Source organism: Bacillus sp. z26 (assembly GCF_058313635.1).
The window spans coordinates 57672-173014 of sequence record NZ_JBZFQM010000004.1 but is presented as its reverse complement, the minus strand read 5'-3'; the positions used below and the strand labels follow the sequence as shown (position 1 = coordinate 173014).

The window sequence follows — 115343 nt, the reverse complement described above, 5'->3', positions numbered from 1 at the left end:
CAGATTAGCGGAAGAAGGATTTAATAGTATCGTAACGAATAAATACTATATACATAGTTGGAAGTTTTTTAGTTGACGTCATTGTAAAGGAGGTAAATAGCATATTAAATTCTTGGGAAAGACCTAAAATAAAAATAGGAAAAACGAAGAGTGAATTGGTTTGGGATCTTATTGGCTATACATTCTATTTAGGATCAATCATCTTTTTAATATTCAATTGGCAGGCACTACCTGCTAAAGTGCCAGTACATTTTAATGCTCTGGGTGAAGTTGATCGTTGGGGTTCAAAAATAGAACTTTTAATTTTACCTGTTTTGGGTGTCTTTGTGGCAGGTTTAATGCATTTATTTGAAAAGTATCCAGAGACACATAATTATCCAGAACAAATTAATGATGAAAATGCCGAAGAATTTTATTTGATAAGTAGAAAAACAATGAATCAGTTAAAAAATATTAGCCTTATCATCTTTGCTTTGATTTCATTTGAGTCAATTACAATTGCTTTAGGCTGGGAGAACCAATTAGGCATATGGCTCATCCCCATTATAATAGGAAGTGTGGCTATTCCTATCGTATATGGAGTAATCAAACAAAAAAAGATTATATAGCTTACCGGAAAATATAACTTTATATTTTCTCGTGATATATTATTTAAAAAGTAATGGGGCGTTGATTCTAAATAAGGATTAATGCCTTTTTCTATTGAAATCTTTATAGCAATAAGGAACAGGTTACCGGAAGAAGTCGTTTTCAAATAATGTCTTCCTAATAATCAACTGTGATTGTAGAAGAAGCTTTTGTTTAGACTAATTGAAATTTGCTGATAAAACCTTAGTAAGTTAACATAATATAAGAAGAGATATAAACTTTAGAGGTGAAAAATATGAATACAAAAACAAACAAAAGAGTAGAGGCCATCTTAGGAATAAAATATCCAGTTATTCAAGCACCAATGAATTGGCTTACAAACGCTAAATTTGTTGCTGCTGTTTCTGAAGCTGGTGGATTAGGAGTCTTAGGATTTAATGCGGGTCCACTTGCAAAAGATGAAAACGTATCTATAGAGGAAAGACTTAGAAGTGAGATTAGAGAAATTAAAAAGTTAACGGATAAACCATTTGGCATTAATGTGTATTCTCCCGAAGAAGGTATGGAGACAGATGTTTTTATAAGTTCAACACTTGATGTTGCTTTTGAAGAAGATGTCAAAATCTTTGTAGCGGTAGGTGAAGTTAATAGAAACTTTTTTAAAGAAATAAAAAATCGTGGTGGTATTATAATTTTCAGAGAGTTAACGCCATCGGTTGTTTCTGCAAAAATCGCAGAAGAGAGTGGTGTTGATATTATCGTGGCTACAGGATACGACGAGGGAGGTCATATCCCACAACGACCAATTGGTACTTTCTCAATCGTACCAACAATTGTAGATGTTGTTGACATCCCGGTTATTGCTGCAGGTGGAATTAATGATATTCGTGGGGTACGAGCTGCTTTCGCACTTGGAGCTGAAGGAGTCTTTGTAGGAACTCGTTTTATTGTATCTGAAGAGAATCCTGCTTCTGAGGAGGCTAAACAAGACATTATCAATTCTAAAGCAGAAGATTTATTACTTGTTTCAGGTCTACAGCGTTCTACTCCTACTAAATCAGCGGTGGAGTTGGCGCAAATGTATAATAGTGGGAAATCTACTGGTGAAGTTGAACAAGAGATTAATAAGCGCGGCGGTCTTCGTATAGGAATGCTTGATGGAAAAATTTCAGAAGGTATTATTTCTGTAAATACAGCGATTGATACGGTTAAAGAAAAGAAAACAGTTAAAGGAATTGTAGATGAATTAATGGCTGATTTCCAATAAAATAATAGTTGGGGCTGGGATATAACCAGCCTCTAAATAAAATGAAATTGAGCGGTCAATTTCATTTTATTTCATTTATAGATCCTTTTAGAACACCCTGGCTTTAGGTGTTTATCCTTAATGTTTTATTGGAAGTTTATTTAGTACAGTTTATATGGAGCTGTGAACGGTAGCTTCTTTTCTCATGCAGGCAAATGAGGTAACTGTATGAAATTAGATTTATAACTAGTGTAGCAATGATGTTAAGGGATGAAAATGAATTTACTTATTCAGAGACTTTTTTAATATAAACTCGGAGATGAAAAGAATTGCTATTCCTGAGAATAAAATAGTGCCTGAACTAGAAATGAACTCTCTTCCTTTATATTGCTCAAAATAAAAGTTTATTAATAGAATCACGCCCCAATATAAAAACGTTATATAATAAGCCCAATTCGTCGCCTCTTTATTAGAATTCTTATCTTCTTTGAAAAACACGATCTCACTCCTTTTCCATACCAATCAACTAAACTTTACATTTTTTGAACGATAAGTTCAACTACTCAAAATAACTGAGACATTAACCCCAAGAAGAATTAATGCTCTTTTCTATTAGACTTCTGATAGTGGAAAAGGGGAAGCTTTGTAGAAAATGGATTATCATAAAGAGAAGTCGAATATATTTTAAGAAGATAAATTTGTTGTTTCGAGTAGGTGATCCATATATGTCAAAATATATTAGTATCTTCTCATTATCAGTTTTTGTAAGCTTTATCCTTTATTTTACATTTGGGTACATATTAATGAGTAACGCTGATTCGGTAGAGTGGGCAGTATACACGGTAGGAGTAATCATCATTATTCTTCTTTCGTCTTTAATTGCTCTAATATACTATGTGATAGATTTGATTAAGCAGAAAAGGTGATTCGCTTTAGCAGGAATATAGTGAAGCGATAAAAGGGTAAGGAATGAATGATGAAAATACGTATTCTAAATGCGTCTGATGCTCAGGTGTACCAAGAAGTACGATTAAGTGCATTAAAAATCAACCCAGAAGCATTTGGTTCAACATATGAGAGAGAAGTGGAATTTTCACCAGAATTTGTTGCAGAACGATTAGAACCTGTTAAGGATCGATTTGTCCTAGGTGCTTTTAATGAATATGATTCGTTAGTTGGAATAGTTACTTTTATGTGTGAGCCCAGTCTCAAAACCAGTCACAAAGGAAATATTTTCGGGATGTATGTAGTACCAGAAGCTAGAGGAAAGGGTTTAGGAAAATCGCTACTAGTTGAACTAATAAAGAAAGCGAAGAATTGTGATGGATTGGAGCAAATTCACTTGAAGGTTGTATCTGAAAACATCTCAGCCAAGAAACTATATAAATCTTTGGGATTCGAGGTCTATGGTGTAGAAAAAAATGCTTTAAAATTTAATGGGCAGTATTATGATGAGGATATGCTAGTTTTAACTATCTAATTATTAAGCTAAGAGGGGCAATGGTAGAAGATTTTTTTTGTAAAAGGAATTGTTAATTGAAGATCAGCTAACAATTTTTCTGTGTTGAATTAGTATTAAAACAATGAGGTGGTAAATTTTGATACATGTAAAAAGTTTGGAACATAGTCAGCATGATTTAGATTTTTTAACGGATATGATGTATGAATCTATTTATATACCTGAAAATAAGCCGCCTAAAGAAGAACTGTTAAATTTACCACATATCAAAAAATATAGTGAGGGATGGGGACGAAAAGGTGATAGAGCAATAATAGGTTTTGAGGATAATATACCTGTTGGTGCAGCGTGGTATCGTCTATTTACAGAAGATCAAAAGGGATATGGATATGTTGACGATAAGACTCCGGAGATAGGTATAGCTGTTATTAATAAATTAAGAGGTAAGGGGATCGGTAACCTGCTTATGGAAAAGTTACTTGAAACAGCTTCTAGAGATGGTTATACATCACTGTCTTTGAGTGTTGACCCCAACAACATTCAGGCAGTGCAACTTTATAAGAAACTAGGATTTGGACGATCTGGTTTATCAGGAACATCTTGGACAATTATATATAACATACCATTTAGTTAGATATCTACAACTAATTGAGGCGTTGATCCAGTAGGAATTAATACTTTTTCAGTTGAACTGTAATGCTAGTAAAGAAACGTTAGTTTAACAAGTTTTGGTATTATGAAAATTTTTGGAGGTGAGTGTTTTGTCCCTTGGGATTTTAGCCCTTGTAACTATGGCAATATGGATCATACAAATTTATGAATTCCTTAAACCTGAAGATAAGCAAGACAATAGAAAAAGTATATTATTAACTACCTTTGGATGCTTGTTAACAACAATACTGACTGTCCAACTTTTTCAAAATTTCTTCACCTAAAATGTAATCACAACTGCTCCTGATTAGGAGCATCAGGTTGTAGACAAAAGGAATTCAGAAAGGCTCTAAAGGGGCCATTTTCTAAGTTCCTTCTTTATTTTTTGGATTATTCACGAGGGTTAGACCTATCCTTATCTACTTTTTTAATCCATTTTTGGACTTTCCGCGTCCGTGGTTCTTTCTTTGATATCTTCTTTTTCAAATTTATCAGGTGGAAAAGGTTTTTTAACCTTGGTCTTCCCGGTCTCCGTTAATTTCTACATTCAAACGTTCTTAATATCCTCACGAAGTGGATAGATGAACGAAAAATCAATCGTGACTTCTACTTTACGCTCTGGCACAAGTTGTTCTAACGTAATCATCTCGAGCTGTTCTAGATTCTTTTACATATATTTGATTATCACCCTCATCGTCACATTGGTAAATAATAGTACCAAAAAACTCAAAGAATTTCTGTCTTAAACTGAGAAAACTCCCCTAAAGCACCGAATCCTATTTTCTGCAGAATGGGGGAGACTCCTGCGGGAAGAACAAGCTCATCATAGACCCCGCAGCGCATAGCGCTAGGAGGCTTGATGCTTGCCCGCGGAAAGCGAGCCCATTCTGTAGAGAATAGTATTAACCGAATATGAAAAGTAAATCCATCCTGTAAAATACTGTGATTAAGTTAAGAATTCGAGGGTGTTATGAAATGAACAGTGTAAGAATAAAGAGAGATTTTCAATATTCCAGTGCACCAATTATAGGCAAGTATCATAGAATGATAAAAAAATCATCTTATTAAGGGGTGTTTCTGCTATGGCTTTCCAGACAGAACAATTAAGTGTGACCATTATTCCACCTATGACTCCTTTGGGTCCTTTAGAGTGTAGAAAATATACGTTGACACATTCTGATGTGAGCGGACAGATCTTTCTCAGCATAGGCTATGAAATTGATGCGTCAAAGATTAACTGGGAGATGCGCGATGAAGTGGTGGCTGATTGGCAGATGATGAACGGGCAGTTCATCTTTACAGCCTATGTTCATATAAGTGATGGTGATTTTGATGTATCTAAGGCAGGAGAACGGTATGAGCATTTCAAGAAAATGATGCCTGTAGCCTTGCATGCCATTGTTTATGGAGATCAAACGCTATTAGCATATTATCCGTGGTTGTTGGATAGCCCGGTTTATGTTCACTTTTCATCTAAATATCCTGAATATAATAAAACGGAATTTTACGGGATAGTCCGACATTATCAGTCATAATGTTGGCTGTCCTTTTTGTTTACTGTTATATCCTGTTACAATGAAGGGAAACCAAAAGATATGAGGGAATAAGATGGTATTAACATATGACCTTAAACTAACTGACTTAATTGATTTTTATCTTCATGAAACAAAGCAGTCCAAATCAAATCTCCGTAGAATGAGGAACAGAAAAATAAAGCTCTTTTTCATCACCTTCAGTATTTTGTTGATCCTGCAATGGCTTTATATTCGTCCTCTATCACTTATTCATTATGTATACAGTTTGTGTATTGCCTTATTGCCTGTTACCTTTTATTCGGTTTATGTTGAAAGAGCAATCAAAAGAAAATTTAAAAAATTTCATAAGAATAGCAGGGAGCCCAATTTATTTGGTACATATCAGCTAGTCGTGAGGAAAGATGGATTAAAAGAAATGGTTGAAGGGGGAAAACAGGAATTATATAAATGGCAAGACATTATTACGATTGTAAAGCAAAAGAATTATATTTATATTTATACAGATGCCATTCGTGCCATTATCATTCCGGTACGGATATTTAGTACTATAGATGATTGTTTCTTTTTTCTAAATGAATTGAAAAGACATATAAAGGAATCAACTAATCAATGTATCGAGGTGAAGAGTGATTGAAAGTAGTTGTTGTTTCAGATACTCATATGCCGAGAATGGCTAAAGGTCTTCCTCCGCGTTTAAAGGAGGAATTAAAAACAGCTGAACTGATTTTGCACGCAGGAGACTGGCAAACGAGAGAGGTCTATGAAGAATTAAAAGCCTATGCACCAGTCGAGGGTATTTGTGGAAATGTAGATGGACAAGACCTTATAGATCAATTCGGATTTCAAAAAATCCTGTCATTAGAGGGGTATCGTATTGGGATGGTCCATGGTCATGGCAAAAAAGGAACAACAGAGCAAAGAGCAATTGGAACGTTTAGCAAAATGGAACTGGATATGATTATATTCGGACATTCCCATATACCTATTAATAAAACGATTGGTGGAACGATTCTCTTTAATCCAGGTTCTCCTACAGATAAAAGACGCCAACCTGAATACTCATTTGGCATACTAAGGATTGGAGATCGTCTGACAGTTGAACATGTATTTTATTCCGATAAGAAGTAAGCAAAATAAAAAGGATGCAGCTCTACTAAAGTTTATCTTTAATATAGAATGCATCCTCTTGTTTACTTCTTATGTTTGCGCTGATATTTAGTTGTTTTATAGGCTTTGTAATAGGCAAAGGCGCAATCAATAACCAATATTAAAATAACGATAGCTAATATGATGGTAATTACACCTGGTGGCAATGTACCGCTTGTGGTTTTTTCAAATAATAGATTGAACCGTTCTAAAAAATCATTGTTGAATAGAGTAGTGTCATACAGCATTTTATAAAGGAGTGCTATAACAAATGTAATTTGGATTGTATAAAGTATGGCTGTGTAGTATGTCCATTTACCTATCGTGTATTTTAATGCAGCTAAGCTAATCTCTAAAACTGCCAATGCCAACAAAAGGGGTACATACGTTTTCAGGACGGATGGATTAAATAAAGAAGCTTTTAAAACCAGTTCCCCATTTTCTGTTTCGTACCAACCCAGCAGTTGTTGTGAAAATAATAAAACCAAAATCCATATGATTGTCCAAATGAACCCAAATATAGCTTCGGATCTTGGTATTTGATATTTATGTTTTTGAACAGTCCGTCTTTGCAGTTGGTCAATCGTCCACTTTGGCTTAATAAGAGGGATGCTATTAGAATCTGCCACTTTGTCGATAACTATAAATGTTATCGTAACCCAGGTAAATACTTGGAAAGCAGCTTGAATAACTCCCATGATCGAATCTGAAAACATATGGATGAAAAAGGTTACAACTGAAGAATAACTGGTGAAATCTGAAATGTCGCTGATGATTTGACCCACTACTATTATACAGGCCATAATAGCCATCGCAGTTAGTAAAACCTTTATATAACTATCGTAAAAGAGTGGTCCTATAATATACCGTTTATTTCCGCTGTAATTAGCAGCGAGAATTTTAGGATCCCCAAGGCTATTTAAAACGTCCTTTACATCATCTTCCGTATAGTCATCGGGTAGCATATCCTCAATGTGCCCCTGAAGTTCCCTTGCAATCTCCGCTTTGGAATTTTCAGGTAGCCATTTTGTAACTTCATAAACATATATATCAATTAAATTCATCTCATCCATCCTCTCGTAATAATTGTATCATTTGTTGAGCTGTTTCAGTCCAAGCTTCCTCTAATTTTTTATAAACTTCTTTGCCTTCTGGACTTAATCGATAATATTTCCTTTGTCGATTTCCATTTAGTTCCCAATTGCTAATCAGTAATCCTTGTTTTTCTAATCTTCTCAATAAAGGGTAAAGGGTGCCTGGATCAATCGCTACATGTTTTTCCTCGAGGGATTGAACGAGTGAATATCCATATTCCGGATTTTGGAGTTGACTTAAAACGGCAAGAGTAAGTGTACCTCTTCGTAATTCAATAATGAGAGATTGTATAAGTTCATCCAAAACGCCTCCACCTCCTAATTATATAATAGTGTATGTTATACAGTATTGTTAAGTGAATAATACCCAAAATTAAGACAAAAGAATTCAAAAAACGACCTTCATAATTCGCTTTTAAGGACCTTGTTTTTTTCTTTGAAGGTATTTGTATTATAAATAGTTAATTTTGAATATGAGCAATTTGTAGGCTTTTGACGAAAAATAAGGAATCGAGTAGAAATTTGTTATTAAATATTTGAAAATTCCGAATGTAACAAAGGACCTGAATTGATACATTCGAAAAGTGATTAAATCAACCTTTATAGAGGATGTGAAAATTAAAAAATCTTGTATTTGAATGGTCTATTCACGTACAATGAAAGAAGGGTAGAAGGGGGACTGGAAACAAGTGCATACAGCAACCAAACGGATAAAAAATGTACAGCCTATTCGCCGGCTTGATCAAATAGAGGCTATGAAAAAAGCATTAATGCGCTATTGCAGTTATCGGGATTATCTAATGTTTACAATCGGAATTAATATAGGACTCAGGATTGGGGATTTATTGCAACTGCGCGTAAAAGATATATTGGATGGAACCCATATTGTCATAATTGAACAAAAGACAGAAAAAACGAAGCGGTTCTTGATTAATCCACAATTGCGTAAAGAAGTAAAAAAATATGTCAAGAAAGAAAAACTCTCTAAGGAAGATTATCTTTTTCCAAGCCGTAAAGGGAATGGACCCATTACCAGAGTACAGGCTTATCGTGTATTAAATAAAGCCGCCGAAATGGCTGATATTCAAGATGTGGGAACCCATACTTTGCGTAAAACATTCGGTTATTTACACTATCAAAAATATAAAGATATTGCGCTGCTGCAACAAATCTTAAACCATTCTAACCAAAAAGATACAATGATCTACATAGGATTAACACAAGATTTAATGGATGAAACTTTAATGGACTTCTATTTTTAATCTTTTATTTATAAACCAACCAATGTACAGACTTTCGGTTGGTTTATTTGTACAGATGAGGTAAACCTGTCATAATTTATTATGTGGTATAAAATCCCAATGATAAGAGAACAAATACTTTGTTGATGGGTGGGAGAAAGATTGAGTAAAAAAGAAAAAAGGAAAAAATCAAAGTGGCTATCTCTTATTATAGTAATAATAGGAATACTAGCAGCAGGAGTAATTGGTTTTACTATCTATTATCATTTGAACGAACCATCCAAAGAAGCTATTGAACAAGTAAAAGAAAATCCACCCGAAAATATATCGTATGAAGAAAGCGTCTTAATTGCAGAATATCACGCAAAATATAATGACTTAACAGGCTATGGTAATATTGAAGAATTAGATATTTCAGAGGCGAAGAGCTTATCAGCTATACTTGAGAGAGATATGAAAGAAATGATTAAACACGGGACAGTAAATAAACGATTATCTGAAGACTTTCAGCAGATTCAAGCACTTGCTACGACAACCAAAAATAAAGCAGACAAAGAACAGATTCGATTAATACACCGTTATTTTCATGATCTGGATATTGCGATTAATCAGTATAGCGATGCGAAGGATGTTTTTGGGGTAACTAAGACTCTCGGTAAGTAAGAAGCTCGTGATTTTATGGGGATATTGTAATAAATGAAGAAGAAAATCGAGTTAAATTGAACGCTTAACTTATACAGTAGAAATTCAAAAATAGTAAAGGATAGACAAGCATACACATGTGCTCGTCTATCCTTTTTGTTTACTTGTAATTTGTTTAGTGATTTCTTCACTGCATAAATAAAGTTACTGATACTCAAGCAATGTAAATATCGTCCAAAATACGGAGTGTATTCTCAATATTCTCGAACTATAGAAATACGATAATGTGAAAAATAAATTTCTGATAACTATGTTTCCCTCATATAATGAATGTGAGCGGGGTTTCGTGTGCTATTAACGGAAGAAACGTTTGCCCGCTATGCCATCATGATGATTGGAGAAGACAATGGGGAGCGTTTGGAAGAAGGAGACAAATGGGTAGGGGAAGAAAAGGATATTTCAACATGGTTTTTCAGTTCGAATGCCTGGTTATGGAATCGAGGGGATGAGGGGAGGGTTATAATTATGCCGCTTTTAAAGCAAATGCTGTCCAGATGGCATGAGAGACTGTAGGACACAGGAGCGAATGCTTTGTTTTCAGAAAATCATGACCAGCCGAGAAGCTTCACCACATGGATAAATGACGAGCCATGGCACAAAGAAAACGATACAGATTTTTTAATGGTTATTATAAAAACGCTTCCAATTAACATCATTGGAATTACTTTTCATTCGTGCACGGGTTTATCAGAACTGAAAGTATATAAAAATAAAAAAGTTTAAGAAAATAATTGGAATAATATGTTAAAATAAATACAATGCATCATGAAAGCGTTTGCAACATGATTTTATACATGGTATAAAATTCCCCATTTAGGAGGTTTCACATGATCAAGAAAAGAATAGTTGGTATGTTGGCATCGGCCACCTTGTTGGCAGGTCTGTTGGCAGGATGTTCGGAAGATGAATCAAAAAAATCAACCACAGAACCAAAACCCAAGGAAACCACAAAAGAAACACTCAAACCTGAAGATGGTGCAAGCCTGATTATTTGGGACAACGGGGCAGACGAGGGCGCATGGGCGACTTATGTTGCAGAGCAATTCACGAAAAAATACAATGTGCCTGTTGAAGTACAAGAAGTAGGACACACAGACGCAGCGGGCAAATTGGAAACAGACGGACCAGCTGGCTTAGGTGCCGATGTTTTCAACTCCGCCCATGACCATTTAGGAAAATTGGTAAAAGCAGGATTGGTGTATGACAACTATTTTGCCGATGATTATCAAGATATGTTCTTGGAAGCAGCGGTAAACGGGACAAGCTTTGTTGACAAAGATGGAAAAAAGAAAATGTTCGGCTACCCTATCTCCATTGAAACGTATGCCTTGTACTACAATAAAGACATCGTGAAAGAGGCTCCAAAAACATGGGATGACTTGTTTAAAACAGCTAAAGAATTCCAAGCAACGAGCAAAGGAAAAGATAAGAAATATGGTTTTATGATGGAACCAGGTAACTTTTATTATACACATGCTTTCCTTGCTGGATATGGCGGCTATGTATTCGGAAAAGAAGACACTGATCCAACGGATCTTGGTGTCAACAATGAAGGAGCCATCAAATCAGCGGAATTCATGAAAAAAATCAACAAAGAATTGTTACCGATGAAAAAAGAAGATATCACGGGTGATGTCATTTCCTCTTTCTTCAATGAAAATAAATTAGCCTTTCGTATTTCAGGTCCATGGGATGTTAAAAACCATCAAGATGCTGGTGTGAACTTTGGAATCGCTCCGCTACCAACATTAGATAACGGCGAAACGCCAAAATCCTACTCAGGCATCAAAGCTTACTATGTAAACAGTTATTCCAAATACCCAAAAGCAGCATCTCTTTTTGCTCAAATGGCTTCCAGTGAAGAAATGCTCTTAAAACGTTACGAATTGACAGGCCAATTACCTCCAGCGACTTCGCTCCTTGATAACGAAACCATTAAAAAAGATGAAGTATCCATGGCTTTCTTGGAACAGGCGAAAAATGCTGTGCCGATGCCAAACATCCCAGAAATGCAAGCAGTATGGGGACCAATGGAAATGGCTTACACATCCATTTGGAATGATGGAACAGACTCGAAAAAAACGCTTGACTCAGCCAAAGAACAAATTGAAGATGCAGTGACCACCCAGAATAAAAAATAAAGAGGTCATCTATCAAAAGAGCCAATATCCAGGTAGTGAGATATTGGTTCTTTTTTTCTAAGAAGGGAAAAGGAGGTCAAAAATAAATGAAAACACATGCCAAGAAAAGCCTAATCTTTTCTTTGCTGTTTATGGGACTTGGGCAATTGTACAATCGACAGTACATCAAAGGCATTCTATTTGCCAGTATGGAGCTATACCTCGTGGTGTTTTGGACATTGCCGTTTCGAAATGCTATGTGGGGGTTAGCTACATTAGGGGAAACGGTACAGACCCGTGTGGGATTTGAAATTCAGCAAGGGGATCACAGTATCTTCTTGTTAATCGAAGGAATCATCTTTTTAATTTGCGGATTGTTCTTTGTTTGGATGTATTATTTGAACGCGAAGGATGCTTGGAAAGTCGGACAATGGCGAGATCAAGGGAAAAAACCAAACACATTCAAAAAAACTCTCCGTGTCTTAATGGATAAAGGATTTCCGTACTTTTTGCTCACACCATCGATTGTGTTCACGGCCTTTTTAACCATCTTGCCTCTGATTTTTGGTATTGCAATCGCTTTTACCAACTATTCGGGACCGAACCACTTGCCGCCTGCTTCATTAGTGGACTGGGTGGGATTTCAAACCTTTATTGACTTATTTAACTTGAAAACTTGGAATCGTACGTTCATCGGCGTCTTCGGATGGACGATTATTTGGGCGATTTTAGCCACGGTTACCACATTCTTTGTCGGAATCTTGTTTGCGGTTCTCTTGAATTCTAAAGGAATCAAATTCCGAAAATTTTGGAGAAGCATTTATATCTTACCATGGGCGATTCCATCATTCGTCAGCATTTTGATCATGCGGAATCTATTCAACGGGGAATTCGGGCCAATCAACCAATATTTAGAAGTCATTGGACTCGCCAGCATCCCATGGCTCAGCGACCCAATATGGGCGAAATTCGCACTTGTCATGGTAAATATCTGGTTCGGATTTCCGTTCTGGATGGTCCTGATGAGTGGTGTCATGACGAGCATTGATCGTGAACTCTATGAAGCAGCACAAGTGGACGGGGCAAACGGGAAGCAACAGTTCTGGAAAATCACCATGCCGATTGTCATGTTCTCCACCGCCCCCTTACTCATCATGCAGTTTGCTGGAAATTTCAATAACTTTAACCTGATTTATCTTATGACGAATGGTGGACCTGTGAATGTGGATTACAGTTATGCAGGCTCAACAGATATTTTAATCAGCTGGATTTACAAACTGACCCTCGACCAAAGCCAATTTAATATGGCAAGCGTTGTGAGCATTTTGATCTTTATTGTCATCGCTATTATTTCGGTTTGGAACTTTAGACGAACGAAAGCATTCAACGAGGAGGACATGATGTCATGAAACAAAAAACACGTGAACGAATTTCATTCGTGTGGAAACATTTCCTGCTTCTCGTGGTGGCCATCTTTGTGCTTTATCCAGTTGTATGGATTCTCATGGGAAGTTTGAATCCTGGCGATTCCCTCTTCAGTGCACAGCTTCTTCCTGGGATGGAATGGGGTCTCTTTTGGGATGGGGTTCGGAATTTTGATTTCACTCAGATCGCCCAGTCCGTCAAAGGTATCCGTTTATCCCTGGACCATTTCGTCTATTTGATACAAAAAACCGAGTATGTGACCTGGTACAAAAACACCTTAAAAATCGCACTGTGGAACATGGTGATTTCGACCTTTTTAGTGGTCACAGCTGCCTATGCGTTTAGCAGATTCCGCTTTCCAGGCCGGAAAGAAGGACTGATGGCTATGCTGATTCTACAAATGTTCCCAGGATTTATGGGGATGATCGCCATCTATATCCTGCTTTTACAAATGGGATTATTGGATAATCATTGGGGACTCATCTTGGTTTATGCGGGCGGATCTATTCCGTTTAACGCCTGGCTTGTGAAAGGTTACTTCGATTCCATGCCCCGCAGTTTAGAGGAAGCAGCGAAAATTGACGGTGCAGGTCATTTCACTATTTTCTTTAGAGTGATGATGCCATTGAGTGTTCCGATTCTAGTCTTCGTAGCGGTCTCAAACTTCATCGGGCCGTGGATGGACTTTATCTTCGCCAGATTGGTTTTGCGATCCAATGAGAATAAAACCTTGGCAATTGGGTTGTTTGAGATGGTGACGGGACGAGGAAACACGGAATTTACAACATTCGCGGCTGGAGCAGTGCTTGTTGCACTTCCTATCACAATTCTCTTTATGGCGTTCCAAAAATACATGGTAGAAGGGTTGAAGGCTGGGGCGAATAAATAAGCCCCAGCCCCCCTAAAGTTGGTGGATATTTAGTCATTCGGCAAACACTGCCTGCTCAACGTACCCTTTTAAACAAAAAAGGATATGAAGGGAAACCACATCATAGGATTTCACCCAGCAGACCTGATGATGAACAAATAGTGATACTGTATACCTATCCAAACACGACCGTTCCGATAGAAATCTAGTCCCTGAAATCATGGAGTATAAATGTTTTATTAAATAAAAGCAAAAAACACATTTAGTAGAATACAAAAGAACATTACATCGTAGTGTTAGTTGGATATGGCTTATTCAATAGGTTCATTACGTAAGAAATTCATAAAAACGAAATGGTTTATGCTGTTATACGAAAGAAATCTTGTCGATCTGATGCAATTCTTCTTCTGTGAATGCTAAATTGTTTAAAGCTCTAATGTTATCAAGAATCTGAGAGGGTTTGGAAGCGCCTATGAGAACACTGGTCACGATTCCATCACGCAGAATCCAGCTTATAGCCATCTCTGCAAGTGTCTGTCCGCGCTTCTCAGCTATCTCATTGAGTTTGTTGATTTGAGTTAATCGCTTTTCGGATAAGGCAGACGCATTTAAAAATCGTCCGTCCGTCTTTATTCTACTATCCTCCGGGATTCCATGTAAATATCGATCAGTTAACATTCCCTGTGCTAAAGGACTAAACGCAATAATCCCTTTTTTTAGCTTTAAGGAGGACTCTTTTAAATCATTTTGTTCAATTGTTCGGTCAAAAATAGAATACCTATTTTGATTAATAATAAATGGGCAATGTAATTCCTGTAAAATTTCAGTCGCCTTTTGCAGCGTTTTTGCATCATAATTTGATAGACCTACATACAATGCCTTGCCACTTTTAACGCTGTGTGCCAAAGCTCCCATAGTTTCCTCCAATGGTGTGTGGGGATCCATACGATGATGGTAAAAAATATCAACATATTCCAATCCCATCCTCAGTAAACTTTGGTCAAGACTTGCAAGAAGATATTTTCGACTTCCCCAGTTTCCATATGGACCATCCCACATTTCATATCCAGCTTTAGTGCTGATGATTAGTTCATCACGATATGTCACAAAGTTTTCTTTCAAAATACGCCCCAGATTTTTTTCCGCACTGCCAGGTTCCGGTCCATAGTTATTTGCTAAATCAAAGTGATTAATTCCATTATCAAAAGCGGTAAAACAGAGTTGTTTCATAATTTCATATGAAGCAGTATCGCCGAAATTATGCCAGAACCCCAATGAAATAGCTGGTAACTGAATTCCACTGTTACCACAGCGGGAATATATCATAGATTGATAACGTTGTTTTGATGCCTGATACATATTTTCCCTCCTATATTAAATACTTTAACTATACTAGCGTAGCACTTTAAGTAGACTTAATGTCAAATTTTGTTTTTTGCGATACAAAAGAGTGTATTAAATGGCGGAAAATAGTATTCGAGATATATCAGAAATGTTTACGCTATCTTCATCTACATTGCGGTATTAAGAGGAGACTATTTTTTAAGGAATATCGGAAGGGGAAATTCAGGACATTATATTAATAGTCATGTAACCGTCTCCGAACACTCTTTAGTTTCTAAATAACACCGGTATGACCATAGCATGCGTTAAAGACTTCTTTTAATATGAATCTGTGGAAGCAAAACAAATTGACGATATATTATAATTTTTAGATACACTAAAGAAAATTAACTGGTTTCAGAATGTTTTTGTACATGTGAATAGAACATGGCATTATTAAAGTGACGTTAAGATACATCTGGAAGTAGCAGAACCTTTTTAGAATAGGAGAATTATAGGGATAATCTATATGATGAGTAAACGGTATTTTTACACTTTATCTACAAGAAAATCCGTCTCGTTCTTATAATGGTATTCCCAGTACATGCTCTCTTTGATGCATGTGCAAGATAGATTAATAGTAAGCAATCTGTTATCGCACTTTTATTTTTCTGAATATATTTATTCTTTATAATTGGTCATCCTTTATAGCCAATCTCACTCTCTTATAGAAAAAGTCAATGCGGTTGGTGGTCAGGTTATTTGATAATTCCTACATACATATATGTACACGGGAGGGATACTTAGATGGAATATAAATTATTAGCGGTTGATTTGGATGGAACTTTGTTGAATGCGAAGATGGATATTGACAAAGAAACGATTGAGGCCCTGCATGACTTTAAATCAAGGGGAGGAAAGGTGATCATCTGCAGCGGCAGGACGCCTTTGGCGACTAGGTGGATAGCGGAGACTATCCGTATAACAGATCCAATCATTGCCTACAATGGGGCTGTTATACAAGGGCCAGACGGAAAGATTATACAGCAATCTACCTTTAAAAAAGAAAGTCTGCTGGCCTTTATAGATGCGTGCCAAAACTATGGGGTATATGGGCATTTGTATGAGGGTGACTGTTTACTAGTTCCTGAGAAAAATAAATGGAATGAAAAATGGATTGAGAATAATATCCTGCCTTTACAAGGAACCGGTTCAGAAATGGCAGGCTATGAACGATACCGGGCGCAGTGCCAAATCAGGCTGTTTCATTCTTTCGATGAATATGTGAAAGAAAACGAACCTGCCATTCAAAAGCTGGCTGCTTTTCGGAAGGACCAAGGGGACTATGAAGGATTTATGGATCGGCTATTCAAAATGGAAAATCATTTTGAAGTGAGCAGCAGCTTCGGTTTCACAAGCCTTGAAATTACTCCTCCAAAGATTACTAAGGCATCTGCTTTGGAATATTTGGCAAAAAGGCTTGGCTTGGAAATGTCTGAGGTCGCTGCGATCGGTGACAACTTTAACGATAGACAAATGCTGCTTTCAGCGGGACTTGGCATAGCTATGGGAAATGCGCCGGAGGCAGTCAAGGAAGCAGCTGATGCTGTGACGGAAACGAATGACAGATTAGGTGTGGCACATGCAATTAGAAGATATATATTGTAAGAAAAAAATTGGGAATTTATAGCATATTCTTATGCAGCGATGCATAGAGTATACTTCTTTTTTTGGATTAGAATGAAACAAAGTTTTAAATATTCTATTAAATTATTGAATATTGATTTCAACTGGAGTATATTGGAAGTGTTAGATTACTAGTAATTGGTAACTTTGTGTGGGAATATCTTGGAGGTCTTATTAATGAAAGATAATTTGAATCGATTAACAACGGAATCACGTAACGAGAGAAGCATGCAGATTGATACATCCAGTCCGATGGAAATACTGCGAATTTTAAATGAGGAAGATCAAAAAGTTGCCGCTGCAGTTCAAGAGGTTTTGCCCGATGTGGAAACGGCCGTCCGCTTTGCTATTTCATCCTTCAAAAAAGGAGGACGCCTAATTTATATGGGAGCCGGGACAAGCGGAAGGCTTGGTGTTCTAGATGCAGTAGAATGCCCACCGACCTTCAGTACCAACCCAGAAATGGTGCAGGGTATTATTGCAGGTGGAGAAAGCGCATTCACGAAAGCGGTTGAAGGTGCGGAAGACAGGCCTGAGGATGGCGAAAAAGATTTGAAGGATATCGGTCTTACTGAAGATGATACGGTCATCGGCATTGCTGCAAGTGGCAGGACGCCCTATGTTATTGGTGCACTTCGTTACGCACGTGCGGTAGGCGCCAAAACAGTGGCACTTTCATGTAATAAACAGGCTAGCATCAGTAAAGAGGCAGATCATGCCATCGAAGTTATTGTAGGGCCGGAAGTTCTGACGGGATCCACTAGGCTTAAATCTGCAACCGCTCACAAAATGATTCTTAACATGATTTCAACTTCCTCAATGGTTTTGCTCGGCAAAGCTTATGAGAACTTGATGATTGATGTTCATGTCAGCAACGAGAAACTCAAAGAAAGAGCGATTGGAATTATTGTCAAAATCACAGGAGCAAGCTATGAAACAGCCAGACAAACATTGGAAACTGCTGATCATCAAGTAAAAGTCGCCTTGGTCATGCTAAAAAAGGATGTCAAAAAGGAAGAAGCGGTTTTGATTCTGGAGCAATCCGGAGGGTATGTCCGTAAAGCCATAGAAGCCGATATTGCAGAATGATTTAAAAATAAGTAGGTGATTATAAGTGATTTCTGGAGTATTGAAGATGGTAGTGAACATGGTGGGACAATTACCAAACTCAGAGAAGAAAGTCGCTGAATATATATTAGAAAATCCGTATGAAGTCGTAAATTGTAACGTCAATGAATTGGCAGAAAAGACAAATTCAAGCGGGGCTGCCGTCATCAGGTTATGCAAGTCACTCGGGCTGAATGGCTTCCAGGATTTGAAGGTTCGGATCGCCGGTGATCTCGGTAAGCCAGAGGAACCAGGATACAGAGACATTGAACGGAATGAAACCGCCGAGATGATAGTCCAAAAAACTTTGAATAACAGTATACAAAGTTTGCGTGATTCTTCTGAGGTAATCAACTACGAAGAACTAAAAAAAGCGGTCAATGTGCTGTTGAAAGCAAAAAATGTCCATTTCTTCGGAATCGGAGCATCCTCGATCATCGCCTTGGATGCGCAGCAAAAGCTGCTTCGGATCAACAAAGGAGCAACGGCATTTTCGGATGCGCATCTTGTGGCAACATTGATTGCTAATGCTGAGCCGGATGAGGTGGTGTTCACAATTTCATTTTCTGGTGAAACAATTGAGGTCATCGAAGTTACGAGACTTGCAAAGAAACAAGGCATCCAAACGATCAGTTTAACTAAATATGGGCCCTCATCGGTAGCAGCATTAGCCGATATTAATTTATATACATCCTATTCGAAGGAAGCCCCTTTTCGGAGTGCAGCCACTTCTTCAAGGCTGGCTCAGCTGTTCATGATTGATATTTTATTTTTAAGCATGGCAACAGAGCAGTATGAAGAAACGGTCAAATCCATCGATAGGACGAGAGAGGCTATTAGGTTTATGAAAGGCAAGACAAACAAATAAACTTTTTTTGGGGGGTAAGAGAATGGCTGGTCAAGGATACAAAATTCTGGCTGAAAAAATCTTGGAGCAGTTGGGTGGGGCAAAAAATATTAAATCCTACACGAACTGTATGACACGTCTTAGAGTCACACCTTATGATGAATCACTCGTGAATAAAGAAGCTATTAAAAAAATTGATGGAGTCCTAGGCTTTGTTGAAGAAGAAACGCTGCAAATAATCGTCGGCCCTGGGCATGTCAATAAGGTCACGGAAGAATTCGCCAAGCTGGTTAAAGGGTCAGGGGAGATCAATCTTGATGAGCGGGCTTCAAGTCTGAAAGGTGAGCTTAAAAAGAAAAACAGCACGCCATTTAAGCTCTTTTTGAGGAAAATTGCAAGTATCTTTATTCCTTTGATTCCTGCCTTAGTTGCTTCAGGTTTAGTCAATGGGATATCCAAGGCGATCATCCAAGCTGGGTGGTTATCGGCTGAATCGCAACTTGCTATCATTTTAACGGTTATCGGCGGAGGGTTGTTCACCTATTTAGGTATATTCGTTGGGATCAATACCGCAAAAGAATTCGGAGGCTCTCCTGCACTGGGCGGGTTAGCAGGTATATTAATTATTAACCCAGCTGCTGCTCAAATTGTCTTGTTCGGGGAAGAGTTGTTACCCGGACGCGGCGGATTGATTGGGGTTATGTTTGCTGCAATATTTATGGCTTTTATCGAAAGGAATGTCCGAAAGTATGTCCCGGCATCGCTTGATATTATCGTAACGCCTACAGTTGCTCTTTTGCTTACAGGAATTATGACATATTTAGTATTTATGCCTGTTGGAGGATTCATATCCGACGTGATTACAGACGGATTGACCGCCGTGCTTGATATTGGAGGAATGTTTGCAGGATTCGTTCTTGGGGCGACATTCTTGCCGTTGGTTGTGACAGGCTTACATCAAGGTCTCACTCCTATTCATTTGGAATTGATTAATACAATTGGAGACGACCCATTATTACCTATACTTGCTATGGGTGGTGCCGGCCAGGTAGGAGCTGCGTTCGCTATATATATGAAAACAAAGAAAACACGTTTAAAAAGAGCAATTGGTGGCGGACTTCCAGCAGGTATCCTGGGAATCGGTGAGCCATTGATCTTCGGGGTAACATTGCCCCTCGGCCGCCCGTTCTTGACCGCATGTTTGGGGGCAGGTGTTGGTGCAGCATTCCAAGCGCATTTCAATATTGCAACAACAGCCATCGGGGTCTCCGGATTACCACTTGCATTCCTTGTGAACAATGGTGAAGTTCTGCTCTACTTAGTAGGAGTATTGATTGCTTATGTTGCTGGCTTCATCTTTACGTACCTGTTCGGGTTCAAAGATGAAATGGCGGGTGAGTATGATTGAGCGGAATATCCTTTTATCTAAATGATCCACTGGCAGAGGAACGTATTATCAAAGCAGGCCAAATGGGAGTGAAGAGGGGATTTACCTCGCTTCATATCCCGGAGGAAGCGGGTGAGCTTGCTATACGTGCCAAAAAGCTGCTAAACCTGGCTAAAGAATTTGGGATTGACGTATATGCCGATGTTTCCTTAAAAACGCCGGGTCATTTAGGTATAGACAGTTTGTTTCATCTGCAAGAATTGGGTGTTACCGGTCTAAGGCTGGATGACTTCTTTGATATTGGTTTCATTGTCAGCTTGGCAAAAAAATTTAAAATTGCAGTCAATGCTAGTGTTTTGTTCGAACGGGATATACAGGCTTTGCTAAATAACGGACTCAAAAGTGAACAGTTAATCGGGTGGCATAATTTTTATCCGCGGAAGGAAACGGGATTAAGCGCATCATTTTTCCGGGAGCAAAATGAATTTTACTCACGGTATGGTATTCCAGTCTTTGCTTTTGTGGTGGGAACTGGCGAGAAAAGAGGTCCATTATTTGAAGGTCTTCCGACTCTCGAGCAACATCGCCATAAAGATCCTTTCGTAGCTGCGCTTGAACTATATAAAGAGGGGGCGTCAGATGTATTTGTCGGCGATCCGAAGCCAGGAGTAGACTTGATAAAGAGGATGATTGACTTTGATAATGGAAAAATTGTAATCCAAACGGAGCAAGGATTTGATAATCTTGGGGAATACCGCTTACGACCCGATTCCTCCAGGGACGTTCTGCGTTTCATGGATACAAGGGTAGCTGAATCTGTTCCGCCTATGCTAAATAATCACCGTCTGAAAGGAAGTATTACAATTGATAATGACCTTTATGGGCGTTATCGTGGGGAAATGCAAATTACGCTGACAGATTTACCTGCTGATGAACGAGTTAATGTCATCGGAAGGGTGAAATCTGGTGACTTGCCAGTTTTGGATCATGTGAAGCCCGGAATGGCTATTGAATTAGTATAGGATTTATGAAAACTCCACAGATTCTACTAAATACCTTTTAAGAGAGACTTTTATTAGTATCTATCTTAAAGGGTATTTTTAATACTAGGTGGCTTGGTCATTGTAACTACGTTAATTAGACTAAATAAAAAAGAATAACATGTCCGCTTTCCCTCCAAGTAAAGCCATTTAACTGCTCCTTACATATACTGGCCAAAAAGGGAGGAGTCTTAGAATGTCCTTTATTGGCATCCTGTTTGTTGGTGGCTTTATTGGTTGGATTACGGGATTACTTATTTATGAAAACGTTCATAATGGGATGATTGGAAATTTCCTGGCTGGTATAGTTGGTGCTTGGCTTGGTACAGGTATTATCGGTGAAATGGGTCCTGATCCGGGAGGATTTTATTTGTTACCTGCATTTATTGGAGCCCTTTTTCTCACTCTGATAGTGAGCTTTATTTTAATAAAAACGAGTAAATGGTAGTATTATTTCTTTCGTCTCCTCAAAATCTAATTTTGAGGCTTCTTTAGGTTTATGGAAGAATCGTTATTAAGATATTCCTTATTAGGGTATTTTACTAAAATTTATATCTTCAATTTAAATGTTTAGGTTGGTTTAATTGAATGATTGTTCGTGTGCGTTTATTTAATACAAAAAGTAAAGGCGGACAAACTAGTTATACAAGTGTAAGGATGAAGTACTGAAAGATCAACGTTTTAAAATAGCTCATACTCATAGGGAAGCCATAATTGGCATTGCCTTGTTGTAAAGTGGCTATTCAATATGAAATATGGAGTTTCCCATACTGATTAAGTCATAACCAGAACAAACAGTGCATATTTAACTTTCACTTTCTAATACTAAATAAGAGAAGGAGGATAGTATGTCTAACAGATAACTTGATGCAGGATCAAGAGAGTAAGCAGGGCTTTGATTCCAGTAAAACGATACTGAATTCTCTTATGGAATTAGGAAGTGCCAGCGCGAATCTAGCCCATAAGAATAAAATTAAAACGCTAAGACATCAAAAAATTAAGGAGAATGGGGCAGTATACACTCATCAAATACACCCATGAACCAAATTTATAATGGAGGTATAAATATGTCTCATACAAAAAAAGAAGAAAGAAACCGGAAACAAAAAAAGAATTCACAATCTCCTCATGAAGAAGTAAACAGTTATAAAAAGCTTGGTGAAGAAATAGCAAAAATAACGAAAATATACGAAGATTAATGATATGAAAACTAATGGAAAATTCTTGTGTTTTTACAAGCATAAATGAAACGAATTTTACACTAATCATTTTTCTGATATAGTAAAAATATCAACTAGAATGAGGTGATATACATGTTAAAGAAAATGGCTTCTGATGCGCTTGGTTTGTCTGACGTTGGTACTATTATTCCGCCAGAAGATTATGATAAGACGGATGCTGATGACTATGTAATGCATGAGGATAATGAGAAGATTTACTTTCTCATTAAAACGAAGGCAGATGAATATTGCTTTACCAATTTGGCTTTGATCCATGTTGATGGAGAGAATGCTATCTCATCTAAACGGTTATTAAAACGATACCCATATTCTAAGTTTAAGATTACCAATGTCATGCTTGAAACAGCAGGTCGGTTGGATATGGATACAGAGATCAAGTTTGATGTAGGAAATGTTCATTTTGATATTGATGTGAAGAAAAATCAAGTTGAACAATTAAAAGATTTATATAAAGCATTATTACGTATTGAGGAGATCACTTATGAAAACTCCATTCAAATGAATCATGCCAAAGAAGGGCTTGAACGAGCGGTTCAAACTTTACAAAATTCAAGATCTGAAGAAACTTCATTAACAAACACATACAAAGGGATAACTGAATTTACATTTGAATGGTTAAAATCATCCTATAATCAGTATCACATGAAGGATTTTGGTGCGATTTTTGAAAAATACATTAATAAATAATTTTGCCTGGCATAGAGTGCATTGCTTTTTAAATGAGTAACTAAAAGGGGGAGTACATAAGTCTGTATACTTTATGGACTCCTTTTCTATTTGCCCCATCCTATTTATTCCTTCTAATATCTTCAATAACTACCTCTAATATAAGTCTCATAATATATATGAATGTTACCTTACCATCCTTTATTGGACCATCCACCTTCAGTCAAGGCACCTGCATCTGTTTTTCCCCAATTTCCGTAGCCACATATGTTTGATCCACTCTCTTCACAAATTCAATCATAGAATACATAGTCCGTTTCGTTAGATTCAAGAAGTGGTACCCCTGCTTTTTTCAAATAAATCCTTAATCTCTCAGAGCAATTCATCAATAAATAAATGAAATAAAATGATACGGTGCGCCATATATTCATATAAATGGTAGAGGTATGTACACCATCTTTTTCATAAGAAAAACGGAAAATGCTATGCCGGCAATTGTCATGAAGGAGACACGACGGAGCTTATGAAGGAAGAAAAATGTATAACCATAGAGGGGGAAAAAGAAGATGGCTAAGAGATATAAAGTGATGATTATCATAGCAGCAGTATTGATATTAGGGATAGTGGCCTTTACTATCTATAAATATTACTCAGACGCGGAAAACAAAATCATCAGGACGGCCAAGGAAAAAGTGGAAGATGCTTCATCAAAGGGAGAAACTTTTGAATTCATCGGAAAGAGCAAAGTCGAGTACAACAAAGATGACGATCATTATGTCGTGAGTGGATTCATGGAAGTCAATGATGAATATGAGGCTGGACGCAGAGAGATGTATATTGCATTAGTGGACGAGAACATGGGGGAGTATCAAGCTACAGAAGTGGAACGAACAGATGATGAAGCAAAATATGAATTCGTGGATTATTTCTCCGATGAGGAAGAGGATGAGGATGATTATTGAACCAGTCTGGTACTAGGCTGGTTTTTTATTTATAAAAATGTTGATTTATGGCTCATAAATTTAAGCAAAGTAAATTCATCTTTTTATACCAGTATACATACCTAAATTATGGAACTGTAGTTTAATATAAGAGTATAAACGTTTATCAAAAAGGGGGTAATGCATTGGAGTTCGATGCGATAGTTATTGGGGCTGGTTTGGCGGGTTTGGTGGCTACAGCAGAAATTGCAGATGCAGGGAAAAAGGTATTATTGCTAGATCAAGAACCTGAAGCATCATTAGGCGGACAAGCTTGGTGGTCATTCGGTGGTTTATTTTTAGTAGATTCCCCAGAACAACGTCGTATGGGTATTAAAGATTCCAAGGAATTGGCTTGGCAGGATTGGATGGGTACTGCAGGGTTTGATCGAGATGAGGAGGATTATTGGGGCAAAAAATGGGCAGAAGCGTATATTGATTTTGCTGCTGGGGAAAAACGAGCTTGGCTTCAAAAACAGGGTGTCCGCTTTTTTCCTGTAGTTGGTTGGGCAGAAAGAGGAGGTTATTTGGCTGAAGGACATGGTAACTCAGTACCAAGATTTCATATTGTTTGGGGAACAGGGCCAGGTATTGTAGCGCCTTTTGAGAAAAGGGTAAGAGAGCATATTAAAAATGGAATAGTTGAGTATCAGCCTCGTCACCGTGTAGATGAACTGAACAGCGGTAATGGGATAATTCAAGGAGTAAAGGGTTCTATACTGGCAGCCAGTTCGGCTTTAAGAGGCGAGAAAAGCAACAGGGACGTTATCAGCCATTTTGAGTTTTCTAGTAAAGCAGTTCTTGTATCTAGCGGCGGTATCGGTGCCAACCATGATTTAATCCGCGCAAATTGGCCAAAAAGACTGGGGCTGCCTCCAAAGAACATGATTTCAGGGGTCCCGGCACATGTGGACGGTAGAATGCTGGGGATATCAGAAGAGGCGGGTGGCCGTATTGTAAATCCAGATCGTATGTGGCATTACACAGAGGGGATCAAAAATTGGAACTCGGTTTGGGAAAACCATGGCATTAGAATTTTGCCAGGTCCGTCCTCTATTTGGCTGAATGCAACAGGCCAGCGCTTTCCGGCCCCCAACTTCCCAGGCTATGATACACTTGGCACCCTGGAGGCTATTCAAAAAACAGGGTTTGATTACTCTTGGTTTATTTTGACACAAAAAATTATTGAGAAAGAATTTGCGCTATCCGGTTCTGAGCAAAATCCGGATTTAACGAATAAAAGTATCCGCAAGGTCCTAAGCAGAGTACTTCCTGGTCCTCCTGGTCCGGTAAAGGCATTTATGGATCATGGCGAGGATTTTGTCATTGCCGATAACTTAATGGAACTGGTTAAAGGAATGAATGAATTAACAGTAGAGAATCTATTAAATTACGAAGAAATTGAAAGACAAATAAAAGCGAGAGATCGTGAAATGGAGAATAAATTCACCAAGGATCTACAGATAACCGCTTTACGGGGAGCAAGACATTATATAGGAGATAAATTGATCCGTGTTGCTAAACCACATAAAATACTGGATCCTAAAAACAGCCCATTGATTGCGGTTCGGTTACATATTGTGAGCCGGAAAACACTCGGCGGTTTACAAACAGATTTATCTGCTCGAGTTCTTAATTCTAAAGGTGAAGCTATTCCTGGTTTTTTTGCAGCTGGTGAGGTCTCTGGGTTCGGTGGGGGAGGAATACATGGATATCGTTCGCTGGAAGGGACATTTTTAGGTGGGTGTTTATTTACCGGACGGGTAGCAGGCAGAGCGATCGCTTCCTATGTTTAGATTAAAAAAAATCTTACTTTATATAGTAGATTTTAAAAACAGAAGTAAAGAAAATGTGTGTTTTCTATGTCTGGTATGAAAAATTAGTCTGAGGAAAATAGAGAAAAAGGATTAAACCGAAAAAGGTTTAATCCTTTTTTGCTTTTGACAGATTAAATGTAAGTATCTTTTAATCCGCAGTATGCATCAACTGGGCTGTCACCCTTGAATGGTGATTTACCCATCATTTTTTCTACTAGTACTTCAATTGTTTCTTTATTACCATCATACGTGTTGATGTATGTTTTAACTTGCGGTACATCCGCTAAGTGGAATGGGTAGTTTACAGAAACAAAAATAGTTGGTACTTCATGAACGTAGAAAGGAATATCAGGTGTTCCTTTTAAAGCATTCCAAGTCATACGTTGAACAACTTCACCCATTTTGATATTAGCGATATTAATGATTAAATCATATTTATCCGTTAATTCTTTAATAGGGCGTTTTGCTGCATATGCGTTCATGATGCTCTTCATTTGTTCTTCTGGTGGCAGGTCCGCGATTTTATCCATTGGAGATTCGTGAATTTCCACTTCAAAGCCTTGTGCTTCAAGCTCTGCTTTTAGAAGATCGATTGGTTTAGGTTTGTTTCCGCTAATTAATTTACTGAAGGCACCTTCAGCCGTTTTTACGTTAACTAATAATACTCGTTTGTACTTCTCAGGAGTAACAGGCCAGATATCTTGTTTGTCTTTTACTAATGTGATGGCAAGATCTGTAACTTCTTTAAATAGCTTAACGTTTTCAGGAAGACCGATTTGTTTAAGTGCTTCTTCTTTCGGCATCATGATTTCTGTTTTTGCTTTTTTGTGAAGTCCTAAAGATGCTTTAAGACCAAGGATACGAGTAAGAGCAGCCTCTAAACGCTCTTCTGTAATAATACCGTTTTTGTATCCGTCCATCATGTAACCGAAATCTTCATCTGGATCGTTGAAGAATAAGAATAAGTCACAACCAGCAGCAATTGCAGTTGGAAGCATTTCACTGCGTTTCATTGCAGATGTCATCGCAACCATGTGGCTCGCATCTGTAACAACAACACCGTTGAATTCTAATTTACCACGCAATAAATCAGTGATAAGTTCTTTAGAAAGTGTTGCTGGCAGTAAATCTTCATCTGTAAGACTTGGGTTAAAGTGCTTAGAATAAGCAGGCATATGGATGTGACCAGCCATAATGGAAGGTAGGCCAGCATCGATTAAGCCTTTGTAAACTTTTCCGAAAGTTTGATCCCATTCATCACAAGATAAGCTGTTAGGCGCGAAAGATAAATGTTGGTCACGCTCGTCAACACCATCACCAGGGAAGTGTTTAGCAGCAGGAGCGATTCCGCTTTCTTGAATACCTTTCATGTACGCCAAGCTCATTTCTAAAACTTGATCTGGGTCGGAACCGAAAGTACGGCTTGAGATGATTGGGTTACGCCAGTTCATATGGATATCAACAATTGGCGCAAAGCTCCAGTTACATCCAATAGCAGATGCTTCTACACCAGAAACTCGACCCATTTCGTATGCCCATTTTGCATCCTTTGTTGCACCAATTTTAACTTCAAGACCTACTTCTGTACCATCTGTACAAGCACCATTACCGCCAGCTTCTGTATTAGCAGCAATCAATAATGGAATTTTGCTGTTTTCTTGAAGTATTTTATTTTGATCATAAACTTCTTCAGCTTTACCAGGGTTGTAACGAACAGCACCGATATGGTAATTGTTAGTCATGCCAGTAAGATATTCTTCTGTACGGCTAGCTCCCATGTTTACGAATAATTGACCAATCTTTTCTTCGATTGTCATGGACTTGATTGTATCTTCTACCCATTTAATATCTTCGTCAGATAAATGGTAAGGTTTTGCTTTTAAATCCACTTTAGTCATCCTATGTAATACTCCCTTACTGTTAATTTGTGAAAGTTCTTCTTTATCATCTTGTAGTTTGTACATTTATGCTTAATTTATGACTTGAAATTGATAAAAGAGAAAGCGCTGGCATTTATGAGCACCAAACGCGAGCCATCAAGTTAGGCCTGGAAACACAAAAACCAACAAAATGAATAAGTCCTCCACTGATACACAAGTATTCTAGCATACCAGTTAATAGATTTCCATATAAAGTTCAATATTTCACAAACTAAATTGGGTTAGGAGGATATTTTCAGAAAGAGAAACATACACACGACTGTCACGAGCTTTATCGTTATCTATAAAAATTAGGGAATTATGATAATGATAAGAATAAAAGGGGGACATTACCCCTTTTCATTCTAGCTGCTATAGGTGCTCTTATCTTTGTCCTATATACAATAGAGCTTGCAGTAGAAGTGAATTTTGAAGAAATAGAACTGGCGCTAGTGAATGATTAACTAACAAAAGATGGTACGAAATAACATTTTCAAGAACGAAAGAGACAAGAGTCGCTCTTTCGTTCTTTTTGGTGAATCTTCAAGAGTTTATATTAATCATTAAGTGAATGGAGACATTCATAAAAATCTATTCCATAAAAACGCAGTCCTTTTTACTCTAAGTTCTCTACACTGTGGGCCAGGCGACTGGATGCTGCCGCCGCAATGGCACCCACAATATCATCCAAAAAGGTATGGCATTCACCGGAAGATTTATCATTCAGCTTCTCCAGTATTCCTGGTTTCTTCTTATCAATATAACCGTAATTCGTAAAACCGATGGAGCCATATACATTAACAATACTAAACGCTAATATCTCATCAACCCCATATAATCCTTCATCTGTTTTAATAATGGATTGTAAAGGTTCCTCCAGCATTCCTTTTTCAGAGAGCATATCCAGTTGAATGCCTGTTAATATGGCATTTTGAACTTCACGCTTGGATAGCACGCGTTCTACATTGTGAATGCATTCATCTAAGAGCAGATTATCATGATATTGATGCTGTAGGTACAACACTAATTCACCAATATCTTGAACCGTCACTCCACGGTCATGCAACCATTTTCTTGCTGTTTGTTCAGTCATATCTACAGGTTTCCCTTTCATACGAAGACACCAACTTCCATGAAATATAGTATGTATATCGTGATGTTAACCACATATAAAAGTTATCTTGCCCATATACTTATCATAGTAAGCAATTGAATAAGAGGTGATGAAGAAAATTGTGATGAACAAACAAATATTGTACGAAAAATATGGGATAACAGTAGATCAGGAAAAGACTAGTGGAGCGATGAAACAATATGCCGGCGGAGGAAAGGACTTCTTAAGTTTCGAAATCTATATGGAAGAGCAGGAGCTTCAAGAACGAAATAATCTCGCTTATCATTTGCAGAACAAAGGGGAGAAGGGAGTATGGCTTCCCCTGTTAAATAATGAGCAAAAGTTATTGACCGAAATAGATAGTAAAAGCTTTGTGGTTTGTATAAAAGGGTTAGAGATGCCTGATTTGCTAGAAGTAGGCAGAGAGTTGGCGATATTCCATTATCACGGCAGGACGATTCCGCAACGTATAGAATTTTGCTCAAGAATCGGAAAATGGAAAGAAATGTGGGAGCAACGCATCGATCAGGTCGAAAATGTTTGGAGAGATAAGTTGGCAGCTAAGCCGCAAAATGATTTTGAAAAATTGTTTATTGATAGTTATCCCTATTACGCTGGCCTTGCGGAAAATGCGATTCAATATTTAGTAGATACCGAAATAGACGAAAATCCAGAGATGGTTGATGGAGGTACTGTTTGTTATGATCGTTTCACGTCAGACACATGGGGACCTGGCTCACACGGTAAACTGTTTAGTGAATGGGTTTTTGATCATGGAGCGAGGGATATTGCCGAGTGGATTCGTGCGTATTATTTTAAACAGCCTAATACGTATCATCAAGGCGTGGAGTCATTTTTACGCCACTATCAATCCATTACGCCTTTATCAACTTTTTCTGCTCGAATGTTATTTTCAAGGATGCTGCTGCCGGTACATTTTTTTGAAATCATAGAACAGTATTATGTAACAAAATCTGAAGGAGAGAAAACACGCTTGGAAGAACGATTGTTACATGATGTGAAACATTCTAATTTGTATGAAAAAATGTTGCGTGAAATATATGAACTGGCAGGTATCACTAAAGGGAATGTTAGATTGTTTATTCCGGAATGGATCATGAATGGGAGGCTGGTTTAGGCTAATTTCATTGTTTTAGACATTCATTTGGGTGTCTTTTTTTGATTTCACTATTTTATAACAACCCCCGCTTTGTATGACCCGAGAGTGCTATGTATCACAGTAAATCTTTAATAGCTAAATGTAAACTTGAGAAGGTTTTAGCTGTAGTTTTTATTCCTAAACTAACCATTGTTTGGGCGATTTCTACACGGATACCAGATAAACGAGTTCCTATACCGATAAGTTGCAACGCATCCATCACTTTAAATATTTGATGAGCAACCATCGTATCGATAACCGGGACACCTGATAAATCTATGATCATATAATCTAAATTATATTCACTTCCTGACTTTAAAGCCTTTTCCATTAAGTGGCTTGCTCTTTTAGTGTCCATAACTCCTATGATAGGAATAATACCTATAGTGGATGTAATCCTAACAACAGGAATAGAAAGTTCAAAAGCTGTCGTTTCTGCCAGGACTATTCTTTCTGCGTATTGGGAAGAAAACGAAAAGGTAAGCCAGTGGATTGCTTTGTCCACAACTGAATCAAATTTTGAAATAGTTGCATAGAAAACATCGAGGCTCATTGAAGATTCCTTAGCTTTATTTTTGATGATTTCTCCTATTTTTTCACGGTAGAACCTTACTTCTTCAATGGCATCATCAAGTGTTAAATTCAGGTTTACGAGTAAATCAACCGTTGCCTTGCTCCATTCTTTTAAAATAGTAAAGGTATCGCTTTGCCCTTCTACAAAAGATAAACCATAAATTTCGATAAGGTTTATTCTCCATTTATTGATTATCATATTGATTTCATCAGTATATGAATGGGTGTCATCATCAAATCGTATTTTAGCTAAAATATCCTTAGAAGAGAGTATGTGATTTGAAAGGTCTTTTGAAAATAGATCTATACTACTATCAATGCTATGCATATAACAACTCCCTAATTTCCAACGATTTATGAATTAAATTAGTTTTTACACAAATAAAAAAACCTTACCAGGATTATGTAAAAGATTTTTCAATTTCAACCCATATTTATTAACCCCTGCGAAAGTATATATCTTATTTTCTCTAACATACCAGTTGAAAAAGTTACTGTAAAGAAATACCTAAATACAAAATATTGCATTTTTTACCAAATCAGACGGAAGATTACTGCTTTTATATAGAGAAATTTATACTATTAGTGATTTTTAAGAGGAAAAATGTAGTCAAATATTAACACGAACAGCAATCAATGTATTCTAATGAAGGTTGGAATCAGTGTATTTAACACCACCCATAATCTTAACCTTTAAATGTCGAATATCCATAAAAGGAATAAAAATCCAAATGTTACTATATTAAATTGGTAGTTCACTATTATAATAGAGAGATAGGACTATAAATTTATGGAATGAAGAGACTGGTTTCCATTGCTGGAAGAGGTGTTTTAATGATAATGTTACGCAATTTATATTTCAAACTAACTCATATGTCATGGTTACTATTAACCACATTGACAATATGCTTGATTGTGTTTAGTACAGTCATGTTAAGAGTAGTGGAGCCCGATACATTTTCGACCTATATGGATTCCTTCTGGTTTACAATGACAACGATGTTAACTGTCGGATATGGGGATATGTCACCATCTACAACAGACGGCAGAATTTTCACGATTATATTTCTTTATGTGGTTGGTATTGGCTTATTTGCAACATTCATTGGAAAAGTCATGGAAGGCTTTACGGTTTATAGAAAACGCAAAGAGGGCGGCGAGATTATGTTTGAAGGAAAGAACCATATTGTCATCATAGATTGGTCACATAAGGCACAAATTGCGGTTAAAGAGATTCTTGATAAAAATAAAAGAGCGGAAATTGTTGTAATTGATATGCTTGAGAAGCTTCCTTACGTGAATGGAAATATTCATTATATAAAGGGAGAGGCGTCGAATGTTGAAGTATTAAAGAAAGCTAATATTCAACATGCAAAATCAATTTTAATATTTTCAGATGATAGAATACAAAATCAAACCTTAACCGACGGTAAATCACTGATGATTGCCTGTGCAGTTGAAAGAATTGCCTCTCATGTACATACAGTCGTAGAAATTGAAAGAGAAGAGCATGTTGAGAATTTCTCACACATTAATATTGATAAATTTATTCTATCGAATGGAACAATTGCCAAGATGGTAGTCGATGCGATGTAAATAGATGACAGAGAACTTTTTACGGAGATTGTTCTAGAGTGTATATTTATATAAATATATTTTCTATTTATTCAACTTGGAAAGACCATGAGTGATCATATAGTGTTCTTTTGACTATAGCTTTAACCTCAGGAAAAATAAGTTAAGCGTGCGGACTACATAGTTAATACCTCTTTTCCTCATATACCACTGGAGTAGCCTAATATATGGTGGAATTAAAATAAAGGGGTTATTACAGTAAGCTTGCTTTTAATGCCTATAAGTGAATTAACCATCAGTCTGCAACTAATCATTATAGGTACAGCCTTAATGATCATGCTCGTTAATTTTACTATCACCTATATTAAGACAGGAAACAGGTTTAGAAAGAAAGGTTGATAAGTTGAAATCAGAGCGGCAAATGGGTTGCTTCTTGAATGAAATTCTTATATTAATAACCATGAGTTTTCGAACTAGAATCTAGTGATGACTTATAAGAAAAAGCATCGATCAGATCGGTGCTTTACTGTTGTTATGTCCGTTTATAGTTACAAAGTGATAAGGCAAGGAAACTTCCTTATTTTGAATGTTTCAAACATTTATTCATGCTGCTTTTTATTTGAATGACTCAGCTATTCCGATCATATCTTCTTTTGTTAGTTCTACGGCATTTTTCCCTGAAGCAGCAACTTGATATTCGAAAATATAATGATAATCTCCATCTCTCCAATGAACAGATGAGGCTAAATCATCCTCTGCATAAAACCCATCATGACTATTAATCCTTATCTCTTTATATCCATCTGGTTTCCCATCGTATGTTACCTCTTTTGTATGTACCATAAGCATGAATTTTTCATCATTTTCCCCTGTAAACTGTACATCATGTACAGAAGATTCAGGAAAAGTCTGTGGATTAATCTCATATTCTTTGATTTCCATAGGAAATATAGTTGGTAATTTCGGTTTAATTTTTTGTTCTTCTTTTAAATATTTTCGTATTTTTGTCGGATCATAGGATATTCCAGCAGATGCTTCATTATCGTTGCAGCCAATAAGCAAAAGGGAGATTCCGAGTAAGACAATATGAATTATTCTCATGATAAGCTCTACCTCCAAAATTATTTTATCGTAATATAAAGATGTATATTCTATAAAAAAGTAAGAACTCCTTTTTCACTAGATATGTTTTATTTGGACTTTATTCTTGGAGGTAAGGGTGTGAAAGATTAAATCAGAAATGCTATGTTTCCTAACAACACTGTTACTGTAGACTTGGAAAAACTACATTACGCGGACATTATGGGAACATGTTTCCGTATCTATGGTGGGTACTAGGATATGTTATTATCATCCTGGTTATTTCATATTTGTATTTAAAGAAGACTAAAAGATTATTAGTTATCATAGATTAGAAGGATCATTTTGGTCTTGGATTCAAATGAGTCTTTTTATGAATTACATAAGAGGGATTTTACAATATATTGATAAAATTTAAATTAGTAAAGGAGGATGGGGATGAATAAATACGGTAAATTATCTATAGTGACAGTTGGTATCTGTATAGTCTTATCTTTTTTTATTACGGAAAATATGACATATCCCAGATTGGTTTTATTAGCGGTTACAATCATATCTGTGACCGGAATCATTTTTGCTTTTTTATCAAAAAAAATAGCGAGCATTATTATCGGTGTCATTCTCAACAGCCTTATATTGGTTGGCTTACTTATATTGATTCTAGTTGTAGGTATAGGTATAAATTAAATATCTTCATTATTAAAAGAGTATCAAATTAAGCATCTTTAATAGCTTACTCCTCATCTATTTATAATTTGAACTCAAAATGTAGAGATCCCTTTGATTGCGTCTTTCCAGAAGGAACGGCGTTTATTTTTGCTTCAAATACACCTTATTGACTAAGTCCTCAATGAAGATTTATTCTTTCACCTAGATAAATAAATGGAATTAAATACATATAATAAACTTTTATTATTTTGATATAATTAATTTCTCTGTTAATTTGGTTAATTGAAAGGAATTTTTAAAGATAAAAAATGGTTAGATTTATAAAGAACTTGAAAAATAATCAGCGGGCGTATTTTATATTTGCCTACTGTTTATTTATTCTTCTTGTGTTGATTACAACAGCTTTATATGGCTATAACAAAATGTCAACTCTCTTTAGGAAAGAAGCATTTGAATTGTTTCCAACTCATATTTGGGTAGAGCATGCTTTGTATGAAGGTCAGCTTAATAATGAGGAATTTACTGATTTTCTTCAATCTATTCCTAAAGATAATGAATATATTTATGTTTATAATCAAGAAACGAAGTCAAAAGCATTATATTACAATGACACAACAACATTACATGATGATGTTGAAGGAATTGACGGCATTTTACTACTGTTGTTAAACAAAACGTTAATGCATATCGACCTGGGTGAGGTCTATAATGTTTTTATTGATCAAAATTTATATATGAAACTGGCAAATGAATCTAATTCAATTTTTATCAGGATTGGTCATGAGGTTGAATCTGATGCTTTTTCGGGTGAAATTGTAGCATTTCGTGACATTAGTAAAACTCTATTGCCGGCATACAAAGCAACGGTCTTTCAATGCGCTTTAATTATTGGGCTCGCTGTATTGTTTATTATTATTAAATATAAACTTATGAGAAATCTATATTTTACTCCTCTGGAAAAGATGAGGATTCATTTTCAAAAAATGTCAAGGTACCATTTAGAGGCTTTCATTTATAAAAAGCCTATCATGCCAGAAGTTAAAGAGACAATTGACGCAGTTAATAGGATGATGTTGGAATTGCAGGATGGGCTTAAAGAGACAAAATCCTTTCTAGATGAGATGGTCCATGAAATAAAAAATCCAGCCCATAATATTAAAAATGAACTAGAATTGATAGATGATATGCTACCTGAAGCAGATGAGGAAATGAAACACAGAATTCAATCTGTTATGAATGAATCGGAAAATATCACCTCATTGTTATCCAGTATCAAAATCATTTACGATATTTATTACTTAGGAGGGTCTCCTCCAGATAGCTGGTTGAATCCTGTCGAGCAAATCAAACCAATTTTCGAAGAATATAAGGAAAAATATCCTGACCGACAATTTCATTTCAAATATCATATTAATCCAAATATCTATATATGGATTGACCAAGGTTCAATCGAGTTACTGGTGAGAAACTTACTGGATAACGCCATTAAATACTCTAAAAATGGCTCCTCAATCTTTATTGGCATTCGGGAGTATAATCAGACCAATAAAATTATCATAGAGGTTGTGAATTCTGGTTCTAGTATCGAATATAATAATCTTGGGAAAATCTTTGGAAAATACTATCGTACCAATTCGGCCAAAGCGCTAACGGGTGGTGCAGGAATTGGACTTTGGCTTATCCATAGCATTGCGGATATCTATAATGCTAACGTACATGTGCAAAGTTCAACGAATACAACCGGATTTGCGATAGCCTTTCAGCATTATAAAATAGTAGAACAAGAAACACTTGATGATGAAGCGATCTCTTCGTAAAAAGGGATCGCTTTTTTAATACCTTTTGAAACACATTGTTTTTAAGAGAATGTGATAAGGAACAGATATGAGGATTTTCTCGGCAACAAATGGACAAAGAGGAGGAGAATGAAATGTTTAGTGGTTTTTAATTAGGAAAATTATGCTAATTATTAATTGCAGAGTGTTATTATCCGCTCTTTATATAGTAAAATAGACATATAATAAGGAAATGAGGGATTTACATGTTTGATAAACTGCTTTCGTCTATTGGGATTGGTGCTGCTAAAGTTGATACAAGGCTTACGAGAAAGAGTTACATCGTCGGGGAAACTATTGAAGGAGAAGTTTATATTAAGGGTGGAAAAAACGAGCAGGATATTGATACGATCTATTTAACGTTAATGACCGACTATGAAGTCGAAATTGACGATAAAAGGGTAAGACGTTCTTTGGCCTTGGATAAAATATTATTGACTGAGCCGTTCAAAATTGCTGCCAATGAGGATAAAGTGGTGCCATTCCAAATGAAAATTCCTTATGAAGCTCCCGCTACATTAGGTAGGACGCGCCTTTGGATCCAAACGGGTCTAGATATTAAAATGGCAATTGATCCTCAAGATAAAGACTTTCTGGAAATCAAGCCACATCCGCTTGTGACAGGTTTCATTGAGGCTGCAGGAAAATTAGGGTTCCGCTTGCATCAGGTAGATTGTGAAAAGACTCCTTCGTATTTCAAAAATGGCTTGCCGTTTGTTCAAGAATTCGAATTCAGAGCTAGATCCGGGGAATTTGCGCGAAAACTGGATGAACTAGAAGCTGTGTTCCAGTTGACTGAAAATGAAGCAAGAGTATTGCTGCAAATCGATAGGAGAGCCAGGGGATTCTCAAGCTTTTTAGCGGAATCATTAAACATGGATGAATCTTTTGTTAAATTTTCTTTTAACAAATCAGATTTAAGCACGCTTGATCGGACATTAGGGGATATCATTAGAAAATATTGCTGACAAGTACATAGTCAGGATTAGATATCTTACATTAATGAATACCAAGACTAAACAAACTTTGAAAAGCGTATCCGAAATTCGGGTACGTTTTTTTATCTGGATAACAGTGCAATATAGGTTAATAAGGAATTCATACTCTCATTCAAAGCACTCTATTGGTGTATTTGGGTACATAAAACTCTTTTGAAAAGATTAAAAAGTGGAAACGTTGATAAATTGAAAACACAATGCAAGGCAATAAACTTGCTTCTGTAGCCGATTCATTCAATGCTTTTTTAGTAAAAGTAAACTTGAAATTAAACTAACTGATAAAAAAAATGCCTACTGAAGGCATTTTTTATTCTGCTTCCTCTTCATCATCCAGGCTAGGATCAGAATATGTTATGATGATTTTCTTATCATCATGCAACACATCTACCGTAATACCCCATCCCATTTTATCGAACGCTATCCCATTTCCGTATTCGGAAGATCGAATCCATAAAAGACAGTCTCTTTCTTCGTCGAATACAACAAAGCTAGTATCATTTTTATCGCTAATTACATGTACGTTAGCCTTGCTTTTTATCTCGATATTCCAAGATTTAAATGTATACATATTTATTCCTCCTGCTTATCTACTATTCTATCTAATAATTACAGTTAATTATACCATATTTTTACTTTATTTATATTTATTATGTTATTTAATGATTGAAATAGAAGTAGTTTAATTATTAACTTAACAAAGTTTATTGGATAGATTTACCAAACAAAATTATTCTAATTTAAGATTTCTATTGTTTTTACTGTTCAGTGTTTGTTATCAACATGGTGGATGATTCCTTTATTGATATTAATCCTGATTCTTATAGGTATTTATTTGTATAGAAAGAAGAAACAGAAAACCAGGAAGTGGTTATTCCTATTCATTTTGATATTACTTCTAATTCTTTTAATTCGATTAATCCCATGATATAGCCATGGATTATATTGATTTGTATGCAGAAGCGAAACAAGATGAAATAGAGCGAGAAAAGGAAACTGTACTGAAAACAAGTGAAGCTACAAGTTTTATGAAAGAATCGAAACGTGCAGGATATGGTGACCACCGTTAGACAGAAACGATGATGGTATCGCTTGTAATTAAAAAAGAAGGAGAACTACGGTTAATTAATGGTTAAAAGGAGATATTCTTGACTACTGGTAAAAGCAAAAGGTATTCAATAAAGATGCCTTTTTTTGTTGATCATAGACCTTATGAATCAATAAATACTGTGATTAAGTTTATACTAATTAAAGACGTGTATGGTATAGAGAGGATTAACTTATCCAAAACGAGCGAAGTGGGTATGTAAAACTGTATAATAAATCATTTTGCTATCGAAAGGAGCATGAACGATATGGACGAAAAATCTAGGTCAAATAGACTAATAAATGAAAAATCACCCTACCTTTTGCAGCACGCTTATAATCCAGTGGACTGGTATCCATGGGGACCTGAAGCATTTGAAAAAGCGAAACAGGAGAACAAGCCTGTGTTTGTCAGTATAGGTTACTCGACTTGCCACTGGTGTCATGTGATGGAAAAGGAAAGTTTTGAAGATCAAGAGGTAGCAGAGATAATTAATGAGCGGTTTGTTTCCATAAAGGTGGACCGGGAAGAACGTCCGGATTTGGATTCCATTTATATGTCCGTGTGTCAGGTGATGACGGGACAGGGTGGTTGGCCGCTCAATGTATTTTTGACGCCTGATCAGGTTCCCTTTTATGCAGGCACTTATTTTCCGAAGACCAGTCGATACGGGCGTCCGGGAATCATTGATGTAATAACTCAATTGTATGATACATATCATAATGAGCCACATAAAGTAAAAATTACTGGCGAGCGTCTTAAAGATGCCATTATGCCGGCGAAACAGGAGTCTTCGAAAGAGAAATTAACGATGGCTGCCTTAAATGCAGCTTTTCAACAATTCAAGCGTGTATTTGATAAACAGAATGGTGGGTTTGGCTCTGCCCCAAAATTTCCGACTCCGCATAATTTAATGTTCCTATTACGTTACTATCATATGACCAAAGATCAGGAAGCCTTGAATATGGTGTTGAAAACATTAGAGGGACTCTCTAGAGGTGGAATTTACGATCATATCGGATTCGGTTTCTCGCGTTATTCAACTGATGAATTGTATTTGGTGCCACATTTTGAAAAGATGCTGTATGACAATGCCATGCTGTTAATTGCCTATACAGAAGCTTATCAAGTAACCGGGGAGGCCTCACTGAAAGATATCTCAGAACAAATTATTAGCTATGTACTGCGGGATATGAGGCATCCAGACGGTGGATTTTATTCTGCGGAGGATGCTGATTCAGAAGGTGTTGAAGGGAAATTTTATATATGGGACTACTTTGAAATATTTGATCATTTGGACGAAGATTTAGCAGAATTATATTGTGCGGTGTATGATATCACGCCTGAAGGAAACTTTGAAGGGGAAAATATTCCTAATCTGATCCGTGAACCGATTGATTCATTTGCTGCCCATAATGAATTAGATGCCAATGAAGTCCGTCAACAATTAGAGAAAGCAAGGAATATTTTATTTCAGGTTCGTGAGGAGCGGGTACATCCACACAAGGACGACAAAATCCTTACTGCATGGAATGGATTGATGATTGCAGCTTTAGCGAAATCGGCGAGAGTATACGACCATCAGGAAGCGCTTGATGCAGCCAAACGTGCTATCCGGTTTATTGAACAGAACTTAATTAAGGACGGGAGAGTCATGGTCCGTTACAGAGAAGGTGAAGTCAAACAGGAAGGCTTTATCGATGACTATGCTTATCTTCTTTGGGCTTATATTGAACTATATGAAACCACTTTTGATTTATCGTATCTTGAAAAAGCAAAAACGCTCACGAATCAAATGAATGATCTTTTTTGGGATGAGGATCATGGCGGATTCTTTTTCTATGGAGAAGATAATGAAGAATTATTGATCCGTCCAAAGGATGTTTATGATGGAGCGTTACCATCAGGCAATAGTGTTGCAACCTTACAAATGCTACGTCTGGCTCGTTTAACAGGTGAGTATTCACTGGAAGAGAAGGTTCAAAAGGTTTTTGACGTATTCAGCGATGATGTGATTCATTATCCAATGGGCCATACGTATATGTTAATGGCCTATATTACGACCCAGATGAATATGAAAGAAGTGATCGTATTAGGTAATCAGGATGCAGAGAACAAATTCATCTCTCATCTGCAAAAAGAGTTTCACCCACAATTAACCTATTTAGTAAATAAAGATTCTGCTTCTTTCTCAGGAATAGCTGACTTTGCTGCAGACTATTCCATAATAGACGAACAAACGACCTATTATATTTGTGAGAATTTTATTTGCCATCGTCCAGTTACAGAGGGAGTCGAAGCAATCATGCTTTTAGATCCTGATAAACAGGAAGAGAGTTAACTTTTTGTAAAAGTAAGAGGCTGATACTGTATTCTATCGATAGCTATTTAAATTGAAAAGGCAGGAGTACATCATTAATGGTGTACTCTTTTTTTCGTAAAGTCTTCCCAAGAAGGTTTTATGCAGACAATTTGTATTATAATGAATATAAATATTCTGAAAAAACTATATTTGGAGGGTATTATGAAAACAATTCAATGGGGAATTATTGGGCTTGGTAACATTGCGGAACGATTTGCTACCACCGTGAAAAAGATGGATGGAGTAAATTTAAAAGCAGTGGCTTCCAGGAGGAAAGAAAACGCTCTCGAATTTGGCCGGAAATACGAGGTTGATGAAAAATATTGCTATGGTACATATGAGGAACTAATGCAGGATGATCAAATTGATGCTATTTATATCGCTGTTCCACACCCTTTTCATAAAGAGAATGCTATTCGCTGTTTAACTCATGGAAAAGCTGTGCTTTGTGAAAAGCCTGTTACGATGAATAAAGCAGAAATAGAAGAGGTAATCCATGTTGCAAAAGAACAGAATGTTTTCTTTATGGAAGCGATGAAATCACGCTTTATGCCAGTAAATAAAGAAATAAAAAAAATAGTCACAGAAGGTGGAATTGGAAAGCCTGTTTTCATGAGAGCTGAACTTGGTTATAAAGGCGAATTTGATCCGAATGGGCGCATTTTTAACCGAGAGCTTGGTGGAGGAGCATTATTAGATATCGGAATTTATCCTCTTTCATATTGTGCTTATTTACTTGGAGCTAAACCAAAGTCTGTTCAAAGTTCATTACAATTTGGAATAACTGATGTCGATGAAAATGGCACAATCCAGTTAAACTATGAAGATGGACCATTAGCTCAAATTTACTGTACGATAAGAGCAAATACCCGTAAGGATGCGAGTCTTTTAGGAACAGATGGTAGCATTTATATACCCTATTTTTCGAATGCGCAATCTGCGACGATTATTACTCCTCAAAAGGAATGGACGATTGAAGAGCCTTTTGAATTTACTGGATTTGAATATCAAATACGCGAGGTAGGCCGCTGCCTTGAAGAAGAAGTACTGGAAAGTCCTTTGATGAGCTGGCAAGATTCGATAGAAGTCATGGATATAGTCGATCAGGTGTTTGAAAATAATGTGTTGAAAGCTTAAGAGAGCCAAATTGGCTCTCTTTTTTATAAAAATAGATAAATCACGACCAAATATTTAAGGTTCTTTGCAAATTCTCTTTTGCTTTATAGTTTTCGTATTATTTCCCTCCATAAAGTGAATTCTCAGATGAATTTATAGCTTTTTTTCAGTAAAAAAAAAGTTTTTTTAATTTTTTTTTTGCATAGCAGAAAGAAAACCTACTATATAAGCAGAAAAAATAAACGGGTATAGCAAGGTTACTATTAAATTATTTCCTGTTTAGTGATTTCCAGTGCGGGTATATTTTAACTATGAAGCAACAATCATCCAATAATAACTACTAGGAGGAATTAATAATGAATAAAACAGTATATGGAGTTTACACAGAGAGCGTAGAAGTTGTACAGGCTATTAATAGTTTGAAAGCTAAAGGGTATGACGGATCTGATATTACAGTAGTAGCTGACAATGCAGATAAACTGGGCATCATGGATAACTACACTTTAGATAGTGATGTTAAAACAGTATCTAACAATGATGAATCCTTCATGGACAAAGTAGCAAAATTCTTCACAATGGAAACTAATAATCCAGTTGAAGAAACATTGAGAACGGATTATGGTTTTACACATGAAGAAAGTGCACGTTATGCAGAAGATGTGAATAATGGAAAAGTACTTGTTCTTGTTGATCAAGATTCACTACTTGGAGATACGGTCGAATTGGATCGCACAGAAGATGTGAATTTCGGAGCAAATGCATCCGCTGCACTTAATACGACTGACCGTATGACTAATGACGATGCCCTAACTGACGAAGAAAGAAGAATTAAACTTCGTGAAGAAAGACTAGACGTAAATAAAAACGAAGTGAAAACTGGAGAAGTAATCGTAAATAAAGAAGTAACCGAAACACAAAAAGAAATTGAAGTACCAGTAGAACATGAAGAAGTTTATATTGAACGCCGTAAAGTAACAGATCGTGATCCAGCAGATTATACAGGATCTATCAATGACAACGAAGAAATCCGTATACCAGTAATGGAAGAAAAATTAGAAGTTACTAAAAAAGCAGTTGTGACTGATGAAATTGTGATAGGCAAAGAAAAAGTAACAGATACAAAAACTGTTCAAGATACGGTTAGAAAAGAAGATGTTCGTGTTGACAAGGATGGGAATCCATTTGTAAATGATCAAGATACAACTGCAACTTCACGTATGGACGCAACTCCTATGAAGGATTCAGCTTTACCAGATGAGGATAAAGATCGTTTAACTAACAAGCCATATCAAAAAAATATCATTGATACAGATAATTTGTAATAAAACAAAAAAAAGCTGTCTCTTAGGAGGCAGCTTTTTTATTTAAAGATTTTTTATCTTTTCATTCAATTTGCTTACATATTCCATCAATACTTCATATTCCTCTATAACCAAACCACACTCATCAAATTTCGTTGCTATCCGATTGATAATATCTTCTTTTTTCTTAAGTGCTTTCTCTTAAAGAGAGATAAGGACAATCCGTTCATCATTCCTGGAACGTTCTTTAACCACCCATTCATTTCGATGCATTCTGGAGATGATTGGATAGGTTAGACCAAAGGGTTTTAATACTTGAGCATATAGCCTTGTACATTCATTAGCAGTCTCATATAAGGCAAAGCATAGCTGATAATTTAATGCATGGACATTTTTCATACTCTATCATTTTTCCAGTTCTGCTATAATATCTTTTTCTAATTTTTCAGGAGCGGTAGTTGGTGCATAACGTTCAACAACCTGACCATTTTTATTAATCAAAAATTTAGTGAAGTTCCATTTAATTTTTTTGCTTAGAATACCCTTTTGTTCATTCGTTAAATAGTGAAACAACGGGTCAGCATTGTCTCCGTTTACATTTATTTTCGCGTACATTGGGAATGTGACACCATAATTTATTTGGCAAAACTGAGTGGTTTCGTTTATATCCTCATATTCCTGATTATTAAATTGATCACAAGGGAAACCTAAAACTTCAAAGCCTTGTCCATTGAATTTTTCGTATAGTTCCTGAAGTCCTTTAAATTGCGGTGCCAGACCACATTTACTGGCTGTATTGACGATGAGGAGAGGCTTGCCTTCGTAATCCCTTAAAGATTGTGCAGTACCATTTGTTTTCTTGACTTCAAAATCATAAACACTTTTCATACCATTCCTCCTTTTTTCATATCGTACAGGATATAATTATACAATTATTGGTTAAACGAAACCAATTTAATAGACTTACGTATATAGGTAATAGAAGGAAATAGACAGTCAAATTTATAGCTGTTAAACTTATGTATACTTAATAGAGGTGAACAAAATGCGTAAAAGATTAGCATGTATGCATGTACATCATTCTAATATTCATTATATCGACAAGGCGTTCTCACCGTATGATGTTGAGCTTGTACACTTTGTTGATCCTGGTTTAATGAGTCGCTTAACAAGAGACTCTTCCTATCAAAAAGAAGCTGCAGGGAAGAAAATCGCGGAACAAATAGAATGGATGGAGAGCTGTCAGGTTGATGCAATCCTTCTAACATGTACAAATTATATTGCTATGTTACAAGAAGAACTGCTAAATTCAAGAGTTCCTATTATGAAAATAGATGAACCTTTTTTCGAGGAGATTTGTGAGATTACGGAGCCACAGACCATTTTCTTTTCAAATCCCGGAACGGTGAGCGGAACGATGGACCGTCTTCATCAATATGCTGCTAAAAAGGGAAAATCGTTAAATATAAATGCTGTTGTCATAGAAGAGACATTTGAGTTGATGATGAAAGGGTTGATCCAACAATACAACGAAAAAATAGCGGAGTATATTAAGTCATTCAGTAAACATTCAAAAGATGTCTTATCAGTTGGACAGCTATCGATGTATGATGGAGCCAAACAAACAGGCTTAGAGATTATTAATCCATTGGATTCACTTGTTAAACCAATGGTCCGTGAACTTGACCTAATAAAACGCTATGAGATATAAGGGGGTTAAAAGATGTTGAAAAGATTATCAAAGAAATCAAAATTTGCTATGATCGCTGCAGGGGTCTATTTAGTATTGCCGACAGACCTTGTCCCTGATTTTATTATTGGTTTTGGCCAAGTGGATGATTTAGCCGTAGCAAGCTTTGTTTTTAAGACAATCTATGAAGATTTGAAAAGAACAAAAAAGCAATCTATCAGTAATAATTAATCATATATTAGAGAAGTACGCTATGCGTTTAGTGCTATAGACCTATATTCATACTTTGAAAATACATCTTAGAGAAAAAGAAGGATTCGTTATGCATGTACACAGAAAATCATTTGGTTTCGCGTTGCTGTTATGGCTTTTCTTTGGAGTAATTGGTGGCCACAGAATGTATATAAGAGGAAAAGTGCATTATATCTTTTGGTATTGGTTAGCGGTAATATTTACTTTTTATTTTATACTATGGGTTGACCTGTTTAGATTAAAAGGAATGATTGATCGACAGTATTTTGAAGATAGACGTAGATACAGAGCTTAGCAGAATAACAAAATAGTATTTAGAAAATGTGGGGTATAAAAAAGCCCCACTTTTTTATGTTCAAAGTAATATTCATTCATCTAAATTTTGCAATATGATTATATATTTCACTAAGATTTTTAAAGCCCGCTTCCTGAGCTTTTTGTAGGTAATAACCCCATAAATGAGCCGTCATTATGGCATCTCCCAATGCATGATGTCTATTTTTGATTTCAATATCACAACCCTTACATAGGTCCTCTAAGGTATTAGAACTGCTGGCAGGGTTAAACAGTTGCGTAAGGAATGAAGTATCAAGAATTCTGTGCTGGAATTTCGTTCGTGTCACATCCCAGGTGAGCATTTGCATAAAGCTTAGCTCATGCTGGGAGTGATGGGCAACCAGACTTTGTGTTGAAACAAACTTTAAAAATTTCAATAGGACTTCTGATTGTTCAGGAGCGGTTTGGAGATCTTCCTTCGAAATACTAGTTAAGGTAGAGATATCAGGAGTAAGGATAACATCCGTCTTAATAAGAGAATAAAAGGTTTCTTCGCTTAATAGGTTACTCCCGTGCATCTTTACAGCACCAATCGAGATCATTTGATCGCCTTTGTCAGGAAAAAATCCTGTCGTTTCAATATCAAACACAACAACATCAAGCTGATCAAGGGGACAGCTAAGGGCGTTATTTTGCCGTGCTTCTTTTTCAAGCTGGCGTATAAAAGAAATATTTTGTGGGGAAGCTTTACCTTGTACACCAGCGAGCACGTTGGAGTTGATTTTGCCGCCCATTTCTCTGAAAAATTGAATAAAATCATTCATTCCCATTGCCATCATCCTTTGCTGCAATCTTTCTCACATATTCAGTAAGCTGAATGCCGTCTTTGATTACTTCTTTTAAGTACTTTCTCTCTATGTTTGATAATTTGCTGACGGACAAGTAGTGACCGGATTCATAGTCGGCATGAAGTCCATATGCTAATCGATAGTTCAGCAATCTAGTAAACTGATTGATATACTTTTTTCGGTCTTGGAGGGGCATTACTGAATCTGATAGATGTCCGAGTCTTTCAATAGTGGAGGTCGCATCTAATTTTTCATAGATGGCGAGAAGCCTTCCAGCATTCACGTATGGAAATAAAGCAGATTCCTTTATATTCAAACAACCTGAGAACGGACCATGAGATTCAACAAGAAATTGTCCGAGAACACCAACTGCTTTTTTCCTATGTTTTGTATTATCAAGGATGCGGCTCAACATTTTTTTTTGATCAATTACTAGGTAGGCATACTGCTTTAATTGTTTTATAAACCGTTCCTCACCCAGAAATGACCTGCTGTCCATAAAAGTGAGCAAATGCCGAATTGATTCCCATGAAGCATCCTCGAGCCAATCATTTAATTGGAGCTGCCACTGTTCAAATGACCTGCACCAAAATGGGTTGCTTGCCATCACTTTCCCTTCACAAAGCCTATATCCTGTTTGTTTTAATCCTTCAGATATTTCTTTTCCGAGTGTCAAGAAGTAATGGCCGGTATCCGGATGTTCCTGGTCATAAATAATACCATGATCTTGATCACTCCAAATACCTTGTTCTTTACGGCCGGCACTCCCCATAACAAAAAAGCAGAATGAAGTGGGAGGGGGGCCATATTTTTGAACTGTCTTGTTGAATGCCAAGATGGTAGTCTTTCTTATAATCTCATCATGAAGTACCTTCAGTTTATCTGTGTTTAAAGTATCTGAATTGAATTGTTGCTTACGATAAGCCAATATGTTGGAATACTCCTGATTTTCAATGACCATGCAGTCACTCCTTATTAAAGGAAATGATCCCCTGAACCAGATTTCTGTTCAGGGGAAAGAATGTGTAAGGATAAACTTCAAATCTTATTTATTTTTAACTGATTGATTTATCAGAAGGATTTCTTTCATTTTTAAGCAATTCAGGGTACCCGTATACTCCATGTTCACTCAAGTCAAGTCCCATAATTTCTTCCTCCTCCGTAACCCGAAGGCCGCCCAATACTTTTTTTATTCCCAGTAAAAGTATATAGGACACAATGAATGCGAATGCTCCACAAACAACGACACCTAAAGCTTGAACACCTAGTTGCGAGAAACCACCACCGTAAAATAAACCAGGTTTTCCGACTGTAGCCAGTTCTTTTGTGGCAAAGAACCCTGTGGATAATGTGCCCCATATCCCAGCCGCGCCATGTACGGAAAGGGCATAGATGGGATCATCAATTTTACGAGCTTCAAAGAAACGAATACTATAAAATACAAGAATACCAGCAACAAATCCAATGACAACAGATGCCCACGCTTCAACAAATGCACAGGATGCAGTAATGGCAACTAATCCGGCTAATGCTCCATTTAACATCATGGAGACATCTGCTTTTCCCATGACAATCCAGGAGATCATTAAGGCAGCGATTGTACCAGCGGCAGCTGCAAGATTTGTATTGAGGGCAACAAATCCAAAGAAGCCTGCATCAACTGCGATTGTACTGCCGGCATTGAAACCAAACCATCCAACCCAAAGCAATAAAACACTTAAAGCGGTATATACTTGGTTATGTCCATATAAGTTATTAGCTGAGCCATCCTTGTTAAATTTACCAATCCGTGGTTTCAACAGGATTGTAGCTGCCAATGCTGCCATAGCACCAGTCAAGTGAACAACAGTGGATCCGGCAAAATCCTGTTTACCATGATCGGCTAACCAGCCACCGCCCCAAATCCAGTGAGCAATCGGAGGGTAAACAAGTGCAGAGAATAATATCGCAAATAGGACATATACACCCATTTTCGCTCTTTCTGCAAATCCTCCAAAAGCAATCGTAATGGAGATTCCGGCAAAAGCTGTTTGGAATAAGAAAAATACGGCTCCAGATAAGTTTATGGCATCTAAATCATACCCAGAGTAGAAGAAGTCAGATAACCCTATGAACTTACTAAATCCCGCTCCGTCTCCAAAAATAAATCCAAAACCTACTGCCCAAAAGACGATTGAGGAAATTCCGAAAGTAAGAATGGTTTTACCTGCGATATGACCAGCATTCTTCATTCGAGTTGATCCTGTCTCAAGTAAGATAAAGCCACCAATCATCAAAATGACTAAAACCGCTCCAATCATGACCCAAAGACTATTCATTAAAAAAATCGTATCCATAATTCCACACCTTCCTGATAATGTTTTCCTTTGCTGTTTGTATTGTCGCATCATCAGGGAAGTGAATTCTACAACCATGTAAGGAAACCTCACGTGGTTTTTATCGGAAGGAATGGATTTGTTGAAGTGGAAGGTAGATTAAGCTAATTAATTGTATTTTTGTATACCGAATTGAGCATTTAATTGTCCTTGAATCATTTTTTTATGCATTATAGCTTCGTCTTCTTTTTTCTTTTCTCTAATCATTTCTTGTCTAATCTCATATGTCTGGATACCGTCTTCAATTTTTTCGGCTATGTCCATTAATAACTCTATATCCGTAAATGAATATTTCCGACTTCCTCCATTGCTTCTGGCGGGAAAAATTAATTTACGTTCTTCATAATAACGGATTTGCCTTTCTGACAAACCGGTTAATTCTTTAACGACACCGATAGTTATAACTTTTTTATCTTTGTATGAAGACTCCTGGCTCATCCATGACCCTCCCAAATTAAGTAAAATATATATTGTCATATTATCTCACATAGGTGAAATTGAATATACTGATAATTCAAAATTAATTTTTAAAAAATCTTCATAATTTATGTTAATGTCAAAAAATATATGTCAGAACATCTCCCAAATACCTTGTGATTCCTTGAAAAACAGTAATAATCAACCATATAAAACTATTTATCCAGATTGGTTTAGGGAAGGAGGGAGTCATGTCTTCATATAAAGATAAGAAAGTAATCTCTATAGGTACTGTTAGTGAACTAACAGGGATTTCCCAGCGGAAAATACGTTATTATGAGGAGCGGGGTTTAATTTATCCGGAAAGATGGAATAAAGGAATTCGAAAATATTCGTTTCAAGATGTTGAAACACTAATGAAGATTGCAGAAAAAATGGAGGAAGGCGTACAAACAGCAGAAATCAAGCTAGACATGCAGCGCAGGAAAATGAGGGACGAGATGATAAAAGGGCAACTGAATGCTCATTTTGGTTTTAGGGACTTAAATAAATAGATTTTAGTTAATCAGAGAAACGAATGGAGTACGTTTAAAGTGTAATTCTGATGCTCAGATCATTCGGTTGTTTGAATGAATAGAGGCAATACAAATGGAGGAAGAGCTAAAGAGACTGAATCAAAAGCTTTTATAAAGCATAAGAAAAGGGCATAGATAAGTTTCTTTGCCCTTTTACTCCCAATTTGATTACTGTTATTACTACTCTCAATGGAATTGAATAGTCGTTGGAATTACCCTATATGCCTTTTTTGCTTAGCGGTTATAAACATAACTTCCAATAAAGTAAGGGATATACCACGTCTATCCTCCACTGTATAATGCATGGATATATCATGCTCTAATTGGCTATTTTGTACAGTACGCAGGAAGTCATCCTGGCCTCTAGATCCAAAATTATTTTGTAACTCTTCATAGAGCTGATCACGCAGTACATCCAATTGAATAATCATTTCAGCCAGTTGCCTTTTATTCTCTATCCTCATACTGTATCATCCTTCCACCTTATTCAATACATTAGTTTTTTATAAGTGTAGAGGATTCGTGCCAATCTGTCTTTTATCTTGTAAAGCTTTCTAACGTACATTTTGCTAAAAAAATGAAATTTAGATTTCTTTTACCGAAATCGCTTTGGAGTAAGTAATCAGTTTGCAATCTTCAAAATCCTGTTCTTTAAGAAAGCCCAATTTAATAGCAGCAGTCATTTTTTCTTCATCCGGAATTTTCACTGTTTTAATTAATTCCTTCATATTCAACTCTTCTAATTTGTAAACCGTTGGTACTGTACTGTATTTCTCGTATTTTCGTATTTGCCTTTGAAGCTTTATACCATTATCAATTAATTCACCTTTATTATTTACTCCTACATGATGATCAAAATACGTATGAAAAACTTCTTTTAGATTCTCCATTTCAATTTCAATCTCTTTTTTCTTCTTACTTAGATCATGATATCTCGTTATCATATCTGCTGTGATAAGCGTGTTATTCATATAATCCCTCCAAAATAGCCTGTTTACTATAGGTTATTTTGCTAGAGAAGAGAATATGACCTTTGTGTAAGAGAGAATGATTATTTTCTTATAAATCGAATTGATTAAAAGTTTCCTTAAAACAAGATAAATGTAGCTGAATTTAACTCAAAAATTTAACATTGTATTCAAATAAATCTATCTGATATATACAGTGTGTAAATATCAGAAAAATATAAAATTTGATTTACTAAGGTGCATTATTGAAAGAGTAGTAGAGGAGCGGGATAGTAGAGGAACATGCCACAAACAAGCATAAATATAGAGGTACTCGGTAAACCTATATCTACATAAATATAGGGGGTATAAAAATGAATAAGAGGACCAATAAAAATCAAAATAAAGGAAAGGAAAAGGAAGAAAAGGATTTCTTAGAGTCCACACTGCAGGATTCCTCATTTGACCCGGAACTGGAATATGAAGTACCACCAGAAGAACCTTATGATAAAAACCGGGTTAATACAGAGCATTTGTAATTTTCACTTATATGATAAAATCCGATGAGACGTATAAAAATGCGTCTTTTTTTTGTTATTAAACTATACGATTTGGAACATCATTACTGTCATTTTATGTAGAAAGAAGGAATTAATTATAGTTATATTGAATATTTAAAGTAGATTTTATTAGGATTGGGTACAGGCCAAGCACACGAATATGGGAAATGGGAGGGGTTATTATAGAAAAAATAAAGTCCTTATCTTTACCTGAATATGCGAGAGTGCTTGTTATTTCAGATATACATGGGGAAATAGATTTATTGATTAGCCTTTTGGAAAAAGTCAATTACAGCAAGGAAGATTATTTAATCATTAATGGAGATCTGTGCGAAAAAGGGACTGATAGCTTGGCTGTTGTCCAATACATTATGCAATTGGCAGAGGAAAACACTAAGGTCCATGTACTAGAGGGTAACTGTGATTCATTAGTAGAATACTTAATAGAAGAAGATCCTTGGTTACTTAATTACATTTCTAAAAGAAAGTATACATTGCTGTATAATTGTCTTAAACATTTAGAAGTTAACAAAGATACCATACAGAATATATCTGAATTAAAAGAGATAATCATGAAGGATTTTTCATCTGAGTTCAATTGGCTTAATGAATTGCCGACAGCTATTGAAACAGATGATTTTATCTTTGTGCATGCAGGTTTAGAAGATGTTCAAGATTGGAAAATGACAAGCAGAGAAAACGCTCTTCGAATGCCATCTTTTATAGATAAGTCTCATTTGGCGGATAAAATGGTTGTGGTCGGACATTGGCCAGTGATCAACTATCCAGCAGATATACCAACACATAATCCTATTATAAATTTTGATAAGAAAATGATTGCGATTGATGGAGGAAACATCATTAAGGAAACCGGTCAATTAAACGCTTTTATTATCAGTAAAAGTCGGCAAGGTAATAAGTTTTCTTATACATATGTAGACCGATTCATAAAATGCGAGATTAAGAAAGATTATAAGGCTAATTCTCAAATGAAAGGCTCGATTTCCTATCCTTCATTTGACATTTTTCCAATAGAAGAAGGGGAGCATTTTACACTCTGCAAACAGCTTCAAACTGATCTATTGCTTTATGTTAAAAATGAATATATAAAGCAGCAAGGAGATAGTGGATTTAAAGTAAGAACCGATGTTTCATGCGCTCAATTAAACGTCAATAAAGGCGATATGGTCTCTATATTGGATAATAACTGTAGTGCCTATACATTAATAAAAAAAGATGGATTAGTAGGTTGGGTTTCTAATGAATGTTTTACATTATAAACAGTATTGAATTACTTATGAAGATCTCATTAACAGACAATGAGATCTTATTTTTATGGCAGCAAATTTGTAAACTTTAAAGATAAATGAAACTACGGATGATCGGTCATAGATCGAATTTTATTTAAGATGAGTGCTACGATTTTAGAAGTTAATAGATGAATACAAGGTAAATTAATCGATAATAACGTTATGTAAACTAAAATGAAAAGGAAGTGGAAATTTTACAGCAAGACAATTAAATTTAAATTAATGTATAAAACTTAAATTTACGCACAAGTTAAACATAATTAAATTAGTTCATGTGTTATTTACATAGAAAGAATATAATTCTAAAGATGATTTGTTCATGATCAGAAGAAAAAACTAAATTGCTAAAATAAATTATCATCAAAAATTAAAAACTAATTATAAAAACAATTACACTAAGAAACAAATCAATAAAAATTATAGAAATGAGATCATTAATTGTAAATTTTTCTATTTTGTCTCAATTGCTGAAGTAATCTTGCTTAATGAGACGATTGTTTAATTGGTTTAATTAACTTCCTATAATATATATTATGTAAACTAGAATATTTTTTTATCTTTGTTAGGATTTCTACCCTTCTTCTGACTAATGACATATAGATATATTCCTTAATGACATATACAAATCACCCTTTCTTCTTATTGTCCGTGTGGAGAAATCGATTTATAAGAAAAACAAGATCCAAAGTAGGATCTTGTTTCAGCTAGGAATAAAAAAATGTGTAAATCTCTTTTTTTATTAACTGAGAATAATACATTTAATGAATTTCCTGATGTATAGCTTGTTAAATATTCTCCCTGGAAAACTGGATACTCCATGGTTAATTTCCATTTTGCCAGTATACCTGTTAAGCATTTAAGCTTATTAGGTATTAGATGTATGAAATATTTCTTTGAAATTCTCCGTATACTGTTCAGCTAATTGTATATCTACTGATACGGTCAAATGTTCTTTATTCTGATTAGCTGTAGGTGTCCAATTATGTAAATAAGATATAAGAATCTACTTTTTGAGCTGATCAAGTGCTTGGTAAGCTGCCTGATACTTTCCTCCATCCGCAACTTCTGAATGGTACAAGGCCTTGATGGCATTGTTTTTTTCAAGACCATGCTCAGCCTTTAACTCTTTAAAGCGTGAATGCAGTTCTTTATTTCCCTTAATTAGTTGTTGCATTTGCGATTTTGAATACTTCAAAATATTTATCTCCTTTTTAAATCTCTGAGTTTAGCCTAATTTTTAACAGAAATAACCTGTTTAAAAAGATTCCTAAATTGCTCCCGGTCTTCAGCTGTAAAAGGCTTTGGTCCTTTTGTTCGCTGTCCACCTTTTCTAGCCATTGCACTTAAATAACGTGTTTGTAATAATTGGTCAATATTTTCATTTGTATATCTAAAACCTTTATGGTGGAGGACGATAATTCCTTTTGCTAAACCTAGTGATGCAAGACCATAATCTTGCGTAACGATAATATCTCCTTTTTCCACTAACTTCACAATTCGAAAATCTGCAGCATCTGCTCCAGAATCAACATAAATGGTTTTCACTCCTGATGGCTGTTCTGCATTAGAAAAATGAGAAAAGCTTGTAACAAGGATAATCTGTATTTCAAAATCGCTTGCTTCAGAAATAATAATATCTTTCACTGGACAAGCATCTGCATCCACATAAATTTTCATCTTTCCCCTCCCATTTAGAAGTTCGACTTACTATTTAACTTAATCTTTTTAAACTATAAAAGGGACTGATGACTTTTGTTTAAAAATAACAAAGAGTTCTTCCTTTTGCGGTTTTTTTATATCCTTATATTATACTTTATAGAATTGTGTTCAAATTGCCAGCAAAAGATATCTTAGAACTAAATACTTGATTAGAATGTTACTGTTTATCTACTAATATATCCCAGATTTAAACAATCATTTTATTATAGTAAGAAACACAAAAACCATAATTCTTTGCTGCCAAAGAATCATGGTTTCAGTCTAACAATTTATTATCTACCTCAATTTCCACTGAGGAAGAGCTCGTTCCTCGTTGATATCCTGCCAAAACATTTGTACATCCAATCCAATCTTTACTTCTTCAGGGTCACAGTTCAAAATGTTACCTGTGATTTTGATTTCAGGCTGACCTTCTAGTTCTACTTGAGCAATAACAGTTGGTAGGTCGTCCTGGAAACCAGGCAGAAATGGTCGATAAGAAATGATATAGGAATAAATTGTTCCGTATACTTCATTACCGAATGATTCCCAACTCAGTTCAGCGCTTCCGCATCTTGCACAGGCCGGTCCTGGAGGATGTTGATATTTTTGACAGGAATCACATTTTTGGATGGCAAGTTCATGTTTGTCTGCCGAATCCCAGTAAGGCTTGTTATCCTGGTTTTTTAATGGAATCGGTTTTTGATAGACCATTTTATATCCCTCCTAATTTCTAAGAATCATAGCACCGGCTATATCTGGCCCAGCCCAACCTGTACAGATTCCAATTTCACAATTCTCAACTTGACGATCAGTTCCTTTGTACTCATGACGTATTTGCCTAACGATCTCTAATACATTGTTCATTCCATGAGTATAGCCTTCTGAAAGCATTCCTCCTGCTGTATTAGTCGGGAGGCTCCCACCTATCTTCAAGTTTCCTGCAGCAACGAAATCCCCCACTTCGCCACGTGGAGCAAATCCAAAGGCTTCGAGCTGGCGAAGCACAACCCAGCTAAAGCAGTCATATATGGAGGCTACTTGAATATCTGAAGGTTGTACACCGGCTGATTTATATAATTGCGGAGCAACATAGTCTGATGCAACCTGAGTCAAATCAGACCAATAGTGGGCTTGTGGATGACATTCTCTTGCTGAAATTCCCATAATATAAACTGGTTTTGACTTACAATCTTTAGCCCTTTCAGCTGACGTAACAATAATCGCATTCGCTTCATCCAATTCAACACAGCAATCGTGTTTAGTAAATGGATAGCTAATGTATGGCGTTTCCATATATTCCTCCATTGTTAAAGGATGTCCGTTTAGGAATGCTTTAGGGTTTCGTTGGGCATGTTCATAAAAATCTACACAAACATGGCCCAGATGTTCACGTGTAATCCCTGTTTCATACATATGCCTTGTAGCAAACATTCCAAACCACTGAGATGGACTTGCAGAACCATACGGAATAATGAAGCTTCCTCCATCAATTGCTTCCTGGATCATATCTGGATCATATCCTCGTCCGACCTTTTTTCCGGAGGAACCATTCATTGATCTCCAAATTAATACCGTTTTTACTAAGCCTGCTTCTATTAATCCAACAGCATCTGCAATTAACATTTCAGTTGAGCTTCCGCCACCCATGACATCATTAACATAACTGGGGCGGATACCCAAATAAGTTGCCAACTGGTGTGAAGAGCAGGAATCACCTGTGCTATAGCTCATAACTCCATCAATTTCCTTAGCTTCAAGCCCGGCATCCTGCAATGCGTTTCGTGCAGCTACTAAAGCCATATGGAGTGGTGTAGTTCCAGATTTTCTTGAACGCTCACTCTCTCCAACACCTACAATGGCATAGCGATTGCTTATATTCCCCACATTAATACCTCCTTTTTCTGAACAAGTTACCGAAATTTTAAAGTAGCTTTACCTGAACCAACAACTTTTCCTGGTTCCTTCTCAGCTATAAGATTCAAGTCCGCCATTCTCAAGCCATCTTCCTCATAGATTTTCTCTACTATTGAGGAACAAGTTATTGTATCTCCCGGAACTGTCATTGCTCCAAAACGCATCTTAAACTGTTTGATTTCAGCTGTGGTGCCTGCAAGCTCCATAATGTATTGGCCTAAAAAGCCCATAATTAGCATTCCGTGAGCAATCACACCATTCATGCCAATCTTCTGCGCAAACTCATCGTCGGTATGTAGCGGGTTAAAATCACCGGATGCACCAGCGTATTTGACTAATTGCACCTTTGTAATGGGCGGTTTTTCTAAGACAGGAAGCGCTTGTCCCGCTCTTAAATTTTCATATTGTATCTCCATCCAATTGACCCCCTATCTTTTCATAAAGCAGCTCGATAAATGATATTCATACGGCTGATTGCTACCATTTCTCCGCTTTCGTCCTTGAATTCTGTGTCAAGAACAAGAAATTGCATCTTACCGCTATTTCCATCTTTTTCGTATAAATCCGCTACCTTGCTTTTACAAATGAATCGATCTCCCAGCCGAATTGGGCGATAATAGATAAACTCCTGCTCTCCATGAAGCATCCGCTTTTCGTCTAACTTTAGAGGAAGATGATTTCCTTCGCTGCTTAAGGCAATTAAAAAAGTTGGAGGAGCAATAATGCCCTCATAAAATGTATTTTTAGCATGTTCTTCATCAGTGTATAAAGGATTAGGATCACCTATAGCATCCGCAAATTGGCGAAGATGCCGCTTTTCTACCTCCACTGAAAAAGTTTTTCCATCTAAACCGATTATACTTTTATCTAGCTCCATATCTTTGCCTCCCATAAATAGGCTCTATGTTTAAAAATGACGATTGTTTATGCAAATTTTAAGATATATTGGCATATTCTATCAATGTATGATTTAACATAAATATCCATGAGACTATAGAATGTTTTACACTAAATTTTTAGATAAATCTTTTGTGGACTGACCACTTAGATGAATAAGATCTTTACATGGAATCTTTTATTCTTATATTGGGCTATCTATTTTCTCTAATTCCTTGTCCCTCAGGATTCGCTTTAGAATTTTGCCTGCTGGTGATACCGGAAATTCTTCGACAATCTCCAATTCTCTTATTTTTGCATAGTGGACGACTTCCTGATTGACGAAGTCGATAAGGTCTTCAACCGTTGCTGTTGCTCTTGGCTTGAGAATAACAAATGCCTTTGGAATTTCACCCACGCCTGATGAAGGTTTACCGATTACAGTTGCATTGTTTACTGCCGGATGCTTGAATAACGCATCCTCCAGCCTGCTTGGATAGACGTTATATCCTTTATAAATCAACATATCCTTTTTGCGATCTACTATGGTGATGAATCCATCCTCGTCAAGCATTCCAATATCACCTGTATGGAGCCAGCCATCTCTTAGTGCTTCCTCTGTTTCGAGGGGCTTATTATAGTACCCCTTCATAATTTGTGGACCTTTTGCACATATTTCACCTGTAGATCCAACAGGTAATGGTTCTTCGCTGCTGCCATCTGCAGGGATGATTTTCACTTCCGTATCAAAAAGTGGATGTCCAACTGTTCCGATCTTTTGCAAACCAGACCAGAACAAAACGGTATTGGTGATCGTTGCTGTAGCTTCTGTTTGTCCATAGCCTTCTCCAACCTTGGCATTTGGAAAGGTTTTTGCTAATAGTTTCATTTCCTCTTTTACTAATGGAGCCGAACCAGATCCGACATTCTTTACAGATGAAAAATCATAATTATGTATGTCTGGATGACCGAATAGGCCATTCCACATGGCTGGAGAACCACTCACATGGGTCACTTGATATTTTTCAATATATTCAAGAAATGTTGTAGGTTTAAAACGGTCAATGAGAATGATAGTGTATCCTAGTAACATTGGATATGCCATACAAGAATAAACACCGGAAATATGAAACAAAGGTGAAGGACTGAGAGAAATGGCTTCCTCTGTCAACCACGGGTATTTAGCTAGGTATTTGTCGATATCTTTCTCGACTCGTACAACCTCTAGTTCACCATTCTCTAAAACCTGTGGTACTAATCCAGCTGTCCAGGCTGCCGACTGCAGGAAACTGCTGATTAAATTATTATGTGTGATCATAACGCCTTTAGGTCTGCCTGTTGTTCCACCCGTATACGCAATATGGACAAGATCATTTTTTGGATCAATCCCTGGATCAAATTCCTCCTCTTCACCAGAAGCAATCAAATCCGCTAAGCTATACCATTCCTCCCCGTAATCCTTTACATCCACTGGGTTACTATATGAGAGCATTTCCTGGTCTCCAGTCACAATTACCTTTTTTATATTTACATTTGCTTGCAAACTATGGATATCCTTCGCAGTTGTTTCATGAGTGATTATAACTTCAGTATCTGAATCCTGAAGTTGAAACCTTACATCGTCTTTTGGAAAATAAGGATTAATTGGTGAATAGATAGCACCGGATAAAACAATTCCATAATAAGCAACAATATATTGAGGGCACGTAGGTAAATGAACAGAAACGACTGTGCCTTTTTCTACGCCAAGTTTCTTCAATGAATAAGCAAACCGAAGAGAATCACGGTAAACCTGTTCATAGCTAATAGGAGTATCATGAAAAATAAAAGCTGTTCGGTTCCCAAAACGGTTGGCACTTCCTTTTAAAATCGCTCCTACCGGCAAATTAGGATAATCAATATTCCTTGGCATATCTGGATCAAAAATTCGTTCATCTGACCAATTAAACATTTATATCAACTCCAATTGGTATTAGAATAGGTAAGCATAACTTAATAGATGTCTACTTTTGCGAGATATATTTTTATCCAATTTCTATTACACATGCTTTTTCCCTGGTGTATTCTATAAACGAATCCGTTCCAAACCCACTATCTTTAAATCCTCCAAAAGGGAGATCAACTCCCACCTGAGAATACGTATTCACCCATACGTTCCCAGCGTCAATTCTACTAATCAATCGTTGTGCACGGGCAAGATTCTGCGTCCAGATTCCTGCTGCTAAACCAAATTCAGAATCATTTGCAATGGCTATAGCTTCTTCTTCTGTTTCAAATGGTATGACCACTGCTACTGGCCCAAAGATTTCTTCCTGGCATACACGATGACGGTGGTTATCCACCTTTATTAGAGTTGGTTCTACCCAGTATCCGTTTTCTAACTCTCGATTTTCTGGTAATAATAAATGACCGCCAGATTTCCCACCTGCAATAATTTCTCCTTCTTTTTCTCCAAGCTCTATATAGGAAATCACTTTCTTATATTGTGATAGATTACCGATTGGACCCATCGTTGTTTGCATATCTAATGTATTTCCAAGCTTCACGGATTCCATAGCCTGCTTGAACCCTTTTACTACTTCTTCAAAGATGGACTTCTGAATTAATATCCTCGATCCAGCCACACATATTTGTCCTGCATTGCCGGTAAATATGGAATAAGGCAATAATCTTTCCATTACTTTATCCAGGTCTGCATCCTCAAAAATAATATTTGGAGATTTCCCACCCAGCTCAAAAATAAATGGCTTCGGATCATTAACAGTAGCCCTGGTAATTGCACTTGCAGTGGCTTTTGATCCAGTAAGACTGACTTTATTAATTTCCTTAGTGCTTACTAAAGCATCACCGATTTCAGTTCCATATCCAGATAAAACATTGATGACACCTGGAGGTAAGATGGATGCCAGTATTTCTCCGTAGCGTAAGGAAGAGACAGACGCATGCTCTGAAGGTTTAATAATGACAGTGTTCCCTGCTGCCAATGCATAGGCAGCTTTCATGGTGAATGTAAAAAGAGGAGCATTCCAAGGTGTTATGCCTAGTACCACTCCTAAAGGTTCACGATACGTATAACCATAAGTAGTTGGTCCCTTGAGGATGGTATCTCCTCTATTGGCATTATTGCAAAGCCCGGCTGCATCATACCAAATCTGTCTTAATGAACTAATGAGGGTATAGCTTGTATTGCTTATGACCCATCCATTGTCCTTAGTTTCCAAAGTTGCTAATTCTTCAGTATGATCTGTCAGTAAGTCACCGATTTGCCTCAAGAATTCAGCACGTTGTAATGGTGGAAGTGCAGCCCAACCTGGAAATGCTTCACGGGCAGCTTGGATTGTATATTCTACGTCTTTTATTGTACTCCTCGGTATCCTGGCCCAGGCACTACCTGTGGAGGGATCCATACTTTCGATTGAATCACCGGATTTGGAGGGAACGGTATTTCCGTTAATAATATTTTTATATTCTTTTAGCTCATTGATTACAGGCATACTTACTCATCCCTTCCTATTTTTAAAGATGGTTTCGGCTGAAAATCTACCAATTAAGCGCTGTAGCTGCCTTTTCTCTATATAATCTTGGATTTCCAAGATACGTTTGATAGTATTGAGCTCTCTTTAGATAAAGATGACAGTCCAGTTCTTCTGTTACTCCAATGCCGCCATGAATCTGTATCGCATGCCCTGCCAGGCGAAGGTATGCTTCTGTAATAAATGCACGGGCACTATAGATGGCCGCAGCTGCATCTTCTGCCTCTTGATCGAGAGCCCAAACAGCATAATAACTTAAAGATCTTGCCGTCTCTAAATCTAGCTTCATATCAGCAATACGATGCTTTATAGCCTGAAAACGTCCGATGGGCTGGCCAAATTGAACACGGATTTTAGCATATTCCGCACACATCTCCACAATTTTATCCATTCCACCAACCATAATAGAAGCAAGAGCGGCGTTCAGATATAAAAGTCCTTCCTTGATTGCATCCTCGCCTTTATGTAGATCGCCAAGTACATGTTCTTTGGAAACGATTACATTTTTGAAAACAACTTCTGCAAGATGACGAGTTTCATCCATAGACTGAAGTACTCGAAAATCTACACCTTCATCATTTCTATCTATAAGGAGTAAAGAAATACCCTGTCCATCCACCTCTGATTCAGAACGGACTAGCACAAGATATGTATCCGCCAGATCTCCTTCAGGAACTAATGTTTTAGTGCCGTTAAGGATCATTGTATCCCCGTCACACTTTGCTGACATATGAATATCATCCAGATCGAAGCTCTTTTCTGGTTCTACCCATGCAAGCGATATGGTTCTTGAACCATCAGCGATTCCAGGTAAGTATTTTTCTTTTTGTTCCATTGTTCCAAACTGCTCAATCAATGGGCTTGCAAGAGCTACTGTTTCTAAATACAATCCCGGCAATAATGCACGTCCTAATTCTTCGAGCACAGGAATTAAATTGTCTGTATCTAATTCAGCTCCACCATATTCTTCTTTCATTGTGATTCCCATACATCCTAATTGGGCTAGGTCTTTCCAAGTTTTTGTCAGAGGATTCGTATTGTTTTTTGCCAATTCCCGTGCAATTTTTGTTTGCCCTGCATTATCTAAATATTTCCGGACTGATCCTCTAAACATTTCCTGTTCTTCACTTAAAGAAAAATCCATCTTCTCTGCACCTCCGTTTCATTAACGTAAATCCTTAGGCAACCCCAATAATCTTTCCCCAATCGTATTTCTCTGTACTTCACTGGTACCTCCTCCGATCGTAACTCCAAAGGAAGATAAATATTCTAATTGCCAAAAAGGATTGGCCCGTGCGTCCTCTTTCCATAGAACACCTTGATGCCCCTGAATGGATACAGCAAACTCAAACATGTCTTTTGTTAATTCACTGCTCATTAATTTATCCATTGAGCTTTCCGCACCAGGATAACCCCTTTTCATAGAGATGGTAATGTTGCGATAATACGTTAGAAGGACACCGCGGTAACGAGTGTATAGCTCAACCATTTTTTGACGAACAAAAGCATCCTTTATCAATGGCTGACCATGTTCCTTCAATTCATTAGTCAGCAAAACTAAATCAGAAAATTGCTTTTCCAGTGCGAATATTTGGGCTCCTATGCCTGTTCTCTCATGCAGCATTAAATTAATCATTACCTTCCAACCATCATCGATTTCGCCGACGATTTCATCATCATACGCAACTGCGTCATTGAAATAGACCTCGTTGAAATCATGCTTCCCGTTCATTTGAATAATGGGCCGGACTTCAACACCAGGTTGTTTCATATCCAATAAAAATACGGTGATTCCTTTGTGTTTCTTTTCATTGGTAGAGGTTCTGGCAAGTAGAAAACAACGGTCTGCCAAATGCCCATAACTCGTCCAAACTTTTTGTCCATTGATAATCCATTTGTCTCCCTGTTTTACAGCACTCGTTTTCAATGCAGATAAATCAGACCCGGCATTTGGTTCAGAATATCCCTGACACCATACTTCTTCAGCATTAAGTATTTTGGGGATATATTTCTCTCTTTGCTCTTCCGTTCCAATATCCATTAAAGTTGGGCCAACCATATGGATTCCGATATAATTAATAAGATGTGGAGCTCCTGCTCTCACCATTTCCTGATGATAGATGATCTCTTCGATAACCGAGGCACTTCGACCGCCATATTTTTCTGGCCAAGCGATGGCAACCCATCCGCCCTCATTCATTTTCCTCTGCCAGTTCCTCAAAAATTGAGCCTGTTCTTCTTCGTTTTCTGGCAAATCCCGTTTACCTTCTATCCAACCCTCAGGTAGATTTTCCTCTAACCATATCCTTAATGTGTGACGATATACTTCCTCTTTTTTTGTAAAAGAAAAATCCATTTCATCATCCTCCTTGGGCAATCATCAAGCTACTCACAAACATAACAACTATAATTTGTATTTTAGTAACATAGATTGTTGAATACAATGTAGGATTCCACATAATTTCTTTATAATGAATTGAAGATTATATACTTGTTTTTGCTAGAGAAGGAGGTAATGTAGAAGAAAGTTTATATAAACAAAGAGAAGGCATTGCCTTCTCATATATGAAAATATTCGGTTTTTATTTTAAACATTAATAATAATGAAAAAAAATACATCGTATTTTGAGGCTAGGAAGCTTGGTTCAGTGATTTCTTAAGATAACAGGCTAGTTGAAGGCGTAAAATGTCCTCTGCATCTTCAAACGAAATACCGAGACAATCTTCAATCTTCTTTAATCTTTGGTAAAGTGTATTGATATGGATATACAATTTAGTAGCCGCTTGTGAGGCAGATCGATTCATTTCAAAGTAAGTAATCAATGTTTCTTCGAGTTTGCTGGCTGAATGATGAGGTGTCTGTAAGGGTTCAAATACTTCCTGAAGGAAACGGTTTAGTTCTTCTTTGTCTTGATTGATAAACAGCCTGTTCAGTCCGATTTTCGAGTATTCTATTATATTAGGAACTTCCTTTGAAACAAGATAGGAGAGAGCCATCTCCGCCTCATTATGAGATTTTCCGATCAGGGATAAATCGCTATAGGATGAACTGATTCCTCCGCAGAGTAATCTGCCTTTTTCCTCCTCATTCCACATCACAAGAGTTTGTTCTAAAACCTGCAGAATATAAGGATATGATTTGGAATCAGGAAGGCAGAAGAGAACGACTGCTTTATTATGGTCACCGAAAATAGTTTGAATATAAGAGGATAATTCTTTTTTTAACTGAGCCACTAAACGATGTATATAGGTGTCTAACACTTCCTCATCCTGATTTCCTATATACTGAAGGATTACTGAAAAAAACTCCTCCTGCTCCTTAATTCCTAATTCGTTTGCCTTTGACAATAATGTAGTTGAATCTTTGCTCTTCAGCATTTCATAATATAACTCTCGACGATTTTTGTAATAAAACTCGACTAAATTCTTTTTCTTAACCAGTTCAAGTGCAAGGACAGAATATCCCTGTTCTAATGCGATATGGTCTAGCTGACTTAAGGGTTCCTTTATCTCGATAATAAGACATCCAAGAATTAATCTTTCCGTGCGGATTGGATATAGACAATGGGACTCTTGCTCAGATGTCATGATTTGGTATTGCAAACCATCTACCATTTCTGTAATCGTATGATAAAGTTTTTGATTCGTATAAGAATAGGGCAGTTTTTTTCTTTCAGGTATGCAGCTATTTTCGATTAGGTCTACAAATAGTAACTTTTTCCCTATTATTCTGTTTAGCTCACGTATTACCTTTTTTGCCCCCATATTCTGTAAGGAAAGATTCGTCAGCGTGGAATGGATGTCATCTCGTTTGAGAAGAAGCTGATTTTGATTTTTGATATCGGTGAATAACTTTGCATTTTTCAACGCAACACCAATTTGAGAAGAAAAGCCCTGCATCAATTGTAAATCTTGTTCTGTTAGACTCTTACTTGATTTAACCTGACCAAGGATCATGGCACACTCAATTTCACCATCAACCGTTATTGGTGCTGAAATTAACGATTTGACATGCCGGGGAAAGTCGTAGGTAGAATCCCAATACTGATTATTTTCAGGTGAAACCGTAGTCATCTTATGTAAAAGCTTTGAAGGATCCTGTACCAGTTCAGGTGTTCCATTCATAAACATTTGCCCAATAGATCCTTCCCCTAACCGATACCTCATTTTCCATAGACCTTCCATAACATGACCAACAGAAGTCTTGCAAACTACACGCTCTATATGGCGATCATATAACCAGAGAGTACCTAAGTCAGCATTTGGAATTACTTCCATCGTGTTTTTTAAAATGGCAGAAAATATTTCTTCAATATCAAGCAGGGATGTAGTGTGACAGATACTTTCTATAATTTTATCGATTTTAAATTGGTTTGCGTTCAAAGCATAGTCAGTATATATTGGGTAAAGAAAATAATAGATTAATTCCATATCTTTTTCGTCTAAGTGAGTTGGCTCTGACAAGCAAACTGATGCTATGTATTGAGTTGGATATTTGAAATAAAGATAAGTTTTATGATCCTTAACTTCCTGGATAGATATACCATCTATTAAGTCTGTAAGTAGCGGCTTGAATGCACCTAGTTGTTCCTCCCCCTCAATTAAAATAGAATCTGAAATTTCAGGACTTGATAACCAAATTTGATACGGGCCATGAACACCTTTTTGCTTTAAAAATGCCTGCAAAACATTTTGGTTAAACATATTTCCTCCCCTAGATATAAAATAATTTCTTTGAGAACTTAATGTATTCGAGTGTTTTTGCAAATGTAAATTTATACATTGTTTACATTATTATATTAAATTCCCTAAAATGATTAATCAATCTTATTTATATCTGAAAATTCAGCAAAATTCAACAAAACCATGATTTTTCTTTCTTTTACATATTTTCAAATTTAAGAATTGCATCCTTTTAAAGTGGATTTAAAAATGGTTTCTCATATGAGAATGACAAGTGATTTCAAGATTCACAAACGCGGTTTCTTACATTCAGTTTTATGCAAAATTGTAAACATCCTCTATTTTCTGATTACACTTCAATCCGCATACTGTTCGTTTACCGAAATTTATTCTACAAATCCTATAATAAAAAATATCCCACAGCACGTAGACTGAGGGATTTATATGATTTATATAGTTGAAACCGCGTGATAATATTACCCCTTCTGATTATGTAGCCGCTTTTAAACTCTAAAATGAACAGGCTTCTTATGCTTGCACTGGATTAACTCGTAATGAATGTTTAAGTACTTTCCCGCTCGCATTTCGTGGTAACTCATCAATAAAGACAATTGTCTCCGGAGCTTTATATTTCGCGAGGTGTTGTTGACAATATGCTTGAATGTACTCTGCAGATAGCTGTCTTCCCTCTTTTAGCACAATAAAGGCCTTAGGGACTTCTCCATATTTAGCATGAGGAATACCCACTACAGCTGCTTCTAATATTTCATCCAATTGATATAAAACCTCTTCAATTTCAACTGGATATACATTCTCTCCTCCTCGGATGAGCATGTCTTTTTTTCGATCTACAATATATAATAATCCATCCTCATCTATTCGTCCCAAATCTCCGCTGTACAACCAACCATCCTTGATTGCCATGCGAGTTGCTTCATCATTCTTTAAATACCCTTTCATAACTTGTGGGCCTTTAATAATAATTTCACCTACTTCAAAAGGAGCAACGTCTTTTCCGTCTTCACTTACCACACGTACTTGTGTATTGGGCAAAGGCTCTCCAACCGAACCGATTTTTTCTAAAGCATATTGGTCTTTTAAGGTTGTTGCCCCTGGAGAGTTTTCTGTTTGGCCATACAGGTTCTGAACCTTTACATTTGGGTAATATGTCTTTAATTTTTTTACGAGCTCATATGGCATCGGAGCCGCTCCGTATGTAAATAACCGTAGCTGAGACAAATTAGCATCTTTCATTTTAGGAGTATTTAATAATGTACTATAAATAGAGGGAACGCCAAAAAATATCGTAATTTTTTCCCTTTCCAATGCTTTCAAAGTTTGTTCAATAATAAAGGTTTCTTCAATAACGACTGTACCGCCGTTTACGATAGTCGGTATGGAAAAGCAATGACTGGCTGCACAATGAAATAATGGTGTGACAATGAGGGTTCGATCCTGTGAAGTGGTTTCCAAAGACTGCGCCCAGATTTCAGCGATAGCCCGTACATTATCTGCTGATAAACATACACCCTTTGGTTTACCGGTAGTGCCTGATGTGTAGAAAATAACCGCAGTATCATCTTTATGAATGTGTTCTTGCTGGAAAGGGATGGAATGATCCTCTAAAACTGATTCTATGGTGTTTTTTTCACCAGTTTCAAGAATATCCTTAAACTGTTCCACAGTAGGACTTATTTGCTCTAGAATTGGATTTAAACGAGCATCATAGATAAGGGCCTTTGCTTCAGAATGTTGCATAATATAATCCACTTCTGGAGCAGCAAGCTTTGTATTGATCGGTAATACGGAAAATCCGCCTAATTGACAAGCATAGTAAGCAATCAAAAATGTGTCTGAATTATATAAGTAAAGAGCAATGATATCCTCTTTCTGATAACCTTTTTGCTGAAGGAACCCTGCTAAGTTTTGTGCTTTTTGATAAAAGTCTGCGTACGTTGTTTCTTTCCCCTGAAATAAAGTAATCACCTTGCTAGGATTTGTTTGTGCATGCTCTCGTAATTGTTCATGAATAAACACTCCAACATCCCTCCACTCATTAACTAGTATAAGTATACAGAGCTTGGATTCATTATTTTGTCGATTAATAGTTTGTTTAAAAGTTAATTTAAATAGACAAAGAGCTCAGACTTTATACGCATAATGGATTCCAGATGCCTCTATACGGATGATTCTCCTCATTTTATTACCTTTCAGTCCATCGTTATAGTTTTCAATTCTTTTTCAAAAAGTCTACAAGGAATCCATATAAAAAAGATTTCCCTCCTATAAAACGTTGTTTAATTATAAACTCTAGCTTAACTAAGCTTGTAAGCCGTTACAAAATGTTCCCCATCCTCTTTCCTTTACTTGTTAGCAAAAAATAGCTAAAATAAAATTTATTACCTAGTACTAAAAGTTATCTATGATAACAGGTATTACATATTTATTTCACATCTTGGGAGGGATTTGCATGAAAAGAGAAGAATTAATAGCTCCTCTTGTATATAATTTAACAACTGAAATTGAGCGTTTTGCTAATGATCCGGAAAGACTGGCTTTAAAATGGGAGAATCAAGAGGGCCTGATTAGGTCCATTACATATAAACAATTAATCGATGAAGCTAATAAAATAGGAAATGTGTTTGCTGAAGCAGGATTACAAATGGGTGATAAAATACTGGTAATCGTCCCCCGTTTAATTGAGGCTTATGCTGTTTATATGGCTGCATTAAAATCCGGTATCGTTATTATTCCATGCTCAGAAATGCTCCGTGCTAAAGATTTAGGATTTAGAATCGAACATGCTGAAGCTCGGGCCGTTGTATGTTATGAAAAATTCACATCAGAAATTGATGCGGTGAGCGGTTCAAATCAATTAATTAAATTCAGCATTGGCGGCCATAAAGATAACTGGATTTCTTTAGATGAAAAAGTAAAATCCGCCTCTTCTCTTTTTGAAGCGGCCAACACAACTAGGGATGATATTGCTTTGTTATCCTATACTTCCGGTACAACAGGTAATCCTAAAGCGGTTGTACATACGCATGCTTGGGGATTTGCGCATTTAAAAACAGCGGCGAAAAACTGGATGGCGATCAATGAGGGTGACCTTGTATGGGCTACAGCCGCTCCTGGGTGGCAAAAATGGGTATGGAGCCCTTTCCTCTCTGTACTTGGAACAGGGGCAACTGGCTTTGCTTATAACGGCAGATTCAGTCCCGATACCTTTTTAGCGTTACTTGATAAGTATAAGATAAATGTTTTCTGCAGTACGCCGACTGAATATCGCTTAATCGTTAAAAGCGCTAAACTTCAAACTTATAAATTGCCTCATCTGCATAGCGCTATTTCTGCCGGTGAAGCCTTAAATACAGAAGTGATTAATGCCTTCTACAATCAATTTAACGTGACAATACGCAACGGATATGGACAAACGGAGAGCACTTTATTAATCGGGCATTTAAAGGATACTCCTCATAAGCCCGGCTCAATGGGTAAAGCTACACCAGGTAATATCGTCGAAGTGGTAGATGAAGACGGTCAGCCATGCCAACCAGGTGAAATTGGCGATATTGCTGTGCATCTTAGTACACCTGCACTTTTTAAAGAATATTATAAAGATCCTGAACGGACGCTTGCTCAAAAAAGAGGAGAGTTCTATATTACAGGCGACCGTGCCAAGAAAGATGAAGAAGGTTTCTTTTGGTTTGAAGGACGGAGTGACGATATCATTATCAGTTCCGGGTATACGATTGGGCCGTTCGAGGTTGAAGATGCTTTAATCAAGCATCCAGCCGTGAAGGAATGTGCCGTAGTAGCAAGTCCAGATGAAATTCGTGGAAATATTGTTAAAGCGTTTATCGTCTTGATGGATACTTATAAAAATCATGCAGAAGATGAACTTATCAAAGACCTGCAAAACTTTGTTAAAAAATTAACCGCTCCTTATAAATATCCAAGGAGCATCGAGTTCACTGATCGCTTGCCAAAAACAACATCAGGAAAAATTCGACATGTCCAATTAAGGGACTTGGAACTAACTAAAGGCTAAATAAATTCATGGCCCAACTTCTAGTCGAGTTGGGTTTTTCATTGTCTGCATAAATAAAACCGTCACTCTTATTGCGACGGTTTTAAGATTAATTTATTTAGTTTGTGTAACCATGACGCCTTTGGATACAACCTTGGTTGGATTAATTAAGGAGTCCAGTGCCGGGCAATGCGCTTCTATATAACGGATAAATTCGTCTATTTTTTCTTTTGGCTCATTTGATACCATGTGAACAGTATACCGGATTTCTTCTAGACCGACCTTTACTCCAGCTTTTCCTTTATAACCACCCGTATCTAAATCTCCTTCAAGTTCAATCTCTAAACGATCATACTTTACACCCATTTTCTCCGCATAGCTCTGAGCCATAATGGTTTGACATGCACCAAGGGAAGATAGAAGGAGCTCTAATGGATTCATTCCGAGATCTGTACCTCCCGCTCTTTCCGGTTCATCAATTGTAACTTTATGACCCCTTGCCTCTACCTCAACTTGTACATGATTGATTAAGGCAGCTTTGGACTTCAGTGTTATTTTTGCCATGATTAATCTCCTTCTGTTCGTAAATAGACCATATATTTTTTACTCGCTTAAAAACAGAGGAATATGCTTATTGATATTAAATTATGAACTTATTAATCATAAATTCAACTATTTACTTTTACGTGGATGTTCTGCTTCCTTCCGTATGGTCCCAATTTTTTTGTCACTACGAGTATCGCGGCCATTTTGGTTTCTGATTGTTCCAGGTGGAAGCTCAAATTCATTTTCAAAGTTTCCTACTCGGCAATCATCATCTGTTCGATGTGTCAATGTTCGTCACTCCTATATAATTTCTAAAACTATATAGGTTAATACCACGAATCATACTTTTCTATGCATCGAATTGTTCTTTTAACTCTTGAAACATTTCTCTATATCCCCACACAAACATATGTTCTATAAGCTGGAATATCGCAATTTAGCATAAATGATTAAAATATGAATATTCTAATCAGAGTTTTAATATAAAATTGTTAATGTTCGTGTTTAAATAGATTTATAAAGTGTCCGTGCGGTGAGCACATCGCATTTTCTATTGATAAACACGAACAAACATATACAATCGTCTATTATTGTTTGTATTTTTTGTTTGCGTATGTAGTCCTAAAAGATGAATTTATAAAATTCAGACGATTATTTACAAAAAAATGTTCTGTTTAAGCCAATTTCTCACACCTAAATCTTTTATCGCAGTATACCCTTTTGCTTTGCTTCTTCTAACCATTGTGGAAATTCGTTTAACAATTGATCATATAATTCTTCATCTGATACTTCTGCTAAATTATCCAAATGAATGAAATTTGCATTATCAATATAACGGCCTTCCATTGTATCCAGCTTTCTTAACACATCAAAATTAGAATATCCTATGCCTACGAACTGCCAGAAAATCGGCATTTTCGAAGAATTTACAATGACTTTTTTTATACCTGATTTACATCCACCATCATTAATAAATACTAAAAATACAGGCTCCTCTGCTGGTTCTTCTTTTATATATTTACATATAACATCTTCCATAACTGGTGGTTCGTCATTTCTTCCAAACTTATGAATAGATTGGTTATTTACTATTTGATCATTGACATAATTACCAAAATCTTTTTCTGTAACAGCAGGCAGTCTGGAAAACTCATTGTCATACACCCATACATCCAATGAACCGTCATCATCAAATTGGCTTGCTACGGCCAGTATTCTCTCCACTGCTTCTTGGACAACTCCATCACGATATAAAGCGCGCATAGAACCTGAGATGTCTAAAACAAGGCCTACTCTGGCTACAACTCCTTGCAATTTTTTCTTCTCTAAAACAACCTTAGCGATATTCTTTTTTAATGATATTGTCTGCATATCCAACCATCCCTTTTTATTTCACATATCAATTTAATAAAGCAATTGATTTTAATGAAGCACAACAGATTTTGCTATCTGAGCAAATGTTTTATTTGGATCCTCGTGTCCAATTCATGCCCCATTTATAAGCACGGTCCATTTGCTGATGGCCATTAAAATACTCTACTATTCTTTCTACTTTGAATGTTTCATTATTAACATTTTCAATCATTGCGATTGCACACATCGTTTTCCCATTACGATGTTCATCAAGTTTTACTTCTATATCGGATCCTCCGGGATACTTTAAAGTTACAATCCCATCTGCTTGGGACCAATTGGCTACTCCTTCGTAGATAAATGCATATACTAATATACGCTTAATTTCAGTAATTTTATCCCCGTTAATACGAAGATTCTCTCCTCCTGCGGAACTTCCTGTACGGTCATCAGCATCCAGTTTCATAAAAGGTTTTGATTTATAATCACCAAAAGCGTTTCCAAGTGCTTGCACGCATCCTTTCTCTCCATTCTTCAATTCAAATAAACAACCTAAATCAAGATCGACATTATTCGATTTACCAAATAAAGCAGACATGAATCCTCCTGATTTAGGAGTACTTTTTTGATTCCAATTGAGGTTTATCAGGAGTTCTCCCAGTGATTGATTCGTACTTTTTGTTAGATTGATATTTTGTCCTTTTTTCTTTAATTCAACTTTACTTAAGTTAACCATTCAATAACCACTTCCTATTTTGTATTTTTTTACATAACTTAATTATATTGTAATTTGTAAAAATTAGGAATAAAATTACGAAAATTAAAAATGAAAAGCATCATATTATTAGTTTTTAAGTCGAAATACCGTATATATTTTATAAAAAGCCCATTTTTTTACTCGAAAGCATCAGTTAACTAATATTTAAAAAACCCCCATCTTTGTCAGATAGGGGTACCGGTTAGGCTTGGGATAATACACGTTTCGCGTCTTCTCTTAAGGTTTCCAAGCGTTTTTTATCTTCTATTCGTTGCAAGGACTGTTCTTCTTTAACTTTTTTATATTCATCTATTCCTTTTACTATGGTATCCCACATATTTTCAATGGTTTCCATTTTAATACTTGAGCTTCCGGAACGTTGAGCAATCTCGATGCTTTGATTCATAATATCGCTTGTGACATCCTTTAACATCTGATTCGTACGATCTTCAAAGGCATTCAATGAATCGGAATGTACTTTTTGACGTTTAGCACTTACAGTGTTTATAATGCCCATTTTAAAAATCGGAATCGTGGTAACAAAGGCGCTATTAATTTTTGCCACTAAATCATTATTACCTCGCTGCATGGTTTTGATTTGCGGAGCGGCGATTACAGCTACCATACGGGCTTTTTCTAAATCATCTATTTTCCTTTCTAATAATTCTTTTACCGTACGAAGATTTTCCAGCTCCATTCGAGCCATTTGATTACCCGAATTGACTCTTTGTTCACATTCAGGGATTAACGTCTGAGTAACTTCTTCTAATTTTATTTCAGCAGCTACTACATACTTCTCTAATTCGAAATAATATTCAATATCTTCTTCATATAATCCTTCCAAATTTTGATTTGTTCGTTTTAATTCATCCTCGATCATGGCAAATTCCTTTTGAATCTTATCCAGTTCTCCCCCTAATGTTTGATACTTTTTAAATAGGGCATCCGTCGTTGCCTTTGCTTTTTTGAACAATTTTGCAATAAAATTAGGTTCTTTCATGATTTCATTCTTATCAAAGCGTTTCATTAATTTCTCTAATTGAATTAGCAATTGCCCCGATTCATCGATTTTTGATAGGGTCATAGTCTTTAATATTCTGTCTGAAAACTGAGAGAGTCTTTCTGCTGGTTCTCTTCCCAGTACCAATAATTCATTCTGATTGCGCAAATCCATCGTTTTTACAATTTGAAGAACCTGTGGTTCATTGCGCAACTGCATTCTTACTTCATTAGCAGACTGCTCTGTTAAATCATTCGTTTGGATTGTCTGTAATTCATTAACCATTATTTTTCCCCTATCATTGAAATATTTTATTCATTCCATTTTTCGAACTGCCAGTTTTAAAATATCCTCTTTATAAATTTTTTAATTAATGATTTATCTTTTTGTTGAAAGTCTGGTATTTCCTGTTCAAAAACGATTTCTTCTAACCAATGGGTATCAAAATGAGCTGAATCTATAAAATTCTCAATATCGGTTTGTCCCGCTGGGTTATATAGAATAATATCTACACCGAATTCATTTAAAAACAGCAGCAATGCCGCATCTTCACGTGTAAATGTACTGGCTATCCCTATATTGTATAGAACGATTCTGGGTACATCTTGAGAATAATCGAATTTTTGTAATTGTTTCAGAAAGTCCTCAGGAATCAAACTGGCTTGTTTAAATAAAAATACTTGTAAATCATAATCCGTTTCATGGTTCAATTTTAGTAATTTAGGTTGTTCGCAATAATCTTTTATTGTCCAAGAAAGGGCCCTTTGTAACTCAATCGGTAAATGCCCATATCTCCACCAATTTCCTGTGAGCATTTTTTCAGGTGAAAGTGCTCCGTCTTTATCTAAAGAATGCTGAAAATGAAAATGATAATTGGCTTTCGTCTTTATAGTGAAAGGAAATTCGCGAATGTTTATTGAGAGCGAAGAATCCTTGAGCCCCTCCATTTTAGACCAATAGTCCTCTCTGTCTCTCGATACTCCATTAATTTTTGAAAATATAACTGGAATGATTACTCGATCCTTTTCAATTCTAAATTGCGGCCTAATCATTGCTTTTTCTTTTGCATATATAAAAATGTCATCGTAGGTCATTCTTAATGTTATGGATGCAGGTTTGAAATTTCTAAATTGCCAAGGTTTATAAATACCTGACTCATGATCATTTAACATGATTTCAAGCTGTTTATTGGCTCGATACGCTACGGTCGTTTGCCGCTCTCTTTCCTTCATAGGGAAAGGTTCTAATTCACCTTTGTTTGTATACATATATGTTAATGAAAATTCATTTTCCCTATCAAGGTCACCAAAAAAGTCTGTTCCAGTTGGGTGAAAAATTAAAACATCACACCCAAATTCCATGAGCAGCAATAAAAAATATTTCTGACTTAAGGATAAATCTCCATACCAAACGACTTTCGGAAAATCTGAACCTATTTTAAGGTTTTCGGACCATTTTTCCCAATGATTTTTCAACCACTTAATCATATCAATGATAAATCTGCGGAATTCAGCTGATAGCAACCCGCTCTGCTGCTCTTCTTTAAAATGCTCAACCACTTTAATGATTGACATTTGTACATGTCTGTTGATGGCAGAATCCTGGTGCTTAGGTATTAAGTTTTTGCCATATAAAATAGCAATCAATCGTTTAATTGAAAGTCCTTTATTTTCTGTCCGATGTAAGGTTAAAACGTCCTGTATCATTTGGAATACCTGATTATCTATTGTTTTATCCAATTCTTCACTTAACACATGTATAAATGGTTTTTGGTGCATGTCGTATAAAGAGTTATAGTATTCATCTTCGTCGAGCGGAATACCTAAAACTCTGAGACTGATTCTTTGAAAACGAAATGTTGAGTCATCCAATTGATAAAATGGTCTTGTACGAATAGAAGAAAGAAATAACTCTAACCATTCTGCTGTAGATTTATATAATAAAGGCTCTATTTTTATGTAATTCACTATTTAAACTCCTTTCTCTAGGATGAATCGTACACTACTATTATATATCTATTTTTTTACAGTTGAACGATGAGTTTTGGGAAATTCGCTCTTTTTTTACAATAAATACAACTTTGAACGGTTTTTTTGCAGAAACGTACCTAGTTTATTTCTTCTCTAAAATAAAACATCTATGATATTTTGATTTGCTCAATTACATAGATGTTTTTTAAAGTATAGCTATTCACTTATAAAGAAGTCGTAACCCGGTGGGATCGCATTATCTTATCTTATAAACTCCACCCACCGGGCTACAGCTTTATTAAAAGTTAAGGAGATTATGGATTAAATCTTCTGTGGAAGCTGCTCCTTTACCATTTAACCAGTTTATTTTGGGGTCATTCGGTTTTGCCTCAAACAACTCTCCGTGCTTTGGACTATATCCTTTATCGGCAATGGCGATCATATCATAGTCCATAAGTGAATCCCCGGCAGCAGTGTGAATATCATAGTCCAGCCGCTTTTTTAAATGCTCCACAGCAAAAACTTTATTTAAATTACTTGGTAAAATATAAAGTTTTCTTCCATGCAAAAATGTTCTCCACCCTATTTGGTTTAATTCATCTTCAAAGGATTGCAGTTCATGGTGCGGTAATGTCTCTTTATTTACATGGTACATATAGAACAGAGAATCGATATGGAACTCACGCTCAACCCAGGAATCATGACGAATTTTTGAGAAGGTATTTAGCATGTCATGATGGGGAAGTGAAGTAACAGAGAGATGATTTTTTATAAAATCCGCCCACTCAAGATCTGGCTTACCATCTACTAAAATGGTTCCGCCATTGCTCACAATGGCATATTTAGGCTTAATTTTCTGTTGAAATATCTCGATTCTTTCATATTGATAAAGCGCTCTTGTCGTTACTGGTACAAATAAATGTTGTTGATTAAACTGTTGCAAAAGATCAATGGAAGTTTGAGACATATAGGTAATAATCTGATTACCTTTAAATTCGACTGGTGTTATTTGGTTATCGATGGGGTATTTGTCCATCATATTTTTTGAGTAGATTAAAGTTCTGTCTAAATCGGATGTAAATAAAATAATAGCAATCCCTTCCTTATACCTCTTTTATAATGCCACAGCATGTATAGGACATATCCTTGAATTCCTCTACCGGTACATTTCGTTCTTTAGCCAAGAATAAAATATGTGTTAAATCATTTGAATGATTAGGGTTTATCAGGATTTTCCAAGGAATTCTTCGCAGCAAGACACGTGTTGTTTCTCCAACACCTGGTTTAATAAAATGTGTATTGCTAATATTGTAGATGCTTTGAATCCTTTCAATAGACTCTAACCCAAGCCATGTAGGCGTTTTATCTTCTTGACGTAATTGTTCTAAAGAGTGGTTCACTTGATCTTCGACTGTTTTAAACTTACTGCTGATGGTATCTACATAAAAATTTGATAAATCTGCATCAGCTAAATCTTTATAAAACTTTGCACCATGAAAATCATCCTTGCTCATGAATTCATAGTTTAATACGGTACGACTGACTAATCCTGATACTGTGGAGTTTAAACAAGCTGAAGGGATTAAAAAGTCGTCTCTTGTTCCATATATATCAACACAATGCCCTGGATCGGCTAACACAGCCAATGATGGATCAATATAATTCGAATGAGAAGAATTGTATTTTACACATGCTTCAGCCAGTTCAAACGTTATAGCCCCTTTTCCTGTCCAACCGTCTATTACCTGGATGTTTGCTTGAGGATGCTTCTCAAAAATATAATCAATAGCTTTCTCATCAATACCTCTACCACGAATGATTGAGATAGAATAGTGAGGAACATTGATTTGATATTTATGAGAATAATAACGTTTAATCAATACTCCAATAGGAGTTCCAGCTCGCGCCAGGCTTACTAAAACTAAGTTTTCTATTCCTTTGCGTTCAATAATTTGTTCAGCCACAGTTCCAATAGCTACAGCAAGTCGCTCGGAATATTTTTTTAATGTATCGTGAAATAGATTTATATATTCTTTTGGAGGATGATATTCCACAGGCAGCATTTCCGAATAATGTATGCCGGATTGAATCAAATTTTCTCTTTCCTCCGTTTTCGTCTCTAATACGGAATGACTAATATCTCTTAATAAGAATATGGCATCATCCTTACTGTAACTTCCCATTTGATCCGGAATTAGTTTTGGTTTAAGCATAGAATCCCTCCTGGTTGTATTGTGGAGCAAAATATCAATAAATTAGTATTGAAATGTTTGATAATATTTAAGAAAATTAAACATCCATTTCCGTCATCGTGATGAATGTAATAAAATCGATATGGGTTTGTTTTAATGCGGATATCATGGAATCCAACGTATGATTATCTAAGGTTCTTTCTACAAAAATAAATATTTCGTCATATTGATTAATTTCAATATTATATAAGTAATTTTCAACCCCTTTATTTTCAGGACTGTCGAAAGTGAATTTATTCCGTATTAGGTAATCATCCTTTTCGAAAGAGTATATTGGACTTCGTGTACTAGATTGAAAATAAACGCCACAACCCATAGACGCAGCAATCCTCATCGGTATATACATAAACTCACACGTACCAATAACCAAAGTTTTCTCACCCTGGCGATTTTGTTTCAAAAAATCACCTATTTTTTCGAAAATAGGAGAAAAACTCTTTTCTTCATCTATATCTAAACCAAACCTCCCTGTAGCCTGTAAATAGGGGGATGTATTCTCAGACCCATCAGCATCAAAAGAAGTAAATCTTTTAAAGTGATAGTCTTTAAAATAATGATGGATAGGTATATATGAAACTTGTTGCTCTGATATGTAATTGGGAGCAGCAAGTTGATCTTCCAGCTTTAAATCAAGTTGACCATTTATTGATATCGTTCCATCCATTAATGACACTGGATGTATGGTAATTCCTAATTCTTCTTCCAGTTGATGATATCTTGCACGATGTTCAGCTGTTCGCCAATCCAAAATAGAGATCAATGTAAATACCTTTTTAGAAGGATAAACAGAATTGATTTTTCGGATAATATTGATTGCAGTTTTACCCGTTGTAATTTCATCATCCACTAATACAATTTCTTGGTCATTATTAAAAAAGTCAGGATCGTTTGCATAGACACGATGGCTGCTGGCATGAGAATGCTCTTCTTCAAAATTAATGATTGAAGGAATTTCTGCTATTTTTTCTCTGGTTGTGTGTATGTATGTTGCATTCTTTCCAAATGAACTAAAGACTGCATGTCCCAATGCTGTAGCTGTCTCTGCAAAACCAACAATAGTGAGTGGTTTTGGAATTACGATTGGATCCTCTTTCATTAAAAGCAAGGCTTCCTCAATGTTTTCGCCAGTTTTTATGGATTGGGCGACTTTTGTTGTACGCATATCTTTTTTACCGTAGACGACTTCTAAATATCGCAGGGATAATAAATGACCAACTAATAGAGGGATTTTTGGGTTAACAGCCAAATGTTTGCCTAAAATCGTACTTACGAATAAAAAATTTCGCTTCTTATTGATGCGAGCGGCCATTTTAAATAAATGCTGTGTTTCGAAATCATATGGATTATGAAAGACTTCGATTCCAACAGTCAAACCATCCAGTATTTGCTGTGTAACTTCTCTTACATTTGCTCTTGTTGTTATCATTTCATTTCACCTCTAGGATATGTTCATCATGAGATTGGCTTAAGAGTAAACTAGTAAAATCTTGATCAGCATTATATACGCCGAATATCTTGGCACGGAGTAGGATCTTATTCGCCCAATAATAATGGGGTTTCATTTCATTCATTTTATTTTCATACATGCTTTTTAATACCCCTGCATCCCCTTCGCGGTTCGCTATGATGCTGATCGCATCTAAATATTCTTCATGTGTAATGGTATATAAAGAATGCACTGCTTTAATATGAGTAGGGTGGATAATGGTTTTCCCGTTAATTCCATTCAATTTATCCAAAAGGACTTCGTTAATTAAACCATCTAAATATTCGTTGATTAATTCAGTACGTTTTACTAGCCCGGAGCTTCCATATCTCCGCTGAAAAGGTGATACACGCAGTGTTGGTTTTAAAATACGATTATCTTTTGAGAAAAACTCCCAAACTGGCCCGGAAACAACATATTCATCACCTTGCCTGGTAAAAAGATTAATAATATCCGTGATACAATCTCTTATCACTGACACATCATAAATGGTGGTATCGACTTTTCGCCTTATACCAAATAAACCAGAAAAATCAGTAGCCCCTATCCGGATGTTTAATATATATTTCTTATAAGAATCCAGTAATTTTTTTATTTTTAATAGAGCATCCATCCTGGTTTCTTTATAAATAATTTCAGCTGACTCCAATATAGGCATACCATATAGTAAGCTATTGTTTTTATTGATTTCTTCCAGGATGGCTAAAAATTCTTTCCCATTGTCATAATTGAATTTTGGGAAGACAAACCCTGTCAGGATGTATAAGTAATCCTTAGTAAGCTCAGTTATTCTTCTCATTTGGATTGGATCTCGTACTCTTATAAAAATAAGCGGAAGTTCATCCATACTTATTTTATTTTCATCAAGATGCTCAGATAGTGTACATAAATGTTCCAATAGTTTGTTTTCAGCATCCACAACAATACAATCAGCCACTGAGTCTTCCAAATCAATCACTAATGAAGTAAGCTCTTCATACTTCTTATTAATAATATCCTCTGCAATATTTTCTTTTATAGCAGGCATATAAAGAGTGGCACCAAGGGCGTAAGCAAGTACCTCTTTATCTGTGTATTTCGTAAAAGGCTCAGGTTCCATATAAAAAATTTCTTTCATCTTTACTGATGATTCATAGCTGAAGTGCTGCATCTTTATTCTCCTTTCCTATAAAAAATAAAGACTACTGTTAACGAACACAGTAGCCGTTTTTAATTCTCAGCCAGATCCAATTATTTCTCTTTAGATGCAGCTATTTCAGTGTTTTTATCCACATTTTTATTTTTATTGATATAGTGAATGATAAACGTTGCAACAAAAGCGATGATTAAGATCGCGAAAAATGCATAATGCGATAAATGGAAACCTAATACACTTGCAAACATTTTGGCTGAAATAATTCCAATTAGGATAAATGCAGTATTTTCAAGCTCAGGTACACGTTCAATTAATGTTAAGAATACACCGGCAACCGTACGCATCATTAATATTCCTAGCATACCGCCAACCAAAAGTACCCACACTTTATCAGATATAGCAAAAGCAGCTAAAATAGAATCGACTGAGAACGCAATATCCATTAATTCTACAGACACAACTGTACTCCAGAATATACCGAGTGTACGTGTAAGCCAGGAATTCTTATTAAATTGCTTCGCGCCTTCTTCATCTCCGCCTTTTGACCGGAAATGTTGGATAACAATCCAAGCTAAGTAGGCAGCGCCTAAAACTTTTATAAACCAGAATTTCACGAGGTATACGCCTATTCCGATAAAGATGAAACGGAAAAAGTAGGCACCGAACATCCCATACATGAGTGCTTTTTTTCGCTGTTTTTCTGGCAGATGTTTTACTAAAACAGCAAGAACAAGGGCGTTATCAGCTGACAGTAAACCTTCAATTACAACTAAGGACCCAATTAATCCCCATGCTACAGGGTCTGTTAAAACTTCTGCCCACATGTCCAAGTCAAAGAATAAAGCATACGTACTTAAAATTTGTTCTATAATTTCCAAATTGTTAAACCTCCGTTGTATATATCAAAAATAATGGGGGAAAGAAATAATCCCCCTAATCCCTGTTTTTTAAACACTTAAGCCATAGGCTTTAACCAATGAATGTAACCCACCTTGATAACCGGAACCAACCGCATTGAATTTCCAATCAAGATTATGTCTATAAATTTCACAAAAGACAACGGCTGTTTCGATACTGAAATCTTCTCCAAGGTCATAACGTAGAACCTCAGCGCCTGTATCTTCATTTACAAGACGGACAAAAGCATTAGTAACTTGTCCAAAATTTTGACGGCGAATTTCAGCATCATGAATTGTAACGGTAATAGCTATTTTATTTACATCAGCAGGAATTTTAGAAAGATCGATTTTGATTTGCTCATCATCGCCTTCACCTTCTCCTGTTCTGTTATCTCCAGTATGGGTAACAGATCCATCACTGCTTTGAAGATTATTATAAAAAATGAAGTCTAAATCGCTCCGACATTTGTTGGAAGCATTCAAGATGAATGCGGAGGCATCCAAGTCAAAATCCTGACCGCCATCGAAACTTTTTACATCCCAACCAAGACCAACTATAATTTTTTGCAATGTTGGATCGTTTTTTGTTAGATCAATACGTTGACCTTTACTCAGTTGAATGGCCATGAGAAAAATCACACCTCTCAAATTCATATAGTACTTCACAAAAATGATAGTTCAGCAGTCTAATTATCCTATTTGTAATCCATAATCATTGCAGAGAGCAGCTAATCCACCTTGATAACCGGAACCAATGGCACTAAACTTCCATTCTCCTTGATGGCGGTATAACTCACCTACAACAACAGCCGTTTCAATGCTGAAATCTTCTCCTAAATCATATCTGATTAGTTCTTGATTCGTTTCTTCGTTAACAATTCGAATGAATGCATTTGAAACCATACCAAAGTTTTGACTTCTGGAATCAGCATCATGAATGGTTACAGCAAATGCAACTTTTTGGATACTTTCAGGAATACTTTGGATAGAGATTTTAACCTGTTCATCATCCCCATCACCTTCTCCAGTTAAGTTATCGCCAGAGTGTGTTACGGACCCATTAGCACCTGTCGTATTGTTATAGAAAACAAAATCTTCACCACCTGATACTTTACCGCTTTCATTCAAAAGAAAGACAGATGCATCCAGGTCAAAATCATGTCCACCATCATATTTATTTACGTCCCATCCTAAACCTACTATTACTTTGGTTAAACCAGGATTAGTTTTTGTAAGATCCACTTTTTGTCCTTTTGATAATGAAATTGCCATTTTAATTCCCTCCAATGTTTTAATTAAAATTTATTATTGAAATTTGCTGCAAATCTCCGATAGATTGCTATCTTTTGTTCCATCTCCAATAGCAGCAAATTTCCATTCTCCATTATGACGATAAATCTCACCGGTAATTAATGTTGTTAATCCACCATAATTTTCCGATAGATTAAAGCGAACTAATTCTTCACCTGTATCATTGTTTAATACACGTATATAAGCGTTTTCAATCATACCGAAGTCTTGTTTCCTTTTTACACAGTCATAGATGTTAACGACAAAAACTAATTTATTGTACGAATTTGGCACGGATTTCAAGTTGATTTTAATGGATTCGTCATCACCATCGCCATCGCCAGTCAAGTTGTCTCCCGAATGAATAACAGAATTACACGCACTTTTTTTATTTCCAAAATAAACAAGATCTTTATTACTTTCTAATTTATCGGCGGTTAACATAATAACTGACGCATCACAATCTACATCAGCACTTTTGCTAAAGAAGCCGCCTTTTTTCTTAACTGGATCCCAACCTAAACCGACCATAATAGTAGTTAAATTTGCATTACCTTTTGTCAGGTCAATTCGTTGGCCTTTCTGCAAGCTGATAGCCATTCATTACCGCTCCTTCATTTCCATTTTAGATGAATAATTGTTTCATCGTACTTGATTGATCGGTTTTTTGAGATAGTGAGTCGAATTTACCCAAAAACACTATATATTTACTATAATACCTAAAATTGCCTTACATTTCCATTGTTTTCATACATTTTATTACAAATAATATATTTCCTCTATGATAATTAGACAAATTGCTGATAGGTAAATAGGATGATGAACATACGGCATGATAATGTGATACAAGTATTTCTTTGACCGATTCTTTGTTATTTGTTTTTTAATAAATAGAGAAATAGATTTTGAGAGAAATAGGATAAATAAGTAAACATCACTTGCTGAGTAACCTGTAACCACAATATTTTTAAAGTCATGTTCTAAGCTAAAAGGTTCTTCTTATTCTTTTCAGTGGGGGAAAAATGATAGGTATTTATGCGAGTAACTAACTGGCAGTACATTTCTTTTTAGAAAGGGAGATTAATATTATGAAGAAATATGAGAGTAAAATGCATAGAAAGAGATCGCAATTTAAAATTAGATTCAATGATTAAGGGTGTCGCTGAGTATTTAGTTGTAAACGTATTTGAAACGAATCTATCCATAAAAATAAGTGAGATTATACACCTGGATAATCTCACTATACTAATATTCTACATTGATTTGATATGATTAGCTTGTTTATCTGTTATCTCGTTAAATTTTTTCACAACGAAATAAACAGCAATTAATCCGACCATTTCCCCTATTGAAGCAGCGATGGCTCCCGCTCGTCCATTTAATGAAGGGAACTGAACAACTAATGTCACTAAAATAATCACGACTGTGATTAGATTATAGATTTGAGGCTTTAACATAGCCCCTGTTTTCTTGTTAAGCATCAAAATGCCGCCTAAGTAATCAACCCACGGAAAAACAAATGTTTTTACGATAAAGAATTGCAGGACGTATAATGTTTCTTTCGCCAAAGTACCGGTTATGCCAAAGACTGTATCCATAAACCAAATACCTGCAGGTGTATAACATAAAAGGAGCAACAATGTTGAAGGAACAATACTAAAAATCACTATACATTGAAAGACAGCTTTTTTATTCGTTTCATAAAACTGCAGGACGACCTGATGGGTGTACATGAAAAAGCTAATCATTAGGTTCGTCACACTAAAGGCAAGCGCAAAAGATGCTATTCCTAAGTTTACATTGTCGATATAGCTTAAACATGCATAAATAATGGGTGTAACAAGCATTTGAAATGATAAGTAAAAGACTAATGGCGTATAGAACTTTCCAATTGCTTTTTGTGTCAATGGCGGCAGCTCTTCCTCTGCTTCTTCTGTCTTCATTAATCGATGCCCTCTCCAAACACTGATCACACATTCAATTAACATACCGGTTAAAAAGATGATGGCCCCGGCGATGCTTGATAGCATGTCTGCATAATGAATAAAGTACAGGGCAATCACAATCATCCCAACCAAGCGTATTATAACACCATAGGTCACCCACTTCGTTTCAAGATGATTAATCATAATTCCCTGATATAATGTGCGGATTCCTGATAGTAAAATAACCATAGCCAAAACCTTAAAGGTGTTTAGTAAAGCTGGTAAATTTTCCGTATCTGCATTAAACAAATGAGTAAACGTCCAATCTCCGAGCGGTGAAAATCCAATTAGCATACAAACCAGCATTAAAGCAACCATAATTTTAACGAAAAAGGAACATATGGAATGGAATGCAGCTTTCCCTTTTGCCAATGCTGAGCTTGTTTGCCTGAATACTAAAGCCGGTCTCTCCATAATACTAAACAGAGAAAAGGCAATTGCATAATTGGATATGATGATTTCCGCTGATTCTGCACGGCTTAGCGTTCCATTGATAATTACGTGAGAAACAGAAGTTAAACTTGCCGAGAGAGCCAACGGGATAAAAAACAATAAAATATTCCCTAAAGTATATTCCGATGCTGACTTTTGTTTTTTCATGTCGTAACCTCACTTCTTTTTGTTCAACCGATAAATCGCAACATCTGCAATCAAAAAAATAATGTGTTTATTTTCACAAGATAAGCTTTCAAATTCCATTAAATATTACCAAATCATACCACTCGCAAATATTAGATTACTCCTGATATCAGATATCGTCTAACATAACGCTCTATATATGGTTAAAGAGTTTATACAACGAATAATGGAGAATCCATGTTTATTTATTGGTTAAAAGGAGCCATATTTATGCCCTTTCCCTGGTTTAAGAAGAAAAAAACAGCACTGTCAGAAACGTTAACTGAAATTAAAAGGATGCTCGATCATAAAAAAAAGGTGACCGATAAACTAACATATGAAGATGAAATGATTGTAAGCTTAATACGCGAAAAAACACGCTTATTTAATCTGAACAATAGTACAAGAACCAAAGCCTACCTGGCGTATTATCAAAATCATCCTGAAATACATTGGTCATTTCTGGCCCATATGGTTTCTAGAAATGCCGGATGGAATATGACGGATTTAAAAGGGACGTGTCTATCCAGACTGCTATCAAAGAAGGAAGTGAAAAGTTTCTTTCTGTTTCTGGAGCGGGGAAATTGGTTGATTTTCCATGATGCCTATCCACAATTACTTCTATATGAAGAGTCATTAAAACGCGGAAGCAATCTTGCCTATTTATTACCTCGACTATCTGTTTCCACGTACATGGAAACGATCTGGTCCTATTTTTGGAAGAATAGGGATTCATCTCTTTTGACTATTGCCCTCATCATCAACGAGCAGAATCATTTAGAACAAACACTGATGAAGCAACCTACTATCCACAATGAAGTACTGGGAAAATTAGAATTTGTACTTCAGGATGTCCTATCCATGAATCAAATTCTATTTCCATACTTTGAAACTAAAACGGAAATTACTTTTGCCGGAAAAACGATTCATCAGTTTGAACAAGTTAATAGACGGATTTCCATCGGTAAGGATTTGTACTCTATTTTATTTAATAGCAGCCATTTGAAGAAGGTCGAGCACTGGGCGTACATGACGCCTCACACAGGTTCCAGGAAGGATTACTGGCCCCAACTTTTCAATAACGTGGATGAAGAAGTACCGGGGAAACTGTATAAAGTTCGCTTAAAGGAATGTAACTTGATACCAGGGTCTCCTCATTTCTATAGTCCTTCCCTTTTGAATGTATGGAAAAATGTTTCTCACCAAGTCCCTCAACCTACAGAATGGTATAAGGATTCAACCATCGTTGATGATATGCTGCCTAGTAAAAATCATTTTATAAGCAATGTAGAAGAAGATTATTGCGACACACTGGAGAAATTAGAAATCGCTTGCATGGCAAACAATATCTTGCCTCTTTTTTGAAAGAATCTGTTCGTAAAGATTATAGATGATGGCTTAATACAAAATGAGACAGCTTTTTGGCTGTCTCCGTTAGTGAAGTAACGCACCCTTATAGTTTAAGTACATTTTTTTACATATTTAGCATATTATTTTCATTGATTACAGGAATGCTGTCCCCGTCAGTGCCATAACAAAAAAAAGCTCCTCATTAGCAGCCTTGCTCTTTAGTTCTAGCAACCGTTTGTTTAATTGCTCGATATCTTTCTATATTCTATATAAATCGCTTGTCTTCTAAACTTGGATTCAAAGAAGAGTTGTGTGTATCACTGTATTTTGATATAAGCTTTTTTGAACCAGCTAAGGTTTATAATCAAAAAGGCCCTCTTGCTAAGTCACAAGAAGGCTATATTTTAAGCGTATTGAATACCCGCTGGTTTAATATTTTCAATCCTATCTGAACTACAAGGTGTAACTGCATATGTCATATTACATTTCGGACAGTTCATAATAACAGTTTCCAAAACAAATGTCTCTCCACATTCACAGTTAATAGTATGAGCTACTTTAGGTGGATGATTCTCTTTTCCCTTACTTTTCACATGATCAACTACAGCTTTACCATCTTTTAATGTTGAACAACCACAACTCATTAAAAAAGCCTCCATCCGTTTTTTCTAAAGATATAACTTTATTATAACATTTAAGAATATACTTTGTGATATATTGAACATAATTTATCACAAAGAATTGAATTACGTCACATTGGAACTTCTACTTCAATAAATTTAACAAATTGTCCACTTTCCTTTTGACAATATTGCCGCGTTGGCTGCATAACAAAAAAAGCTGATCACACAGCCCTTGATATCGAAGTAAAGCCCCCATTAGTCAAATAAGTTTAATTTTTTTATTCCTCATCATTTAAAAACAACTCTTCTAAGTACCTTTCTTTTCTATTTAAAAAACCTTTTGTTATTTGATAATGTTCTGTGTCTTCATATCTGATACTTTCAATTCCATTGGAATCAAAACTAAAGATGTTTGCATTTGGATATCCTAGAAGAATAGGCGAATGTGTGGCGATAATAAATTGAGCGTTTCCACTACTGACCAACTGATGAATAATTCTCAAAAATGCTAATTGGCGAGCTGGCGATAATGCTGCTTCGGGTTCATCTAATATATAAATGCCCTTACCAGAAAAACGATTTAAAAATAACGATAAAAAGGATTCTCCGTGAGACTGGTGGTGTAATGATCTACCCCCATATGCTTGATAAATAGTCTGGTCTTCCTCGGCAAGTAAATCTAGATGAGATGCAAAATGATAAAAACTTTCAGCCCTTAAAAAGAAACCTTGACTGATTTTTGGCAACCAGGACAAACGAATGTACTTTCCTAAAGCGGCATGGGATGAATCTACATCATATATATTGTTTATTCCTCCACCTGCGGTATTAAACCCACACTTGTATGCTATTGCCTCGAGTAAAGTAGATTTTCCAGAACCATTTTCTCCAACAAAAAATGTTACTTCACGATTCAAGTCTAATGCATTCATTCCTCTTATAGAAGGAACAGTGAATGGATACGTATTTAAATCAGGAACTTCTTCTCGTAAAAAAGTAACTCTACGTAAAAACAACATTGGGAACACTCCACGTTTTTATTTTTATTATAAATGGGTATTGTGAGCTCTTGGATAATTCTTATTGGATCAACCTGTCTCGTTTGATCTATAGTGACTGTAGAAAATGCTTAAAGTCCCTGAATTTAATCTAATCTAGTGTTTTTCATTTCTTCTTCCATTCAAATAACTTACCATTCTCCTTTGTTGAATATAGATTTTAATAAAATCTATATTCGACGAACAGAGCCTTTTGAAAATATGAAGATAAAACATCTAATTTCGTAAGGTTTATTTTAAAAACATCCGAATAAATAAAAATATACCACTGTGAACATCTCGCTTCACAGTGGTATATCATAATTTACTTAATTTGATGGATTTTTTTCTAGTTGAGGTCCAGGATCTACAGAAACTTTTTGCAATGGGACTGCCAAAGACATCCCTTCTTCTTCTAATAGTTGCATAATACCTAAATTGATTTGATGTTTAATTTGGACATGTTCTTCCCAGGCAGTAGTGTTTGTAAAGAAATAGACTAATATTTTTATATAATGATCCTTAAATTGATCAAAGGCCACGACAATGGTATCTTGGTGAACTCCTTGGTGTAAACGGAGCATATATTTAATATCTTCAATTAGATGTTCGAGTTGATCTGTATCACCTTGGTAGGCAACATCCAGATGAAAATCAATTTTCCGTTTCCCCATTCGGCTCCAGTTCGTTATCGCATCGTCGGCCAACGCCGCATTCGGAACAGTTACCAACGCCTGGCTAAATGTACGAACCTTAGTGCTTCTAAAGTTAATATCCTCGACTGTTCCTTCAACTTTTGAAGTCAGAATCCAGTCTCCAATTGAAAATGGTTTCTCTGTGACAATCACAATACCGCCAATTAAGTTGCCAACAGCATCCTTTGCGGCTAATGCAAAAGCTAATCCACCTAGTCCAAGACCTGCTACCAGTCCATTCACATCATAATCGAATTCTTGTCCAATAATACTGATGCTGATCGCTACAATAATAACCCTGATAGCCCTCGATATAAACGGAATCAAAATTAAATCAATTCTTCGATTCATTTTTTCATTGATATTTAATAAGATCCCTTGTGCGGGTGATGACAAATTAAATAATCCCCAACTAATCATAAAGATGATCATCGAACGTAATACCTTTAAGTAAAAGGGATTATTTTGATCAATAAAAGGAAAGTACTTCATAGCAATGTATAAACCAATAATAATAAAGAGCCAACTGATTGGTTTTTCAAAACTTTTAAAAACCTGTACAATTAGACCATTTGGTTTTTTATCTCTCATTTTCAATAGCAACTGAAAGATATACTTTGTAAATATATTTCTGAAGAGGATAAAGAGCAAAATGATTCCCAATCCGATTCCAGTATTCACTAAATTCTCGTGGTTCCCTGTATATAATGTGACCATTAACTTGTTATCTAACACACCATCAAATCCCCTCTGTCTTGATTTTAAAACTACTACCAAGTCAGAATTATTATCCAATTTAGGCAACATCATGTATGTAATACGAATCATTTTAACCTGATTCTCCATAAAATGAAAATAATGTGTCCTCAAAATAATGATTTAATTTGTTAAGATAGCACAATTCATTAGTTTTAGAAAAAACTTAATAATTATCTGTAATATGATAGGATATTCTTTCATTTAATGTTAAAATGTTCAATAATTCTAAATATACAGATAAATTATCCAATTGGAGATGATCGTCATGGCTGAGATGCGCAGTAATATGATTAAAAAAGGAATAGATCGTGCCCCACACCGGAGTTTGCTTAGAGCAGCAGGAGTCAGTGAAGAGGATTTCGGTAAACCATTTATCGCGGTTTGTAATTCCTATATTGATATCGTTCCAGGTCATGTTCATCTTCAGGAATTTGGAAAGATTGTAAAGGAGGCCATCAAGGAAGCTGGTGGTGTGCCTTTTGAATTTAATACTATCGGAGTAGATGATGGGATTGCCATGGGACATATCGGTATGCGTTACTCTCTGCCAAGCCGTGAAATTATTGCGGATTCGATTGAAACTGTCGTTTCAGCCCATTGGTTTGATGGGATGGTTTGTATCCCAAACTGTGACAAAATTACCCCCGGTATGATGATGGCTGCCTTACGTGTCAATATCCCGACTATTTTTGTCAGTGGCGGACCAATGAAAGCTGGTAAAGATAAAGATGGCAACTCCCTCTCCCTCACTTCCGTTTTTGAAGGTGTTGGTGCTTATCAATCCGGACAAATTGATGAAGAGCGACTGCAGGAGCTTGAACAGGTTGCCTGTCCCACATGCGGTTCATGTTCCGGAATGTTTACGGCGAACTCGATGAATTGCTTAGCAGAAGGGTTGGGATTAGCTTTACCTGGTAATGGAACAATCCTAGCTGTTGCAGAGGAAAGAAAGGATTTTGTCAGACAATCAGCCAAACAATTGATGCAACTCATCAAAACAGATATTAAACCGCGTGATATCGTAACCATCGATACGATTGATAATGCATTTGCTCTGGATATGGCCATGGGTGGTTCAACCAATACGGTATTGCATACGCTGGCATTGGCCCATGAAGCAGGTTTCGAGTATCCAATGGAACGGATCAACGAGATTGCGAGCCGGGTCCCACATTTGGCAAAAATAGCGCCGGCATCTGATTACCATATTGAAGATGTACATAATGCTGGTGGTGTCAGTGCGATTATTAATGAATTACTGAAAAAGCCGGGAGCTTTAAATGGAGAATGTATAACCGTCTCTGGCCAAACATTAAGAGAAAATGTAGTGGGCTGTGAGATTTTAGATTATGATGTAATTCGTCCTTTAAGCAATCCACATTCTGAACGTGGCGGCTTGGCTGTCCTATTTGGAAATCTTGCGCCCAATGGTTCCATTATTAAAGTTGGAGCGGTCGATCCGGAAGTTGGTGGCTATCACAGAGGCCCTGCTATCTGTTTCGATTCCCAGGAGGATGCATTATCAGGTATCATTACCGGTAAAGTAAAAGAAGGAGATGTAGTCGTTATTCGGTATGAAGGTCCAAAAGGCGGTCCGGGTATGCCCGAAATGCTCGCGCCTACCTCGCAAATTGTGGGAAGAGGATTGGGTGCAAAAGTCGGCTTAATTACAGACGGACGTTTTTCTGGAGCTTCAAGAGGAATCAGTATTGGCCACATATCACCTGAAGCGGCTGAGGGCGGACCCATTGCCTTTGTTGAAGTCGGCGATATCATTGAACTCGATATGAATAAACGTACCATTCAACTGGAGATTTCTGACGAAGAATTTGAACAACGTAGAGCGAATTGGAAAGGCTTTGAGTCTAAAGTCAAAACAGGCTATCTCGCACGTTATTCTAAGCTGGTGACTTCCGCAAGTACAGGCGGTGTTATGAAAATCTAATCATTTAAAAGGGGATGCAAGGTTCATTGCATCCCTTTAATATGTATAGTAATCATAAAGTTGTTTAATTCCGCTCTAATAAAAATGAGCCTTACAGTTTTATTTATCTTTCTCTATATATTCTTTAATTTTTCGTTCTTCCCAATCTTCTCCAAATCTCCCCAATGAAAGAGTGGTCAAACCATGTATAGCAACACCTATTCCCCAACCTCCAAGTGGATAGAAAAACCATAAATAATTTGGGTCAGAGAGTATATTTATTAAAAAAAGCATTAGATTAACTAGTATGTAAACCGTTAGATGAATGTAAAACGACTTTAAATTCTCCACCCTTTTTTTAGCTCGTAAATATCTCTCATCTCGCTCCATCTTTAAACACTTCTTCCCTCATATATTTTTCTATATTTAATTTAAATTTTACCATATATACCCAACAACAAGGGTGGAGTTTTGAATTTATTTACATTATCTTATACTACTTACTAGCTCTGATTTTTATATAACAAAGTTAATCGATAACAAGGTATACTGAGACATCTGTCCCATAGTGAAGTAACTAAATTTGGCTGCTGCATTAGGCGAATGCTAACAATACAAGAAAAGGAGCTGCCGTAGCAACCCCCTTTTACCATTGTGGGATTTGTGGGTATAAGGCCCTTATTTTTACTGATTGGAACAATCATTTTTGTTCCCGGGTTGTTTTACTTTTTAGCATCACTAACAAACAAGGGAAGCAAATCATTTAATCGATCAGTAGAATCTGTAAGTTTTCATAAGAGATTGTTTAACAAATTAAAGTCCCCTTAAAAAGTATAAAAAACAAGCGTATGTGCAAATTAAACACATACGCTTGAGTTTATATTTTATCATTTGTGACATTGCTATCAATGAGCTGTAATTGATATTGCTGAATTATATCAGTCAACATTTTACTATATATTTTTTCACCTTTTTCATTCTCTGCTGTGCTGTAGCCGGCATCTTCCAGTGCTTGTGCCTGTTCCATATAGGTGTTGGCATCAAAAAGACCATGCTTTTCATAACGTTTATTTTCTTTAAGGAATGCACCGTGATCATCAATCGACTCATCAATCGAATTATAGGCTCTGAAGTCACTTTTTGTTTTTTGATTATGGAATTCCTTCGTGTCCATGCTTGCAACAGCACCATCCCAGTTATGGCCTTTAATGCCAAATAAATTATTATACTTCTGAGATAGCCCTGATTTACCCCATTCAGATTCTAAAATCGCCTGCGCTATTGTGATCGATGGCAAAATACCATATTCCTTATAATTATCAACAGCGGCATTTTCTAATTCAGCAATAAATTCATACTGACTGCTTTTATTACCTTTTTTAAATGAATTCAAGTAACTTAAATAGGATTTCACTTTTGATTTCTGTTCATCTGTATAATTTAGAGTATTCATAACTTCTTCAATATCTTTAAGTTTGTACTGATTTCTATCTTTTTGGATAAACAGATTCGTTGTTTGTTCGATATTATAGGGTGCTACAGTATCTATATTATATTCAATGGCTGCAATAGCTGCGACATTTTGCCAGTTAGCCTGGACTTTGCCTTTGCTCGCATCATCAACTATTGTTTGAATTTCCTGCATACGGTCATTCGTGATGAAGGTTTTTTGCTCGGTCGGGAACATTTTCCAAAGAACAAATATCATAATCGCAATCATTGCGAAGAATAATAACTTTAAAGGTTTCATTTGATTTTCTCCTTTGTACAATTCGACATTTAAGCGGAAGAAAGTCAGTTTTGCAATATAGATAACTACTATAACCTCTACCTAGTATGTTATCAAATATTATTGTATCAAATTATGAATAACTTTAAATGAAAATTACTTCAATAACAGGAAAAGTCAGGAATCTCTCTTTGTACTTGATTACATCAAAAAAAGAACTGTAAGCAACAGTCCTTCTCATTTCAACTTTATATCTTTTGGTAAGACTTAACTCTTATTATGATGACCACAAATAATTTTCAAATGATGCTTCCTACAAAAGGAGATCAGCCTGTATTCAGTTAATCTCCCGGCAAATTACAGCTTATTTAATTAATGCTTTCTGAGTTTTAAAGAATTCAGTAAAGGCAGCATTGATTTCCTTTGTCACTCTAAATTTGGATTTGCATCCAGTACAGCTATAACGAAACCCACCCTTTTTAACATCAAGAAAGCCAATAAACATAAAGATCGGGATTAAAAACCAACCAGGCATCGGAATACAGCATGCAATCAAAATAGCCAAAAACATCATATCAGAGACCGTAATTAGTTTTTTCACTTGATTCCCACTGCATTTCTCACATTTTATGATTTGTTGATCATTCATAATAATTCCTCCCTCTCATGACGATAAAAACGCTTTAATAATAAAGTGAATAAGAACAAAACCCGATTCAATAAAACCTATTCAAAAAGTTCACAATTTAGACACATATTATAGTATTCGTCACATATTTATGATGTCCTTTGTTTTATCAATTATTTATAAAAATGGTCATTTTTTATTAGGCATTGACTAAGTTAAATAAACCTAAAAGACTAGTTAACGTGGTTTTTTTAAGCGTATTCACTATTATGTTCGTCAGAAAATGTCTCAAATAATTCAAAATCAAGTTTTTATTATTTAGTACTTAGGGGATTTGGGGAATGCATAAAAAAGAGAGAGCGTTCAAAACGCCCTCTCCTACTCTATATTTGTTTGTTTTTTTTATCCACAAACATAATAAGCAAGCAATTTTTGAATATCTTCAATACTATTTCCTTTTTTGAATGTCTTCATGATAGGCATATCTGCTCCAGATAACCAAATTTTAAGTTCAGCGTCCATGTCAAATGTTCCTGCTGTTTCCGTACTGAAATGTGTAATACTTTTGTATGGGATAGAATGGTACTCGACTTTTTTTCCAGTCATGCCTTGTTTATCTACAAGAATTAGTCGGTTCCCCGTAAATACAATTAAATCCCTGATTAACTTGTATGCCTGTTGAACTTCTTCGCCTGGAAACAATACTTCTTTTAATGATTTAGAAACCTCTTCCTTGCTTACAGTTGAAGAATTACCCATTAAACCATCTAAAATCCCCATATATATATCCTCCTCATTAATCCTATATCTTAAATTATAGCGTATTACTTAGTTCTTATATATTGGGAATAACTGGATTTTTACCGCTATTCTTAATAAGTTTACTTCCTGTAAATCTAAAATATATGAGGCTATATTATTTTCAACTTTTCTAATCAGATTCCTCATCCTAATTCCCATCGTACGATTGATTTAATCATAATCCAAAGGTAAGGGAGAGGTATGGGAAAACACCATATGATACACCTTTCCTACACCAATACCTGGGTACAGGTGCGCCAAGGGTGCAGCGAAGCACCTATGATACACCTATCACTCACCTATGCCCGGGTAAAGGTGCGTCAAAGGTTATTGAAAGGTGTGGGAAAACACCTACGGTACATCTATCCCACACCTCCGCCCGGGTAAAGGTGCGTCAATGGTGTTGGATAGGTGTAGCGAAACACCTACGGTACATCTATCCTACACCTTTCCATTACACCCCAATACTCAATACTTTATGACTCTTCTTGTTTTTTCATTTTTATAAAAATTAAGCTCTGTTATAATAAAATAAATCCCTTTTTTTAGGTTGTGGATTAACAAAAAGGAGGCTTTTGTAGTGCCAACTTGTCAAAACTGTAGAATAAAGTGGTCATATACCGAATCAATCAAGAAATTATTTTCATCCCGTAGACAGATGAAATGCAGTCATTGTGGAGAAATTCAGCATCAAAGCCCATCTTCTAGAAAAGCAACCTCTGTATTTGTTTTATTTCCACTCATAACGATCCCTTTTACTGTCCTTTTCGATTTATCATTATCTTCTATTCTATTTTTAGAATTATTTTTGATGCTTGTCGTCCTGTTGTTAATGCCTCTATTCCTGAGATTAACTGATAAAGAAGAGCCGCTATGGTAAAAAAGGAGACTGCTAAGTTAATCAAGCAGTCTCCTTTTTCTTTACTAGAACTCTTTGTTTTGAAGTTACTCCAAAAATCATTCTGGAGCATCTATTTATCTTTCAATAAATAAAATAATCCACTCTATTGTAAAACTTCTTCTTCCTGATAGATCCGATACGCTGGTACTACGGTGTCTGTCACAATTTCTTTGCCGTTTTCACGTACAAAATCGAGCTTGTAATAGGAGTCAAAGCGCTGGCTGATCTCAGTTTTCACCAATTCAGGCGGTGTAACGACGATTAACTGGAATTTTAGCTTTTCAGCAACCGCAAAAATCGGATCGAGAACATGCGCTGACGCTGCCTGGCCAAACGGATTATCACAGACGAGTGATACCCAACTGTTGTCCGCCTCGCTCTTAACGGATAGGAGCATCATCATCATAACCATCCGGGCAGATAATTTTTGACCGCCGCTGCCATCTGACTTTGTTTTAGACCCTTGGTTTATCGTTCTCCATGTTGAATAATGTTCTTTCTGAGGTCTGCCGTACATGAAGGCATTATCAGTCCGCATATTATAGACCAGCAGCTCAGGGAAACGATTGCGTAGAGATACAAACAGGATTTGTTCATCGCTGATTAATTGTTTAATCTCAACATCAAGAGCTTTATTATGGTCATCGATTGTTTCAAATTGCTTCGTAATCTTATCTATAGCTGCAACGAAATGCTGTTTTAAGAGTGGTTCCACTTCTTCCGCATTCTTAGGTAAGATATCTTCCTTCAATTGCACAAGCGGGAACGCCCCACGCTCATTTTTAATCTTCATCTTGGCAATCATGGACCGGATCGCATCGGACATACTCATGATTTTCATGCTGGCACGGCTTGCCCAGAAATCCTGCGCCTTTTCAGCACGTTCTTTATCACGATCCAATTGCTCCAAACCGCTCCTCGAGAAGCGTTTCATATTGGCAATAATCGTTTCGATATGTGCATAATGGCGGGTATCCATATGATCCAAAGAAGACAAGACTTCATTTTTAAACCGCAGCTCCCAATCTTTATCTTCAATCGTAAGCTTCAGCTTGCGGAGTGATTGTTCAAGCTTGGCATGCTTAACTTGTTTTTCTTCAAGGAAGTTTTGGTGCGCCTCACACCAGGCTAAAATACATGATTTACCCTGATTTTTAATTTTGGCCACTATCTCTTCCGTAAATGGCAGAGGATTTTCTTTTAAAATAACGGATAATGTTAATTGGTCTCCCTCATATCCATTGATACGGTCGTTCATCTCTTTCAGTTTCTTTTCTGCCTGACTCAGTTCTTTTTTGGTCAATTTAGTCCGGTCTTTAATTTCAACCTCTTTAACTTCCAGATCCTGTTCTTCCCACTTTTCTGGCTCCTGTTCATACTTGCTAAGCTTTTTCTCCGCTTTTTTAGTTTGTTCATTCGCCATCTTTAAGGATGTTTCAGCAACGGTGACTTCTTTATCCTGCTTACGCTCTTCTTTATCCGCTTCTTTAGCATCTTTGTTAGCGGTCTGCTGCAAACCTTCAAGAATGCTGATTGGTTCATCCGGTACAGATTTTTCTCTCCAATCTTCATGAAGCTTTGTTAGCTTTTTCTCCAATTTAGATTTCTGCGAAGTTTCCGCGTCTTTCTGTGCTTTTAACGTGAGCAATTCCTGTGCTTGTTCTTCCTTTGAGCGCTGCAATTGATTTAATTCAATCAAATGTCCTTTAATCTTATCCAACATATGCAGAGATAAACTTGGAACTTCCTCATTACTTTCGATTTTTCCAACAGAGGGGAAAGTAGCTGAGCTTACATATTGGCCGATTTGCTTAATGCTTTGCTCTATGGACATTTTCCATTCCAAATAGGTTTGGTTCCACTGAGCGCTCCTGTCATTAAGCTCTTCTAATTCCTTGCTGATTTCTTCTTGTTGTGCGATAAGATTAGCTTTATGAGTTTCCTTTGCTTCATTCAATTGTTTATTCTGTTCGAACTTTGCTTTTTCCTGTTCAAATCCTTCTACGACTTCTATCTGTTTTTCACATTCATCGATTCTATTCTGCTTTCTATTAATTTGTTCACGTAATTGTACATGCAGCTCTTTTTCTTTATTGAGGATTTGAATGGTTCGTTTTAATTCGGCATCGGCTTGGGATATTTCCTTTTCTTCCTGCTCGATGTATTTGGCAATATCGATACAAAGCTCAGTATCTGTCATTCTGTTTAACTCATTATATAAACGGCGAAGAGATCGTTCTGATTTTCCAAGTTCATCTAAGATATCTTTTTTCTCTTCAATTTGTTTGGAAATGGATACTTTCCATTTCAAATAGGAGTCCCGGTTTGTAATTAACTCATGTTCTTCACCGTGTAAAACAACAAATGAAGACACAGCCTGATCCTTCATTTCTTCTCTCAAATAAATAGGAACCGGGCTTTTAAATAGCCTTCCCTGTAAAAGATGATGATTAATTTTCTCCCATTGCGGCTTGCTAACGACCAACCCAAATGGCAGAAGCGGATATGCATCCAAGTGATGAAGACGTTCATCCTCATCCAGGGATTGCAGGTACTGTGTTCCATAGAAGACATCAATGCCTGTTTTTTCATCAATCCACTCTTTAAACTCTTTCACGTCCTGATTGGCAATCCAGAAATTCTCGTCGTTTAAATAATGGTCAAGCTGACTTTCCCATAGTTCTTTTTTGACCCGTTCACTTTCTTCCTGGTTTTGGTTCAGATGACTTTCAATACCTGCTGCATATTTAGATAAAAGAGCATGCGATAAAGGTGAAGACACATCATCTAAAATAAGTTTCAGTCGTTCCAGAATAGACGCTTCTTTTAGTTCTTGCTTTTGAAAAGCTTCATTCCATTGATCACGTTTGATGGTCATATGTTTCAATGATTCACGTAACGTTCCTAAAGATCCGGATAGTTCATTTTGTAATTCCTGCGTTTGTTTATCCTTATCCTGAAGCTGTTTCAAATCATCCTGGAGTTGGATTAAATTTTGTTTAAAATGAGCAATTAACCCAGGTAAATCATACGTAATCCGGTCTCCAAATTGAGTGGCCATTTCATTTGCTTTTTTATCAAATGTTTGCAGCTCATCCTGTAAGGCATGTATTTCTGTACTTAATTTAGCAATTTCAATGGTCTTTTGTTTATCATGCCCACTTACTTCCTTGCTTCTTTTATTAAGATATTTTTTGTAAGCATGGTACTGATTATTAGCCTCAGTAATATCGAGATTAACTTTCTCCCACTCAGCTGTCATCTCTGCCTTGATCTCATCCATCCGCTGATTAACCTGTTCTAACCCGCTGTTTTGTTCAAGTTTATTCATTTGTTCAATTAAATTAAGGATGGTATTTTCGTATTCACTCCATTCCTTCAATAAGAGGGAGAAAGTGAATTCATCTTTAATCGCTTGTTTTTCCGCAACAATTGTTTTCAGCTGTTCATGCTTCTCTTTATCTTTCTCGAGTTGCTTTTCCCAATGACGAACGTCCTGATGTGCTTTGGCATACTCCAAATTATCTTTTTCAAAACGTAAGACAGATAATTGCTCCGATAATTGTTCAATCTTTGCTTCAAGTGTACTAAAGCCTTCTTTTTCTTGTTTAATCACATGCTCCAAAGCACCGAGAAGCTGCTGGCCTTCTTCTGTACTTGCCTGTACAATCTCTTCATGCTCCACACCAATCCTGACACGTTCTTCAAAAGGAACGATATCTTCTAAAAATTCCTTATGGGCTTGTTCTCTTTTAAGCAGAACTGGGAGATCTTTAGCGATGCTAGCCTGGCTTTTAAAAATCTCCATCAGGTCATTTTTTTGAGATTCCGCTTTATTTAACACTTGAGTGATGGTCGGGATAATTCTTTTTTGGAAGAGAGAATGATCATCCTCTGCGCCTTCAAAAAATTTACCTACCCCGCCTTCATCCCTATTAATCTCTTTCATAATGTCCCAATCTTTTCGATTGATGCCATATGTATCAAGAATGCGATAATGTTTCTTTATGTCGCGGTATACATCGAATCCATTCCATTTGAAATAATCCTTCAATTCGTCTGAATCTGCTACTTTTCCATTTTCATAGAGAGGAATATGTTCCAAAGCAACGTCCTCTTTACGATCAAACTCTCTTGCATAAAAAGTGATATTCGGGACAATTTTAGCCTCGCGTTCATTTGTTTCATTCTCAAGGCCGCTTTCCTCATCCAGCAATTTCTTTTGCTCAGCAGAGAACATACCACCCGTTACTAAATGACGCCCATCAGAACCATCCAGTTCCCATTCAATCAAGATGTGGAAGGTATACGGTGCAAACTGTTCCTTTTTATTAAAGAAAAATTGTTGGTAGAAACGATTGTTTTGTTTTCCCCATGCCGTTCCCGGCTTGAGCACCTGGAAGATTGATTGGAGGAAAACACCTTTTCCACCGCCATTCATCATAGCGATTAATCCATTTGTAGATGTTTGTTGATTGTGAAAATCAAAGGTTGTATCCTTATATTGCTTTTGCATCCCGTCATATTTCAGTCCGACGATTCTAATGCGATGGATTTTCGGCATTCTCCTTCTCCTCCGTCTTCATAAGTTCCTTCATTTGTTCATATCGGTCATAATCATGATAAAGGAATTCGATCCGTTCAAATAATTCCATTTTCGGGACGGCTTTTGGTATATCGTCTCTGTCTAAAATCACGACTAATCCTTCTGTTTCCAGCAGTCTCATAGCTCCGGTAATCAGCCCAATACGCGTCCGTCTGTTCCCTTTCCTTGTACCGTAATCATCAGCTTCCACAACCATATTGATCCAAGTTGTTACGATATCCGGCATATCAATGGCTTGTTCTTCTCCAAATGACGGATTTTCTTTTAACATTCGATTCCAGTTTGTAATCAACTCATTCACTTGGCGTTCTAAAGCGTAATATGTGATTCCTTCACGCTTCGTCCGAATTCTAGCTGCCTGGTTCTTATCCACCATCGCCAGAAAAGCCATAAGAATGATACTCATTAAATTGAAATACTTCTTATTTTCTATTTGCTTATGCTTATCTTTCATATGGGTAAAGTTAGTAGCGAAAACAGATCCTGCTGGCTGCACAACTAAATGGATTCGCTTTGGTGATTCGATAATATAGGTTCCGGATTCATCTGCCAGTAACAAAACCGTCTGTCTGACTTCCGGTTCATAGTAGGTTTGGAAATGCTCGCTCGTTTCATCAATAACTTTGTCTTTTAATAATGTAAAATAAACATGCGATGCTTTTTTTACGATTTCATTATTCATATAGCCTTACTCCTCCCGGAGACATATTTTAAATGGTGTCATTTTAGTCCTATACCATATAACAGGAGCGGAACGATGGTCGAATTCAGTATAAATCTGGCAACCTTCTAATGATAAAAATTGTGGATATTCATTCATTATTCGATGCAGAAGGATTTCACGTTCATCCGATAATGTCTCTAATTTCCGTGTTGGTGATAGGATTCTGAGAGGTTTCTTATCAAATAACATCCATAAATCAAGTGTTTCACTTTCTTCAAACCATTGGTCCTGTACGTCCATTGGCATATCCGCTAAATCAGCAAGTGAAAACTCTCCAAATTGCTGTAAGTGTTCAAATACATCTTTCCATGCTTTTATGATGGAAGACCAGTCTGTCACACGTTTAGTAAACTCTTCTTCGTCATCCCCATCCTGATTTGTATCTTCTATTTGCAGAACATTTGCCTGTTCCTGTTCCATCCAAATCCAATCAAGCGGGAGAATGAATTCATTTCTTGGAGAAAATAAAGGTCCAATCATGTTTTCGACTAAGTCAAAATCCTTGATTCCCTCTTTCATAATCCAATTTTCATAAATATGCTCCCGGAATGAAACAAGGCTGTTTTCCCAGAATAAAGATGGGTTCTCTGCTTTTAACTTCATTTCATACGAAATATTTTGGATAACCAATTTGGCAAACCGGTCATGCAGCTGTCTGGTGTGTTCAATTTTTTCGTGAAGTACGAGTAATTCCTTTTGAACAAGACCATTCTCTTCAGTCCATTTTGCCTTTTCAATCATAGAGGAAATGGTACGGAAATGATTTTTCTCTTCTTCAAATTGTTCCTCAATCTCCCAGCGATTTTCCTCCCTTTGGTGTTCTTGCTCCACAAGAAGAATCTTGGGATTGTTGACCATCTCTTTTTGAAAGGTATATTCCTTCGTCATCAGACGATTCACCCTGGAAATCAGATGGTCCAGATTCCGTGTGGCTTTTTTAAAATTCCCATTTTTAATCAGCTGCATGCTGTACAGCTGTTCGATCGTAATCGAGAACTCTTCTGCCATCTCCCGGCTCATGAATATCATTTCTTGTGCGACATCGGTTAATTTATAGACAATGGATCCACCCATTTCCAGGTTAGTATACAGTTCGTCCATTGTTACATAACGAAAGGTTTGAGTATCCCAAGCCTGTTTGATTTCATCAAAATATACCGATTCAAATGGTTTGCTGTATTCTTCCTTCCCTTGAAATAGGAGACCGTTCGTAATCCGCTCCACTTGCTTTTCATCAGCCGTTAGCTTCATCTGTTTGATGCTATCCTCGACCATATGTAAAATATCCATTTTTCTTCGGCCGTCATCATCATTCAATTCACGATAGAAAATAGTCAATAAAACTTGCATTAAAATAGTCTGTATATAGGGCTTCAGTTCGCCGATTTCCATTCCTTTCCCCAGTTCGAACAAAGGATTTAATCGCTTCATCCTTTGGGCAAAGCCCTCCCACGATTCATTCACGTCCATCGCCTCCAAGTTTCAATCGTTAAGACCTCCTGCGGAATCCGTTTTTGGTCAGCCCATAACTCAGTTAAGCTCCTCTGTTCCTCTTCCGTAAACCAAGAAATGAATCGGTCCCTGTGTCCTTCATTACATACTTGCCCTGTTTCCAAATTGGCCAGTTCTTTGCATTCAAGCATTTTCCGATATATTTTTAAAGCAGGCTGAATGGTACACTCCTGATATTTATCTATTAATCTCATGCAAATACTGTAACCCTCTGCATCCAGGTCACCCGCATAATAAAATAAATAGGAATCCTCTGGGAAAAGTTTAAAGAAAAAGGAGAAGCTTCTTTCAATCTTTTTGCCCTCACCATAAATAATCAGTTCCGGTTCATAATCCAAAAGGTCTTTTTCCAGTAATTGAACGCAAGTTTGGAAGAAGGATAGATTCTCAACAATCAACACACGTTTTATATCCGCCATCTGAACCCCTGTTTTCATCCAAAAAACAAACGGCTCTCCCATCCTTGTGCTCTTTAATTCTTCCATAGAAACTCCGATTCTTTGTAAAAATCCTTTTCCTTCTGGAAACATTTCATTGTCTGTTAGGAATTTTTCATGTCCGAAAAGCTCAAGGCTCCGCTCCTCCAAGGAGACGATTTGCCTAGTGTGACTGCTTTTTAGAAAAGTGTAGAGGTGTTTGATTCTTATCCATTCCTCTTCTGTTTGCCACTCCGGATGTCTTTCGTAAAAAGAAAAATCGAATTGATCATTCAGCTTAAGCATTTCAAGACGATCCCATCTGGTGATTTCCTTTTTAATCGTAACCCAATAAAATAATGGCAACGCTGGATAACGGCCATTTGTTTGTTTATTTAAGATAGGGGTAAGTACATTCTCCTCTACGAGTTTTTCTATAACACCGTGAAACAATGTATACCCATCCATATCAAAATAATCCTCTATATGTATTCTTAATTGACTCTCCAAGTCATTTATATTGATCTTTTTCTTTTGGTTGGGATGCTGTATATCTTCAATAAATTGCCTTACTCTCACTTCAACCTTATTAATAACTGCCACCTTCTTCATACATCATCTTACTTTAAGGATTATATCAAACGGATCATTATATGAATATCTTATTTTCCTAATGGAGAATTTTGTCGATAGTCCTCTTATTATACACAAAAATGTTGGTATACCGGCTTAAAATAGTGAAAAAACAAAAATTAAAAAAGCATCAGTCCACCCATTTTCAGAGGGTAAACTGATGCTTATTGGTTAAGATTAGACCATCACTTTGCAAATATTATTTGTAAATTCTACAGGGTCATTGATTGGCAGTCCTTCTATTAATAAGGCTTGGTTATACAAGAGCTCTGTATATAGGTCCAGTTTAGCCTTATCTTGTTCATAAGCAGCTTTTAAAGAGTGGAAGACTTCATGCGTAGTATTAATTTCAAGTACTTTATCAGCCTTCACATTTTGATTATCCGGCATAGCATTTAAGATTTTTTCCATCTCAATCGTGATTTCTCCATCAGCGGATAGGCAAACAGGATGTGTTTTTAGACGTTTGGATGCTCTGACATCTTTTACCTTGTTTGCAAGCAAGTCCTTCATATAATTGAATAACTCAGCATTTTCTTCCTTATTATCTTCCTTTTCCTCAGAAGAATCGCTATCAAATCCAAGATCTCCACTGGAGACAGATTTAAATTCTTTTTCTTTATAATTCATGAGCATCTTAATTGCGAATTCATCAATATCTTCAGTGAAGTAGAGAATCTCATACCCTTTATCTAGTACAACCTCAGTTTGAGGAAGTTTTTCAATTCTTTCATAAGAATCACCTGTTGCGTAGTAGATGTATTTTTGGTCTTCAGGCATTCTTGAAACATACTCATCAAGTGTCACTAATTTATTCTCTTTGGAAGAGTGGAACATGAGTAAATCTTGTAAAGCATCTTTATTTGCTCCAAAATCACTGTACACACCAAATTTGATTTGACGGCCAAAAGCATTGTAGAATGACTCATATTTTTCACGGTCATTTTTCAATAGGGATTGAAGCTCGCTTTTAATTTTTTTCGAAAGGTTTTTCGCAATCAGCTTCAGTTGACGATCATGCTGCAGCATTTCTCTGGAGATGTTCAGAGATAAATCTTCTGAGTCAACCATTCCTTTCACAAAGCTGAAATGGTCCGGCAATAAATCAGCACATTTCTCCATGATGAGCACGCCATTAGAATACAACTCAAGACCCTTTTCAAATTCTTTTGAATAATAATCAAACGGAATATTTTCAGGGATGAAAAGAATTGCATTATAACGAATCGTTCCATCTACATTGATATGCAAGTGTTTAAGTGGCTTATCAAAACCGTAATGCTTCTCATGGTAGAAGCTTTCATAGTCCTCTTCCGTTAGTTCACTTCTATTCTTTTTCCAAATTGGCACCATGCTATTGATGGTCTGTTCTTCGATGACATTTTCAAATTCATCTTCGCTGCCTTCGATTGGGCGTTTTTCCACACTATCCATTTTGATTGGATAACGGATAAAATCAGAATATTTCTTGATAATGGATTTTAATTTAAATTCATCTAAATATTGATCGAAATCTTCTTCTTCGGAATTCTCTTTAATCGTAAGGATGATTTCAGTACCGACTGTTTCTTTTTCGCATGGAACGATTGTGTATCCTTCTGTTCCTTCTGATTCCCATTTATAGGCGGTATCCGAACCAAGAGCTTTACTGATCACGGTTACTTGATCCGCTACCATAAACGCCGCATAAAATCCGACACCGAATTGACCTATAATATCGTGGCCATCTTTTGATTCATTTTCATTTTTAAATGCTAAAGAACCACTTTTGGCAATTGTACCGAGATTATTTTCTAACTCTTCCTTTGTCATCCCAATACCTGTATCCAAGATAGTTAAGGTTCTATTATCTTTATCTGCACTTACTTTTATGTAATAACTCTCTTTATTAAAAGTTAAGGACTCGTCGGTTAATGCCTTATAGTAAAGTTTGTCAATCGCATCGCTGGCATTTGAAATAAGCTCACGCAAAAATACCTCGCGCTGGGAATAAATTGAGTTAATCATCATTTCAAGTAATCGTTTGGATTCGGCTTTAAATTGCTGTTTTTCCATATTCGTCTTTTCCCCTCCATCGTGTTTCTGTAAAGAAAGAATCTTTGGCAATTAGCACTCATGATTAACGAGTGCTAATTACATCTATTTTTAATTATTCACAATTTTAATATGGTGTCAATATTTGTAGGAAAACTTATTAGTTTAAAAGTACGTTTTGAAGTAATTTGCTTAGAAAATCAACTTTTTGAAATGCATATTTTATTGTCTTTCAGCAGATAGTAGTAGTGAATTTTATTGGAGGAGTGATGATATGCCAAATTTAAATGAATTAGAACTTCAGAACCTGCGTCATATGATCGGTTCACACGCGACCCTGGCTACCAAGCTGGATTATTATGCACAGCAATGTACAGACCCTGAAATCATCCAGCAATTACGGAAAGATGCTCAGGACGCAAGAACTCATAAAGAAGATTTAATGAAATTTTTATAAGCGGGAGGTTTAGTCATGCAGGAAAAAGAAATGATCAATGATTATTTATCTGGATTAAACAGCAGTCTCACAGGTTATGCGTCTATTATTGCACAGACCGAAAATCAGGAACTAAGACAAAAGGTTCAAGACATGAGAAACCAGGATGAACAAAGACAATATGAAGTCTATTTACTAGCCAAGCAAAGAGGCTATTATAAACCAGCACAACCAGCAACCGAGGACGAAATCATGACCGTTAAAAACGAGTTATCACAAGGATAACAAACAGGACAATACCTGACCCCTCTCCTTGACAGGGTGGGGGTCGCTGGTTCGAACCCAGTCGGGATCATATGATAAGTCATCCTTTGTTTTCTAGTTGTTTCATCAAGATAATCCTATATTCATTTTTATGACTAACGTATGGTTTGTTAATTCCACCAACCTATTTTGGAGAACTTTATAGGCCAGTATTATTTTTTCTTCGCTTGCAGTTCTTACAATATTTCACTAAAGATAAATCCTATAATTCCCCCTAAGATTGGTCCGATAACAAAATTAAACCTCAAAAACGGTTCCCTTTTCCTAATTAAAAATAGTAGGACCGTTGGCCCTACTATACAACCTCTTATATTTTATTATGCTGCATACTTACCTTTATCTTCGAAATACTGTCTATCTATCATGCCCTTCATTCTGAAAAGGTCAATCCATAGAATGATAGAAAGCGTACAGATAGAAGCCAGCCAATACCAGAAAATATAATGTACTCTTTCTTTTACATACATCTTATGAGCACCGATTGATCCGAAAAATAACCATAATAATAATGCTACACCAAACGATTTTCTTTGAACTTGCATTATGATTCCTCTTTCCTATAAAAACTATAATTGCAGACAAAAAATATTCTCGCCTAATTGATTATAAACCATAAAATGGTATTGTATACCTATTTTTTCACAAAATAGGATTAAATTTCTACATTTGTAAGAAATTGTTCCGGTTTCTTCATACTTTAAGCAATATTCTGTTCTTTGATGGATAGAGGGTAAGTTCGTGAGAGTATGGACAAAAGTTTGAATATATTACGGTTTGATATAAAAATGTTACACGTGAAGAACCATTATTCACAGGACAATGTTAGCGATATGTATCTATAGTGATTAAGGAAATATCACCATTTGGTTATACACTTTACCTGTGTAGAATGTTTGTCACCTCACATGTACTGCTAACCAGTACATTGATATACATTGTACTTCTGTTATATGGTGATGCACGCTTTATATTGATTGCTTTTTGAGAGTGATCAATAATCAAATGCCTGAAGTATATGAGTCGTATGGCACCTCAACTATTAACTTAATAATTCATAAACATAATTGTTCCTTTAGTTATTTAACTCCAAGATGTAATTTGTATTCATCTATATCAAATTCATCTTTAATATTTAAAGCATTCTTTATCGAACTAATTTTTGTATAATCATCATCGTTTTTTAATATATTTGTATAAATAGATATTGTAAATAAGTGCTTGATAGCCAACTGATCTTTAAGATCACTTAGCAAGTTACAAAATTCATTAAAATTCAGATGAATCATATTGTTGATTAAACTTTCCTCTTCTTCATTAAGATTTAATCTTTTCGTTATATTGCTCTGCATTTCAATAACATTGTTTATTCCTTTTTTATCTTTATTATCAAAAATTCCAACATGATACAGGAGAGGTATGGTTAGAATTGAATAATATCGATCTAAAACCGCCAATTTTTGAATTATCGGTATAATGGTTCCTCGAATCTTAAATTTTTCAATCGCTAGATTGCCTAACTTCGAAGTAAAGGTTCTATTTGCTAAAGCTGCGATTGGCATATTGACCCCAGGTACTATTAATTTCAATAAAGTTTTTTCAGTGATTTTTTGAGCCAGTTTTTGGCCTCCAACTCTTTTCGCCATATTTTGTATCCCAGTTCGAATGCCTGATCTCAAAGCTTTTCTTCCTAAATATTCCGTAGTTTGAGGTCCTGCTTTTAAAACTAAATTGCTGACATCATCCCAAACATTCACACCTAAAGCAAACCAAAATAAAGTTATTATATCTTCCGGATCTTCTCTGTCCAATTCAGCATCTAATAAAATAGAAACTTCATATACTAATTTCAATTGCAAATATGTAATAAAAGAAATTTCACCTATTAACGATGCTCCTGCAACTGTAAGAGACCAACCTCCGGTAACTACAGTTGATAACTCCGCTGTAGATACGACACCTGCAGCAGATGCTCCTACAATAGCAGTATAATTTGATGTTGTCTTAACAAGTTTTTTAGCCTTTTGTTCATTACTTAGGCCAATGTATTTCCTTTTGAAAAATTTCGCATCTAATTTATGAGGTGTTTCATTCAAAACCATTTGCAACACTTTTGTAAACCAAGTTCCTTCCTGTATGTGCTTAACAGGATCATCCTTGAAAAGATCTCTGAATTCTTCTACTTGATTTTTTACATCTTGAAGTTCTTTTTTATCCATTAAATAACACTTCCATACTATTTTTTACTTATTTATTAAACTCAGCTAACTTAATTGGTTAGCTTAATTACAGTTCTACAATCGTGTACACATAGCCAATTGTAGTTATGAATTTATACATATCTTCTGTAGTAATAAATAAAGTTTTAGAATTGTCATTAGGATGGAATGTCATCAATTTTTCTGAGAGCATCTCTTTATCTAGATAGACTTTTATATCGTGTCCCTCATTATTTAGTAATCCAAAAATAGAAACACTACCAGGAGATAAAGACATTTTTTTCATTAATCTTTGAGGTGAAGCTAAGCTTATCCGTTTTTCATTGAGTATCGTAGCAAGATGATCCATATCAAGACGCTTTGCTCCATTCATTATAACTAAATAAAACGCATCTTTTTTTTTGTTGGTAAGGAAGAGCGTTTTAGTGCGTACCCCTTCTTTTCCATCAATATATTTGTCTGCTTCAGCTGTTGTCCAAGCAGGAGGGTGTTCAACTACTTCAAATGGAATATTCATTTTAGTTAAGGTATTATATACAATCTGATATTGTTCCATAAAGAATAGGCCTCCATCATTAGAGTTCTGAATATTTTTATTATACTAAAATATTTTATCATAAAATCCTGAATTATTTGCCTTCGATAAATCATTCAAAAGGGATTTATTCTACTTTCACCGATTTAACCAACACCTCACTTTATAGAACCCGCCGTCTGAATAAATGGATAAAATTCATTGAATGTATGATTGATGGTTACTCCCTCCGTAAGTCAGCCGAGATGGTCAAAGGGGTAACCCACGTTACGCTGTTTTACTGGAGACATAAACTATTATCAGCCCTGAAACAAATTGAAGTAGAAAATTTTCAAGGTATCGTTGAAATGGACGAGACCTATTTCCTGTACTCTGAAAAAGGGCAGAAGAAAATTGCTGGCAGAAAATCTCGTAAACGTGGTGGAAAAGCCATAAAGCGTGGCATCAGCAATGAGCAGGTCTGTGTATTAGTAGCTAGAGACCGTGACAAAAATACAGTTTCGACAACCCTTGGTGTAGGCAGAATAAAAAAGAGCAATTGGATAAAGCCATTGGTCAAAAACTGTCATCCCAAAATGTGTTATGTACAGACTCTTGGCGAGCGTTCAGAACCTACGCTACTGACAAAGGAATGACCATTTATCAATTCAAATCAGATGGTAAAGTCCGCACAAAGGGTCTTTATCATATCCAAAACGTCAACAGTTATCACAGCAGACTTAAAGGATGGATACAGCGTTTTAACGGGGTGGCAACCAAATATCTTGATAATTACCTTGCGTGGTTCCAGGTGCTTGAGAGCATCCAGCACCAACTGAACGAAGTGACATTTAATGATATGATAATTAAAAGGTATTTAATTCCAATCGTTGAAACATATGATAAACTTAGGTTATCTAAGTTCGTGAAATAAAGATATGTATTGAAGGTACACCTTTTGATTGTGATGAAAGGAAGGAAATTGTTTTGAAGAAGGTTAAAATCAATCTATTGATTATATTCGCTTTAATAGCGAGTTCTATCTCAATGGCAATATATGCTTATGGAAATTTTAATAACCAAGAAATAACATATGGAGTAGTTTTCACTGTTTTATTTTTCCTGTTTATTGGAATGGTTTTTTATAGTGTTGTAAGAAATAAGAAAATCAATTATGAAGATAATAAATCAAATGAATTCTCTTAAGAATTAGTTTATGAACCACTTAAGGACTTCCAAATATAAGGAAGTCTTTTCTTAAATGTTAAATATCAACATATAAATTTAACAAAGGCAAATAATAAAGACTCAGCTAACCAATAGACCATAACAAAAGAAACTGCAATCTGATGCGAACCCTGGAAGTTAGATTGGACACTAACTGGGGTTCAGTACAGATCGCAGTTCCCTTACTTTTATCAAAGATAAGCTGCTAGCAAATCTTTAGAATCTATTAGCCATATAGTATTGTTAGCTTATTTTAGCTACCGATTAATCAGATATATAAAAGCTAGTACTACAATTAATAATGCAAAACGGTCAACAATAAAGAATGAGATGGCAGAAATAAGACCAAAACTTGTAACATTGAACCGAAAACAACATGAAATAAAAAGGAAGTAATTTCACGAATCACCCCTTTTTTTGTTCTTTAATCTTATTTCAATTAATGGCATCGGCTCTTTGACTTATCAGCAACCTCAAAAAAACCAAGACTGCATAAAGAACAGATTCCTCTCCCTTCATAACAAATCTTGGTTTTATAATCTATTTCTATCATTATCCAGCCATCGTCAACTTGCCTTTCCTTTTCCATCCATATGCGAGCAATACCGTAATAAGAAGGATAGCGAAGCCCATGACAAATGGATAGATGATGTTAATATCATACAAAGAGCCTGCTACGGTTGGCCCTAGCACGTTCCCGATGCTCATATATGCATTATTCATCCCCATCGCAAATCCTTGTTCCTCCCCCGCCATTTTCGAAATCAGTGTGTTCAAGACTGGTCTCAAGATACTTGTTCCTAAGAAAATAATCAATGTAATGCCAAAGAAAGCGACATAGCTTCCAGCGAAAATCGATAATAAATAGCCCATTGCCGTCAATAAGATGAAAAAGATTAATACAGAGCTCTCACCATATTTATCGACGATTTTATCAACAATAAATAACTGGGCGATTACACTGACAATTCCCGTTGCGGTAATCATATTGGCAATATCCTGCGGGCTTGCTCCAAACTGATCGTTGACGAACAAACCAAGTACAGACTCATAAGCCATCAGGCCAAGGCTCATGATGAGCGTAATAAGCAAGACGATGAAATACGGCTTTTTCACGGAATTCATGAGACTACTAAGGAAAGGCTCTCCTTCCATTTGTGCCCCTTCCCTATCCACTTCTGGCCTGCTTTCTTTTAACACTAGAACTGAAAAACAAACCGCCGCAAAAGCGACAATTGCCGATACCAAAAGCGGCAGCTTCAAATCAATCTCAGCTAAGTATCCCCCAATCCCGGGTCCGACCACGATTCCAAGGGACATAGCCGCGGAAATGAGGCTGTTCCCCTTTGCCCTTTGCTCAAAGGTTGTAATATCCGCCACATAGGCAAATATGGCCGGTACCAACAATGCTGCTCCAGCTCCGCCTAGCAGTCTAGATAAATAAAGAATCCAAATAGAATTGGACAAATAAAATACGAGTGCTGAAAGTGAAAGGCCAATTAGGCCATATATAATCATCTTTCGCCTTCCATATTGGTCTGCCCATCGTCCTGCAATGGGAGACATAACGAGCTGGGCGCCCGCGAATACGGCAATCAACAGTCCTGCCGCGGTACCGCCCTCCCCAATTGAAGCCAAATAATCCGGTAAAATCGGAATCACAATCCCGAAGCTGCCAATGGCAATGAACATATTGACCATTAGGATCAGCATTTTTTTATTTAAGATTTTCACGTTAAGCTACGTTCCTCCCCCTTGACAATTTACATCGTACGCTGGCTGGCTGCATAAACTTCAATAACAACGGCCATACGACCATTCTATCTTCCTGTATACCATTCTGGCAATTGATGGGTATCAGCGGAGAGGGATACCTTCATAATACGAGAAGATAATTGTTGGATATTTTCTTAATGATGATTGTTTCTGTAAAAAATGTTGCATTGACTAATTGCTCTTATCTGCATTAGAAAAAGAAATTCTAAGTATAAAATTAAATTGCACTACCATTGTTTTAAAAAGAGAATTGATGCAAAAATTATTTTTCAATATGTATAACCTGAAGATCTCATATAAATAACTCCTTTACCAATAATCCCTATTATACTCGCAGCACAATTTAAGCTATCCAAAAGTTTAGGGTACTCTAAATATACTGGATAAATTTCTTTCCAAAAAAATAAACTACAAATAGGACCTAAATAAAATTGTCACTGATGTTGATAAAAGCTAATTCATAGTATTTACATAGAAATTATTGTATATTTAACGAAATAACTTATATAGGAGGATATATGCATGCAAACAATCCCGATTATTGTTTCTACCGAATGGCTATCAAATCGACTGGATGATCCTAAATTGAGATTAATAGACGCTACAACACTGATGAAACCGCTAGATGATGGCAGTATCACCCTTTCATCCGGTAAGGAATCATATGAACATGGACATATACCTGGGGCTGTTTATGCAGATTTAATAAATGAACTGTCAGATTCAGCTTCTGATTTACCGTTCACTGTTCCTGATAGAGATTATTTTATCGAGAAGGTTTCAGAATTGGGAATTGGCAGTGAGGATACATACACCGTAATTTATGACCGTGGAGCGGTTGTTGGAGCGCCATTCTTTGCTCCGTACTGGGCATCTCGATTAAGATGGCAGCTTAAATATGAAGGTTTGGATAATATCGCAGTTTTAGATGGCGGGTTGCCAAAATGGATTGAAGAAGGTCGACCGACATCAACTGAAAAGGCATTCTACCCTAGAGCTTCGTTTAAAGGTAACAGAAGAGATGATTTATTGGTTACGATGGATGAAGTTTTGAAATCAGTGAATGATGATTCCATTATACTAATCAACAGTCTGTCTCCTGAAGATTTTCGCGGTGAAACCAACAGCTATCCGAGAAAAGGCCATATACCAGGCAGTGCTAATGTGTTTTTTGGCTGTCATACTGATTCAGCATCTAAAAATATTCTCACGGATGAAGAATTGAAGCAAAACTTTGCGAATACAGGTGTCTTTGATCCCGGTAAAAAAGTAATCACCTATTGCGGTGGCGGTATAGCAGCTACTTGGAATGCTTTGATACTTGAAAAACTAGGTGTGCAAAATGTTGCAGTGTATGATGGTTCTATGAACGAATGGGCATCTAAACCTGATTTACCTTTAGTTACAGGGAGTAAATAATAGATTAAATAGGCTGTTTTCTTAAAGATTGTTGCTAATGCAGAAAAAATAGACAGCTTTTTTGCTGTCTATTTTTTTCTAAAGCACTTGATCGTTTTTGTACAGGACTTCACACCTCATTAAACTTAATCCTTAATTACGTTGTACATACAAAAAGACCCCTTTTTATTTAAGAAAATCTCCCAACTGTTGAACAATGAATATACGAAAGATCGATCATTTATTTGACTAACCCACCCCTTTAGCCAACCATAAAGCAGGAATATCACCCGCTTCGCGATAGAGAATGAAAAAGCTTCCGTCAATTCTGCTTTTACGGCTGGGCGAGGTAGCTTGCTGAATTATGGTGCCTTAGGACCAATCAACGCCACCCCAAGAGGATTGCAACTTTCGCAACAATACAATTTGGCCGAGATGATACGTATCGTGCATCATGATATTGCTGAGTAAGCGTTCAATAGGTTATCTGCATAAGGAGCTTTTAACTTTTCATCGTCAAGGTCCGCAATGACCGTTTTTAATTTATTCATGACTTCATTAAGGCTTTGCACTGTCTGGGACCACCCAATTTGGTCTGCAGGATCCCCAGGATTTCCAAAGGTTTCTTCATTGTTTTCTGCCTTATGCGGATTCTCTGTTCCCTTAATTCGATGGATCACATCTTCATTCCAAAATATCAAGTGGTTGACAATCTGCCATATCGAATTGCTGATTCCCGAACTTGTCCATGCCGCCTCAGATGCGGTGACTCCTTGAAGTGCCTGATTCATGGAAGCAAACCATTCATTTTCATGGCAATGCATGTCGAGTTGTTCTAATAACATTTTGGTTACAACTTGCATACTACCAATCTCCTCTCTGTTTAGGGAACCTTTGTTCATCACGGTAATAAAATTTTACCTGATAAATAAGTAGAAAGGCATAATTCTCGTCCAAGCCATTTCTACCTATTCAATATGAAGTATTATTCTATGATTCTTTCAATAATCGTAGCGTTCGCCATTCCCGCTCCTTCACAAATAGCCTGTAAACCATACTGACCCTCTATCCGTTCCAGTTCATGCATTAATGTAATCATGACGCGAGCACCACTCGCCCCTAATGGATGACCAAGAGCAATAGCTCCTCCATTAACATTTAATTTTTCCGGGTCAGCCCCGAGTTCCTCCATCCAGCATAAAGGAACAGGCGCAAATGCTTCATTTACCTCATATAAATCCATGTCATTTATGGTCAAACCAGCCTTTTTCAATACCATTTTAGTAGCCTCAATCGGACCTGTCAGCATTAAGGTAGGATCAGAGCCAACTACTGTACGAGAAATAATTTTAAAGCGCGGGCTTAATCCTAATTCAATCGCTTTTTCTTTTGACATAATCAGGATGGCTGCTGCGCCATCACTCATTTGACTGGCGTTACCTGCATGAATGACTCCGTTTTCTTTAAACACGATTGGCAATGTTGCGAGTTTCTCCATGGAGGATTCACGTCGAGGACCTTCATCTTGGGTAACCAAAGTTCTAGTCCCATCATCATTCGCTACTTCTACTGGCATAATTTCTCGTTCAAAACGACCTTCATCCTGTGCTCTTACAGCCTTTTGATGACTTTTCATAGAGAACTCATCTAATTGACTTCGGCTGAATCCCCATTTTTCCGCTATTCTCTCTGCAGATAATCCCTGGTTAATTAGTTCATAACGTGAAGATAGTTCTTCACTTGGTTTAGCATGTAACCTATTTGAACCCATTGGCACGCGCGTCATACTTTCAACTCCACCTGCAATTACAATATCCATATCCCCGCTTAAAATAGCCTGTGCAGCAAAATGAACTGCCTGTTGACTCGAACCGCATTGACGATCAATTGTTGTGGCCGGTACATGAATGGGGAAATCGGCCATCAGTACAGCTGACCGCGCAATGTTAATGGATTGTTCTTCAACCTGAGATACACAGCCGATAATAACATCTTCCACCAACCCACTTGAAATCCCGGATTTCTCAACAAGTTTACGTAAAACTCCAGCAAGTAAATCATCGGGCCGAACGGAGCTGAATACTCCATTTCTTTTCCCTACCGGCGTTCTTACCGCTTCCACTATAACTGCTTCTCTCATTAAAATTTCCCCCTTTGAATTCCTCTTTGAAATAAATTTCCAGCATTAATTATTAGTGATTTCATGTTATACCCTTGATACTTGAACAGAAGATAATGTGTAGATGGCTTCCTTATATTCTTCTAGCAAGCTTTTAACAATAGATTCTATTGGTTGAATATTCTTAATGGACCCTACACCTTGACCAGCGGACCAAATATCTTTCCAGGCTTTTGCTTCATTTTGTTTTAGAGCCACATTCATTTCGCTTTTTACCGGTAGGTTTGCAGGGTCCAGTCCAGCTCTTTTGATACTTGGGATAAGATAATTGGCATTCACACCACTAAAGGTATCCGTATAAACAATATCGTTGGCATTCGATTCAATTAACATTTCTTTATATCCTTCTTTAGTAACCGCTTCCAATGATGCGATAAATCGCGTTCCCATATAAACAAAATCTGCCCCAAGCGCTTGTGCAGCAGCAATTTCTTGTCCATTAGAAATACTTCCCGCCAAAATAATCATTCCAGCCCAAAATTGTCGTACTTCAGCTATAAAGGCAAATGGATTCAATGTCCCTCCATGACCTCCTGCACCGTTGCAAACAAGGATTAATCCATCTACTCCAGCCTCTGCTGCTTTTTTCGCATGTTTAATGCTTATTACATCAGAAAATACGAGCCCTTCATATTCATGAACAATCTTAACTTCATTTACCGGTTTTCC

105 protein-coding genes and 2 pseudogenes (1 of these 107 only partly in view) are annotated in these 115343 nt (G+C 36.4%); 45 read left to right on the top strand and 62 right to left on the bottom strand.

The annotated features are described in order from the left end of the window. Positions 1–155 precede the first annotated feature (155 nt). From AC4G3K_RS13980 to AC4G3K_RS13950, 7 genes are all read left to right on the top strand, one after another. On the top strand, positions 156–608 hold the full coding sequence (locus AC4G3K_RS13980) for a DUF1648 domain-containing protein (RefSeq protein WP_491133700.1): 453 nt from the start codon (positions 156–158) through the stop codon (positions 606–608). A gap of 275 nt (positions 609–883) precedes the next feature. Continuing rightward, positions 884–1855, top strand: a complete 972-nt coding sequence (locus tag AC4G3K_RS13975; protein WP_491133699.1) for an NAD(P)H-dependent flavin oxidoreductase — start codon at positions 884–886, stop codon at positions 1853–1855. Between the two features lie 952 nt (positions 1856–2807). Then, positions 2808–3314, top strand: coding sequence for a GNAT family N-acetyltransferase (locus tag AC4G3K_RS13970; protein ID WP_491133698.1), 507 nt, complete (start codon positions 2808–2810; stop codon positions 3312–3314). Between the two features lie 118 nt (positions 3315–3432). Next, the gene (locus AC4G3K_RS13965; RefSeq protein ID WP_491133697.1) at positions 3433–3927 is read left to right on the top strand and encodes a GNAT family N-acetyltransferase; all 495 of its coding nucleotides are present in this window, start codon (positions 3433–3435) and stop codon (positions 3925–3927) included. Positions 3928–5026: 1099 nt separating this feature from the next. Then, a complete protein-coding gene (locus tag AC4G3K_RS13960) occupies positions 5027–5479 on the top strand; it encodes a staygreen family protein (protein WP_491133696.1) in 453 nt (150 codons plus the stop codon). Positions 5480–5552: 73 nt separating this feature from the next. Continuing rightward, positions 5553–6113 (top strand): YcxB family protein, encoded by a 561-nt coding sequence (locus tag AC4G3K_RS13955; protein WP_491133695.1) that lies wholly within the window; start codon positions 5553–5555, stop codon positions 6111–6113. After that, positions 6110–6607 carry a metallophosphoesterase family protein gene (locus tag AC4G3K_RS13950; protein ID WP_491075053.1) on the top strand — a complete coding sequence of 166 codons (498 nt, stop codon included), beginning with the start codon at positions 6110–6112 and terminating at the stop codon, positions 6605–6607. Before AC4G3K_RS13955 ends, AC4G3K_RS13950 begins: the two co-directional genes overlap by 4 nt. 62 nt (positions 6608–6669) lie before the next feature. Here AC4G3K_RS13950 and AC4G3K_RS13945 read toward each other — a convergent pair whose 3' ends face one another. Together AC4G3K_RS13945 and AC4G3K_RS13940 are read right to left on the bottom strand one after the other, a co-directional pair. Further along, positions 6670–7689, bottom strand: a complete 1020-nt coding sequence (locus AC4G3K_RS13945) for an HAAS signaling domain-containing protein (RefSeq protein ID WP_491133694.1) — start codon at positions 7687–7689, stop codon at positions 6670–6672. Between the two features lies 1 nt (position 7690). Further along, entirely contained in the window at positions 7691–8023 is a 333-nt protein-coding gene (locus AC4G3K_RS13940) for a PadR family transcriptional regulator (protein ID WP_491133693.1), read from the bottom strand. 406 nt (positions 8024–8429) lie between these two features. Here AC4G3K_RS13940 and AC4G3K_RS13935 point away from each other — a divergent pair, with 406 nt between their 5' ends. From AC4G3K_RS13935 to AC4G3K_RS13910, 6 genes are all read left to right on the top strand, one after another. Continuing rightward, positions 8430–8981 carry a tyrosine-type recombinase/integrase gene (locus AC4G3K_RS13935; protein ID WP_491076213.1) on the top strand — a complete coding sequence of 184 codons (552 nt, stop codon included), beginning with the start codon at positions 8430–8432 and terminating at the stop codon, positions 8979–8981. A gap of 141 nt (positions 8982–9122) precedes the next feature. Then, positions 9123–9623 carry a hypothetical protein gene (locus AC4G3K_RS13930; protein ID WP_491133692.1) on the top strand — a complete coding sequence of 167 codons (501 nt, stop codon included), beginning with the start codon at positions 9123–9125 and terminating at the stop codon, positions 9621–9623. 327 nt (positions 9624–9950) lie between these two features. Next, entirely contained in the window at positions 9951–10175 is a 225-nt protein-coding gene (locus tag AC4G3K_RS13925) for a hypothetical protein (RefSeq protein ID WP_491075057.1), read from the top strand. Positions 10176–10489: 314 nt separating this feature from the next. Further along, on the top strand, positions 10490–11803 hold the full coding sequence (locus tag AC4G3K_RS13920; RefSeq protein ID WP_491075059.1) for a sugar ABC transporter substrate-binding protein: 1314 nt from the start codon (positions 10490–10492) through the stop codon (positions 11801–11803). Positions 11804–12006: 203 nt separating this feature from the next. After that, on the top strand, positions 12007–13191 hold the full coding sequence (locus AC4G3K_RS13915; protein WP_491133691.1) for a carbohydrate ABC transporter permease: 1185 nt from the start codon (positions 12007–12009) through the stop codon (positions 13189–13191). Then, a complete protein-coding gene (locus tag AC4G3K_RS13910) occupies positions 13188–14096 on the top strand; it encodes a sugar ABC transporter permease (protein ID WP_491133690.1) in 909 nt (302 codons plus the stop codon). The genes AC4G3K_RS13915 and AC4G3K_RS13910 overlap by 4 nt, the downstream gene beginning before the upstream one ends. A gap of 345 nt (positions 14097–14441) precedes the next feature. On the opposite strand, the gene AC4G3K_RS13905 is transcribed toward AC4G3K_RS13910, so the two are convergent. Continuing rightward, positions 14442–15434 (bottom strand): aldo/keto reductase, encoded by a 993-nt coding sequence (locus tag AC4G3K_RS13905; RefSeq protein ID WP_491133689.1) that lies wholly within the window; start codon positions 15432–15434, stop codon positions 14442–14444. A gap of 771 nt (positions 15435–16205) precedes the next feature. Here AC4G3K_RS13905 and AC4G3K_RS13900 point away from each other — a divergent pair. The 10 genes from AC4G3K_RS13900 (at position 16206) to AC4G3K_RS13855 (ending at position 26148) form a co-directional block, all read left to right on the top strand. Further along, the gene (locus AC4G3K_RS13900) at positions 16206–17066 is read left to right on the top strand and encodes an HAD family hydrolase (RefSeq protein ID WP_491133688.1); all 861 of its coding nucleotides are present in this window, start codon (positions 16206–16208) and stop codon (positions 17064–17066) included. 195 nt (positions 17067–17261) lie between these two features. Further along, positions 17262–18173, top strand: a complete 912-nt coding sequence (murQ, locus tag AC4G3K_RS13895; protein WP_491133687.1) for an N-acetylmuramic acid 6-phosphate etherase — start codon at positions 17262–17264, stop codon at positions 18171–18173. Between the two features lie 25 nt (positions 18174–18198). Further along, a complete protein-coding gene (locus AC4G3K_RS13890) occupies positions 18199–19059 on the top strand; it encodes a MurR/RpiR family transcriptional regulator (protein WP_491133686.1) in 861 nt (286 codons plus the stop codon). A 22-nt stretch (positions 19060–19081) separates the two neighbouring features. Then, the gene (locus AC4G3K_RS13885) at positions 19082–20446 is read left to right on the top strand and encodes a PTS transporter subunit EIIC (RefSeq protein ID WP_491075066.1); all 1365 of its coding nucleotides are present in this window, start codon (positions 19082–19084) and stop codon (positions 20444–20446) included. Then, entirely contained in the window at positions 20443–21447 is a 1005-nt protein-coding gene (locus AC4G3K_RS13880) for a MupG family TIM beta-alpha barrel fold protein (protein ID WP_491133685.1), read from the top strand. The genes AC4G3K_RS13885 and AC4G3K_RS13880 overlap by 4 nt, the downstream gene beginning before the upstream one ends. Before the next feature lie 214 nt (positions 21448–21661). Next, a complete protein-coding gene (locus tag AC4G3K_RS13875) occupies positions 21662–21913 on the top strand; it encodes a GlsB/YeaQ/YmgE family stress response membrane protein (RefSeq protein ID WP_491133684.1) in 252 nt (83 codons plus the stop codon). A gap of 619 nt (positions 21914–22532) precedes the next feature. Continuing rightward, positions 22533–22664: a DUF6254 family protein gene (locus tag AC4G3K_RS13870; protein ID WP_491075069.1), complete on the top strand. Its 132-nt coding sequence runs from the start codon at positions 22533–22535 to the stop codon at positions 22662–22664. Positions 22665–22778: 114 nt separating this feature from the next. After that, on the top strand, positions 22779–23393 hold the full coding sequence (locus tag AC4G3K_RS13865) for a PH domain-containing protein (RefSeq protein ID WP_491133683.1): 615 nt from the start codon (positions 22779–22781) through the stop codon (positions 23391–23393). 545 nt (positions 23394–23938) lie between these two features. Then, on the top strand, positions 23939–24334 hold the full coding sequence (locus AC4G3K_RS13860) for a hypothetical protein (RefSeq protein WP_491133682.1): 396 nt from the start codon (positions 23939–23941) through the stop codon (positions 24332–24334). 164 nt (positions 24335–24498) lie between these two features. Beyond that, positions 24499–26148, top strand: a complete 1650-nt coding sequence (locus AC4G3K_RS13855; protein WP_491133681.1) for an FAD-binding dehydrogenase — start codon at positions 24499–24501, stop codon at positions 26146–26148. A 152-nt stretch (positions 26149–26300) separates the two neighbouring features. On the opposite strand, the gene AC4G3K_RS13850 is transcribed toward AC4G3K_RS13855, so the two are convergent. Together AC4G3K_RS13850 and AC4G3K_RS13845 are read right to left on the bottom strand one after the other, a co-directional pair. Then, complete coding sequence (locus AC4G3K_RS13850) at positions 26301–28067, bottom strand: glycoside hydrolase family 3 protein (RefSeq protein ID WP_491133680.1); 1767 nt, start codon at positions 28065–28067, stop codon at positions 26301–26303. A 637-nt stretch (positions 28068–28704) separates the two neighbouring features. Next, the gene (locus tag AC4G3K_RS13845; protein ID WP_491075074.1) at positions 28705–29202 is read right to left on the bottom strand and encodes a phosphatidylglycerophosphatase A family protein; all 498 of its coding nucleotides are present in this window, start codon (positions 29200–29202) and stop codon (positions 28705–28707) included. Positions 29203–29326: 124 nt separating this feature from the next. On the opposite strand from AC4G3K_RS13845, the gene yutH reads away from it, so the two are divergent. Continuing rightward, positions 29327–30340 (top strand): spore coat putative kinase YutH, encoded by a 1014-nt coding sequence (gene yutH / locus AC4G3K_RS13840; RefSeq protein WP_491133679.1) that lies wholly within the window; start codon positions 29327–29329, stop codon positions 30338–30340. A gap of 97 nt (positions 30341–30437) precedes the next feature. Here the strand turns inward: yutH and AC4G3K_RS13835 are convergent, their stop codons facing one another. Continuing rightward, the gene (locus tag AC4G3K_RS13835) at positions 30438–31262 is read right to left on the bottom strand and encodes an STAS domain-containing protein (RefSeq protein ID WP_491133678.1); all 825 of its coding nucleotides are present in this window, start codon (positions 31260–31262) and stop codon (positions 30438–30440) included. A gap of 506 nt (positions 31263–31768) precedes the next feature. Here AC4G3K_RS13835 and AC4G3K_RS13830 point away from each other — a divergent pair. Beyond that, positions 31769–32530, top strand: a complete 762-nt coding sequence (locus AC4G3K_RS13830; RefSeq protein ID WP_491133677.1) for an ion channel — start codon at positions 31769–31771, stop codon at positions 32528–32530. 594 nt (positions 32531–33124) lie between these two features. Here AC4G3K_RS13830 and AC4G3K_RS13825 read toward each other — a convergent pair. Then, positions 33125–33610: a hypothetical protein gene (locus AC4G3K_RS13825; RefSeq protein ID WP_491133676.1), complete on the bottom strand. Its 486-nt coding sequence runs from the start codon at positions 33608–33610 to the stop codon at positions 33125–33127. A gap of 417 nt (positions 33611–34027) precedes the next feature. On the opposite strand from AC4G3K_RS13825, the gene AC4G3K_RS13820 reads away from it, so the two are divergent. From AC4G3K_RS13820 to AC4G3K_RS13810, 3 genes are all read left to right on the top strand, one after another. Then, on the top strand, positions 34028–34276 hold the full coding sequence (locus AC4G3K_RS13820; protein WP_491133675.1) for a hypothetical protein: 249 nt from the start codon (positions 34028–34030) through the stop codon (positions 34274–34276). A gap of 290 nt (positions 34277–34566) precedes the next feature. After that, the gene (locus tag AC4G3K_RS13815) at positions 34567–36075 is read left to right on the top strand and encodes a sensor histidine kinase (RefSeq protein ID WP_491133674.1); all 1509 of its coding nucleotides are present in this window, start codon (positions 34567–34569) and stop codon (positions 36073–36075) included. Between the two features lie 224 nt (positions 36076–36299). Next, positions 36300–37061, top strand: a complete 762-nt coding sequence (locus AC4G3K_RS13810; RefSeq protein WP_491133673.1) for a sporulation protein — start codon at positions 36300–36302, stop codon at positions 37059–37061. A 337-nt stretch (positions 37062–37398) separates the two neighbouring features. On the opposite strand, the gene AC4G3K_RS13805 is transcribed toward AC4G3K_RS13810, so the two are convergent. Further along, positions 37399–37659, bottom strand: coding sequence for a hypothetical protein (locus AC4G3K_RS13805; RefSeq protein WP_491133672.1), 261 nt, complete (start codon positions 37657–37659; stop codon positions 37399–37401). Between the two features lie 364 nt (positions 37660–38023). Between AC4G3K_RS13805 and AC4G3K_RS13800 the strand changes: the two genes are divergently transcribed. The 4 genes from AC4G3K_RS13800 (at position 38024) to AC4G3K_RS13785 (ending at position 42975) form a co-directional block, all read left to right on the top strand. Next, entirely contained in the window at positions 38024–38158 is a 135-nt protein-coding gene (locus AC4G3K_RS13800) for a hypothetical protein (protein ID WP_491133671.1), read from the top strand. 285 nt (positions 38159–38443) lie between these two features. Then, a complete protein-coding gene (locus AC4G3K_RS13795) occupies positions 38444–40516 on the top strand; it encodes a thioredoxin domain-containing protein (RefSeq protein ID WP_491133670.1) in 2073 nt (690 codons plus the stop codon). 183 nt (positions 40517–40699) lie between these two features. Beyond that, the gene (locus AC4G3K_RS13790; protein WP_491133669.1) at positions 40700–41674 is read left to right on the top strand and encodes a Gfo/Idh/MocA family protein; all 975 of its coding nucleotides are present in this window, start codon (positions 40700–40702) and stop codon (positions 41672–41674) included. Positions 41675–42009: 335 nt separating this feature from the next. Continuing rightward, positions 42010–42975, top strand: coding sequence for a YsnF/AvaK domain-containing protein (locus tag AC4G3K_RS13785; RefSeq protein WP_491133668.1), 966 nt, complete (start codon positions 42010–42012; stop codon positions 42973–42975). A gap of 180 nt (positions 42976–43155) precedes the next feature. Here the strand turns inward: AC4G3K_RS13785 and AC4G3K_RS13780 are convergent, their stop codons facing one another. Both AC4G3K_RS13780 and AC4G3K_RS13775 read right to left on the bottom strand, forming a co-directional pair. Then, positions 43156–43353 (bottom strand): hypothetical protein, encoded by a 198-nt coding sequence (locus AC4G3K_RS13780; RefSeq protein ID WP_491133667.1) that lies wholly within the window; start codon positions 43351–43353, stop codon positions 43156–43158. A gap of 6 nt (positions 43354–43359) precedes the next feature. Beyond that, positions 43360–43842 (bottom strand): glutathione peroxidase, encoded by a 483-nt coding sequence (locus AC4G3K_RS13775; protein ID WP_491133666.1) that lies wholly within the window; start codon positions 43840–43842, stop codon positions 43360–43362. A gap of 157 nt (positions 43843–43999) precedes the next feature. Here AC4G3K_RS13775 and AC4G3K_RS13770 point away from each other — a divergent pair, with 157 nt between their 5' ends. Together AC4G3K_RS13770 and AC4G3K_RS13765 are read left to right on the top strand one after the other, a co-directional pair. Next, complete coding sequence (locus AC4G3K_RS13770) at positions 44000–44665, top strand: hypothetical protein (protein WP_491133665.1); 666 nt, start codon at positions 44000–44002, stop codon at positions 44663–44665. A 12-nt stretch (positions 44666–44677) separates the two neighbouring features. After that, positions 44678–44875 carry a YkvA family protein gene (locus tag AC4G3K_RS13765; protein WP_491133664.1) on the top strand — a complete coding sequence of 66 codons (198 nt, stop codon included), beginning with the start codon at positions 44678–44680 and terminating at the stop codon, positions 44873–44875. 392 nt (positions 44876–45267) lie between these two features. Here the strand turns inward: AC4G3K_RS13765 and AC4G3K_RS13760 are convergent, their stop codons facing one another. The 4 genes from AC4G3K_RS13760 to AC4G3K_RS13745 form a co-directional block, all read right to left on the bottom strand. Further along, positions 45268–45996, bottom strand: coding sequence for an exonuclease domain-containing protein (locus AC4G3K_RS13760; RefSeq protein WP_491133663.1), 729 nt, complete (start codon positions 45994–45996; stop codon positions 45268–45270). Further along, entirely contained in the window at positions 45989–46981 is a 993-nt protein-coding gene (locus tag AC4G3K_RS13755) for a DUF294 nucleotidyltransferase-like domain-containing protein (RefSeq protein WP_491133662.1), read from the bottom strand. The genes AC4G3K_RS13760 and AC4G3K_RS13755 overlap by 8 nt, the downstream gene beginning before the upstream one ends. A gap of 94 nt (positions 46982–47075) precedes the next feature. Beyond that, a complete protein-coding gene (locus AC4G3K_RS13750; protein WP_491075092.1) occupies positions 47076–48356 on the bottom strand; it encodes an ammonium transporter in 1281 nt (426 codons plus the stop codon). Positions 48357–48503: 147 nt separating this feature from the next. Continuing rightward, complete coding sequence (locus AC4G3K_RS13745) at positions 48504–48833, bottom strand: MerR family transcriptional regulator (RefSeq protein WP_491133661.1); 330 nt, start codon at positions 48831–48833, stop codon at positions 48504–48506. 230 nt (positions 48834–49063) lie between these two features. Between AC4G3K_RS13745 and AC4G3K_RS13740 the strand changes: the two genes are divergently transcribed. Continuing rightward, complete coding sequence (locus AC4G3K_RS13740; protein WP_491133660.1) at positions 49064–49366, top strand: MerR family transcriptional regulator; 303 nt, start codon at positions 49064–49066, stop codon at positions 49364–49366. 233 nt (positions 49367–49599) lie between these two features. Here the strand turns inward: AC4G3K_RS13740 and AC4G3K_RS13735 are convergent, their stop codons facing one another. Next, entirely contained in the window at positions 49600–49851 is a 252-nt protein-coding gene (locus AC4G3K_RS13735; protein ID WP_491133659.1) for a hypothetical protein, read from the bottom strand. Positions 49852–49971: 120 nt separating this feature from the next. Next, complete coding sequence (locus AC4G3K_RS13730; RefSeq protein ID WP_491075096.1) at positions 49972–50358, bottom strand: hypothetical protein; 387 nt, start codon at positions 50356–50358, stop codon at positions 49972–49974. Positions 50359–50708: 350 nt separating this feature from the next. Between AC4G3K_RS13730 and AC4G3K_RS13725 the strand changes: the two genes are divergently transcribed. Both AC4G3K_RS13725 and AC4G3K_RS13720 read left to right on the top strand, forming a co-directional pair. After that, entirely contained in the window at positions 50709–50873 is a 165-nt protein-coding gene (locus AC4G3K_RS13725) for a hypothetical protein (protein WP_491133658.1), read from the top strand. Between the two features lie 188 nt (positions 50874–51061). Next, positions 51062–52174 carry a metallophosphoesterase gene (locus tag AC4G3K_RS13720; RefSeq protein WP_491133657.1) on the top strand — a complete coding sequence of 371 codons (1113 nt, stop codon included), beginning with the start codon at positions 51062–51064 and terminating at the stop codon, positions 52172–52174. 1033 nt (positions 52175–53207) lie between these two features. Here AC4G3K_RS13720 and AC4G3K_RS13715 read toward each other — a convergent pair. The 12 genes from AC4G3K_RS13715 to menE form a co-directional block, all read right to left on the bottom strand. Further along, a complete protein-coding gene (locus AC4G3K_RS13715; RefSeq protein WP_491075105.1) occupies positions 53208–53399 on the bottom strand; it encodes a hypothetical protein in 192 nt (63 codons plus the stop codon). Positions 53400–53434: 35 nt separating this feature from the next. Then, positions 53435–53881 carry a YaiI/YqxD family protein gene (locus AC4G3K_RS13710; RefSeq protein WP_491133656.1) on the bottom strand — a complete coding sequence of 149 codons (447 nt, stop codon included), beginning with the start codon at positions 53879–53881 and terminating at the stop codon, positions 53435–53437. Between the two features lie 318 nt (positions 53882–54199). Further along, complete coding sequence (locus AC4G3K_RS13705; protein ID WP_491133655.1) at positions 54200–54616, bottom strand: Zn-ribbon domain-containing OB-fold protein; 417 nt, start codon at positions 54614–54616, stop codon at positions 54200–54202. A gap of 12 nt (positions 54617–54628) precedes the next feature. Next, positions 54629–55789 (bottom strand): thiolase C-terminal domain-containing protein, encoded by a 1161-nt coding sequence (locus AC4G3K_RS13700; protein WP_491133654.1) that lies wholly within the window; start codon positions 55787–55789, stop codon positions 54629–54631. A gap of 26 nt (positions 55790–55815) precedes the next feature. After that, complete coding sequence (locus AC4G3K_RS13695; RefSeq protein WP_491133653.1) at positions 55816–56235, bottom strand: MaoC/PaaZ C-terminal domain-containing protein; 420 nt, start codon at positions 56233–56235, stop codon at positions 55816–55818. Between the two features lie 20 nt (positions 56236–56255). Beyond that, positions 56256–56696: a MaoC family dehydratase N-terminal domain-containing protein gene (locus AC4G3K_RS13690; protein ID WP_491133652.1), complete on the bottom strand. Its 441-nt coding sequence runs from the start codon at positions 56694–56696 to the stop codon at positions 56256–56258. A gap of 204 nt (positions 56697–56900) precedes the next feature. Beyond that, positions 56901–58646, bottom strand: a complete 1746-nt coding sequence (locus tag AC4G3K_RS13685; protein WP_491133651.1) for a class I adenylate-forming enzyme family protein — start codon at positions 58644–58646, stop codon at positions 56901–56903. A gap of 73 nt (positions 58647–58719) precedes the next feature. Further along, positions 58720–60189 carry an aldehyde dehydrogenase family protein gene (locus AC4G3K_RS13680; protein ID WP_491133650.1) on the bottom strand — a complete coding sequence of 490 codons (1470 nt, stop codon included), beginning with the start codon at positions 60187–60189 and terminating at the stop codon, positions 58720–58722. A gap of 46 nt (positions 60190–60235) precedes the next feature. Continuing rightward, on the bottom strand, positions 60236–61372 hold the full coding sequence (locus AC4G3K_RS13675) for an acyl-CoA dehydrogenase family protein (RefSeq protein WP_491133649.1): 1137 nt from the start codon (positions 61370–61372) through the stop codon (positions 60236–60238). Positions 61373–61393: 21 nt separating this feature from the next. Further along, positions 61394–62584 (bottom strand): acyl-CoA dehydrogenase family protein, encoded by a 1191-nt coding sequence (locus AC4G3K_RS13670; protein ID WP_491133648.1) that lies wholly within the window; start codon positions 62582–62584, stop codon positions 61394–61396. Positions 62585–62859: 275 nt separating this feature from the next. Further along, positions 62860–64932, bottom strand: a complete 2073-nt coding sequence (locus AC4G3K_RS13665) for a helix-turn-helix domain-containing protein (protein WP_491133647.1) — start codon at positions 64930–64932, stop codon at positions 62860–62862. Positions 64933–65439: 507 nt separating this feature from the next. Next, positions 65440–66948: an o-succinylbenzoate--CoA ligase gene (gene menE, locus AC4G3K_RS13660; RefSeq protein WP_491133646.1), complete on the bottom strand. Its 1509-nt coding sequence runs from the start codon at positions 66946–66948 to the stop codon at positions 65440–65442. Positions 66949–67381: 433 nt separating this feature from the next. On the opposite strand from menE, the gene mbcS reads away from it, so the two are divergent. Continuing rightward, the gene (mbcS, locus tag AC4G3K_RS13655) at positions 67382–68962 is read left to right on the top strand and encodes an acyl-CoA synthetase MbcS (RefSeq protein ID WP_491133645.1); all 1581 of its coding nucleotides are present in this window, start codon (positions 67382–67384) and stop codon (positions 68960–68962) included. A 93-nt stretch (positions 68963–69055) separates the two neighbouring features. Here the strand turns inward: mbcS and AC4G3K_RS13650 are convergent, their stop codons facing one another. The 15 genes and pseudogenes from AC4G3K_RS13650 to AC4G3K_RS13580 all read right to left on the bottom strand — a co-directional run bounded on the left by AC4G3K_RS13650 (position 69056) and on the right by AC4G3K_RS13580 (position 84214). After that, a complete protein-coding gene (locus AC4G3K_RS13650) occupies positions 69056–69505 on the bottom strand; it encodes an OsmC family protein (RefSeq protein WP_491133644.1) in 450 nt (149 codons plus the stop codon). Between the two features lie 108 nt (positions 69506–69613). Continuing rightward, positions 69614–69775 carry a hypothetical protein gene (locus AC4G3K_RS13645; RefSeq protein WP_491075118.1) on the bottom strand — a complete coding sequence of 54 codons (162 nt, stop codon included), beginning with the start codon at positions 69773–69775 and terminating at the stop codon, positions 69614–69616. Positions 69776–70189: 414 nt separating this feature from the next. Then, a complete protein-coding gene (locus AC4G3K_RS13640) occupies positions 70190–70858 on the bottom strand; it encodes a vWA domain-containing protein (RefSeq protein WP_491133643.1) in 669 nt (222 codons plus the stop codon). A gap of 91 nt (positions 70859–70949) precedes the next feature. Continuing rightward, a pseudogene (locus AC4G3K_RS13635) lies at positions 70950–71573 on the bottom strand (TerD family protein); the annotation flags it as partial. 226 nt (positions 71574–71799) lie between these two features. Continuing rightward, positions 71800–72882 (bottom strand): toxic anion resistance protein, encoded by a 1083-nt coding sequence (locus AC4G3K_RS13630; RefSeq protein WP_491075120.1) that lies wholly within the window; start codon positions 72880–72882, stop codon positions 71800–71802. Between the two features lie 56 nt (positions 72883–72938). Beyond that, positions 72939–74564, bottom strand: a complete 1626-nt coding sequence (locus tag AC4G3K_RS13625) for a YceG family protein (protein WP_491133642.1) — start codon at positions 74562–74564, stop codon at positions 72939–72941. 301 nt (positions 74565–74865) lie between these two features. Next, a complete protein-coding gene (locus tag AC4G3K_RS13620) occupies positions 74866–75534 on the bottom strand; it encodes an HAD family hydrolase (RefSeq protein ID WP_491133641.1) in 669 nt (222 codons plus the stop codon). Between the two features lie 136 nt (positions 75535–75670). Next, complete coding sequence (locus tag AC4G3K_RS13615; protein WP_491133640.1) at positions 75671–76780, bottom strand: cysteine protease StiP family protein; 1110 nt, start codon at positions 76778–76780, stop codon at positions 75671–75673. A 76-nt stretch (positions 76781–76856) separates the two neighbouring features. Continuing rightward, positions 76857–78245, bottom strand: a complete 1389-nt coding sequence (locus AC4G3K_RS13610; RefSeq protein WP_491133639.1) for a phosphoribosyltransferase family protein — start codon at positions 78243–78245, stop codon at positions 76857–76859. Between the two features lies 1 nt (position 78246). Beyond that, a complete protein-coding gene (locus tag AC4G3K_RS13605) occupies positions 78247–79455 on the bottom strand; it encodes an HpcH/HpaI aldolase/citrate lyase family protein (RefSeq protein ID WP_491075125.1) in 1209 nt (402 codons plus the stop codon). Between the two features lie 80 nt (positions 79456–79535). Next, positions 79536–80318 (bottom strand): TerC family protein, encoded by a 783-nt coding sequence (locus AC4G3K_RS13600; protein WP_491075126.1) that lies wholly within the window; start codon positions 80316–80318, stop codon positions 79536–79538. A gap of 69 nt (positions 80319–80387) precedes the next feature. After that, a complete protein-coding gene (locus AC4G3K_RS13595) occupies positions 80388–80966 on the bottom strand; it encodes a TerD family protein (RefSeq protein ID WP_491075127.1) in 579 nt (192 codons plus the stop codon). Between the two features lie 63 nt (positions 80967–81029). Further along, entirely contained in the window at positions 81030–81611 is a 582-nt protein-coding gene (locus AC4G3K_RS13590) for a TerD family protein (protein ID WP_491133638.1), read from the bottom strand. 33 nt (positions 81612–81644) lie between these two features. Next, positions 81645–82229, bottom strand: a complete 585-nt coding sequence (locus AC4G3K_RS13585; protein ID WP_491133637.1) for a TerD family protein — start codon at positions 82227–82229, stop codon at positions 81645–81647. A gap of 653 nt (positions 82230–82882) precedes the next feature. Then, positions 82883–84214 (bottom strand): multi antimicrobial extrusion protein MatE, encoded by a 1332-nt coding sequence (locus AC4G3K_RS13580; RefSeq protein WP_491133636.1) that lies wholly within the window; start codon positions 84212–84214, stop codon positions 82883–82885. Between the two features lie 216 nt (positions 84215–84430). Between AC4G3K_RS13580 and AC4G3K_RS13575 the strand changes: the two genes are divergently transcribed. After that, complete coding sequence (locus AC4G3K_RS13575; protein WP_491133635.1) at positions 84431–85597, top strand: DUF2515 family protein; 1167 nt, start codon at positions 84431–84433, stop codon at positions 85595–85597. A 389-nt stretch (positions 85598–85986) separates the two neighbouring features. Here the strand turns inward: AC4G3K_RS13575 and AC4G3K_RS13570 are convergent, their stop codons facing one another. The 3 genes from AC4G3K_RS13570 to AC4G3K_RS13560 all read right to left on the bottom strand — a co-directional run bounded on the left by AC4G3K_RS13570 (position 85987) and on the right by AC4G3K_RS13560 (position 88765). After that, complete coding sequence (locus AC4G3K_RS13570) at positions 85987–86226, bottom strand: hypothetical protein (protein ID WP_491075132.1); 240 nt, start codon at positions 86224–86226, stop codon at positions 85987–85989. Between the two features lie 257 nt (positions 86227–86483). Further along, the gene (locus AC4G3K_RS13565) at positions 86484–87221 is read right to left on the bottom strand and encodes an AAA family ATPase (RefSeq protein WP_491133766.1); all 738 of its coding nucleotides are present in this window, start codon (positions 87219–87221) and stop codon (positions 86484–86486) included. A 350-nt stretch (positions 87222–87571) separates the two neighbouring features. After that, positions 87572–88765, bottom strand: coding sequence for a mechanosensitive ion channel family protein (locus AC4G3K_RS13560; protein ID WP_491133634.1), 1194 nt, complete (start codon positions 88763–88765; stop codon positions 87572–87574). Between the two features lie 196 nt (positions 88766–88961). On the opposite strand from AC4G3K_RS13560, the gene ilvD reads away from it, so the two are divergent. Continuing rightward, positions 88962–90641, top strand: a complete 1680-nt coding sequence (gene ilvD, locus AC4G3K_RS13555) for a dihydroxy-acid dehydratase (RefSeq protein WP_491133633.1) — start codon at positions 88962–88964, stop codon at positions 90639–90641. 99 nt (positions 90642–90740) lie between these two features. Here the strand turns inward: ilvD and AC4G3K_RS13550 are convergent, their stop codons facing one another. From AC4G3K_RS13550 to AC4G3K_RS13535, 4 genes are all read right to left on the bottom strand, one after another. Continuing rightward, positions 90741–91010, bottom strand: a complete 270-nt coding sequence (locus AC4G3K_RS13550; RefSeq protein WP_491133632.1) for a 2TM domain-containing protein — start codon at positions 91008–91010, stop codon at positions 90741–90743. Between the two features lie 487 nt (positions 91011–91497). Beyond that, a complete protein-coding gene (locus tag AC4G3K_RS13545; RefSeq protein ID WP_491133631.1) occupies positions 91498–92370 on the bottom strand; it encodes a glycoside hydrolase family 73 protein in 873 nt (290 codons plus the stop codon). 343 nt (positions 92371–92713) lie between these two features. Continuing rightward, on the bottom strand, positions 92714–92998 hold the full coding sequence (locus tag AC4G3K_RS13540) for a hypothetical protein (RefSeq protein ID WP_491075137.1): 285 nt from the start codon (positions 92996–92998) through the stop codon (positions 92714–92716). A 381-nt stretch (positions 92999–93379) separates the two neighbouring features. Next, entirely contained in the window at positions 93380–93757 is a 378-nt protein-coding gene (locus tag AC4G3K_RS13535; protein ID WP_491133630.1) for a PH domain-containing protein, read from the bottom strand. A gap of 601 nt (positions 93758–94358) precedes the next feature. Between AC4G3K_RS13535 and AC4G3K_RS13530 the strand changes: the two genes are divergently transcribed. After that, the gene (locus tag AC4G3K_RS13530) at positions 94359–94658 is read left to right on the top strand and encodes a TIGR04104 family putative zinc finger protein (protein WP_491133629.1); all 300 of its coding nucleotides are present in this window, start codon (positions 94359–94361) and stop codon (positions 94656–94658) included. 124 nt (positions 94659–94782) lie between these two features. Here AC4G3K_RS13530 and AC4G3K_RS13525 read toward each other — a convergent pair whose 3' ends face one another. The 5 genes from AC4G3K_RS13525 to htpG all read right to left on the bottom strand — a co-directional run bounded on the left by AC4G3K_RS13525 (position 94783) and on the right by htpG (position 104625). After that, positions 94783–99243: a hypothetical protein gene (locus tag AC4G3K_RS13525; protein ID WP_491133628.1), complete on the bottom strand. Its 4461-nt coding sequence runs from the start codon at positions 99241–99243 to the stop codon at positions 94783–94785. After that, the gene (locus AC4G3K_RS13520) at positions 99221–99967 is read right to left on the bottom strand and encodes a DUF6063 family protein (protein ID WP_491133627.1); all 747 of its coding nucleotides are present in this window, start codon (positions 99965–99967) and stop codon (positions 99221–99223) included. The genes AC4G3K_RS13525 and AC4G3K_RS13520 overlap by 23 nt, the downstream gene beginning before the upstream one ends. A gap of 6 nt (positions 99968–99973) precedes the next feature. Continuing rightward, on the bottom strand, positions 99974–101479 hold the full coding sequence (locus AC4G3K_RS13515) for a hypothetical protein (protein WP_491133626.1): 1506 nt from the start codon (positions 101477–101479) through the stop codon (positions 99974–99976). Then, entirely contained in the window at positions 101470–102549 is a 1080-nt protein-coding gene (locus AC4G3K_RS13510) for a Wadjet anti-phage system protein JetD domain-containing protein (protein WP_491133625.1), read from the bottom strand. The genes AC4G3K_RS13515 and AC4G3K_RS13510 overlap by 10 nt, the downstream gene beginning before the upstream one ends. A 198-nt stretch (positions 102550–102747) precedes the next feature. Next, on the bottom strand, positions 102748–104625 hold the full coding sequence (gene htpG / locus AC4G3K_RS13505) for a molecular chaperone HtpG (protein ID WP_491075144.1): 1878 nt from the start codon (positions 104623–104625) through the stop codon (positions 102748–102750). 253 nt (positions 104626–104878) lie between these two features. Between htpG and AC4G3K_RS13500 the strand changes: the two genes are divergently transcribed. Next, entirely contained in the window at positions 104879–105061 is a 183-nt protein-coding gene (locus AC4G3K_RS13500) for a hypothetical protein (RefSeq protein WP_491075145.1), read from the top strand. Positions 105062–105076: 15 nt separating this feature from the next. Further along, positions 105077–105325 (top strand): spore coat protein, encoded by a 249-nt coding sequence (locus AC4G3K_RS13495; RefSeq protein ID WP_490994486.1) that lies wholly within the window; start codon positions 105077–105079, stop codon positions 105323–105325. A 356-nt stretch (positions 105326–105681) separates the two neighbouring features. On the opposite strand, the gene AC4G3K_RS13490 is transcribed toward AC4G3K_RS13495, so the two are convergent. The 3 genes from AC4G3K_RS13490 to AC4G3K_RS13480 all read right to left on the bottom strand — a co-directional run bounded on the left by AC4G3K_RS13490 (position 105682) and on the right by AC4G3K_RS13480 (position 108136). Then, on the bottom strand, positions 105682–105906 hold the full coding sequence (locus AC4G3K_RS13490) for an NINE protein (RefSeq protein WP_491075147.1): 225 nt from the start codon (positions 105904–105906) through the stop codon (positions 105682–105684). Positions 105907–106440: 534 nt separating this feature from the next. Beyond that, entirely contained in the window at positions 106441–107580 is a 1140-nt protein-coding gene (locus tag AC4G3K_RS13485) for a hypothetical protein (protein WP_491133624.1), read from the bottom strand. 67 nt (positions 107581–107647) lie between these two features. Next, the gene (locus AC4G3K_RS13480; protein WP_491075149.1) at positions 107648–108136 is read right to left on the bottom strand and encodes a prolyl-tRNA synthetase associated domain-containing protein; all 489 of its coding nucleotides are present in this window, start codon (positions 108134–108136) and stop codon (positions 107648–107650) included. Positions 108137–108324: 188 nt separating this feature from the next. Here AC4G3K_RS13480 and AC4G3K_RS13475 point away from each other — a divergent pair. Continuing rightward, positions 108325–109028 (top strand): annotated as a pseudogene (locus AC4G3K_RS13475) (IS1595 family transposase). An 845-nt stretch (positions 109029–109873) separates the two neighbouring features. On the opposite strand, the gene AC4G3K_RS13470 reads toward AC4G3K_RS13475, so the two are convergent. Continuing rightward, positions 109874–111034 (bottom strand): MFS transporter, encoded by a 1161-nt coding sequence (locus AC4G3K_RS13470; protein ID WP_491076215.1) that lies wholly within the window; start codon positions 111032–111034, stop codon positions 109874–109876. A 585-nt stretch (positions 111035–111619) separates the two neighbouring features. Between AC4G3K_RS13470 and AC4G3K_RS13465 the strand changes: the two genes are divergently transcribed. Then, the gene (locus tag AC4G3K_RS13465; protein ID WP_491133623.1) at positions 111620–112516 is read left to right on the top strand and encodes a sulfurtransferase; all 897 of its coding nucleotides are present in this window, start codon (positions 111620–111622) and stop codon (positions 112514–112516) included. Positions 112517–112947: 431 nt separating this feature from the next. On the opposite strand, the gene AC4G3K_RS13460 is transcribed toward AC4G3K_RS13465, so the two are convergent. The 3 genes from AC4G3K_RS13460 to AC4G3K_RS13450 form a co-directional block, all read right to left on the bottom strand. After that, positions 112948–113358: a DinB family protein gene (locus tag AC4G3K_RS13460; RefSeq protein WP_491133622.1), complete on the bottom strand. Its 411-nt coding sequence runs from the start codon at positions 113356–113358 to the stop codon at positions 112948–112950. A 122-nt stretch (positions 113359–113480) separates the two neighbouring features. Further along, positions 113481–114635 (bottom strand): thiolase family protein, encoded by a 1155-nt coding sequence (locus AC4G3K_RS13455; protein ID WP_491133621.1) that lies wholly within the window; start codon positions 114633–114635, stop codon positions 113481–113483. Positions 114636–114701: 66 nt separating this feature from the next. Then, positions 114702–115343, bottom strand: the 3' portion of a protein-coding gene (locus tag AC4G3K_RS13450; protein ID WP_491133620.1) for an NAD(P)H-dependent flavin oxidoreductase. 336 nt of this gene lie beyond the right edge of the window; only the last 642 of its 978 coding nucleotides appear in the window; the start codon falls outside the window, past its right edge — the gene reads right to left on this strand; it ends in the stop codon at positions 114702–114704.

Coding starts and splice junctions, on each gene's coding strand:
- AC4G3K_RS13585 (WP_491133637.1), bottom strand. CDS start 82,229: ATGGCTATCAGCTTGCAGAAAGGCCAACGAATTGACCTGACAAAAGGT.
- AC4G3K_RS13740 (WP_491133660.1), top strand. CDS start 49,064: ATGTCTTCATATAAAGATAAGAAAGTAATCTCTATAGGTACTGTTAGT.
- AC4G3K_RS13955 (WP_491133695.1), top strand. CDS start 5,553: ATGGTATTAACATATGACCTTAAACTAACTGACTTAATTGATTTTTAT.
- AC4G3K_RS13720 (WP_491133657.1), top strand. CDS start 51,062: ATGGGAGGGGTTATTATAGAAAAAATAAAGTCCTTATCTTTACCTGAA.
- AC4G3K_RS13865 (WP_491133683.1), top strand. CDS start 22,779: ATGTTAAAGAAAATGGCTTCTGATGCGCTTGGTTTGTCTGACGTTGGT.
- AC4G3K_RS13725 (WP_491133658.1), top strand. CDS start 50,709: ATGAATAAGAGGACCAATAAAAATCAAAATAAAGGAAAGGAAAAGGAA.
- AC4G3K_RS13825 (WP_491133676.1), bottom strand. CDS start 33,610: ATGAGAATAATTCATATTGTCTTACTCGGAATCTCCCTTTTGCTTATT.
- AC4G3K_RS13470 (WP_491076215.1), bottom strand. CDS start 111,034: ATGCTGATCCTAATGGTCAATATGTTCATTGCCATTGGCAGCTTCGGG.
- AC4G3K_RS13550 (WP_491133632.1), bottom strand. CDS start 91,010: ATGGAGCGAGATGAGAGATATTTACGAGCTAAAAAAAGGGTGGAGAAT.
- AC4G3K_RS13560 (WP_491133634.1), bottom strand. CDS start 88,765: ATGATTCGTATTACATACATGATGTTGCCTAAATTGGATAATAATTCT.
- AC4G3K_RS13775 (WP_491133666.1), bottom strand. CDS start 43,842: ATGAAAAGTGTTTATGATTTTGAAGTCAAGAAAACAAATGGTACTGCA.
- AC4G3K_RS13545 (WP_491133631.1), bottom strand. CDS start 92,370: ATGAAACCTTTAAAGTTATTATTCTTCGCAATGATTGCGATTATGATA.
- AC4G3K_RS13525 (WP_491133628.1), bottom strand. CDS start 99,243: ATGCCGAAAATCCATCGCATTAGAATCGTCGGACTGAAATATGACGGG.
- AC4G3K_RS13575 (WP_491133635.1), top strand. CDS start 84,431: ATGTTTATTTATTGGTTAAAAGGAGCCATATTTATGCCCTTTCCCTGG.
- AC4G3K_RS13540 (WP_491075137.1), bottom strand. CDS start 92,998: ATGAATGATCAACAAATCATAAAATGTGAGAAATGCAGTGGGAATCAA.
- AC4G3K_RS13875 (WP_491133684.1), top strand. CDS start 21,662: ATGTCCTTTATTGGCATCCTGTTTGTTGGTGGCTTTATTGGTTGGATT.
- AC4G3K_RS13590 (WP_491133638.1), bottom strand. CDS start 81,611: ATGGCAATTTCATTATCAAAAGGACAAAAAGTGGATCTTACAAAAACT.
- AC4G3K_RS13595 (WP_491075127.1), bottom strand. CDS start 80,966: ATGGCCATTCAACTGAGTAAAGGTCAACGTATTGATCTAACAAAAAAC.
- AC4G3K_RS13485 (WP_491133624.1), bottom strand. CDS start 107,580: ATGGATAAAAAAGAACTTCAAGATGTAAAAAATCAAGTAGAAGAATTC.
- AC4G3K_RS13970 (WP_491133698.1), top strand. CDS start 2,808: ATGATGAAAATACGTATTCTAAATGCGTCTGATGCTCAGGTGTACCAA.
- AC4G3K_RS13465 (WP_491133623.1), top strand. CDS start 111,620: ATGCAAACAATCCCGATTATTGTTTCTACCGAATGGCTATCAAATCGA.
- htpG (WP_491075144.1), bottom strand. CDS start 104,625: ATGGAAAAACAGCAATTTAAAGCCGAATCCAAACGATTACTTGAAATG.
- mbcS (WP_491133645.1), top strand. CDS start 67,382: ATGAAAAGAGAAGAATTAATAGCTCCTCTTGTATATAATTTAACAACT.
- AC4G3K_RS13975 (WP_491133699.1), top strand. CDS start 884: ATGAATACAAAAACAAACAAAAGAGTAGAGGCCATCTTAGGAATAAAA.
- AC4G3K_RS13860 (WP_491133682.1), top strand. CDS start 23,939: ATGGCTAAGAGATATAAAGTGATGATTATCATAGCAGCAGTATTGATA.
- AC4G3K_RS13705 (WP_491133655.1), bottom strand. CDS start 54,616: ATGGTCTATCAAAAACCGATTCCATTAAAAAACCAGGATAACAAGCCT.
- AC4G3K_RS13770 (WP_491133665.1), top strand. CDS start 44,000: ATGCGTAAAAGATTAGCATGTATGCATGTACATCATTCTAATATTCAT.
- AC4G3K_RS13790 (WP_491133669.1), top strand. CDS start 40,700: ATGAAAACAATTCAATGGGGAATTATTGGGCTTGGTAACATTGCGGAA.
- AC4G3K_RS13535 (WP_491133630.1), bottom strand. CDS start 93,757: ATGGGGATTTTAGATGGTTTAATGGGTAATTCTTCAACTGTAAGCAAG.
- AC4G3K_RS13900 (WP_491133688.1), top strand. CDS start 16,206: ATGGAATATAAATTATTAGCGGTTGATTTGGATGGAACTTTGTTGAAT.
- AC4G3K_RS13580 (WP_491133636.1), bottom strand. CDS start 84,214: ATGAAAAAACAAAAGTCAGCATCGGAATATACTTTAGGGAATATTTTA.
- AC4G3K_RS13605 (WP_491075125.1), bottom strand. CDS start 79,455: ATGCAGCACTTCAGCTATGAATCATCAGTAAAGATGAAAGAAATTTTT.
- AC4G3K_RS13690 (WP_491133652.1), bottom strand. CDS start 56,696: ATGGAGCTAGATAAAAGTATAATCGGTTTAGATGGAAAAACTTTTTCA.
- AC4G3K_RS13850 (WP_491133680.1), bottom strand. CDS start 28,067: ATGACTAAAGTGGATTTAAAAGCAAAACCTTACCATTTATCTGACGAA.
- AC4G3K_RS13800 (WP_491133671.1), top strand. CDS start 38,024: ATGGATTATATTGATTTGTATGCAGAAGCGAAACAAGATGAAATAGAG.
- AC4G3K_RS13685 (WP_491133651.1), bottom strand. CDS start 58,646: ATGTTTAATTGGTCAGATGAACGAATTTTTGATCCAGATATGCCAAGG.
- AC4G3K_RS13870 (WP_491075069.1), top strand. CDS start 22,533: ATGTCTCATACAAAAAAAGAAGAAAGAAACCGGAAACAAAAAAAGAAT.
- AC4G3K_RS13815 (WP_491133674.1), top strand. CDS start 34,567: ATGGTTAGATTTATAAAGAACTTGAAAAATAATCAGCGGGCGTATTTT.
- AC4G3K_RS13695 (WP_491133653.1), bottom strand. CDS start 56,235: ATGGAGATACAATATGAAAATTTAAGAGCGGGACAAGCGCTTCCTGTC.
- AC4G3K_RS13670 (WP_491133648.1), bottom strand. CDS start 62,584: ATGGATTTTTCTTTTACAAAAAAAGAGGAAGTATATCGTCACACATTA.
- AC4G3K_RS13910 (WP_491133690.1), top strand. CDS start 13,188: ATGAAACAAAAAACACGTGAACGAATTTCATTCGTGTGGAAACATTTC.
- AC4G3K_RS13510 (WP_491133625.1), bottom strand. CDS start 102,549: ATGAAGAAGGTGGCAGTTATTAATAAGGTTGAAGTGAGAGTAAGGCAA.
- AC4G3K_RS13760 (WP_491133663.1), bottom strand. CDS start 45,996: ATGAATGATTTTATTCAATTTTTCAGAGAAATGGGCGGCAAAATCAAC.
- AC4G3K_RS13610 (WP_491133639.1), bottom strand. CDS start 78,245: ATGATAACAACAAGAGCAAATGTAAGAGAAGTTACACAGCAAATACTG.
- AC4G3K_RS13830 (WP_491133677.1), top strand. CDS start 31,769: ATGATAATGTTACGCAATTTATATTTCAAACTAACTCATATGTCATGG.
- AC4G3K_RS13820 (WP_491133675.1), top strand. CDS start 34,028: ATGAATAAATACGGTAAATTATCTATAGTGACAGTTGGTATCTGTATA.
- AC4G3K_RS13710 (WP_491133656.1), bottom strand. CDS start 53,881: ATGAAAATTTATGTGGATGCAGATGCTTGTCCAGTGAAAGATATTATT.
- AC4G3K_RS13520 (WP_491133627.1), bottom strand. CDS start 99,967: ATGAATAATGAAATCGTAAAAAAAGCATCGCATGTTTATTTTACATTA.
- AC4G3K_RS13490 (WP_491075147.1), bottom strand. CDS start 105,906: ATGCAAGTTCAAAGAAAATCGTTTGGTGTAGCATTATTATTATGGTTA.
- AC4G3K_RS13495 (WP_490994486.1), top strand. CDS start 105,077: ATGCAGGAAAAAGAAATGATCAATGATTATTTATCTGGATTAAACAGC.
- AC4G3K_RS13650 (WP_491133644.1), bottom strand. CDS start 69,505: ATGGCAAAAATAACACTGAAGTCCAAAGCTGCCTTAATCAATCATGTA.
- AC4G3K_RS13845 (WP_491075074.1), bottom strand. CDS start 29,202: ATGAAAGGGAAACCTGTAGATATGACTGAACAAACAGCAAGAAAATGG.
- AC4G3K_RS13480 (WP_491075149.1), bottom strand. CDS start 108,136: ATGGAACAATATCAGATTGTATATAATACCTTAACTAAAATGAATATT.
- AC4G3K_RS13515 (WP_491133626.1), bottom strand. CDS start 101,479: ATGGACGTGAATGAATCGTGGGAGGGCTTTGCCCAAAGGATGAAGCGA.
- AC4G3K_RS13675 (WP_491133649.1), bottom strand. CDS start 61,372: ATGGATTTTTCTTTAAGTGAAGAACAGGAAATGTTTAGAGGATCAGTC.
- yutH (WP_491133679.1), top strand. CDS start 29,327: ATGAACAAACAAATATTGTACGAAAAATATGGGATAACAGTAGATCAG.
- AC4G3K_RS13735 (WP_491133659.1), bottom strand. CDS start 49,851: ATGAGGATAGAGAATAAAAGGCAACTGGCTGAAATGATTATTCAATTG.
- AC4G3K_RS13570 (WP_491075132.1), bottom strand. CDS start 86,226: ATGAGTTGTGGTTGTTCAACATTAAAAGATGGTAAAGCTGTAGTTGAT.
- AC4G3K_RS13620 (WP_491133641.1), bottom strand. CDS start 75,534: ATGTCTCAAACTTCCATTGATCTTTTGCAACAGTTTAATCAACAACAT.
- AC4G3K_RS13460 (WP_491133622.1), bottom strand. CDS start 113,358: ATGCAAGTTGTAACCAAAATGTTATTAGAACAACTCGACATGCATTGC.
- AC4G3K_RS13780 (WP_491133667.1), bottom strand. CDS start 43,353: ATGAAAAATGTCCATGCATTAAATTATCAGCTATGCTTTGCCTTATAT.
- AC4G3K_RS13805 (WP_491133672.1), bottom strand. CDS start 37,659: ATGTATACATTTAAATCTTGGAATATCGAGATAAAAAGCAAGGCTAAC.
- AC4G3K_RS13810 (WP_491133673.1), top strand. CDS start 36,300: ATGTTTGATAAACTGCTTTCGTCTATTGGGATTGGTGCTGCTAAAGTT.
- AC4G3K_RS13945 (WP_491133694.1), bottom strand. CDS start 7,689: ATGAATTTAATTGATATATATGTTTATGAAGTTACAAAATGGCTACCT.
- ilvD (WP_491133633.1), top strand. CDS start 88,962: ATGGCTGAGATGCGCAGTAATATGATTAAAAAAGGAATAGATCGTGCC.
- AC4G3K_RS13665 (WP_491133647.1), bottom strand. CDS start 64,932: ATGTTTAACCAAAATGTTTTGCAGGCATTTTTAAAGCAAAAAGGTGTT.
- AC4G3K_RS13960 (WP_491133696.1), top strand. CDS start 5,027: ATGGCTTTCCAGACAGAACAATTAAGTGTGACCATTATTCCACCTATG.
- AC4G3K_RS13795 (WP_491133670.1), top strand. CDS start 38,444: ATGGACGAAAAATCTAGGTCAAATAGACTAATAAATGAAAAATCACCC.
- AC4G3K_RS13785 (WP_491133668.1), top strand. CDS start 42,010: ATGAATAAAACAGTATATGGAGTTTACACAGAGAGCGTAGAAGTTGTA.
- AC4G3K_RS13730 (WP_491075096.1), bottom strand. CDS start 50,358: ATGAATAACACGCTTATCACAGCAGATATGATAACGAGATATCATGAT.
- AC4G3K_RS13500 (WP_491075145.1), top strand. CDS start 104,879: ATGCCAAATTTAAATGAATTAGAACTTCAGAACCTGCGTCATATGATC.
- AC4G3K_RS13745 (WP_491133661.1), bottom strand. CDS start 48,833: ATGAGCCAGGAGTCTTCATACAAAGATAAAAAAGTTATAACTATCGGT.
- AC4G3K_RS13835 (WP_491133678.1), bottom strand. CDS start 31,262: ATGCATAGCATTGATAGTAGTATAGATCTATTTTCAAAAGACCTTTCA.
- AC4G3K_RS13750 (WP_491075092.1), bottom strand. CDS start 48,356: ATGGATACGATTTTTTTAATGAATAGTCTTTGGGTCATGATTGGAGCG.
- AC4G3K_RS13680 (WP_491133650.1), bottom strand. CDS start 60,189: ATGCCTGTAATCAATGAGCTAAAAGAATATAAAAATATTATTAACGGA.
- AC4G3K_RS13905 (WP_491133689.1), bottom strand. CDS start 15,434: ATGTATCAGGCATCAAAACAACGTTATCAATCTATGATATATTCCCGC.
- AC4G3K_RS13455 (WP_491133621.1), bottom strand. CDS start 114,635: ATGAGAGAAGCAGTTATAGTGGAAGCGGTAAGAACGCCGGTAGGGAAA.
- AC4G3K_RS13755 (WP_491133662.1), bottom strand. CDS start 46,981: ATGGTCATTGAAAATCAGGAGTATTCCAACATATTGGCTTATCGTAAG.
- AC4G3K_RS13615 (WP_491133640.1), bottom strand. CDS start 76,780: ATGCTTAAACCAAAACTAATTCCGGATCAAATGGGAAGTTACAGTAAG.
- AC4G3K_RS13640 (WP_491133643.1), bottom strand. CDS start 70,858: ATGCAGACAATATCATTAAAAAAGAATATCGCTAAGGTTGTTTTAGAG.
- AC4G3K_RS13920 (WP_491075059.1), top strand. CDS start 10,490: ATGATCAAGAAAAGAATAGTTGGTATGTTGGCATCGGCCACCTTGTTG.
- AC4G3K_RS13885 (WP_491075066.1), top strand. CDS start 19,082: ATGGCTGGTCAAGGATACAAAATTCTGGCTGAAAAAATCTTGGAGCAG.
- AC4G3K_RS13630 (WP_491075120.1), bottom strand. CDS start 72,882: ATGGTTAATGAATTACAGACAATCCAAACGAATGATTTAACAGAGCAG.
- murQ (WP_491133687.1), top strand. CDS start 17,262: ATGAAAGATAATTTGAATCGATTAACAACGGAATCACGTAACGAGAGA.
- AC4G3K_RS13765 (WP_491133664.1), top strand. CDS start 44,678: ATGTTGAAAAGATTATCAAAGAAATCAAAATTTGCTATGATCGCTGCA.